General features: G+C 71.4%; 97 protein-coding genes and 1 pseudogene (2 of these 98 cut by a window edge). 57 read left to right on the top strand and 41 right to left on the bottom strand.

The annotated features are described in order from the left end of the window. The 4 genes from ACFYW9_RS17325 to coxB form a co-directional block, all read right to left on the bottom strand. Positions 1-147, bottom strand: the 5' end (the start) of a protein-coding gene (locus ACFYW9_RS17325; RefSeq protein ID WP_389150557.1) for an Ig-like domain-containing protein. It extends 1,125 nt beyond the left edge of the window; only the first 147 of its 1,272 coding nucleotides appear in the window; its start codon is at positions 145-147; its stop codon lies beyond the left edge, outside the window. A gap of 130 nt (positions 148-277) precedes the next feature. Continuing rightward, positions 278-676, bottom strand: a complete 399-nt coding sequence (locus ACFYW9_RS17320) for a cytochrome c oxidase subunit 4 (RefSeq protein ID WP_389150554.1) — start codon at positions 674-676, stop codon at positions 278-280. After that, on the bottom strand, positions 673-2,403 hold the full coding sequence (ctaD, locus tag ACFYW9_RS17315) for a cytochrome c oxidase subunit I (RefSeq protein WP_389150551.1): 1,731 nt from the start codon (positions 2,401-2,403) through the stop codon (positions 673-675). The genes ACFYW9_RS17320 and ctaD overlap by 4 nt, the downstream gene beginning before the upstream one ends. Further along, the gene (gene coxB / locus ACFYW9_RS17310) at positions 2,400-3,365 is read right to left on the bottom strand and encodes a cytochrome c oxidase subunit II (RefSeq protein ID WP_351867629.1); all 966 of its coding nucleotides are present in this window, start codon (positions 3,363-3,365) and stop codon (positions 2,400-2,402) included. Before coxB ends, ctaD begins: the two co-directional genes overlap by 4 nt. 298 nt (positions 3,366-3,663) lie before the next feature. Here coxB and ACFYW9_RS17305 point away from each other — a divergent pair, with 298 nt between their 5' ends. Then, positions 3,664-5,046 (top strand): cysteine desulfurase/sulfurtransferase TusA family protein, encoded by a 1,383-nt coding sequence (locus ACFYW9_RS17305; RefSeq protein ID WP_389150547.1) that lies wholly within the window; start codon positions 3,664-3,666, stop codon positions 5,044-5,046. A 92-nt stretch (positions 5,047-5,138) separates the two neighbouring features. On the opposite strand, the gene ACFYW9_RS17300 is transcribed toward ACFYW9_RS17305, so the two are convergent. Next, a complete protein-coding gene (locus tag ACFYW9_RS17300; protein ID WP_351867637.1) occupies positions 5,139-6,113 on the bottom strand; it encodes a carbohydrate kinase family protein in 975 nt (324 codons plus the stop codon). Positions 6,114-6,246: 133 nt separating this feature from the next. Between ACFYW9_RS17300 and ACFYW9_RS17295 the strand changes: the two genes are divergently transcribed. Both ACFYW9_RS17295 and ACFYW9_RS17290 read left to right on the top strand, forming a co-directional pair. Next, positions 6,247-6,468, top strand: a complete 222-nt coding sequence (locus ACFYW9_RS17295; RefSeq protein WP_351867639.1) for a hypothetical protein — start codon at positions 6,247-6,249, stop codon at positions 6,466-6,468. A gap of 209 nt (positions 6,469-6,677) precedes the next feature. Further along, positions 6,678-8,864: a hypothetical protein gene (locus tag ACFYW9_RS17290; protein WP_389150543.1), complete on the top strand. Its 2,187-nt coding sequence runs from the start codon at positions 6,678-6,680 to the stop codon at positions 8,862-8,864. A gap of 124 nt (positions 8,865-8,988) precedes the next feature. On the opposite strand, the gene ACFYW9_RS17285 is transcribed toward ACFYW9_RS17290, so the two are convergent. Continuing rightward, positions 8,989-9,345: an iron-sulfur cluster assembly accessory protein gene (locus ACFYW9_RS17285; protein WP_010987443.1), complete on the bottom strand. Its 357-nt coding sequence runs from the start codon at positions 9,343-9,345 to the stop codon at positions 8,989-8,991. Between the two features lie 336 nt (positions 9,346-9,681). On the opposite strand from ACFYW9_RS17285, the gene nadA reads away from it, so the two are divergent. Then, positions 9,682-10,866 carry a quinolinate synthase NadA gene (nadA, locus tag ACFYW9_RS17280; RefSeq protein ID WP_389150538.1) on the top strand — a complete coding sequence of 395 codons (1,185 nt, stop codon included), beginning with the start codon at positions 9,682-9,684 and terminating at the stop codon, positions 10,864-10,866. A 208-nt stretch (positions 10,867-11,074) separates the two neighbouring features. Here nadA and ACFYW9_RS17275 read toward each other — a convergent pair whose 3' ends face one another. From ACFYW9_RS17275 to ACFYW9_RS17255, 5 genes are all read right to left on the bottom strand, one after another. After that, positions 11,075-14,224, bottom strand: a complete 3,150-nt coding sequence (locus ACFYW9_RS17275; protein ID WP_389150535.1) for an efflux RND transporter permease subunit — start codon at positions 14,222-14,224, stop codon at positions 11,075-11,077. A gap of 156 nt (positions 14,225-14,380) precedes the next feature. Continuing rightward, positions 14,381-15,058, bottom strand: coding sequence for a response regulator transcription factor (locus ACFYW9_RS17270; RefSeq protein ID WP_351867647.1), 678 nt, complete (start codon positions 15,056-15,058; stop codon positions 14,381-14,383). Then, positions 15,055-16,347 (bottom strand): sensor histidine kinase, encoded by a 1,293-nt coding sequence (locus ACFYW9_RS17265; RefSeq protein ID WP_389150530.1) that lies wholly within the window; start codon positions 16,345-16,347, stop codon positions 15,055-15,057. The genes ACFYW9_RS17270 and ACFYW9_RS17265 overlap by 4 nt, the downstream gene beginning before the upstream one ends. 287 nt (positions 16,348-16,634) lie before the next feature. Further along, complete coding sequence (locus ACFYW9_RS17260) at positions 16,635-16,913, bottom strand: hypothetical protein (RefSeq protein WP_351867653.1); 279 nt, start codon at positions 16,911-16,913, stop codon at positions 16,635-16,637. Between the two features lie 29 nt (positions 16,914-16,942). Beyond that, positions 16,943-17,740, bottom strand: coding sequence for a PspA/IM30 family protein (locus ACFYW9_RS17255; protein ID WP_351867690.1), 798 nt, complete (start codon positions 17,738-17,740; stop codon positions 16,943-16,945). Between the two features lie 246 nt (positions 17,741-17,986). Here ACFYW9_RS17255 and ACFYW9_RS17250 point away from each other — a divergent pair, with 246 nt between their 5' ends. Together ACFYW9_RS17250 and ACFYW9_RS17245 are read left to right on the top strand one after the other, a co-directional pair. Beyond that, the gene (locus ACFYW9_RS17250; protein WP_351867655.1) at positions 17,987-18,613 is read left to right on the top strand and encodes a DUF3043 domain-containing protein; all 627 of its coding nucleotides are present in this window, start codon (positions 17,987-17,989) and stop codon (positions 18,611-18,613) included. An 83-nt stretch (positions 18,614-18,696) separates the two neighbouring features. Then, the gene (locus tag ACFYW9_RS17245) at positions 18,697-19,398 is read left to right on the top strand and encodes a methyltransferase domain-containing protein (protein ID WP_351867658.1); all 702 of its coding nucleotides are present in this window, start codon (positions 18,697-18,699) and stop codon (positions 19,396-19,398) included. A gap of 102 nt (positions 19,399-19,500) precedes the next feature. On the opposite strand, the gene ACFYW9_RS17240 is transcribed toward ACFYW9_RS17245, so the two are convergent. Continuing rightward, the gene (locus ACFYW9_RS17240; protein WP_326788229.1) at positions 19,501-19,713 is read right to left on the bottom strand and encodes a hypothetical protein; all 213 of its coding nucleotides are present in this window, start codon (positions 19,711-19,713) and stop codon (positions 19,501-19,503) included. 113 nt (positions 19,714-19,826) lie between these two features. On the opposite strand from ACFYW9_RS17240, the gene ACFYW9_RS17235 reads away from it, so the two are divergent. Then, positions 19,827-21,026 carry a bifunctional adenosylcobinamide kinase/adenosylcobinamide-phosphate guanylyltransferase gene (locus ACFYW9_RS17235; protein WP_351867661.1) on the top strand — a complete coding sequence of 400 codons (1,200 nt, stop codon included), beginning with the start codon at positions 19,827-19,829 and terminating at the stop codon, positions 21,024-21,026. Between the two features lie 17 nt (positions 21,027-21,043). Here ACFYW9_RS17235 and ACFYW9_RS17230 read toward each other — a convergent pair whose 3' ends face one another. Then, positions 21,044-22,111, bottom strand: a complete 1,068-nt coding sequence (locus ACFYW9_RS17230; RefSeq protein WP_351867664.1) for a class I SAM-dependent methyltransferase — start codon at positions 22,109-22,111, stop codon at positions 21,044-21,046. A 122-nt stretch (positions 22,112-22,233) separates the two neighbouring features. Here ACFYW9_RS17230 and cobT point away from each other — a divergent pair, with 122 nt between their 5' ends. The 3 genes from cobT to ACFYW9_RS17215 all read left to right on the top strand — a co-directional run bounded on the left by cobT (position 22,234) and on the right by ACFYW9_RS17215 (position 26,460). Then, positions 22,234-23,412 (top strand): nicotinate-nucleotide--dimethylbenzimidazole phosphoribosyltransferase, encoded by a 1,179-nt coding sequence (cobT, locus tag ACFYW9_RS17225; protein WP_389150523.1) that lies wholly within the window; start codon positions 22,234-22,236, stop codon positions 23,410-23,412. A 494-nt stretch (positions 23,413-23,906) separates the two neighbouring features. After that, a complete protein-coding gene (locus ACFYW9_RS17220) occupies positions 23,907-25,715 on the top strand; it encodes a phosphatidylglycerol lysyltransferase domain-containing protein (RefSeq protein ID WP_389150520.1) in 1,809 nt (602 codons plus the stop codon). Positions 25,716-25,758: 43 nt separating this feature from the next. Further along, positions 25,759-26,460 (top strand): hypothetical protein, encoded by a 702-nt coding sequence (locus ACFYW9_RS17215; protein ID WP_328668664.1) that lies wholly within the window; start codon positions 25,759-25,761, stop codon positions 26,458-26,460. On the opposite strand, the gene ACFYW9_RS17210 is transcribed toward ACFYW9_RS17215, so the two are convergent. Then, positions 26,397-27,164: a hypothetical protein gene (locus ACFYW9_RS17210; RefSeq protein ID WP_351865167.1), complete on the bottom strand. Its 768-nt coding sequence runs from the start codon at positions 27,162-27,164 to the stop codon at positions 26,397-26,399. The genes ACFYW9_RS17215 and ACFYW9_RS17210 overlap by 64 nt on opposite strands. Positions 27,165-27,224: 60 nt before the next feature. Between ACFYW9_RS17210 and ACFYW9_RS17205 the strand changes: the two genes are divergently transcribed. Further along, a complete protein-coding gene (locus ACFYW9_RS17205) occupies positions 27,225-28,019 on the top strand; it encodes an adenosylcobinamide-GDP ribazoletransferase (protein WP_389150516.1) in 795 nt (264 codons plus the stop codon). Between the two features lie 9 nt (positions 28,020-28,028). Here ACFYW9_RS17205 and ACFYW9_RS17200 read toward each other — a convergent pair whose 3' ends face one another. From ACFYW9_RS17200 to ACFYW9_RS17185, 4 genes are all read right to left on the bottom strand, one after another. After that, positions 28,029-28,676 (bottom strand): spherulation-specific family 4 protein, encoded by a 648-nt coding sequence (locus ACFYW9_RS17200; RefSeq protein WP_389150513.1) that lies wholly within the window; start codon positions 28,674-28,676, stop codon positions 28,029-28,031. Continuing rightward, entirely contained in the window at positions 28,673-30,301 is a 1,629-nt protein-coding gene (locus ACFYW9_RS17195) for a hypothetical protein (protein WP_389150510.1), read from the bottom strand. Before ACFYW9_RS17195 ends, ACFYW9_RS17200 begins: the two co-directional genes overlap by 4 nt. After that, entirely contained in the window at positions 30,298-31,821 is a 1,524-nt protein-coding gene (pelF, locus tag ACFYW9_RS17190) for a GT4 family glycosyltransferase PelF (RefSeq protein WP_389150507.1), read from the bottom strand. The genes ACFYW9_RS17195 and pelF overlap by 4 nt, the downstream gene beginning before the upstream one ends. A 121-nt stretch (positions 31,822-31,942) precedes the next feature. Beyond that, a complete protein-coding gene (locus tag ACFYW9_RS17185; RefSeq protein WP_389150504.1) occupies positions 31,943-33,973 on the bottom strand; it encodes a hypothetical protein in 2,031 nt (676 codons plus the stop codon). Positions 33,974-34,320: 347 nt separating this feature from the next. Here ACFYW9_RS17185 and ACFYW9_RS17180 point away from each other — a divergent pair, with 347 nt between their 5' ends. The 7 genes from ACFYW9_RS17180 (at position 34,321) to ACFYW9_RS17150 (ending at position 45,342) form a co-directional block, all read left to right on the top strand. Further along, a complete protein-coding gene (locus ACFYW9_RS17180; RefSeq protein WP_389150501.1) occupies positions 34,321-35,847 on the top strand; it encodes a leucyl aminopeptidase in 1,527 nt (508 codons plus the stop codon). A gap of 320 nt (positions 35,848-36,167) precedes the next feature. After that, on the top strand, positions 36,168-37,556 hold the full coding sequence (lpdA, locus tag ACFYW9_RS17175; protein WP_351865149.1) for a dihydrolipoyl dehydrogenase: 1,389 nt from the start codon (positions 36,168-36,170) through the stop codon (positions 37,554-37,556). 147 nt (positions 37,557-37,703) lie between these two features. Further along, the gene (sucB, locus tag ACFYW9_RS17170; protein ID WP_389150496.1) at positions 37,704-39,476 is read left to right on the top strand and encodes a 2-oxoglutarate dehydrogenase, E2 component, dihydrolipoamide succinyltransferase; all 1,773 of its coding nucleotides are present in this window, start codon (positions 37,704-37,706) and stop codon (positions 39,474-39,476) included. 431 nt (positions 39,477-39,907) lie between these two features. After that, positions 39,908-40,531 (top strand): GntR family transcriptional regulator, encoded by a 624-nt coding sequence (locus tag ACFYW9_RS17165; protein ID WP_328453254.1) that lies wholly within the window; start codon positions 39,908-39,910, stop codon positions 40,529-40,531. Between the two features lie 296 nt (positions 40,532-40,827). After that, a complete protein-coding gene (aceE, locus tag ACFYW9_RS17160; protein ID WP_389150491.1) occupies positions 40,828-43,533 on the top strand; it encodes a pyruvate dehydrogenase (acetyl-transferring), homodimeric type in 2,706 nt (901 codons plus the stop codon). A 132-nt stretch (positions 43,534-43,665) separates the two neighbouring features. Continuing rightward, positions 43,666-44,637 carry a helix-turn-helix transcriptional regulator gene (locus ACFYW9_RS17155; RefSeq protein ID WP_389150488.1) on the top strand — a complete coding sequence of 324 codons (972 nt, stop codon included), beginning with the start codon at positions 43,666-43,668 and terminating at the stop codon, positions 44,635-44,637. 183 nt (positions 44,638-44,820) lie between these two features. Further along, a complete protein-coding gene (locus tag ACFYW9_RS17150; protein WP_351865206.1) occupies positions 44,821-45,342 on the top strand; it encodes a DUF4240 domain-containing protein in 522 nt (173 codons plus the stop codon). Positions 45,343-45,366: 24 nt separating this feature from the next. On the opposite strand, the gene ACFYW9_RS17145 is transcribed toward ACFYW9_RS17150, so the two are convergent. Together ACFYW9_RS17145 and ACFYW9_RS17140 are read right to left on the bottom strand one after the other, a co-directional pair. Then, a complete protein-coding gene (locus ACFYW9_RS17145) occupies positions 45,367-45,663 on the bottom strand; it encodes a hypothetical protein (protein WP_389150485.1) in 297 nt (98 codons plus the stop codon). A gap of 122 nt (positions 45,664-45,785) precedes the next feature. Beyond that, positions 45,786-46,550, bottom strand: a complete 765-nt coding sequence (locus tag ACFYW9_RS17140; RefSeq protein WP_389150482.1) for a peptidoglycan recognition protein — start codon at positions 46,548-46,550, stop codon at positions 45,786-45,788. A 357-nt stretch (positions 46,551-46,907) separates the two neighbouring features. On the opposite strand from ACFYW9_RS17140, the gene ACFYW9_RS17135 reads away from it, so the two are divergent. Continuing rightward, positions 46,908-48,092, top strand: a complete 1,185-nt coding sequence (locus ACFYW9_RS17135) for a MarP family serine protease (protein WP_389150478.1) — start codon at positions 46,908-46,910, stop codon at positions 48,090-48,092. Positions 48,093-48,133: 41 nt separating this feature from the next. Here the strand turns inward: ACFYW9_RS17135 and ACFYW9_RS17130 are convergent, their stop codons facing one another. Then, a complete protein-coding gene (locus ACFYW9_RS17130) occupies positions 48,134-48,625 on the bottom strand; it encodes a GNAT family N-acetyltransferase (protein ID WP_389150474.1) in 492 nt (163 codons plus the stop codon). A 70-nt stretch (positions 48,626-48,695) separates the two neighbouring features. Between ACFYW9_RS17130 and ACFYW9_RS17125 the strand changes: the two genes are divergently transcribed. Continuing rightward, the gene (locus ACFYW9_RS17125) at positions 48,696-49,613 is read left to right on the top strand and encodes a TIGR01777 family oxidoreductase (RefSeq protein WP_389150471.1); all 918 of its coding nucleotides are present in this window, start codon (positions 48,696-48,698) and stop codon (positions 49,611-49,613) included. Positions 49,614-49,978: 365 nt separating this feature from the next. After that, complete coding sequence (locus ACFYW9_RS17120; RefSeq protein WP_389150468.1) at positions 49,979-51,370, top strand: NAD(P)/FAD-dependent oxidoreductase; 1,392 nt, start codon at positions 49,979-49,981, stop codon at positions 51,368-51,370. 259 nt (positions 51,371-51,629) lie between these two features. On the opposite strand, the gene ACFYW9_RS17115 is transcribed toward ACFYW9_RS17120, so the two are convergent. Beyond that, positions 51,630-53,102 (bottom strand): regulator, encoded by a 1,473-nt coding sequence (locus ACFYW9_RS17115; RefSeq protein ID WP_351865127.1) that lies wholly within the window; start codon positions 53,100-53,102, stop codon positions 51,630-51,632. A 332-nt stretch (positions 53,103-53,434) separates the two neighbouring features. Here ACFYW9_RS17115 and lipB point away from each other — a divergent pair, with 332 nt between their 5' ends. The 4 genes from lipB (at position 53,435) to ACFYW9_RS17095 (ending at position 56,659) form a co-directional block, all read left to right on the top strand. Next, on the top strand, positions 53,435-54,241 hold the full coding sequence (gene lipB, locus ACFYW9_RS17110) for a lipoyl(octanoyl) transferase LipB (RefSeq protein ID WP_389150464.1): 807 nt from the start codon (positions 53,435-53,437) through the stop codon (positions 54,239-54,241). Positions 54,242-54,405: 164 nt separating this feature from the next. After that, a complete protein-coding gene (gene lipA / locus ACFYW9_RS17105; protein WP_328453235.1) occupies positions 54,406-55,371 on the top strand; it encodes a lipoyl synthase in 966 nt (321 codons plus the stop codon). A gap of 292 nt (positions 55,372-55,663) precedes the next feature. Continuing rightward, a complete protein-coding gene (locus tag ACFYW9_RS17100; RefSeq protein WP_326788203.1) occupies positions 55,664-55,858 on the top strand; it encodes a hypothetical protein in 195 nt (64 codons plus the stop codon). 102 nt (positions 55,859-55,960) lie between these two features. Then, a complete protein-coding gene (locus ACFYW9_RS17095) occupies positions 55,961-56,659 on the top strand; it encodes a DUF4191 domain-containing protein (protein WP_328453233.1) in 699 nt (232 codons plus the stop codon). Positions 56,660-57,287: 628 nt separating this feature from the next. On the opposite strand, the gene ACFYW9_RS17090 is transcribed toward ACFYW9_RS17095, so the two are convergent. Then, positions 57,288-57,755 (bottom strand): RDD family protein, encoded by a 468-nt coding sequence (locus ACFYW9_RS17090; RefSeq protein WP_389150459.1) that lies wholly within the window; start codon positions 57,753-57,755, stop codon positions 57,288-57,290. Between the two features lie 199 nt (positions 57,756-57,954). On the opposite strand from ACFYW9_RS17090, the gene glnA (ACFYW9_RS17085) reads away from it, so the two are divergent. The 5 genes from glnA (ACFYW9_RS17085) (at position 57,955) to ACFYW9_RS17065 (ending at position 62,744) form a co-directional block, all read left to right on the top strand. Then, positions 57,955-59,364, top strand: coding sequence for a type I glutamate--ammonia ligase (gene glnA, locus ACFYW9_RS17085; RefSeq protein WP_328453229.1), 1,410 nt, complete (start codon positions 57,955-57,957; stop codon positions 59,362-59,364). Between the two features lie 210 nt (positions 59,365-59,574). Further along, on the top strand, positions 59,575-60,519 hold the full coding sequence (gene htpX, locus ACFYW9_RS17080; protein WP_389150455.1) for a zinc metalloprotease HtpX: 945 nt from the start codon (positions 59,575-59,577) through the stop codon (positions 60,517-60,519). 4 nt (positions 60,520-60,523) lie between these two features. Continuing rightward, positions 60,524-61,108: a hypothetical protein gene (locus ACFYW9_RS17075; RefSeq protein ID WP_389150452.1), complete on the top strand. Its 585-nt coding sequence runs from the start codon at positions 60,524-60,526 to the stop codon at positions 61,106-61,108. A gap of 122 nt (positions 61,109-61,230) precedes the next feature. Next, complete coding sequence (locus ACFYW9_RS17070) at positions 61,231-61,872, top strand: DUF1269 domain-containing protein (RefSeq protein ID WP_389150449.1); 642 nt, start codon at positions 61,231-61,233, stop codon at positions 61,870-61,872. Positions 61,873-61,970: 98 nt separating this feature from the next. Continuing rightward, entirely contained in the window at positions 61,971-62,744 is a 774-nt protein-coding gene (locus ACFYW9_RS17065) for an alpha/beta hydrolase (protein WP_389150446.1), read from the top strand. Between the two features lie 13 nt (positions 62,745-62,757). Here the strand turns inward: ACFYW9_RS17065 and ACFYW9_RS17060 are convergent, their stop codons facing one another. Then, positions 62,758-64,116, bottom strand: coding sequence for a DUF2252 domain-containing protein (locus ACFYW9_RS17060; RefSeq protein ID WP_351865107.1), 1,359 nt, complete (start codon positions 64,114-64,116; stop codon positions 62,758-62,760). A gap of 5 nt (positions 64,117-64,121) precedes the next feature. Next, entirely contained in the window at positions 64,122-64,649 is a 528-nt protein-coding gene (locus ACFYW9_RS17055; protein ID WP_389150442.1) for a hypothetical protein, read from the bottom strand. 192 nt (positions 64,650-64,841) lie between these two features. On the opposite strand from ACFYW9_RS17055, the gene ACFYW9_RS17050 reads away from it, so the two are divergent. After that, on the top strand, positions 64,842-66,038 hold the full coding sequence (locus ACFYW9_RS17050; protein WP_389150439.1) for a winged helix DNA-binding domain-containing protein: 1,197 nt from the start codon (positions 64,842-64,844) through the stop codon (positions 66,036-66,038). Between the two features lie 153 nt (positions 66,039-66,191). Here ACFYW9_RS17050 and ACFYW9_RS17045 read toward each other — a convergent pair whose 3' ends face one another. Further along, positions 66,192-66,500 carry a hypothetical protein gene (locus tag ACFYW9_RS17045; RefSeq protein ID WP_351865098.1) on the bottom strand — a complete coding sequence of 103 codons (309 nt, stop codon included), beginning with the start codon at positions 66,498-66,500 and terminating at the stop codon, positions 66,192-66,194. A 164-nt stretch (positions 66,501-66,664) separates the two neighbouring features. Here ACFYW9_RS17045 and ACFYW9_RS17040 point away from each other — a divergent pair, with 164 nt between their 5' ends. The 7 genes from ACFYW9_RS17040 (at position 66,665) to ACFYW9_RS17010 (ending at position 73,473) form a co-directional block, all read left to right on the top strand. After that, positions 66,665-67,024 carry an arsenate reductase family protein gene (locus tag ACFYW9_RS17040; RefSeq protein WP_351865095.1) on the top strand — a complete coding sequence of 120 codons (360 nt, stop codon included), beginning with the start codon at positions 66,665-66,667 and terminating at the stop codon, positions 67,022-67,024. Positions 67,025-67,162: 138 nt separating this feature from the next. Then, positions 67,163-67,849 (top strand): hypothetical protein, encoded by a 687-nt coding sequence (locus tag ACFYW9_RS17035; protein WP_351865092.1) that lies wholly within the window; start codon positions 67,163-67,165, stop codon positions 67,847-67,849. A 437-nt stretch (positions 67,850-68,286) separates the two neighbouring features. Then, entirely contained in the window at positions 68,287-69,315 is a 1,029-nt protein-coding gene (gene glnII, locus ACFYW9_RS17030) for a glutamine synthetase (protein WP_389150434.1), read from the top strand. 173 nt (positions 69,316-69,488) lie between these two features. After that, on the top strand, positions 69,489-69,611 hold the full coding sequence (locus ACFYW9_RS17025; protein WP_351865087.1) for a hypothetical protein: 123 nt from the start codon (positions 69,489-69,491) through the stop codon (positions 69,609-69,611). A 118-nt stretch (positions 69,612-69,729) separates the two neighbouring features. Next, positions 69,730-70,335, top strand: coding sequence for a winged helix-turn-helix domain-containing protein (locus tag ACFYW9_RS17020; RefSeq protein WP_351865085.1), 606 nt, complete (start codon positions 69,730-69,732; stop codon positions 70,333-70,335). 130 nt (positions 70,336-70,465) lie between these two features. After that, entirely contained in the window at positions 70,466-71,452 is a 987-nt protein-coding gene (locus ACFYW9_RS17015; RefSeq protein ID WP_389150635.1) for an NAD-dependent epimerase/dehydratase family protein, read from the top strand. Positions 71,453-71,928: 476 nt separating this feature from the next. Continuing rightward, positions 71,929-73,473: a DUF1996 domain-containing protein gene (locus ACFYW9_RS17010; RefSeq protein ID WP_389150430.1), complete on the top strand. Its 1,545-nt coding sequence runs from the start codon at positions 71,929-71,931 to the stop codon at positions 73,471-73,473. Between the two features lie 70 nt (positions 73,474-73,543). Here the strand turns inward: ACFYW9_RS17010 and ACFYW9_RS17005 are convergent, their stop codons facing one another. Further along, entirely contained in the window at positions 73,544-74,008 is a 465-nt protein-coding gene (locus tag ACFYW9_RS17005; protein ID WP_389150428.1) for a hypothetical protein, read from the bottom strand. 156 nt (positions 74,009-74,164) lie between these two features. Here ACFYW9_RS17005 and ACFYW9_RS17000 point away from each other — a divergent pair, with 156 nt between their 5' ends. The 5 genes from ACFYW9_RS17000 (at position 74,165) to ACFYW9_RS16980 (ending at position 79,484) form a co-directional block, all read left to right on the top strand. Next, positions 74,165-74,674: a tetratricopeptide repeat protein gene (locus ACFYW9_RS17000; RefSeq protein ID WP_351865078.1), complete on the top strand. Its 510-nt coding sequence runs from the start codon at positions 74,165-74,167 to the stop codon at positions 74,672-74,674. Positions 74,675-74,724: 50 nt separating this feature from the next. After that, a complete protein-coding gene (locus ACFYW9_RS16995; RefSeq protein WP_389150424.1) occupies positions 74,725-76,653 on the top strand; it encodes a hypothetical protein in 1,929 nt (642 codons plus the stop codon). 111 nt (positions 76,654-76,764) lie between these two features. Continuing rightward, on the top strand, positions 76,765-77,676 hold the full coding sequence (locus ACFYW9_RS16990) for a metal-dependent hydrolase (protein WP_351865073.1): 912 nt from the start codon (positions 76,765-76,767) through the stop codon (positions 77,674-77,676). Next, positions 77,676-78,725 (top strand): PDR/VanB family oxidoreductase, encoded by a 1,050-nt coding sequence (locus tag ACFYW9_RS16985; protein ID WP_389150420.1) that lies wholly within the window; start codon positions 77,676-77,678, stop codon positions 78,723-78,725. Before ACFYW9_RS16990 ends, ACFYW9_RS16985 begins: the two co-directional genes overlap by 1 nt. Positions 78,726-78,782: 57 nt before the next feature. After that, positions 78,783-79,484 carry a TetR/AcrR family transcriptional regulator gene (locus ACFYW9_RS16980; protein ID WP_351865070.1) on the top strand — a complete coding sequence of 234 codons (702 nt, stop codon included), beginning with the start codon at positions 78,783-78,785 and terminating at the stop codon, positions 79,482-79,484. Positions 79,485-79,494: 10 nt separating this feature from the next. On the opposite strand, the gene ACFYW9_RS16975 is transcribed toward ACFYW9_RS16980, so the two are convergent. From ACFYW9_RS16975 to ACFYW9_RS16965, 3 genes are all read right to left on the bottom strand, one after another. Then, complete coding sequence (locus ACFYW9_RS16975; protein ID WP_351865067.1) at positions 79,495-79,851, bottom strand: 5-carboxymethyl-2-hydroxymuconate Delta-isomerase; 357 nt, start codon at positions 79,849-79,851, stop codon at positions 79,495-79,497. A 157-nt stretch (positions 79,852-80,008) separates the two neighbouring features. After that, positions 80,009-85,408 (bottom strand): pullulanase-type alpha-1,6-glucosidase, encoded by a 5,400-nt coding sequence (pulA, locus tag ACFYW9_RS16970; RefSeq protein ID WP_389150632.1) that lies wholly within the window; start codon positions 85,406-85,408, stop codon positions 80,009-80,011. Positions 85,409-85,552: 144 nt separating this feature from the next. Beyond that, positions 85,553-86,935 carry an alpha-amylase family protein gene (locus ACFYW9_RS16965; protein WP_389150415.1) on the bottom strand — a complete coding sequence of 461 codons (1,383 nt, stop codon included), beginning with the start codon at positions 86,933-86,935 and terminating at the stop codon, positions 85,553-85,555. Positions 86,936-87,130: 195 nt separating this feature from the next. On the opposite strand from ACFYW9_RS16965, the gene ACFYW9_RS16960 reads away from it, so the two are divergent. Further along, the gene (locus ACFYW9_RS16960; protein WP_389150644.1) at positions 87,131-87,274 is read left to right on the top strand and encodes a hypothetical protein; all 144 of its coding nucleotides are present in this window, start codon (positions 87,131-87,133) and stop codon (positions 87,272-87,274) included. Positions 87,275-87,453: 179 nt separating this feature from the next. Here ACFYW9_RS16960 and ACFYW9_RS16955 read toward each other — a convergent pair. The 7 genes and pseudogenes from ACFYW9_RS16955 to ACFYW9_RS16925 all read right to left on the bottom strand — a co-directional run. Beyond that, positions 87,454-87,525 (bottom strand): annotated as a pseudogene (locus ACFYW9_RS16955) (hypothetical protein); the annotation flags it as partial. Continuing rightward, on the bottom strand, positions 87,522-88,322 hold the full coding sequence (locus ACFYW9_RS16950; protein ID WP_389150412.1) for an RNA-guided endonuclease InsQ/TnpB family protein: 801 nt from the start codon (positions 88,320-88,322) through the stop codon (positions 87,522-87,524). The gene ACFYW9_RS16950 and the pseudogene ACFYW9_RS16955, both read right to left, overlap by 4 nt. Next, positions 88,274-88,624, bottom strand: coding sequence for a helix-turn-helix domain-containing protein (locus ACFYW9_RS16945; RefSeq protein ID WP_389150408.1), 351 nt, complete (start codon positions 88,622-88,624; stop codon positions 88,274-88,276). Before ACFYW9_RS16945 ends, ACFYW9_RS16950 begins: the two co-directional genes overlap by 49 nt. A 407-nt stretch (positions 88,625-89,031) precedes the next feature. Next, on the bottom strand, positions 89,032-90,711 hold the full coding sequence (locus tag ACFYW9_RS16940) for a glycoside hydrolase family 13 protein (protein ID WP_389150405.1): 1,680 nt from the start codon (positions 90,709-90,711) through the stop codon (positions 89,032-89,034). Between the two features lie 236 nt (positions 90,712-90,947). Then, complete coding sequence (locus ACFYW9_RS16935) at positions 90,948-91,856, bottom strand: sugar ABC transporter permease (RefSeq protein WP_389150401.1); 909 nt, start codon at positions 91,854-91,856, stop codon at positions 90,948-90,950. A 13-nt stretch (positions 91,857-91,869) separates the two neighbouring features. Beyond that, positions 91,870-92,874 (bottom strand): sugar ABC transporter permease, encoded by a 1,005-nt coding sequence (locus tag ACFYW9_RS16930; protein ID WP_351865050.1) that lies wholly within the window; start codon positions 92,872-92,874, stop codon positions 91,870-91,872. A gap of 134 nt (positions 92,875-93,008) precedes the next feature. Beyond that, positions 93,009-94,286, bottom strand: coding sequence for an extracellular solute-binding protein (locus ACFYW9_RS16925; protein WP_389150396.1), 1,278 nt, complete (start codon positions 94,284-94,286; stop codon positions 93,009-93,011). A gap of 468 nt (positions 94,287-94,754) precedes the next feature. Between ACFYW9_RS16925 and ACFYW9_RS16920 the strand changes: the two genes are divergently transcribed. Next, positions 94,755-95,789, top strand: coding sequence for a LacI family DNA-binding transcriptional regulator (locus ACFYW9_RS16920; protein ID WP_326788172.1), 1,035 nt, complete (start codon positions 94,755-94,757; stop codon positions 95,787-95,789). A 108-nt stretch (positions 95,790-95,897) separates the two neighbouring features. Next, on the top strand, positions 95,898-96,785 hold the full coding sequence (locus ACFYW9_RS16915; protein ID WP_389150393.1) for a phosphatase PAP2 family protein: 888 nt from the start codon (positions 95,898-95,900) through the stop codon (positions 96,783-96,785). A 55-nt stretch (positions 96,786-96,840) separates the two neighbouring features. Here ACFYW9_RS16915 and ACFYW9_RS16910 read toward each other — a convergent pair whose 3' ends face one another. After that, entirely contained in the window at positions 96,841-99,849 is a 3,009-nt protein-coding gene (locus ACFYW9_RS16910) for a bifunctional [glutamine synthetase] adenylyltransferase/[glutamine synthetase]-adenylyl-L-tyrosine phosphorylase (protein WP_389150390.1), read from the bottom strand. Positions 99,850-99,995: 146 nt separating this feature from the next. Between ACFYW9_RS16910 and ACFYW9_RS16905 the strand changes: the two genes are divergently transcribed. The 4 genes from ACFYW9_RS16905 to ACFYW9_RS16890 all read left to right on the top strand — a co-directional run bounded on the left by ACFYW9_RS16905 (position 99,996) and on the right by ACFYW9_RS16890 (position 103,859). Beyond that, a complete protein-coding gene (locus ACFYW9_RS16905; protein ID WP_389150386.1) occupies positions 99,996-100,436 on the top strand; it encodes a VOC family protein in 441 nt (146 codons plus the stop codon). 111 nt (positions 100,437-100,547) lie between these two features. Beyond that, positions 100,548-101,435, top strand: coding sequence for an alkaline phosphatase family protein (locus tag ACFYW9_RS16900; protein WP_389150383.1), 888 nt, complete (start codon positions 100,548-100,550; stop codon positions 101,433-101,435). A 1-nt stretch (position 101,436) separates the two neighbouring features. Beyond that, positions 101,437-102,843 carry an MFS transporter gene (locus ACFYW9_RS16895; RefSeq protein WP_389150380.1) on the top strand — a complete coding sequence of 469 codons (1,407 nt, stop codon included), beginning with the start codon at positions 101,437-101,439 and terminating at the stop codon, positions 102,841-102,843. Then, entirely contained in the window at positions 102,840-103,859 is a 1,020-nt protein-coding gene (locus ACFYW9_RS16890; RefSeq protein WP_389150377.1) for a TolB family protein, read from the top strand. The genes ACFYW9_RS16895 and ACFYW9_RS16890 overlap by 4 nt, the downstream gene beginning before the upstream one ends. 57 nt (positions 103,860-103,916) lie before the next feature. On the opposite strand, the gene ACFYW9_RS16885 is transcribed toward ACFYW9_RS16890, so the two are convergent. Next, complete coding sequence (locus ACFYW9_RS16885) at positions 103,917-105,134, bottom strand: LPXTG cell wall anchor domain-containing protein (protein WP_389150374.1); 1,218 nt, start codon at positions 105,132-105,134, stop codon at positions 103,917-103,919. A 416-nt stretch (positions 105,135-105,550) separates the two neighbouring features. Here ACFYW9_RS16885 and ACFYW9_RS16880 point away from each other — a divergent pair, with 416 nt between their 5' ends. Both ACFYW9_RS16880 and ACFYW9_RS16875 read left to right on the top strand, forming a co-directional pair. Then, the gene (locus tag ACFYW9_RS16880; RefSeq protein WP_389150371.1) at positions 105,551-105,823 is read left to right on the top strand and encodes a hypothetical protein; all 273 of its coding nucleotides are present in this window, start codon (positions 105,551-105,553) and stop codon (positions 105,821-105,823) included. A gap of 223 nt (positions 105,824-106,046) precedes the next feature. Beyond that, positions 106,047-106,796, top strand: coding sequence for a maleylpyruvate isomerase family mycothiol-dependent enzyme (locus ACFYW9_RS16875; protein WP_389150368.1), 750 nt, complete (start codon positions 106,047-106,049; stop codon positions 106,794-106,796). A gap of 189 nt (positions 106,797-106,985) precedes the next feature. Here ACFYW9_RS16875 and glnA (ACFYW9_RS16870) read toward each other — a convergent pair whose 3' ends face one another. Beyond that, positions 106,986-108,347: a type I glutamate--ammonia ligase gene (gene glnA / locus ACFYW9_RS16870; RefSeq protein ID WP_389150365.1), complete on the bottom strand. Its 1,362-nt coding sequence runs from the start codon at positions 108,345-108,347 to the stop codon at positions 106,986-106,988. Between the two features lie 327 nt (positions 108,348-108,674). On the opposite strand from glnA (ACFYW9_RS16870), the gene ACFYW9_RS16865 reads away from it, so the two are divergent. Then, a complete protein-coding gene (locus ACFYW9_RS16865) occupies positions 108,675-109,880 on the top strand; it encodes a globin domain-containing protein (protein ID WP_389150362.1) in 1,206 nt (401 codons plus the stop codon). A 100-nt stretch (positions 109,881-109,980) separates the two neighbouring features. Here the strand turns inward: ACFYW9_RS16865 and ACFYW9_RS16860 are convergent, their stop codons facing one another. After that, the gene (locus ACFYW9_RS16860) at positions 109,981-110,415 is read right to left on the bottom strand and encodes an RrF2 family transcriptional regulator (protein ID WP_389150359.1); all 435 of its coding nucleotides are present in this window, start codon (positions 110,413-110,415) and stop codon (positions 109,981-109,983) included. A 308-nt stretch (positions 110,416-110,723) separates the two neighbouring features. On the opposite strand from ACFYW9_RS16860, the gene ACFYW9_RS16855 reads away from it, so the two are divergent. From ACFYW9_RS16855 to ACFYW9_RS16840, 4 genes are all read left to right on the top strand, one after another. Continuing rightward, positions 110,724-111,395 (top strand): DUF3105 domain-containing protein, encoded by a 672-nt coding sequence (locus tag ACFYW9_RS16855; RefSeq protein ID WP_389150356.1) that lies wholly within the window; start codon positions 110,724-110,726, stop codon positions 111,393-111,395. Continuing rightward, entirely contained in the window at positions 111,392-112,015 is a 624-nt protein-coding gene (locus ACFYW9_RS16850; RefSeq protein WP_389150353.1) for a DUF305 domain-containing protein, read from the top strand. The genes ACFYW9_RS16855 and ACFYW9_RS16850 overlap by 4 nt, the downstream gene beginning before the upstream one ends. A 429-nt stretch (positions 112,016-112,444) precedes the next feature. Further along, entirely contained in the window at positions 112,445-114,397 is a 1,953-nt protein-coding gene (locus tag ACFYW9_RS16845; RefSeq protein ID WP_389150350.1) for a protease pro-enzyme activation domain-containing protein, read from the top strand. A 169-nt stretch (positions 114,398-114,566) separates the two neighbouring features. After that, a protein-coding gene (locus ACFYW9_RS16840) for an NAD(+) synthase (protein WP_389150347.1) crosses the window boundary here: on the top strand, positions 114,567-114,623 show its 5' end (the start). Its footprint extends 2,070 nt past the window's final position; 57 of the gene's 2,127 nt are visible here — the first part of the coding sequence; the start codon lies at positions 114,567-114,569; its stop codon lies off the right edge, out of view.

Raw genomic sequence — 114,623 nt, 5'->3', positions numbered from 1 at the left:
GCCCTTGAACGAGATCTGTCCCGCCGCGTCGTACGGCTTCGCCGAGAGCGGGTGGTCGTCGGAGCCGCAGGCGGCGGCGCCGGCGCCGAGGGCGACCACCAGCGCGGTGCAGCTGACGACCGTGCGGATTCGCGGTGAGTGCTTCATGAGTCCACGCTATGAACGTCCGTCAAGCACGGCGCGCGGGGTGAGCCGAGCGAGGGACGGAAGTCACGGCAAACGAGGGAGCCCGGACACTCCTGACGGAGTGTCCGGGCTCCCGTGCGTATCGCGGGTGCTACTGGGTGCGGTTCTCACCGTGGTAGTACTCGAAGACCCAGCCCCACAGGCCGAGCATGATCAGCGGCGCCGAGAAGTACAGCAGCCACCAGCCGAAGACGACGCCCATGAAGGCGAGCGCGCCACCGACGCCGAGCGAGAGCGGCTGCCAGCTGTGCGGGCTGAAGAAGCCCACTTCGCCGGCCTCGTCCGCGACGTCGGCCTCCTTGTCGTCCTGGGCCATCGCGTCGACACGCCGGGCCGTGAAGGCCAGGTAGTAGCCGATCATGATGCTCAGGCCGAAGCCCATGAAGAGGGCCGTGGTGCCGGCCGGCTCCTTGGACCAGACGCCGTAGACGACACCCATGATGAGGATGAACAGCGCCAGCCAGATGAACATCTTGCCTTGGACCTTCACTTGCCGGCCTCCTTTCCGCCAGGAAGGGCCGACGAACCGTGACCGGCGTTCTCGAGCTGGTCGAGAGCGGCGATCTCCGGGTGGTGCAGGTCGAAGGCCGGGGATTCACTGCGGATCCGCGGCAGGGTGAGGAAGTTGTGCCGCGGCGGCGGGCAGGAGGTCGCCCACTCGAGCGAACGGCCGTAGCCCCACGGGTCGTCGACCTCGACCTTCTTGCCGTACTTGGCCGTCTTCCACACGTTGTAGAGGAAGGGCAGGATCGACAGGCCGAGCAGGAACGAGCTGATCGTCGAGACCGTGTTCAGCGCGGTGAAGCCGTCCTGCGCGAGGTAGTCCGCGTAACGACGCGGCATGCCCTCGGCACCCAGCCAGTGCTGCACCAGGAACGTGCCGTGGAAGCCCACGAACAGCGTCCAGAAGGTGATCTTGCCGAGACGCTCGTCGAGCAGCTTGCCCGTGAACTTCGGCCACCAGAAGTGGAAGCCGGAGAACATCGCGAACACCACGGTGCCGAACACCACGTAGTGGAAGTGCGCCACCACGAAGTAGGAGTCGGACACGTGGAAGTCCATCGGCGGCGAGGCCAGGATGACGCCGGTCAGACCACCGAAGGTGAAGGTGATGAGGAAGCCGACGGCCCAGAGCATCGGTGTCTCGAAGGACAGCGAGCCCTTCCACATCGTTCCGATCCAGTTGAAGAACTTCACGCCGGTCGGTACGGCGATGAGGAACGTCATGAAGGAGAAGAACGGGAGCAGAACGCCACCGGTGACGTACATGTGGTGCGCCCACACGGTCACGGAGAGACCGGCGATCGCGATGGTCGCGCCGATCAGGCCCATGTAACCGAACATCGGCTTGCGCGAGAACACCGGGATGACTTCGGAGATGATGCCGAAGAACGGCAGGGCGATGATGTACACCTCTGGATGGCCGAAGAACCAGAAGAGGTGTTGCCAGAGCAGGGCTCCGCCGTTTGCCGCGTCGAAGATGTGCGCCCCGAATTTCCGGTCCGCCTCCAGGGCGAACAGCGCCGCCGCGAGGACGGGGAAGGCCAGCAGCACCAGAACCGCGGTGAGCAGCACGTTCCACACGAAGATCGGCATACGGAACATCGTCATGCCCGGAGCGCGCATGCAGATGATCGTGGTGATGAAGTTGACCGCGCCGAGGATGGTGCCGAAGCCGGAGAAGGCCAGACCCATGATCCACATGTCGGCGCCGATGCCCGGCGAGCGGACCGCGTCCGACAGCGGGCTGTAGGCGAACCAGCCGAAGTCGGCCGCGCCCTGCGGGGTGAGGAAGCCGCCGACCGCGATCGTCGAGCCGAAGAGGTACAGCCAGTAGGCGAACATGTTCAGCCGCGGGAACGCCACGTCGGGCGCGCCGATCTGCAGCGGCATGATCCAGTTCGTGAAACCGGCGAACAGCGGCGTCGCGAACATCAGCAGCATGATCGTGCCGTGCATCGTGAACGCCTGGTTGAACTGCTCGTTCGACATGATCTGCAGTCCGGGACGCGCCAGCTCGGCGCGCATCAGCAGCGCCATGACGCCGCCGATCAGGAAGAACGCGAACGACGTGACCAGATAGAGCGTGCCGATCGTCTTGTGGTCAGTGGTGGTGAGCCACTTGATCACAACACTGCCGGGCTGCTTGCGCCGCACCGGCAGCTCGTTCTCGTACGAGTCTTCGGCGGCACCCTGGGGTTCGTTGAGGATGCTCACAGGTTGTTCGTCTCCCGGTTCTTCTCGTGGCCCGTCTGCTCAATGCCGGCCGGGACGTAACCGGTCTGTCCCTTGGTCACGAGCTCCTTGAGGTGGGCCTCGTAGCGCTCGGGGGAGACGACCTTCACGTTGAAGAGCATCCGGGAGTGGTCGACGCCGCACAGCTCGGCGCACTTGCCCAGGAAGGTGCCCTCACGGTTGGGGGTCACCTGGAAGGCGTTGGTGTGCCCCGGGATGACGTCCTGCTTCATGAGGAACGGCACCACCCAGAAGGAGTGGATGACGTCGCGCGAAGTGAGGACGAAACGGACCGTCTTGCCCTTGGGGAGCCAGAGGGTCGGACCGGGGTTGCCCGTCTGCGGGTTCCGCGTGGCGGGGGTGCCGACGTCGTACACACCACCGGCGTTCGCCGGGAAGTCGTCCTTGAACCGGTCCGGAATGGCGGCCAGGTTCGGGTCGGTCTTGGCGTTCCCGGAGGAACCGGGGACGTCCTCGATGTAGTTGAAGCCCCAGCTCCACTGGAAGCCGACCACGTTGACCGTGACGTCGGGCTTCGGCTTGAGGCTGAGGAGCTTCGTCTCGTCGCGTGCCGTGAAGTAGAACAGCACGGAGACGATGATGAGCGGGACCACCGTGTACAGCGCCTCGATGGGCATGTTGTACCGGGTCTGCGGAGGAACTTCGACCTTGGTCCGGCTGCGCCGGTGGAAGATGACGCTCCACAGGATCAGGCCCCAGACCAGCACGCCCGTGGCGAGCGCGGCCGCCCACGAGCCCTGCCAGAGGGAGAGGATCCGCGGAGCCTCCTCCGTGACCGGGGTGGGCATACCAAGGCGGGGGAAGTCTTCCCAGTTGTACGAGCAACCAGTGGCTGTCGCCAGGACCAGGCCCGCAGTCATTGCCTGCAGCAGCTTCCGCCGCATCGGGCGCCGCGGCGAGCGGTCGGAGCCGTTGGGACTCACGTAGCGCCTTCCCGAGAGTCTCGCCCGCGCTGTTGGCTGCGGCCTTCTCGCTGGTCGGTCGCCGCCCTGCGTCGGGCAGGGGTTTGGATGTTTATGCGGACCAAACCCTACTGGACGCTATTTGGGGTCGCGCGGGGAGGGTGCCCAACGCGCCGCCCTACTCCCCGAAGGAGTGCTGTTTCGCCTGCAAGGCCACGTCAGGACACCTGGAATGCCCCGGTCCGGATGACTTCTGACGCCCCCTTGGGAGGGCCGGCGGCGGGTGGGCGCAGTCCCTCGCGGAGCTAGCGTGGGGGGCGTGTCCTACTTCGACGCCGCGTCCGCGGCCCCGCTGCATCCCGTCGCCCGGCAGGCCCTTCAAGCCTCGTTCGACGAGGGGTGGGCCGATCCCGCCCGCCTCTACCGTGAGGGCAGGAGGGCCCGGATGCTCCTCGACGCGGCGCGCGAGGCGACGGCCGAGGCGGTGGGCTGCCGTCCCGACGAACTGGCCTTCACCACCTCCGGCACCCGGGCGGTGCACTCGGGGATCGAGGGCGCCCTGGCGGGCCGGCGACGCGTCGGAGACCACCTGATCGTGTCAGCCGTCGAACACTCGTCGGTCCTCCATTCGGCGGACGCCCACGAGGCGTCGGGCGGCGCGGTGACCCGCGTTCAGGTCGAGCGCACCGGAAGGGTGTCCCCTTCCTCCTATGCCGAGGCCCTGGTTCCGGGCACCGCGCTGGCCTGTCTCCAGTCCGCCAACCACGAGGTGGGCACGGAGCAGCCGGTGGCGGAGGTGGCACAGATGTGCCGGGAGGCGGGGGTGCCCCTGCTGGTGGACGCGGCACAGTCGCTGGGCTGGGGGCGGGTGGAGGGCGACTGGTCCCTGTTGGCCGCAAGTGCCCATAAATGGGGCGGTCCCTCGGGTGTCGGACTCCTCGTCGTACGCAAGGGCGCCCGGTTCGCGCCCCAAGGGCCCGCGGACGAGCGGGAGTCGGGGCGGGCGGCCGGCTTCGAGAACATCCCGGCGATCGTCGCCGCGGCGGCCTCGCTGCGTGCCGTCCACGCGGAGGCGGCGGCGGAGGCGGTACGGCTGCGGGAACTGACGGAGCGGATCCGGACGCGCGTGCCCGCGCTGGTGCCGGACGTCGAGGTGGTCGGCGACCCGGTCCGCCGGCTCCCGGGGACCGTCACCTTCTCCTGTCTCTATGTCGACGGAGAGACCCTGCTGCACGAACTGGACCGCGCGGGTTTCTCGGTCTCCTCGGGCTCCTCCTGCACCAGCAGCACCCTGACCCCCAGCCATGTCCTGAAGGCCATGGGTGTCCTGAGCGAGGGCAATGTGCGGGTGTCGCTGCCGCCCGGCACCGGCGAGGAGGACGTCGACCGCTTCCTGTCGGTGCTCCCGGGCGTGGTCTCGGGGGTCCGCGAGAAGCTGGGGGCGCCGGCCGCGGTGTCGAAGGTCCCCGCGTCCGTCGACGCGCTGGTGGTCGACGCGCTGGGCAGGCGCTGCCCGATCCCCGTCATCGAGCTGGCCAAGGTCATCGGGGACGTGCCGGTCGGCGGCACGGTCCGGGTCCTGTCCGACGACGAGGCGGCCCGCCTCGATATCCCCGCGTGGTGCGAGATGCGGGGGCAGGAGTACGTGGGGGAGGAGCCGGCGGATCACGGCTCGGCCTACGTCGTCCGCCGGCTCTCGTAGAACCGGCCCGCGCCCCGGCCCGCGCCGGAACGCGGGCCGGGCCCGCCTCCGTCCGGCGGAGGCGGGCCCGGCTCTCGGCACGGTCCGCGGGTCTAGGACAGGTGCGCCTGGACCTCGGTGGCGGCGTCGTCGCCGTACGCCTTGGTGAAGCGGTCCATGAAGTGGGCGCGGCTCAGCTGGTACTCCTGGGTGCCGACCGTCTCGATGACCAGGGTGGCGAGCATGCAGCCGACCTGGGCGGCGCGCTCCAGGCCGACTCCCCAGGCGAGACCGGAGAGGAAGCCGGCGCGGAACGCGTCGCCGACGCCCGTCGGGTCCGCCTTGAGCTCCTCCTCGGGGCAGCCGACCTCGATCGGGTCGTGGCCGACGCGCTCGATGCGGACACCGCGCGAGCCGAGGGTGGTCACCCGGTGGCCGACCTTGGAGAGGATCTCCGCGTCGCTCCAACCCGTCTTGGACTCGATGAGCCCCTTCTCGTACTCGTTCGAGAAGAGGAACGTCGCCCCGTCCAGCAGGACCCGGATCTCGTCGCCGTTCATGCGCGCGATCTGCTGCGAGAAGTCGGCGGCGAACGGGATCGCGCGCGAGCGGCACTCCTCGGTGTGGCGGAGCATCCCCTCGGGGTCGTCCGCTCCGATCAGGACGAGGTCGAGACCGCCGACGCGGTCCGCGACGGCCTTGAGCTCGATGAGGCGGGCCTCGCTCATCGCGCCTGTGTAGAAGGAGCCGATCTGGTTGTGGTCGGCGTCCGTGGTGCACACGAAGCGCGCGGTGTGCAGCACCTCGGAGATGCGCACGGAGGCGGTGTCGACACCGTGCCGGTCCAGCCAGGCGCGGTACTCGTCGAAGTCCGAGCCGGCCGCTCCGACCAGGATCGGACGGGTACCGAGCTGGCCCATGCCGAACGCGATGTTCGCGCCGACGCCGCCGCGGCGGACATCGAGGTTGTCGACCAGGAAGGAGAGGGAGACCGTGTGCAGCTGGTCGGCGACCAGCTGGTCGGCGAAACGGCCGGGAAAGGTCATGAGGTGGTCGGTGGCGATGGAGCCGGTGACTGCGATACGCACGGCTAGGACACGCTCCTGCGAGGGGAGGGGATTGACACTTAACGCTACCGGGTCCGCACTCGGCCCCTGAAGGGCCAAAACTACCCGATAGTAGATCTTTCTTCGTGACGGCAACGGTGCATACGGTTCCGGTATGACGAACCTCAAGGTCCACGGCACCGCTCCGCTCGGCCCGGTCGGCGATCTGGAAGGCGATCTGGCCTCGCTGCGTGGCGACTGCGCCCGGATGGCCGGTCACTGGGCGGCCCCCGCGCCCGTCCCTCCGCTCCGTGTCTCCCTCTCCCTCATCCACGGGGTGACCGTTCCGCCCGCCTCGGCGCGGCTGCTGGACGCGATGTCCGACTACGGCGACTGACCGGCGGCGTCCGGGCGGCGCCGCCGTACGGGTGAGAGCTCCGGCGGCGCCGAACGGGTGAAGACGGGGTGCGCCCGCAGGGAACCGTGCGCTCCCCCGCTGCGTCCCATCGCCGTCCCCCGTAAAAGGGATGCGCCGTACGACCCTGGAGTGCCCGTCATCGACAGGGCCGGGTCGTGGGACAGCAGTGGAGCCGAAGGAGCGATGCGGTGAGCACCGAGCGACCCGACAACGACGCGACCGACCCCGTCGGGGGTCACGCCGAGGGTCCCGTCGAGAGCGCGGCCGAGGACGCCGTCGCGGGTCCTCCGGAGGGCGCCGTCACGGATGCCGCCGAGGACGCCGCGGCGGATCCCGCCGAGCGGCGGGCCGAGGACGCCGCCGAGCGGCACACCGGGGACCGGGCCGAGGGTTCCGCCGAAGACCGGGCCGAGGGCTCCGCCGAGAGCCAGGCCGAAGGTTCCGCCGACGACCGGGCCGAGGACGGGGCCGAAGGTTCCGCCGAGAGCCAGGACGAGGATTCCGTCGAGGGTGTGGTCGAAGGTTCCGCCGAAGACCAGGCCGAGAGTCAAGCCGAAGGTTCCGTCGAGGACCAGGCCGAGGACCGGGCCGAGGGCTCCGCCGAGGACGCGGCCGACGGGACGGTGGAAGGCGCCGTCGGCGCGACCGCCCCCGGCATGCCCGGCACCGTCGCGGGTTCCGGCGAGGAGACCGGCGAAAGTTCCGGCGAGGGTTCCGCCGAACCTCCCGCGGGCGCCGTTGCGGGCGCCGACACGGGTACCGACGTGGGCGCCTCGCAAAGCGACGCCGTCGGTGACGGCGGTGACGGCGGTGACGGCGGTGACGGCGAGGATGGCGAGGACTCCCGCGTCGAGCACCCCGACGCGTCCGTCGCGGATCCCTTCGCGCACGACGGGGTCGGCAGGGTTCGCCGGCGGCGCACCCCGATGGCCGTCGCCTCGGTCGTCGCCGCCGTGCTGCTCGTCGGGGGCGGCGGCGCGTACGTCGCGGCGACGGCGTCGGGCGGTGGCCGTTCCGGTAGTACCCCCGCGGCCGACGGCACTCCCCCGCCCCTGGCCATCGACGGCTACGCCGCGGCGACCACCGGCGACGGGTCCACGGGCGGCACCTCCGGCATCGCGCCCGGCGAGCCCAACCCCTACGGCACGACCTACCGCGCGAGCGGCACGCTCCCCTCGGGACCCGGCTCCGCGCACGTGCGGTGGGCCGAGGGCACGGTGACCCGGGCCGAGGTGGCCCGGCTCGCGAAGGCCCTGGGCCTGGCGGGCACGCCCCGGCTCGCCGGGGACGCCTGGACGGTCGGCACGGCCGCGGACGGCACCGAGCCCAATCTGCGGGTGACCGCGGACGCACCGGGGACCTGGACCTTCAGCTCCTCCCTGCCGGGAGGCGACAACTGCACCAAGGTCACGGTCTGCGAGTCCGTGGGCTCCGAGTCCGATTCCGCGCCCGGTCCGGTGAGCGAGGCGGCGGCGAAGAGGGCTGCCGCGCCCGTGCTGAAGGCGGTGGGCCAGGACGACGCGAAACTCGACGCGAGCCAGCTCATGAACCGGGTGCGGGTCGTGAACGCCGACCCGGTCGTGGGCGGACTGCCCACGTACGGGTGGACGACCGGCCTGCGGATCGGCCCGGACGGTCATGTCGTCGGCGGCAGCGGCCAGTTGAAGACACCGGTGGAGGGAGACGCCTACCCGGTCATCGGCGCGAAGAAGACGCTGGACCTGATGAACGGGTCGGCGTCGGCGACGAGTGACCGGCGCATGGGCATCGGCGGCTGCGCCAGCCCCGTACCGCTGAAGGACCGGGACGAGACGCCGTGCGAGCACCCCTCCCCCGCGCAGAAGGCGGGGGCGGTGACCGTCGAGAAGGCCACCTTCGGACTGGCGGCGCAGCGCGCGAACGGGCGGCAGGCACTGGTGCCGTCCTGGCTGTTCGAGGTGCGGCCGCCGGGCGCGCAGGACACGTACACCGTGACGCATCCGGCGGTCGAGCCGGCGTTCCTGGCCTCACCGGAGTCGCCGGCGCCGCCGAGCGCGGATCCGACGCAGCCGTCCTCACCGGCGGCCACACGTGACGTCGGCGTCCAGGGCTACACCGCCGACGGCAGGGACCTGACGGTCAGCTTCACCGGCGGGGTGTGCGCCGACTACTCGGTGTCGGCGAGCGAGAGTCCCGGCAAGGTCACCGTCACCGTGACGGAGAGGCCCTGGAAGAACAAGGTCTGCATCATGATCGCCAAGATCTACGAGAAGACGGTGCGCCTGGACGAGCCGCTCGGCGGCCGGGAGGTCGTGGGCAGCGACGGCAAGGCGGTCCACCACGGGCGCTTCGGCATCCCCGAGCCCTCCGCGGCGACGTCGGCCGGGCCCCGGTAGCGGCCGAACCGGTCCCGGACACGCGCGAAGGCGGCGTCCCCGTCACAGGGGGACGCCGCCTTCGTCCGTACTCCGCGCGTACGCGCCTTCTCCACGAGCCGTGGAACCGGCTCGTGGGGGCGGACTAGCTGAAGGAGTCGCCGCAGGCGCAGGAGCCCGTCGCGTTCGGGTTGTCGATCGTGAAGCCCTGCTTCTCGATGGTGTCGACGAAGTCGATCGAGGCGCCGCCCAGGTAAGGGGCGCTCATGCGGTCGGTGACGACCTTCACACCGTCGAAGTCCTTGACCACGTCGCCGTCGAGCGAGCGCTCGTCGAAGAAGAGCTGGTACCGCAGGCCGGAGCAGCCGCCGGGCTGAACGGCGACGCGCAGCGCCAGGTCCTCGCGGCCTTCCTGGTCGAGCAGGGCCTTGACCTTGGCAGCGGCGGCGTCGGACAGGATGATGCCGTCGCTCACGGTGGTGGTCTCGTCCGATACGGACATCTGCTTCTCTCCCGGGTTGTACGGAGACTGCTTGCCGACGGTTGCAACCGGCGGGGCCGCGGATTCATTCCGGGCCGAGCTCGTGTCTTCTGCCTTCTCTCTTCATGCTCGCACATGCTCCCGCGCACGAACACCGGCCTGTGGAGAACCCCACGGACACCCGGGTGTCACCCGCCGGAGAGGCGACCGGGATTCACGTCACATGGACGCTATGGCCATCGTCAACGTGACGTGAAGCGGTTATGATAGATAGCGTCAAGTAGACGAAAAGGCATCGTACCGCCGGACCGCTCCCCTTCGAGCCCGGCGACCCGCAGAACAGAAAGGGTGCGTGTCGTGACCACCGCCCAGACCCAGGAGCTCGACGTCCAGCCGACGCCCCTCGCCCTGCTGCTGCTCGGCCGCCAGGCCGACCCGAAGAGCGAGCGGGGCGTGGAGTGCCCCGGCGACCTGCCCTCGCCGTCCGACCCGGACCTGGTCGAGCGGGCGCGGGCGGCCAAGGAGAAGCTCGGCGACAAGGTCTTCGTGCTCGGCCACCACTACCAGCGCGACGAGGTCATCCAGTTCGCCGACGTCACGGGCGACTCCTTCAAGCTGGCCCGCGACGCGGCGGCCCGCCCGGAGGCCGAGTACATCGTCTTCTGCGGTGTGCACTTCATGGCGGAGTCCGCCGACATCCTGACGGGCGACGCCCAGAAGGTCGTCCTGCCGGACCTCGCCGCGGGCTGCTCGATGGCCGACATGGCCACCGCCGAGCAGGTCGCCGAGTGCTGGGACGTGCTGACCGAGGCCGGCATAGCCGAGCAGGTCGTGCCCGTCTCGTACATGAACTCGTCCGCGGACATCAAGGCGTTCACCGGCAAGCACGGCGGCACGATCTGCACGTCGTCGAACGCCCAGCGCGCCCTGGAGTGGGCCTTCGAGCAGGGGTCGCAGGTGCTGTTCCTGCCCGACCAGCACCTCGGCCGCAACACCGCCGTCCGCGACATGGGCATGTCGCTGGACGACTGCGTGCTCTACAACCCGCACAAGCCGAACGGCGGGCTGACCGCGGAGGAGCTGCGCGGCGCGAAGATGATCCTGTGGCGCGGCCACTGCTCGGTGCACGGCCGCTTCAGCGTGGACTCGGTGAACGACGTGCGCGAACGCATCCCGGGCGTCAACGTCCTCGTGCACCCCGAGTGCAAGAACGAGGTCGTCGCGGCGGCGGACTACGTGGGCTCCACCGAGTACATCATCAAGGCCCTGGAGGCCGCCCCGGCCGGCTCCAAGTGGGCGATCGGCACGGAGCTGAACCTCGTACGGCGTCTCGCGAACCGGTTCGCGCCCGAGGGCAAGGAGATCGTCTTCCTCGACAAGACGGTCTGCTTCTGCTCGACGATGAACCGCATCGACCTGCCCCACCTGGTGTGGACCCTGGAGTCCCTCGCCGAGGGCAACCTCGTCAACCGCATCGAGGTCGACAAGGAGACCGAGACGTTCGCGAAGCTGGCGCTGGAGCGGATGCTGGCGCTGCCGTAGCCGCCGCTGCCCCGCCGTGCGCGACACCGAAGAGGCGCCCCCCGTGACCGGGGGGCGCCTCTTCGCCGTACGTCACCCCGCCCGGCCGGAAAGCGCAGGGCCCCGACGTGAACGCACAGGGCCCGGGCACGGAACCCCCTGCCGGAAAGCGCACGGCCCCCGCCCCGGCGCGTGAACGCCGGGGCGGGGGCCGCTTCCTGGAACCGGATCAGACTCCGGCCGGCTCCGGGGACTTGTCCTCGTCGCCCACGGAGCTCTCCCCGGACGCGGCCGGCTCGGACTCCTTCTTCGGCGACTCCCGCTTCGCCGCCTTCTTCTTCGCCCGGCGCTCCTTGCGCAGTTCGATCATCGCGTAGAGCGTCGGGACGAGCAGCAGCGTCAGCAGCGTCGAGCTGATGAGTCCGCCGATCACGACCACCGCGAGCGGCTGCGCGATGAAGCCGCCCTCACCGGTCACGCCCAGCGCCATCGGCAGCAGCGCGAAGATCGTCGCCAGCGCCGTCATCAGGATCGGGCGGAGCCGGTGCCGGCCGCCCTCGATCACGGCCTCGACCACGCCGTAGCCCTGCGCCCGGTACTGGTTGACGAGGTCGATCAGCACGATCGCGTTCGTCACCACGATGCCGATGAGCATCAGCATGCCGATCATCGCGGGGACACCCATCGGGGTGCCCGTGACGACGAGCAGGCCGATCGCGCCGGTCGCCGCGAACGGGATCGACACGAGCAGGATCAGCGGCTGGACCAGCGAGCGGAACGTCGCCACCAGCAGCATGAAGACGATCGCGATCGCCGCGAGCATCGCCAGGCCGAGGTTCTTGAACGCGTCGCTCTGGTCCGAGGAGACACCGCCGATCGACGCCGTGGCGCCGGAGGGCAGCTTCAGCTTCGCGAGCTTCGCCGTGAGGTCGTTGCTGACCGCGCCGGTGTTGTCGCCGGTCGGCCTGGCGGTGATCGTGGCGGCCCGCTGGCCGTCGATCCGGGTCATCGCGACCGGCCCGTCGACCAGCTTCACGTCCGCGATGTCACCGAGCTTCACCGCGCCGAGCCGCAGCCCGCGCAGCTCCTGGATCGTGGTGACCGGCTCGGCGGACCTGATGACGACGTCCCGCTCGGTGTCGTCCAGGGTCGCCTTGCCGCTGGTGGTTCCGCGTACCGCCTGGCCGACCGCCGCGCCGAGCGTGGCGTCGTCGAAACCGGCCGCCGCCGCCTTGGAGTTGGCCTTGACCGAGATCCGCGGCACGCTCTGGGACAGGTCGCTCGTGACGTCGGTGACGTCGTCGAGCTTCGCGACCTCGTCGCGGACCTGGCCGGCCGCCTTGCGCAGCACGTCCCCGTCCGCGGCCTTCACGACGACCTTGAGGTCCTGGCTGCCGAATCCGTCGCCGGCCGCGACCGTGATGGTGCCGGCGCCGGAGAGCTTGCCGAGCTCCTTCTCCACGCGGTCCTGGACGTCCTTCGAGGACGCGGAGTCCTCCAGCATGACCTGGTACGACGCCTGGTTGGTGTCCGTACCGCCGCCGAAGGCCGCCATGAAGCCGGAGGAGCCGATGGTGACCTGGTAGTCCTTGACGCCCTTGATGCCGTCGAGGAGCTTCTCGACCTTCTTCGCCTGCGCGTCGGTCGTGGCCAGGCTGGTGCCCGGCTTCAACTGCTGCTTGACGCTGAGGACTTCCTGCTCGCCCTGGTCGAAGAAGTTCGTCTTCAGCAGGGGTGCCATACCGAAGGTGCCGACGAGGATCGCGGCCGCGATCAGCACGCTGGTCAGCCTGCGGCGGGTGGCGAAGCGCAGGACCGGGACGTAGAAGCGCTGGAGACGGCTGCGCTCCTCCTTCTCCTCGGCCTGGCGGCGGGCCTCCTCGGCGTCCGCCGGGGTGCCCTTGGGCGCGCGCAGGAACCAGTACGAGAGCACGGGGACGACCGTCAGCGAGACGAGCAGGGACGCGAGGAGCGCCGCCGTGACCGTGAGGCTGAAGGAGCCGAACAGTTCGCCGACCATGCCGCCGGTCAGCCCGATCGGCAGGAAGACGGCGACCGTGGTGAGCGTCGAGGAGGTGACCGCTCCAGCCACCTCGCGGACGGCGGTGAGGATCGCCTCCTGGCGCTCCTCGCCGTACCCGAGGTGCCGCTTGATGTTCTCCAGGACGACGATCGAGTCGTCGACGACCCGGCCGATCGCGATGGTGAGCGCGCCGAGCGTCAGCATGTTGAGCGACAGGTCACGCGTCCACAGCACGACCAGGGCCAGCACCACGGACAGCGGGATGGACACCGCGGTGACCAGCGTCGAGCGGACCGACGCCAGGAAGAGCAGGATGACCAGGACCGCGAACAGCAGGCCGAGGGCGCCCTCGGTGGTCAGCCCGTGGATGGACTTGGAGACCGCCGGGCCCTGGTCGCTGACGACGGTGATCGCCGATCCGGCGCCCAGGTCGGCGCGCAGGCCGGGGAGCTTGTCCTTGACCGCGTCGGAGATGGCGACGGCGCTGCCGTCGTGGTCCATGGTGACCATCACGGCGAGGCTCGGGCTGCCGTCGGTGCGCGTGATGGAGTCGGCCCTGGCCGGCTCCTGCTTCACGGTGGCGACGCTGCCGAGGCGCACCGGCTTCTTGCCGGGCTGACCCGCGACCATCAGGTCCTGGATCTGCCCCAGCGAGGTGAAGCCGCCGCCGACCCGCACGGTGTGGTTGCTGCCGTCCTCGTCGAAGGAGCCCGCCGGGACGGTCGCTCCGCCGGCCTGGAGGGCCTGGCCGAGGGCGGCCGTGGTGAGGCCGGCCTTCGCCAGCTTCTTGTCGTCGGGCGTGACGGTGACCTGGAGGTCACGCACACCGGTGACCGCGACCCGGCCGACGCCGTCGATGCCGTCGAGGGCGGGGACGACCGTGCGGTCGAGCCGGTCGGCCAGGGCCTGCTGGTCCTTGCCGGAGGTGACGGCGAGGACGACGGTCGGCATGTCGTCCGTCGAACCGGCGATGACCTGCGGGTCGACGTCGTCCGGGAGCTGGGCGCGAGCCCGGTTGACGGCCTGCTGGACGTCGGCGACGAGCTGCTTGGTGTCGTTGCCGTAGTCGAAGGACGCCATGATCAAGGCGTTGCCCTCGCTGGCGGTGGAGGTGACACCGGTGATGCCGTCGACGGCTTCGAGGTTGTCCTCGATGGGCTCGACGACCTGCTTCTCGACCACATCCGGAGACGCACCCTGGTACGGCGCGAGCACGGACACCATGGGCAGTTCGATGGTGGGCAGCAACTGCTGCTTGAGCTGGGGGATCGCTATCGCCCCGAAAGCGAGCGCGATGATCGACATCAGCCCGATGAGGGCCCGCTGCGCGAGGCTGAATCTGGACAGCCAGGACATGGGTGGTGGGTCTCTCTTCTGTGGTTCGAGCGGAAGGCGGGGGACGGGGGAACGCCCCACGTCACACCCTGGGCCATGAACGGGCGGTGATCCGTAGCCCCTGGGTCCATTTCCTTACCCGGAACCTACTCCAGGCGCAGTACGCGCGGGTAACGCTCAGTCCACCCTCGGGCGTACCAGCCCCGACTCGTACGCGATGACCACCAGCTGGGCCCGGTCGCGGGCGCCGAGTTTGGCCATGGCCCGGTTGACGTGGGTCTTCACCGTGAGCGGACTCACTTCGAGGCGCTCGGCGATCTCGTCGTTGGAGTGGCCCGCGGCGACCTGGACGAGCACCTCGCGCTCGCGCCCGGTGAGCGCGCCGAGCCGCTCGGAGCGGGCGGTCCCCGGCCCCTCGTCGTCGCCCCGCGCGAGGAACCGGGCGATGAGGCCCTTGGTGGCCGCCGGGGACAGCAGTGCCTCCCCGCCCGCGGCGATCCGGATGGCGTTGAGGAGTTCCTCCGGCTCGGCGCCCTTGCCGAGGAACCCCGAGGCTCCGGCGCGCAGCGACTGCACCACGTACTCGTCGACCTCGAACGTCGTCAGCATCACGACCCGTACGTGCGCGAGGCCCGGGTCCGCGGTGATCATCCGGGTGGCGGCGAGTCCGTCGGTGCCCGGCATCCTGATGTCCATCAGCACCACGTCGGCCCGCTCGTCCCGGGTCACCGCCACGGCCTCGGCGCCGTCGGACGCCTCCCCCACGACCTCCATGTCGGGTTCCGAGTCGACCAGCACGCGAAAGGCGCTGCGCAGCAGTGCCTGGTCGTCGGCGAGCACGACACGGATCGTCATACGGGGTCCCCCAGGGCAGACGCGTGGTTCTTGACCGGAAGGATCGCATGGACGCGGAAACCGCCTCCGTAGCGGGGACCGGCCGTGCAGCTCCCGCCGATCGCGGTGACGCGTTCGCGCATGCCGAGCAGCCCGTGGCCGCCGCCCTCCTGCGGTCCGGTGTCCGGTCCGGAGCCGTTCTCGTGTCCCCGGCCGTACTCCTGTTCCGGGCCGGTGCCCTGTCCGGGGACCGTGTCCCGGCCCGGCCCGTTGTCGAGGACGGTCACCTCCACCACCGGCCCGACGCGGACCACGCTGACCTCGGCTTTCGCTCCCGGGCCCGCGTGCTTGCGCACATTGGTCAGGGCCTCCTGGATCACCCGGTACGCGGCGAGGTCGGCGGCCGCGGGCAGCACCGTGCCGGGGTCGGAACGGGCCACCTCGACGGGGAGCCCCGCGTTGCGGAAGGTGTCCGCGAGTTCGTCGAGCCGGGCCAGGCCGGGGGCGGGCTCGGTCGGGGCCTCGGGGTCGCCGGACTGGCGCAGCAGGCCCACGGTGGCGCGCAGTTCGTTCAGCGCGGACCGGCTGGCCTCCCGTACGTGGGCGAGGGCCTCCTTGGCCTGGTCGGGGCGCTTGTCCATGACGTGGGCGGCGACTCCGGCCTGCACGTTGACGAGGGCGATGTGGTGGGCGACGACGTCGTGCAGATCGCGGGCGATCCGCAGCCGCTCCTCGGCGACACGGCGGCGCGCCTCCTCCTCCCGGGTGCGCTCGGCCCGCAGCGCGCGTTCCTTGATCGCGTGCACGAAGGCGCGCCGGCTGCGCACGGCGTCACCGGCCGCCGCGGCCATACCGGTCCACGCGAAGACGCCGAGGTTGTCCTGGGCGTACCAGGGCAGCGGCCCGGCGAGCATGGCGACCGCCGTCAGGATCGTCATGGTGACCAGGCCCACGCGCCAGGTGGTGGGGCGGTCGGTGGACGAGGCCACGGTGTAGAGGGCGACGACGGCGGACATGGCCACCGGGGCGCGGGGGTCGGCGGTCACGAGCTCCACCAGGGAGATGCCGACGGTCGCCGCGAGGACCTTCATCGGGTCGCGGCGGCGGAAGACCAGGGCCGCGGCCGCGAGGACCATCAGGGCGAGGCTGAGGGCGTCCGGGGTGCGGGCGCTCCACGTCGTACCGTCGGAGCCGTGCGGGTCGACGAAGGACCCGGCCACCATGGCGACGAGGACGCCGGCCGCGACGGCGGCGTCCAGGGCGAGGCGGTGGTCCCGCAGCCAGTCCCTCATACGCTCCAGGGTGCTCATCCGGTCCACGGTACGGGGCCCTGCCGGGCTGGGGACCTGCCGGTACGGCACCACTCCGCGCCCGGTCCGTCTCCCGGCCGGGGTGCGGGGCGGCGCGTGCGTCCCGGCAACGCGCTCGGGTGCCGTGACGGGGGCCGGGGCCGGGTGATTCCGGCATCCCGGTGCCGCGTACGGGAACGTGACGCGGTCCGTGCCGTGTGCTCCCCCGTGCCTGTGCGCCCCCGTGTCACCGGACCGCCGTGTCACCGGGCCGTGCTCCCGGGCCCGGAAGCCGGAGCGGGGAGCGGTCAGCCGGGGATCAGGCCGTCGTCGCTCAGCATCTCGCGGACCTCTTCGAGCGTGGCGTCCGGAGACGGGAGGATGAGCTCCGACGGCTCCAGCGAGTCGTCGGGGAGCGGGGTCCCCGCACCGCGCACCGCGTCCAGGAGGGCCGCCAGAGTGCGGCGGAAGCCGGACTCGTCACCCCTCTCCATCTCGGTGAGCAGTTCGTCGTCCAGCTTGTTCAGGGCGGTGAGCCGGCCGTCGTCCAGCCTCACCTGCCCCTCCCCCATGATCCGTACGATCATGTCGCCTCCTCAGGCATGGGCCCGCCAGGTCACTGCTTGTCGAAGCGCGGAGTGTCCTGCGGCTGCGACGACGGCCGGTCCTGGCCCGTGCCGCCCTCGATCGCCTGCTTCTGCGACGAGGAACCGCCGGCCAGCTCGGCCTTCATGCGCTGGAGCTCCAGTTCCACGTCCGAACCGCCCGAGATCCGGTCCAGCTCGCTCTGGATGTCGTCCTTCGCCAGCCCGGACTGGTCGTCGAGGGCGCCGGAGGCGAGCAGTTCGTCGATCGCGCCGGCCCGCGCCTGGAGCTGCGCGGTCTTGTCCTCGGCACGCTGGATGGCGAGCCCCACATCGCCCATCTCCTCGGAGATGCCGGAGAAGGCCTCACCGATCCGGGTCTGTGCCTGGGCCGCCGTGTACGTCGCCTTGATCGTCTCCTTCTTCGTACGGAAGGCGTCGACCTTGGCCTGCAGGCGCTGCGCGGCGAGGGTGAGCTTCTCCTCCTCGCCCTGGAGGGTCTGGTGCTGCGTCTCCAGGTCGGTGACCTGCTGCTGGAGCGCCGAGCGGCGCGACAGCGCCTCACGGGCGAGGTCCTCGCGGCCGAGCGCGAGGGCCTTGCGGCCCTGGTCCTCCAGCTTGGAGGACTGGTTCTGGAGCTGGTTCAGCTGCAGTTCGAGACGCTTGCGGCTGGTCGCCACGTCGGCGACACCGCGCCGGACCTTCTGGAGCAGCTCCAGCTGCTTCTGATAGGAGTAATCGAGGGTCTCGCGCGGGTCCTCGGCCCGGTCAAGGGCCTTGTTCGCCTTCGCGCGGAAGATCATCCCCATACGCTTCATGACACCGCTCATGGGCTTCGCGCGCCCCCTTCTGACGGACTCCAGCTCCAGGTACTGCAACAGGACCCACAGTACGGGCCCTGCATCCATTACCGCACTGTTCGGGGACGGATGCGCTCATCCCCAAGGACGACTGCGCCCGCCACCGCTCCGGCGTAAGGAGTAGGTGACACCCGGGGGTGCACCCCGGAGCGACGTCCCCTCTGTCCACCACAGACGCACGGTGTTGCCGGATCGTTCCCCACTCGATCGACGTCCATGCTCGCGGACCCCGTACCCTTGGGTTTTGTGTTCCGAAGCCGTGCGAAGGAAGAGAAGGCCCCCGCCGACAAGGCGCCGGTGACCCTCTCCAAAGAGACCCGTGATCCGCAGGCCCCCAAGGGCCGCCCCACGCCCAAGCGCAGTGAGGCCCAGACCCAGCGCCGCAGCGTCGCCCAGACGCCGACGACGCGCAAGGAGGCGGCCAAGCGCCAGCGTGACGACCGGCGTGCGGCGATGGAGCGGCAGCGCCAGGCCCTGGCCAGTGGCGACGAGCGCTACCTGCCCGTGCGCGACAAGGGCAAGGTGCGCCGGTTCGCGCGCGACTACGTGGACTCGCGGCTCTGCATCGCCGAGCTCTTCCTGCCGCTGGCCGTGATCATCCTCATGCTGAGCGTGGTGCCGGTCGCCGTGCTCAAGAACGTGGCGCTGCTGCTCTGGCTGGTCGTCATCGTGATGATCGTGGTCGACTCGTTCGTCATCGCGATCCGCCTGAGGAAGCAGCTCAACGCGCGCTTCCCGGAGGAGAACACCAAGGGCGCCGTCCGCTACGCGCTGATGCGCACCCTCCAGATGCGTCGACTCCGGCTGCCGAAGCCGCAGGTCAAGCGCGGAGAGCGGCCCTGAGCACTACGTCGTTCTCCGGGGGCGCGGCGGATGCCTGGCTGAGCAGGCTGGGCGGGCTGCGGGATGTCGTACGGCAGGAACTGGTGGCCCGGCAGCTCGATGAGCAGATAACCGGGCGTTATCCGGTGGGGCAGCGCCTGCGGGTGCTCGACGTCGGGGCGGGCCAGGGCACACAGGCCCTGCGGCTCGCGCGGGCCGGCCACCAGGTGACCGGGCTCGAACGGGACGCCACGATGATGTCGGTGGCCCGTGAGGCGCTGGCCGCCGAGCCCGAGGGCATCCGGAGCCGGGTGCGCCTCATCGAGGGCGACGGGCACGAGACGGGTGTGCACTTCCTGCCGGGCAGCTTCGACGTGGTGCTGTGTCACGGCGTCCTGATGTACGCCGAGGAGCCGGACGCCCTGCTGGCCGGGCTGGCGAGGATGCTGGCCCCGGGCGGGCTGCTCTCGCTGCTGGTGCGCAACGCGGACGCGCTGGCCATGCGGCCCGGGATCGGCGGGGACTGGGCGACGGCGCTGGCCTCGTTCGACACGACCGCGTACACGAACCGGCTCGGTCTCGACGTCCGCGCCGACCGGCTCGCCACCCTGACCGGCACGCTCGCCGGGATCGGGGCCCCGCTGCACGCCTGGTACGGGGTGCGCGTCTTCACGGACACGGCGGCCGACGGCGCGCCGATGCCTCCGGACGCGGAGACGCTGCTGGCCGCCGAGGAGCGGGCCGGCCGGACGGACCCCTACCGCCAGGTGGCGGCCCTTCTTCATCTGTGCGGCGTGCGGGGCTGACCGGCCCCGGCCGCTGACCGGCCCCGGGCCACTGCTGTCGCTCGCACGGGTGCCGTGGCGGGAGGCGGGTTGCCGGGGTGTGTCCCGGCAACCCCTACCGGCCTACTCCGTTTCGGCGTGCAGGCTCATCGGGCCGTAGATCTGCGTGCTGTCCTCGAAGAGGAACACCTGGTCCGCGCCGCCCGCCACAAGGTCCTTCCACACCTCACCGATCCAGGACTCGGCGTCGCCCTGGGTGGTGAACTCCTCGGGCTGCACCGCGGGTTGGACCTCTGTCCCGTCGGACTTCTCGAACCGCCACGTCCATGCCGCCATGTACGCCTCCAAGATGTGAGCACACTGCACAGCGGAAGCCGGACAAGATCCGTCTTCCGTCCGAAGCCTAGCCGGACGCGCAAGACGTGCGGGGACACGGAAAGATCGGCGGCGTGGAACTGACTCTGCTCGGCACCGGTGCCCCCGCGGGCCTGCCCCGCCCCGACTGTCCCTGCGCCGCCTGCGCGAGCGCGCTCGGCGACGAGGCGCGGGCGGCCACCGCGCTGCTCGTGGACGGCACGCTGCTGCTCGACCTCACCCCCGGCGCCGCGTTCGCGGCGGCCCGCGCCGGACACTCGCTGGGCGGCGTACGGCAGGTACTGCTCTCCCACCCGCACGACGGGCCCGCGATGGAGGTGCCGGCCGGGCTGCCGCAGCCCGGCCGGGTGCCCGACGGACGGGAGTTGGCGCTGATGACGGGACACCGGGTGCGGGCGGTGCCGATGGACGCGCCCGGCACGGGATACGCGGTGACCGGCCCGGCCGGACAACGGCTGCTGTACCTGCCGCCGGGGGCGGCACCGGCCGGCCTGGACGAGAACGGCGAGGCGTATCACATGGTGCTCCTGGACGTGGTGGGACGTCCTGACGCCCTGGCGAGGCTGCGCGCGGCCGGCGCGGTCGACCCGACGACGGACGTGATCGCGGTGCACCTCGGCCACGACGTGCCCCCGGGGGCGGAGCTGCGCAGGAGACTCGCCGCGGCGGGCGCGCGGGCCGTGCCCGACGGGACCACGCTCGACGTGGGTGTGTACGAGGACGTGCCCGACGTGCCGCGCAGGACGCTGGTGCTCGGCGGGGCGCGTTCGGGCAAGTCGGTGGAGGCGGAACGTCGGATGGAGACCTTCGCCGACGTCCTGTACGTCGCCACGGGCGGCACGCGCGGCGGGGACTCCGAGTGGGCGCAGCGGGTCGGCGCCCACCGTGAGCGGCGGCCCGGCTCCTGGGGGACCGTCGAGACGTGCGACCTGGTCCCCCTCCTCGACGAGGACGGCCCGCCGCTGCTCGTCGACTGTCTCTCGCTGTGGCTGACCGACGCGATGGACTCGGTCGACGCGTGGGACGACGCCGAGTGGTCCGGGGGCGGTGAACGCGCCCTGCGCGCCCGCGTGGAGGAACTCGTCGCCGCGGTCCGCCGCACCCGCCGCACGCTCGTGGCCGTCTCGAACGAGGTCGGCTCGGGCATCGTGCCGGCCACGGCCTCCGGTCGCCGCTACCGCGACGAACTCGGGCGGCTGAACGCGGCCTTCGCCGGGGAGTGCGAGCACGTGCTGCTGGTGGTGGCGGGGCAGGCCCTGACGCTGCGGGGCTGACCGCGGGCGGCGGTGGTTCAGGCCTCCTTGCGGGCGACGACGCGGTACGCGTTCGAGAAACGGGTGCGGCGCAGCAGGGGGGCCGACAGCCGGTCCAGCGCGGCGGCGGAGGCGAGGAGCGGGAGCGACGCCCGGCTCAGGGCCCGGTGCGCGGTGCGCTGGAAGGGGGTCGGCGGGGCCGGGCGCCAGGGGGCGTCGGGGCCGGGGAGAACACGCCCGAGCGCCAGGACGAGAGCCGCCGAGAGGTCGTGGGGGAGGTGCGGTTCGCGCCGGTCCGTGGCGACGACGACGCAGCCCAGGGACTCGAGTTCGCCGAGCAGGTTGGGCAGCGGCACGAGGTGCAGATGGCGCGGCTGGCCGTACGCCACCCACCACTTGCCGAGCAGCGCGCCGAACGCGCAGTCGGGGTCGGGCACTTCGACCAGGAGGTGTCCGCCGGGTCTCAACACCGCGAGCGCGGCGCGCAGTTCCTGGCGCGGTTCGGGCGTGTGCTCCAGGTGGTGGAACATGCTCACGACGTCGTAGCGGGCGCGCAGCCGCTCCGCGATCCGCGGGTCGGTGAGCCGTCCGACGTGCGCCTCCTCCACCCGCCCCGCGGCCCGCGCCTTCTCGACGCGCCGCGTCGGGTCGAGGCCGTCGAAGGACGTGTACGGGTGGACCTCCTTGGCCGCCGCCGGGAAGTGTCCGTGCCCGGTGCCGATGTCGAGCCAGCTCTCCGGTTCCGCGAAGGGCAGCAGGGCGCGGGCTGCCGCGAGGTGGTGTCCGGTGCCGCCGCGGGCACGGAGCAGCCGTTCGGCGAGGCCGTCGTGGGTGTCCTCGCGGGGGTCCCGCCGGTAGAAGGCCAGCCCCTCGGGGGTGAGCCGGGGGTTCTGGAAGGCGTGGGCGCAGTCCTCGCACACGTCGACGGCGAACGTTCCCGGCTTGCGCTGCCGCAGATCCGGTGTGCGCAGCCGGGTGCGCAGGCGCTTCGAACCGCACCACGGGCAGTCGGCGCGGCGCGGTTCGTGGAACCGGGCGGTGCCCCGGGCGAGTTCGGCCGCGTAGGCGGCACGGCGTTCGGCGATCGGCTGGGGGGTGGGGGGCATGGACGCTCCTGTCGGGGACGAGCCGTACGACAATCCGATACAAAAGGTACGTACGCGATGGGGATCCGGGGCGCAACGACGTGGCGCGGACGCGTTCGATCGGTGCCGGTACTGTTCGGCGAATGAGCTCGCTTAATCTCGACGACTTCACCGATCTGATCGAGCGTCCCGACGGAGGCGTCCGCCGGGACGCCGAGGCGCACCGGGAGCGCCGGAACGTGCCGCCCGGGGCGCTGGGCCGCCTCGACGAGCTGGGTGAATGGCTGGCGGCGGCGCAGTCCGCGGTGCCGGTGCGGCCGATCGAGCACCCGCGCGCCCTGCTGTTCGCGGGCGACCACGGGATCGCGGCCCTCGGCGTGTCGGCGCGCCCCGCGGGCGGCGCGGGCCGGCTGGTGCGGGCGGTCCTGGAGGGCGCGAGCCCCGCGTCGGTGCTGGCCCGCAGGCTCGGCGTGCCGGTGCGCGTGATCGACATGTCGCTGGAGGCCGATCCCGAGGGTCTGCCCGACGAGGTCGTACGGCACCGGGTCCGGCGCGGTTCGGGACGGATCGACGTCGAGGACGCGATGACCCTGGAGGAGGCGGAGGCCGCGTTCCTGGCCGGGGTCGCCATCGCGGACGAGGAGGCCGACTCCGGTACGGATCTGGTGGTGCTCGGCGACATCAGCGTGGGCGGCACCACGGCTGCGGCCGTCCTGATCGCCGCGCTGTGCGGGACCGACGCGTCCGTCGTGACCGGGCGGGGCGGACAGGTCATCGACGACCTCGCGTGGATGCGCAAGTGCGCCGCGGTGCGCGACGCGCTGCGGCGGGCGCGGCCCGTGCTCGGGGACCAGCTCCAGCTCCTGGCGACGGTGGGCGGGCCCGACCTGGCGGCGATGACCGGTTTCCTGCTCCAGAGCGCGGCGCGGAAGATGCCGGTGATCCTCGACGGTGTGGTGTCGGCCGCGTGCGCGCTGGTCGGCCAGCGGGTCGCCTTCCGTGCGCCGGACTGGTGGCTCGCCGGGCAGCGCAGCGGGGAGCCGGCCCAGGCGAAGGCACTGGACCGGATGGCTCTCGAGCCGCTGCTCGACCACGGGGTGACGGTGGGCGAGGGGGCGGGCGCGCTGCTCGCCCTGCCGCTGGTCCAGGCTGCGGCGAGCCTTGCGGCGGAGCTTCCGGAGGCATCTGTTCCGGCGACGGAGGAAACCCTGGAGGAACCCTCTGAGTCCGAGTCCGAGTCCGCGTCCGACTCCGGCCTCGCGTCCGACTCCGGCCCCGCGTCCGGCTCCGAGCCCGACTCGAGCTCCGGCTCCGGCGCGTAGCACCGGCCCAGGTCCCGAGCCCGGAGTCCGGGCCCGACTTCGACGTGTAGCCCTGGCCAGGTCCCGGCCGGAGTCCGGGCTCGGGCCGGGTTCCTGGTCCGGTCGGGCGGCGTCACCACAACCTTCTTTCGCCCCCTCCGCCCCTGCCCGTCCCGCACCTGGGGCTCCGCCCCAGACCCCGCTCCTCAAACGCCGGAGGGGCTGAACCTTGCCCCGCACCCGAAGGACCGGCCGGAGGGGCTGATTCTTGCCCCGCACCCGAAAGGTGGCTTGCGCCGGAGGGGCTGAACCTTGCCCCGCGCCCGAGAACCGGGGCGGAGGGGCTGGGCTTTCCCCGCGCCCGAAAGGCTGGTCGGAGGGGCCGAGTCTTGACCCGCGCCCGAGAAGCGGGGCGGAGGGGCTGGGGGTTCTCCGGACGGGGCTGGGTTTCGTGTACCCGTGGTCGGACCGGGCCTCCCTCGCGGTGACCGTTGCGCCCCATATCATCCCGCTCTATGGGAGATGCCCGGATTGCCGTTGCCGTCGCCGTCGAGCAGGAGCGGGCTTCGGGCCGCCGGAGTGACGGGGACCGGCGGTCCACGGCGGCCTCCCGGCGGGCCGCCGCGTTCGCCGTGTGGTACCTGCGCGCGGTCACGTTCATCAACTTTCTGAGCGCCGCCTGGGTGTCGCTCGGACAGGACGTCCGACGGCACAACACCGAGAACTACTTCACGCCGTATCTGCTGACCGCGGGCTTCGCCTCCGGTGTGTTCACGATGTTCCTGGCCATCACGATGCGGCGGCGCAAGCGGGCCGCGTGGATCCTCAACTCGGTGCTCGGCGGGCTGTTCCTGCTGCTGTTCGGCATCGCGATGGCGTTCCCGGAGATCCGCCAGTACGCGCAGAACTGGGTCTCGCTCGCGCTGACCGCGGCCTTCGTGGGCTGCCTGGCCACCGGCCGCCGGGAGTTCTACGCCAAGGGCGACCGGTCGAACCCGAAGCTGGCCGCGGCCGTCGCGCTCGGGGGGCTCCTGGTCACCTCGCTGCTCGCCGCGTTGCTGGTCACCGTCACCAACGACGCGCACGACGCGCACCGTTCGACCTTCCTGGACCGCTGGCGCTACGGCACCCTGCGGCTCGTCTCGGTCGCCGCCGACGACTCCCACTACCCGGGGATCTCGACACCGAACTGGGCCGACGTCACCGTCAACGTGCTCAGCACCCTGCTGGTGCTCGCCGTGCTCTACGCGGCCTTCCGCTCCCGGCGCGCCGTCGACCCGCTCACCGAGGACGACGAGAAACGGCTGCGGGAACTGCTGGAGCGCAACGGGGACCGGGACTCGCTGGGCTACTTCGCGCTGCGCCGGGAGAAGAGCGTGGTCTGGTCGCCCACCGGCAAGGCGGCGGTGGCGTACCGGGTGGTGGGCGGGGTCTCCCTGGCGAGCGGCGACCCCATCGGCGACCCGGAGGCATGGCCCGGAGCCATCGAGCCCTGGCTCGCCGAGGCCCGGGAGCACGGCTGGATCCCGGCGGTGATGGGCGCGGGCGAGGAGGCCGGCACCGTCTACTCCCGGCACGGCCTCGACGCTCTGGAGCTGGGCGACGAAGCTCTCGTCGAGACGGCCGAGTTCACCCTCGAAGGACGGGCCATGCGGACCGTCCGGCAGGCTTACAACCGGGTCGGGCGGGCCGGGTACCGGGTGCGCATCCGGCGGCACGAGGACATCCCGGCCGCCGAGATGGCGTATCTGCTCCAGCGCGCGGACGACTGGCGCGACGGCGCGACCGAGCGCGGTTTCAGCATGGCGCTGGGCCGGCTCGGCGACCCCGAGGACGGGCGCTGCGTGATGCTCGAATGCACGGACGCCGAGGGCGACCTGCGGGCGGTGCTGTCCTTCGTCCCCTGGGGGCCCGGCGGGCTCTCCCTCGATCTGATGCGGCGCGACCGCGACGCGGAGAACGGGCTGATGGAGTTCATGGTGATCGAACTCCTGCGGCGCGCCCGGGAGATCGGGATCACCCAGGTCTCGCTCAACTTCGCCATGTTCCGTTCGGTCTTCGAGCGGGGGGCGCGTCTCGGCGCGGGCCCCGTGCTGCGGCTGTGGCGCTCGCTGCTCAGCTTCTTCTCCCGCTGGTGGCAGATCGAGTCGCTGTACCGGGCCAACGCCAAGTACCGGCCGATCTGGGAGCCGCGGTTCCTGCTCTTCGAGAAGAGCGCGGACCTGCTGCGCATCGGGGTCGCGTCCGCGCGCGCCGAGGGGTTCCTGGAGGCACCGGGCCTGCCGAAATGGCTGCACCGCAAGCACCTGGAGTCGCACAGATGAGACCGGCGAGGACCCGCGGGGGGAGAGCCGTGGGGACGACCGGATGAGCGCACCCGCCCACTGGGCCCGCGCCGAGTGGGGGCTGCTGTACGCGACCGTGCGCCGGGCCCTGCGGGCGAGGGGGTGGCGGGCGGCCCCGATGACCCTCGGCGCGGTGTGCCTGACGGCCGTCCTCCAGGTCGTCCAGAACCAGTCCTGGGGCTACCGGCTGGTGCAGAACACGGGTGCCGTCCGGGCCGGGGACCCGCTGTGGCTCGCCCTGGTCCGCACCCCGCTCTCCCTGTTCGTACCGGCGCTGGATCTGCCCGTGTGGGGCGCGCTCGCACAGATCCTGGTCGTCTTCGGGATCGCCGAGATCTGTCTGGGCTGGTGGCGCACCCTTGTCGTCGCGTACGTCGCCACGCTGGCCGGGACGCTGTACGCCCGTGCCGGCATCGCGCTCGGCCCGCACCGTCCGCCGGGGCTGCCCGGGGCGGACGCGCTGGTCGTCGACACCGGCCCGTCGGCGGCCGTGGTGGGCCTCGCCGTGTTCCTGTGCTGGCGCTACCGGGCGTACGCGACGGCGGGGATCGTGATCGGGGCCATGGCGGCCGAGGTGATCGTCAAGGACAACCTGGCGGGCAAGGAACACCTGGCGGCGATCGCCGCGGTGCTGGTGGTGTGCTGCCTCTCCGCCGCGCGTCACCGCTGTTCGGGCAGGGAGCGGGCGGCGGCCGGGTCGGGTTTGCCGCCGATCCACTCCTGAACCCTGCGGGCGGGACCCGCCCAGCGGCGGTCGTGCCGGTAGGCGCGCAGCCGTGCCCGGGCCCGGGTGCGCGGCCGGTTCCGGTAGAAGCGCCTGGCCCACGGCGACGCGGGCTTGGCCAGCCTGATGGCGCCGACGAGGGCGACGAACGGAACGATCACCCCGAAGATCGCCGTGCGGGCCTTGCCCTTGCTCAGGGTGAGCAGCGCGAAGAAGAAGTTCAGGACGATGGTCACGATCGCACTGGCGCGGTTCTGCGCCTCCTGGTCGCTGAGGTCGTTGACGCCGAGCGGCGAGAAGCCGCTGAGCATCAGGCCGACGAGGGCGGCCGTGAGCACCACGACCTCGACGCTCTTGCGCCCGTCCTCGGTCCAGTAGACGTCGTCGAGGTGCAGGATCAGCGCGAACTCGTCGAGCACGAGGCCCGTTCCGACGCCGAACACCACGGCGCTCACGCAGGGCCAGAATCCGTACCGGCTGCCGGCGACGGCGCCGAAGCCGCCGATCACCGTGAGCACGACACCGGGAACCACGTGGTGGATGTGCAGATCACCGGCCTTGACGTTGCCGAAGGGGCCCTTGCCGGCCCGGATCATCCGCACGATGACGCGGGTGACCGCGAAGGTCACGACGAACGAGGCCAGCGCCAGGAACAGGGGGAGCTTCCCGGGCTCGACGATGTTCTGATGCCACCAATGACCCATATGCGAACTTTATCCACAGCCGCTGTATCCGCCCTCCGGACGCCCGGGTAGCCTGCGCCGATGTCCAAGACCGCCTCCGGCGCCTCGCTGCCCGACAGCCTCCGCTTCGCCTTCGGCACCCTCACCGTGCTCCCGGTGAAGGTGACCCGCTGGGACCGTGACGCGGCGCGCGGCGGCATGCTGTGCGCTCCCCTGGCCGGCCTGGTGGTCGGGGCGGGCGCGGCACTGTCCGGCGTGGCGCTGCTGGCCATGGGATCGGGCGCGCTGCTCGCGGCCGTGGCCACCGCCGCCGTACCGGCCGCGCTGACGCGGGGCCTGCACCTCGACGGTCTCGCCGACACCGCCGACGGCCTGGGCAGCGCGAAGCCCGCCGAGGACGCGCTGCGGATCATGAAGCGGTCGGACATCGGGCCGTTCGGCGTGATCACCCTCCTGTTCGTCCTGCTCGCCCAGGTGGCCGCACTCGCCCAGGCGTACGAGGTCTCGTGGGGCCGGGGTGTCCTCGCGGCCGTCGTCTCGGCGGCCGCGGCCCGCCTCGCCCTCACGCTCGCCGCCCGCACCGGGGTGCCCGCGGCCCGCCCCGGGGGTCTGGGCGCGGCGGTCGCCGGCACCGTGCCGGTGCGCGGCGCGCTGCTGGTGGCGGCGGCCGTGACCGGCGTGGCGGCGGGCGCCGGCGCGCTCGTGGGGACGTACGACCTCGTGCGCGCCGCGGTGGCGGTGGGCCTGTCGTGTCTGGCCGCCGAAGTGCTGCTGCGGCACTGCACCCGGCGCTTCGGCGGTGTCACCGGCGATGTGTTCGGCGGCCTGGCGGAGACGGCGGCGACGACCGCGCTCGTGGTGCTCTCGCTGGGCTGATCACCGCGGTCACGAGGCGGGGGCCAGGCCGTGGGGCAGGGTGCCCCAGGGATGGTCCCCCGTGCCGGGGACCGCGCAGTACAGCCCGGCCCCCCGTTCCCCGGCCCGCGCCGCCGTGTCGGCGTCGGCCGGTGCTCCGTGGACGAGATGGCACAGGCGCACGCCGGTGCCCGTCCACGGTGGCGGGGGCTTCCTGCGGTAGGTGGCCCAGGTGCCCTCGAAGGTGACGAGGACGTCGGCGATACGGGCGTAGGAGGGGTGCGGTGCCGTGCCGTGGTTGAGGACGAGGGTTCCGCCGCCCGGCCCCCGCACCGCCGTCGCCAGCCGCCGGTAGTAGCCGAACTCGGCCTCCGTGGCGGCCACCTGGTCGAGGAACACACCGTCGGTGCCGAACCAGTCGCGGTGCCGGGCCAGTTCGCGCCGGACGTCCCCGGGCGGCCTGCGCCCGTACGCCGTGTCGACGTACCCGAGGACCCGGACGTCCGCGGCGCGCAGCCGTCCGGCGACCGCCGCGAACTCCGGGTCCGGGCGGTCGCCGGGGCCGCTGGCGGGGTTGAGCACCACGCCGTAGAGCCGGGGCGCGGCGGCGACGAGTGTGTCCCACTCGGCCGGGCGGACGGCGGGGTGCTCGTAGTACGGGACGAGGAGGGTCTTCACCGGTGGGCCGTCACCTTTCCCAGCCGGGCGCAGACGAGCAGGGTCTGGGCGCCCGCCGCCGCGCCGTACACGATCAGGCCCACCCAGTGCGCGTCGCCCGTGTGCGTGACCAGTGCCGCGGTCTGGGCGAGCGCGGCGGCGCAGACGACGGCGGCGGTGCCGGTGACGGCGCCGAAGGACTGGAGCAGCAGCCCGGTCCACATGACCACCCCCAGCAGGAGCAGTCCGCCGAGCCTGACCCCGTCCGCGGCCGCGGGCGCGTGCGGCCACAGCGCGGAGACACCGAGGCCGAGCACGAGCAGGGAGGCCAGGTAGCCGGTCAGGCATCTCAGGAGCGTGCCGGCGGAGGCCCGCCGGAAGCTCCTCGCCGAGGTGCTGGAGCGCAGTCCGGCGAGGCTCCCGCTGCGGAACCGGAACAGCAGCCACTCGGCGGGGCCCATGCTGAGGGTCAGCGCGACCGCGGCCGGTGCGGCGACCGCCGTACGGGCTCCCGTCAGGACGTCTCCGAGCGCCGCGTACAGCACGAGGACACCGCTGCCGAGCCCGAAGAGGGCGTACGCGACGGTTCCGGCGTTCCGGCGCGCGGCGGACCGGCGGGCGCGCAGCCGCGCGGTGACCCTGCCGAGGCGGCCCGGAGCGGTTCCCGGCTTCCCCGCGGCCGGCCGGCCCGCGGAGGCCGCGCGCGGCTCACCGGCCCGCCCGGACGGCTCGGTGCCGCCCCGCAGACGGCCGTACGGCAGCAGCGCGATCAGTCCCGCGCCCCAGCTCCCCCCGCCCAGCTCGCGTACCGCGGGGGCCACTTCGAGGAGTCCGAGCAGGGCGACCGCCGCCAGGGAGCCCAGCAGCAGGGCCATGCGCGCCAGGTCGGGGACCGGGTGGAACACGGTGACGGCGGCGCCCGCCGTCATGGGGGCCAGGGCGGCGAGCAGCACGCGTTCCCTGCCCATGACCAGCAGAACGGTGGCCGCGCCCAGGTAGCCGGACTGCCCGGCGGCGAAGGCGACGGCGCCCCGGCCGGCCGATCCCGCCGCCGCGAAGGCCACCAGGGAGCCGAGCAGGACACCGGCCGGGGTGCCGACGAGCAGCGCGCGGCGGGCGGCCGAGCGGTCGCCGAGCCCCATCCAGGTGTACGCGCGGTGGGCGAGCCCCTGGTTCCAGGTCCAGCCGCACAGCGCCCCGGCGAGCATCGGAACGGTGCCGGCCGGGAGTCCGAACGCGCCCTTCGGTCCCGCGAGGAGGGGTCCGGCGAGGACGTAGCCGAGGCCGGGGAGGGCGAAGACGATGCCGCGCAGGAGGCAGCCGATCAGACCGGTCCGCCAGGGGTCGGGGGCCGGCTCCCCGGGCTCGGGATAACCGCGCTCGACCCGCTCGAACAACTCCTCGGCGAGGGCGAAGGAGTTGGTGACGCCGTACCGTTCGCGGATCTGGTCGTCCGAGAGGCCGTCGGATTCGAGGAGCGCGGCCACCTCGTCGGGATGGACGGCGGCGGTCACGAACTCCGCCAGTTCCGCGGCGAGTTCGTCGATCGGGTCGGGCTTCCCCCAGCTCGTCGAGCGGCGCTGGCTCGGCACCAGGGGACGGGTGGCCTCGTGCGCCCCGGGCTGGGTGCGCAGGGAGCCGCTCACCAGCCGGTCCCGTCCGTGGCGACGGCCTGGTACCAGGGGTCGCGCAGTTCGAGGGTCCAGTCGTCGACGGTCTCCACGGCGGGCTCGTACACCGCGGGCCGGCCCGCCAGTTCCTGGTAGACCGTCCTGAACGCGTCGACGGAACGGCGCAGCGTGAACCGGTCGATGACTCGCTGGCGGGACAACTCGCCGAGTTCCAGGCGCCGTTCCTCGTCCCGCAGCAGGGTGAGGGCGGCGGCGGCCATCTTCTCCGGTTCGCGGGGCGGGACGACGATCCCGGTGTCGCCGACCGCCTCCCGGACCCCGCCCACGTCCGTGGAGACCGTCGTACGGCCGCAGGACATGGCTTCGATGATCGAGAACGGGAAGCCCTCCGAGATGGAGGACAGCATGACGACGTGGCCGGCCGCGTAGGCGCGCCACACCTCGGTGATGCGCCCCTCGAAGGTCAGCCCGTCGGTGACGCCCAGTTCGGCGGCGAGCTTCTCCAGGCGGGTGCGGTACGCCTCCCCGCCGGGCGGCACGGGACCGAAGAGCCGCAGCCGGGTCTCGGGCAGTTCGGCGCGCACCATGGCGTACGCGCGAAGGAGGGTCTCCAGGTCCTTGATGGGGTCGACCCGGCCGCACCAGGTGAGGGTGGGCACGGCGGGTTCGGGTCCCGCGTGCGGGAAGGCGTGCGGGTCGACGCCGTTGTAGACCGTGCGGATCCGGTCCCCGTCGGCGCCGCCGCGCTCCTCCCAGCGGCGGTTGTACTGGTTGCAGGGGGTGATGAGGTCGGCGGCGCGGTAGCCGAGGGAGTTCAGCTCGCGGTAGAAGCCGAGCATGAACGCCTTGACGGGCCAGCGCTGTCCGGCGCCGCGGTAGCCGAGGTAGCGCTCGCGCAGATAGATGCCGTGCTCGGTGAGCAGGAACGGGACCCCGTCCAGGTGGTGCGCGACCAGGGCGGGCAGCGTGGCGAGGCCGCTGCTGACCGCGTGGGCGACGGAGTCCTCGGGGATCCGGACGCCGAGCGGGCGCAGCGCGTGTTCCAGCAGGTCCGTCGCGGTGAGCGCGTCGTGCACGGTGGGCCGGGCGGCGGCCGTCGGCAGATGCGGCATGGTCCAGATCCACATCAGCGAGCGCAGCGCCGCTTCGCCGCGCAGGGCGGCCGAGAGGCGTCCGTCGCGGGCGAGCGCGGCCAGTTCGTACAGGGCGTCGCCGAAGTCCTCGGGCGAGTCGGGGTCGAGGAAGGAGAGCAGGAAGCGTTCGTAGATCTCGGCGAAGCGGCGCTGGGCGCGGCCCAGTGGCGGGCGGGCGCGGCCGGGGCGCGGTCCCCAGGTCGGTACGCGGGTGTGCCGGTAGACGTTGGGCGGCAGTTCCCAGGTCACGGGTTCGCGGCCGCTGCCGGTGAGCGAGACGATGTGGAAGTCGACCTCCGGCATGCCCTTGACCAACTGGTCGCACCAGGTGCTGACCCCGCCGTGGACATGTGGGTAGGTGCCTTCGGTGAGCATGGTGACATGACGGCCTGTGCGCATCATGTGTGGTTCCCCCCTGGGACTGTTTCTTCGGAGAGCCCCCCGGCTCCCCGTCGCACGGCTCACGAGCGCACCCCGGCCGGTCGGGCCGGGGTGCGCGTCGCGAGCCGCGATGCCGCCGCGCTTACGCGGGCAGGTTCAGCTTGACCGCGGACTGAAGGAGCTCCGGCTTGGTCCAGTCGTTGCGCGCTCCCGCGTACGCCGTCCCGAACGGGGTGGTACCGACCAGGAGTTGCTTGGTCGTCCCCTCGGGCGCGGTCACCGGGATCTGCGTCCCGGACGGGGCCGTGACGGTGACCTGGTTGCCGATGCGGTAGGCCGTGACCCTGCCGCTCGCCAGGGCGGTCTGCCAGTCGGTGCGGCGCTGGAGTTCCGTGCCGATCGCGCTCTGGCGGGGGTTCTGCAGCGGGGTGTTGTCCGCGTAGATCGCCTTGTAGTCGGCGAGCACCTTGTCCAGGACCGGGTAGAGGATGCGCCCCTCGGCCAGGTTGGACTGGTGGACGTAGTGCGGACGCGGGTCGTTGCCGATGGCGTGCCCGAGCGCGGTGCGCGCCTCGGCCGGGACGATGTAGTCGGCGTAGCCGGTGGCCGTGTTCAGCGGGGCCGGCAGGCAGGTGGACGTCGCGTTGTTCTCGCACACCCCGCTGCCGCCGGCGGCCTTCGAGGTGTAGATGTAGTTGTACTCGTCGGCCATCTCCTCGGGCGTGCCGGTGTTGTAGTAGATGTTCATCGGGTAGCGGGGGACGGTCAGCACGCCGTTGCCGACCGAACGCTGCTCGGGCTCACGGGAGTTGTCGGACCCGGTCCACTTGACGCCGTTGTCGGACATGGCGCGCGCGAGGTTCGGGTTGTCGACGGGCTGCTGGGGCAGCGTCTTGAGGCCCGAGTGCTCGCCGGTCACCAGTTCGGTGCGGTCGATGGAGAGGCCGTGGGAGGACGCCCAGTTGTTGTTCTGCGAGATCTGCGCGGAGATCTCGGCCCGGCTCATGTACTTCGTCGATCCGTCGGCGTTCTTCGAGCAGGTCCAGGGCACGGTCGTGGTGTCCTGGACGCAGCCGAGGAACGGGTGCGTGTAGGTGTGGTTCATCCAGCGGAACTTGGCCTTGTCGGCGAGCAGCCGCGTGGTGAGGGCGTCGGTGCCGCCGTTCTCGGCCTTCCACTCCTCGCCCGCGCCCGCGTTGAAGACCATGTCGAGCGTGAACCCGTGGTCGGCCTCCCACTGGGCGGCGTAGGCGGCGTCGGCCGCGGTCATCCGGATCGGCGTCGTGGTGTCCTCGCCGTTGCCGCCCGCGCAGTCGATGTCGCCCGGGGTGCAGTTGCGCTGGGAGTCCCAGCGGGCGTCGGGCGCGAAGACGTCGTCGACGTGGACGGCGAAGTAGTTCCTGGCCTGTCCGAGGTGCACTCCCTGGGTGAGCCATTCGACGATTCCGCGCGCCAGGACCTTGAACTGCTTCTGGTACTGGTTGTACGCGAAGGTCACCACGAGCTCGCGGCGCCCGTCGTGCTCGTACTGCCCGAGCAGCGAACCGCCGCTGGGCGCGTTCAGGTAGCTGGTGAACCCCTCCCTCGGGTGGGCCGCGTAGCCGTAGGTCTCCTGCACGGCCGGGTCGTTGTCCTCGAAGGTCAGCGGTCCGTCGAGGTAGCGGAACGGGCCGGCCGTACCGGCCGTGGTGATCTGGGTGGTCCGGCCGTCCAGCACGCCGGACCAGCCGCCGTTCTGGTCGGTGTAGTCGAGACCGACCTCGGGGTGGGCCCAGGTGTAGGCGTCGACCTGCGGGATGCCGAACGTCTTCTCGTACGACTCCAGTGCGGTCTGTTCGGCCGAACCCGCGCCGAACGGAGCCTCGTTCGGCAGGACGACGCCCTGGTACTTGGCGCGCGGGACGCCGTTCACGGTGTCGCTCAGGAACGTCGCGTTGATGGTCGGGCGGTTCGTGTCGCCCAGGTTGACCGTGGTGTACGGGACACCGGAGTTCTTGAGCTCCGCGGTGATGGCTCCGACCTGGCCCGCGCCGTTGTCCACGACCAGGACCTTGAGGTCGATCCGCGGCGTGACCGCCGCGGACGCGCCGGGCGCCCCCATGCCCAGCGCGAGGAGTCCGGCGGTCCCCAGGACGGCAGCCGTCCCTCTCCACCGTTGCAGACTCTGTGCCATATGTAGCTTTCTCCCCCTCGAGCATCCCCCACGGGTGGAAACCATGGGGAATCTGTGGAAATCGTGCAAAGCAGTGGGCGGCGTGCCCACTGAACACGATGAGTGTGTCTCAGCTCACCTGGAGTGAGGGGCGGGAATACGACACGGCGCCACCTGTGGGTGAACGTCCGCAGGAATGAGCGAAACCCGACCCCGAGCGTAGGCTCGTCCCGGGTACTCGCCCGCCCCGCCAGGGGCCCCGGCAAGGACCGCCCCCGAGGACGGATCTAGGGTCAGCCGTCGGGCCCGGTCGACCCACCCCTTCTCGGCCACACAGAACTTTCAATGGAAGCGGAGATCTCACCACCGTGACTGCTCTCACTCTCAGCACCGCCGCAGCGTCCGGTCTGCGGGCCGACGCGATCGTCGTCGGTGTCGCGAAGGGCCCCAAGGGCCCGGTCGTCGCACCGGGCGCCGAGGCCGTGGACAACGCCTACGACGGCGGGCTCGCCGGGATCCTCGAGACCCTCGGGGCCTCGGGATCCGAGGGCGAGGTGACCAAGCTGCCCGCGCCGTCCGGCTTCAAGGCCCCCGTCGTGGTGGCCGTCGGCCTGGGAGCCGTCCCCGAGGACGAGGCCGGCTACGACGCCGAGGCGCTGCGCCGCGCGGCCGGTGTCGCCGCCCGCGCGCTCGCCGGCGCCAAGAAGGCCGTGTTCGCGCTGCCGGTCTCGGACGCCGCCGACGCCGGTGCCGTCGCCGAGGGCGCCCGCCTGGGCGCGTACGGCTTCGACGCCTACAAGGAGACGGGCCGCAACGAGGCCGCCAAGGGCCGCAAGGGTCCGCTCGGCGAGGTGACCGTCCTCGGCGGCAAGCCCCGCGACGCCGCGTTCAAGGCCGCCCTCGCGCGCGCCACCGCCGTGACCGAGGAGCTCAACCGCGCCCGCGACCTCGTCAACACCCCGCCGAACGACCTCAACCCGGAGTCCTTCGCCGCCGTCGCCACCGCGGCCGGCAAGGAGCACGGCATCAAGGTGCAGGTGTTCGACGAGAAGGCCCTGGCCAAGGGCGGCTTCGGCGGCATCCTCGGCGTCGGCGCCGGAGCGGTCGCCGGTCCCCGCCTGGTGAAGCTGTCGTACACCTCCTCGAAGGCCGAGAAGCACCTCGCCTTCGTCGGCAAGGGCATCACCTACGACTCGGGCGGCATCTCGCTCAAGCCCGCCGGGCACAACGAGACGATGAAGTGCGACATGGCCGGCGCCGCCGCGGTCTTCGCCGCCGTGGTCACCGCCGCGCGCCTCGGCCTGGAGGTCAACGTCACCGGCTGGCTCGCGCTCGCCGAGAACATGCCGTCCGGCTCCGCCACCCGTCCGGGTGACGTGCTGCGCATGTACAGCGGCAAGACCGTCGAGGTCCTGAACACCGACGCCGAGGGCCGGCTGGTCCTGGCGGACGCGCTGTGGAAGGCGTCCGAGGAGAAGCCGGACGCGATCGTCGACGTGGCGACGCTGACCGGCGCGATGGTGCTGGCGCTCGGCAACCGCACCTTCGGCGTGATGGCCAACAACGACGCGTTCCGTGCCGCGATCGTCGAGGCCGCCGACGAGGTCGGCGAGGAGTCCTGGCCGATGCCGCTGCCCGAGCACCTGCGCAAGGGCATGGACTCCCCCACCGCCGACATCGCCAACATGGGCGAGCGCATGGGCGGCGGCCTGGTCGCCGGCCTGTTCCTGCAGGAGTTCGTCGGCGAGGGCATCACCTGGGCGCACCTGGACATCGCGGGCCCCGCGTTCAACGAGGCCGGTCCCTTCGGCTACACCCCCAAGGGCGGCACCGGTTCCGCGGTCCGCACCCTGGTCCGTCTCGCCGAGCTCACCGCGGCCGGCGACCTGGGCTGAGCCCTCGTACGACACGGCACACGGCCCCGGGCGTCCGCGCGCCCGGGGCCGCTCGTGTGGCCGAACGAAGGTTTCGCCCACGACGAAATCCGCGGGTTCACCCTGCTCCGCACCCCGTCGACGTGATGGATCAGACGCCGCACACACCGGCCCGGCGTCTCGCTCGCCCTCGACAAGTGCAAAGATGGGTTCTCGGCAGGACAGGGCCCCCACCACAGGGCCGTGGAAAGAGCGGCCGGACACCAGCCGACCGACCGGTCAACCACCCGTAAGGGACAAAGGTGCCCGGCGTAACGGCGCACATGCATGGAGGACGTGACGTGGCGAACGACGCCAGCACCGTTTTCGACCTAGTGATCCTCGGCGGCGGTAGCGGCGGTTACGCCGCGGCGCTGCGCGGAGCGCAGCTGGGCCTGGACGTCGCCCTGATCGAGAAGGACAAGGTCGGCGGTACCTGCCTGCACCGGGGGTGCATCCCCACCAAGGCCCTGCTCCACGCGGGCGAGATCGCCGACCAGGCCCGCGAGAGCGCGCAGTTCGGCGTCAAGGCCACCTTCGAGGGCATCGACGTACCCGCCGTCCACAAGTACAAGGACGGCGTCATCTCCGGCCTGTACAAGGGTCTCCAGGGTCTCATCGCGTCCCGCAAGGTGACGTACATCGAGGGTGAGGGCCGTCTGTCCTCCCCGACCTCCGTCGACGTGAACGGGCAGCGCGTCCAGGGCCGCCACGTGCTCCTCGCGACCGGCTCCGTGCCGAAGTCGCTGCCGGGCCTGGAGATCGACGGCAACCGCATCATCTCCTCGGACCACGCGCTCGTCCTGGACCGCGTGCCGCAGTCCGCGATCATCCTGGGCGGCGGCGTCATCGGCGTCGAGTTCGCCTCGGCGTGGAAGTCCTTCGGTGCCGAGGTGACCGTCATCGAGGGCCTCAAGCACCTCGTCCCGGTCGAGGACGAGAACTCCTCCAAGCTCCTCGAGCGCGCGTTCCGCAAGCGGGGCATCAAGTTCAACCTGGGCACCTTCTTCTCGAAGGCCGAGTACACCGAGAGCGGTGTCAAGGTCACCCTCGCCGACGGCAAGGAGTTCGAGGCCGAGGTCCTGCTCGTCGCCGTCGGCCGCGGCCCGGTCTCGGCCGGTCTCGGCTACGAGGAGCAGGGCGTCGCGATGGACCGCGGCTACGTCCTGGTCGACGAGTACATGCGGACGAACGTCCCCACCATCTCCGCCGTCGGCGACCTCGTCCCGACGCTCCAGCTCGCCCACGTCGGCTTCGCCGAGGGCATGCTGGTCGCGGAGCGGCTGGCCGGTCTGAAGACCGTCCCGATCGACTACGACGGCGTGCCGCGCGTGACGTACTGCCACCCCGAGGTCGCCTCCGTCGGCATCACCGAGGCCAAGGCCAAGGAGATCTACGGCGCGGACAAGGTCGTCGCCCTGAAGTACAGCCTCGCGGGCAACGGCAAGAGCAAGATCCTCAACACCTCGGGCGAGATCAAGCTCGTCCAGGTGAAGGACGGTGCCGTGGTCGGCGTCCACATGGTCGGCGACCGTATGGGCGAGCAGGTCGGCGAGGCCCAGCTGATCTACAACTGGGAAGCGCTGCCCGCCGAGGTCGCCCAGCTCATCCACGCCCACCCGACGCAGAACGAGGCGCTCGGCGAGGCCCACCTCGCGCTCGCGGGCAAGCCGCTGCACGCGCACGACTGACCGGCCCGGCCGGGGGGATCCCCCGGCCACCGGCCGTCCCAGTCACCGCGTCGAGCAGGGCTCGACGACGACCACAGACTTCCGCACTTCCCCGAGCTCTCGATCCCGGTCGGGCAGGGGAGACCCCAATAAGGAGCAACAGAAACCATGCCGGTTTCCGTAACCCTTCCGGCACTCGGTGAGAGCGTCACCGAGGGCACTGTCACCCGCTGGCTGAAGGCCGAGGGCGAGCGCGTCGAGGCCGACGAGCCGCTGCTGGAGGTGTCGACGGACAAGGTCGACACCGAGATCCCCTCCCCCGCCGCCGGCATCCTGGCGTCCATCAAGGTCGCCGAGGACGAGACCGTCGAGGTCGGCGCCGAGCTGGCCGTCATCGACGACGGCACGGGCGCGCCCGCCGCCGCCCCGGCTCCCGCCGCCGAGGCTCCGGCCCCGGCCGCCCCCGCCCCGGTCGCCGAGGCCCCCGCGGCCCCGGCCGCCGCCGCTCCCGCCGCTCCGGCCGGTGGCGCCTCCGGTACCGACGTCGTGCTGCCCGCGCTGGGCGAGTCGGTCACCGAGGGCACCGTCACCCGCTGGCTGAAGCAGGTCGGCGAGGAGGTCGCGGAGGACGAGCCCCTGCTCGAGGTCTCCACGGACAAGGTCGACACCGAGATCCCCGCGCCGGTCGCCGGCGTACTGCTGGAGATCGTCGTCGGCGAGGACGAGACCGCGGAGGTCGGCGCGAAGCTGGCCGTCATCGGCGCTCCGGGCGCGGCTCCGGCCGCTGCCGCGCCGGCCGCCCCCGCTGCCCCCGCCGCTGCTCCGGCCGCCCCCGTCGCCCCGGCTCCGGCCCCGGCCGCCCCGGCTCCGGCCGCCCCGGCTCCGGCCGCCGCCGCCCCGGCTCCGGTCCAGCCGGCCGCGCCCGCCGCCCCTGCCCCGGCCCCCGCGCCGGTGGCCGCGCCCGCCCCCGTCACCCCTGCTCCGGCGCCCGCCGCGACCACCGGTGACGACGGCGCGTACGTGACCCCGCTGGTGCGCAAGCTCGCCGCCGAGAACGGCGTCGACCTGGCCGCCGTCAAGGGCACCGGCGTCGGCGGCCGCATCCGCAAGCAGGACGTCGTCGCCGCCGCCGAGGCCGCGAAGGCCGCCGCCAAGGCTCAGGCTCCGGCCGCCGCCCCGGCCGCCGCCGCCAAGAAGGCCCCGGTCCTGGAGGTCTCCCCGCTGCGCGGCCAGACCGTCAAGATGACCCGCATCCGCAAGGTCATCGGCGACAACATGGTGAAGGCCCTGCACGAGCAGGCGCAGCTGTCCTCGGTCGTCGAGGTCGACATCACCAAGCTGATGAGGCTCCGCGCGCAGGCGAAGGACTCCTTCGCGGCCCGCGAGGGCGTCAAGCTCTCCCCGATGCCGTTCTTCGTGAAGGCGGCGGCCCAGGCGCTGAAGGCCCACCCGGTCATCAACGCCCGGATCAACGAGGCCGAGGGCACGATCACCTACTTCGACGCCGAGAACATCGGTATCGCGGTGGACTCGGAGAAGGGCCTGATGACCCCGGTCATCAAGGGCGCGGGCGACCTCAACATCGCCGGCATCTCGAAGGCCACCGCCGACCTGGCGGGCAAGGTCCGCGCGAACAAGATCACCCCGGACGAGCTGTCCGGCGCGACCTTCACCATCTCCAACACCGGCTCGCGCGGCGCGCTCTTCGACACGATCATCGTGCCGCCGAACCAGGTCGCGATCCTGGGCATCGGCGCCACGGTCAAGCGTCCGGCCGTCATCGAGACGGAAGAGGGCACCGTCATCGGTGTCCGCGACATGACCTACCTGACGCTCTCCTACGACCACCGTCTGGTGGACGGCGCCGACGCCGCCCGCTACCTGACCGCGGTCAAGGCGATCCTGGAAGCGGGCGAGTTCGAGGTCGAGCTCGGCCTGTAACCCGTACCGCTCGCACGCGGCACACCGACGCGGCACCCCCGTCCGGACTTCCGGGCGGGGGTGCCGTGTTTCCGGCGGGGACTTCCGGGGCGGCGGTGCCGTGTTCCCCCGCCCTCCGCCCCCTGTCTGCGGGCGGAGGTGCGGGTTCCCCCGCCCCGGATCTCCGGACGGAGGTGCAGTGTTTCCCCGGGGCCGGGTTCCCGCGGCCGCCGTTCTTCCGCCGGGGCCCGCGTCCGGCGATCACATCGACGGTACGAATCCGGACTTCACCCGGTACGAGCCCCTACGGACGGGAACACTCCGACAGCGTGTAAGCCTCGTCTCACCTGCGGGAAAGCGCCGCCATGCGCCCCTCACCGATCGAGCCACGGCCTTATTGTCTAAAGGTCAAACGCCCTCGGGGTCCCGCCACCCCTGTCAAAGGAGCCTTCATGACCGCGCCCGTCGTCCACTCGCTGCGCGAACAGATCCGCGAGCACATCGTGGAGGGGATCGTCAGCGGGCGCTGGAAGCCGGGCGAGCGGATCGTGGAGCGGCGGATCGCCACCGAGCTGGAGGTCAGCCAGACCCCGGTGCGCGAGGCGCTGCGCGAGCTGGAGTCACTGCGGCTGATCGAGTCGGCGCCGAACAAGGGCGTGCGGGTACGGAACCTGACGGCCGCCGACCTGGAGGAGAGCTACCCCGTACGAGCCGGCCTGGAGGCCATCGCGGCGGAGCTGGCGGCCGGAAGGCTGGCGGAGGACTGCTCGGCCCTCGAACCCCACGTGACGGCGCTGTACGAGGCCGACCGGCTGGCCGACGGGACCGGCCAGGTGCGGCACACCGTGGGGTTCCACCGCGAGCTGGTCCGGGCGGCCGGGAACTCCGTGCTCCTGCACACCTGGGAGGGCCTGGGCATCGAGGTCTTCACGGCCCTGTCCATCCGCTGGCTCGGGACCGTGCAGCAGTCGTACGCGGAGGAGCACGAGGCTCTCGTGGACGCCTTCCGGCGGCGCGATCCGCTGATCGCCGAGCTCGTGAAGGCCCACGTCCTCGGCTGCGCCCCGCGCCCCTGAGGGACGCGCCGACGGCATCGGCGCAGGGGAGCACACCCGCGCTCAACCGTGCTCCCACCTGCGAGAACCGTCGATTTTCAAGGCACCCCGTGCCTGCCTCCAAGGCACCCCGTGCCGACTTTCCGATCTGAAGAGGATTTCCCCCGGAATCCTTTGATCGATCATCGATCAGGGGGTTACAGTCCTCGACGGGCTCCCACAAGAGCCCGTCGCCCTGTCCTGCCACAGACCAAGGGCACCCCCCGAAAACCCCTTGCCGATGAGGGAACCCCCCTCCGCATCCGGAAGGCGGCGCAATGACCGACCCCACCGCAATCCAGCCGAGCGAGCTCGACCAGCTCCCGGACCGCGACCCCGAGGAGACCGCCGAATGGCGGGCCTCCCTGGACGCCGTCACCCAGGCGGCCGGGCCGCACCGTGCCGCGTACCTGATGCGCCGCACGCTGGAGCGCGCCGAGGGCAACGGTCTCGCGCTGCCCAAGCTGCTCGAGACCGACTACGTCAACACCATCCCCACCGCCGCCGAGCCCGTCGTGGACGGCGACGAGGCGATGGAAGCCAGGATCACCGCGTGGAACCGCTGGAACGCGGCCGCGATGGTGACCCGGGGCGCGAAGCACGGCGTCGGCGGCCACATCGCCACCTTCGCCTCCGCGGCCTGGCTCTACGAGACCGGCTTCAACCACTTCTTCAAGGGCAAGGAGGGTGACGGGTCCGGCGACCAGCTCTACATCCAGGGCCACGCCTCGCCCGGCATCTACGCCCGCGCCTTCCTCGACGGACGCCTGAACGAGCACCACCTGGACAACTTCCGCCAGGAGGCGGGCGGCAACGGTCTCCCGTCGTACCCGCACCCGCGCCGGCTGCCCTGGCTGTGGGAGTTCCCGACCGTCTCCATGGGCCTCGGCCCGCTGTCGGCGATCTACCAGGCCCGCTTCAACCGCTACCTCACCAACCGCGCCATCAAGGACGTCTCCGCGTCCCACGTGTGGGCCTTCCTCGGTGACGGCGAGATGGACGAGCCGGAGTCGACGGCGGCACTCGCGCTCGCCGCCCGCGAGGGTCTGGACAACCTGACCTTCGTCATCAACTGCAACCTGCAGCGCCTCGACGGCCCGGTCCGCGCGAACTTCAAGATCGTGCAGGAGCTGGAGGCGCAGTTCCGCGGCGCCGGCTGGAACGTCGTGAAGTCGCTGTGGGGCTCGGCCTGGGACGAGCTGTTCCAGCTCGACACCACGGGCGCGCTCGTCCGCCGTCTGCGCCAGGTGCCCGACGCCCAGGTGCAGACGTACCAGACCCGCGACGCCGCCTACATCCGCCAGGACTTCTTCGGCGCCGACCCGGCGCTCGCCGAGATGGCGAGGCTGCTGAGCGACGACAAGATCCTCGAGTGCTTCCACCTCTCCCGCGGTGGCCACGAGTCGCGCAAGGTGTACGCGGCCTACCGCGCCGCCCTCGCCCACAAGGGCGCGCCGACGGTGATCCTGGCCCAGACCGTCAAGGGCCACACCCTCGGTCCGGGCTTCGCGTCGAAGAACGCCAACCACCAGATGAAGAAGCTGTCCACGGACGAGTTCAAGCAGATGCGTGATCTGCTCGAACTGCCCATCTCCGACAGCCAGTTCGTCGACGGCGTGGTGCCCTACGGCCACCCGGGCGCCGACTCCCCCGAGGTCCGTTACCTCCAGGAGCGCCGCGCGGCCCTCGGCGGCCCGGCCCCGGCCCGCCGTACGCACGCGCTGGCCCCGCTGCCGGCCCCCGCCGACAAGACGTTCGCGTCCTTCGACAAGGGCTCCGGCACGCAGAACCTGGCGACGACGATGGCGTTCGTCCGCCTCGTCAAGGACCTGGTCCGCGACAAGGAGACCGGCAGGCGCTGGGTGCCGATCGTCCCGGACGAGGCCCGCACCTTCGGTATGGAGTCGCTCTTCCCGTCGCTGGGCATCTACTCGCCCAAGGGCCAGACGTACGAGCCGGTCGACCGCGACCAGCTGATGTACTACAAGGAGGCCAAGGACGGCCAGATCCTCAACGAGGGGATCACCGAGGCCGGCTCCATGGCGGACTTCATCGCCGCGTCCACCGCGTACTCCACGCACGGCGAGGCGATGATCCCCTTCTACATCTTCTACTCGATGTTCGGCTGGCAGCGCACCGCCGACCAGATGTGGCAGCTCGGCGACCAGCTCGGCCGCGGCTTCCTGGTCGGCGCCACCGCCGGTCGTACGACCCTGACGGGCGAGGGCCTGCAGCACGCCGACGGCCACTCCCCCGTCATCGCGGCGACCAACCCGGCCGCGCTGTCCTACGACCCGGCGTTCGCGTACGAGATCGCGGCGATCGTCAAGGACGGTCTGCGCCGGATGTACGGCGAGGCCGCCCCGGGCGAGGACCCGGACGTCTTCTACTACCTGACCGTCTACAACGAGCCGATGCCGCAGCCCGCCAAGCCGGCCGGCCTCGGTGTCGACGAGGGCATCCTCAAGGGCCTGTACCGCTTCAACACGGCGGAGTCGGCGGGCCTGAACGTGGCCGCGGCGAACGCCCCGCGCATCCAGCTCCTGGGTTCCGGCACGGCGATCCACTGGACCCTGGAGGCCCAGAAGCTGCTCGCCGAGGAGTGGGGCGTGGCCGCCGACGTGTGGTCCGCGACCTCCTGGACCGAGCTGCGCCGTGACGCGCTGGAGGCCGACGCGGCCCTGCTGCGCGGTGAGGAGCGGGTGCCGTTCGTCCGCCAGGCGCTCCAGGGCGCCGAGGGCCCGGTGCTCGCGGTCTCCGACTACATGCGCCAGGTCCCGGACCAGATCGCGCAGTGGGTCGAGCAGGACTGGTCCTCGCTCGGTGCCGACGGGTTCGGTCTCTCGGACACGCGTGCGGCGGCCCGCCGTCACTTCGGCGTGGACGCCCAGTCGATCGTCGTCGCCGCCCTGGCGCAGCTCGCCCGCCGCGGCGAGGTCAAGGCATCGGCGGTGAAGGAGGCCCGGGAGCGCTACGGCCTGTAGTCCCCGGGGGCCGGACACGGAGAAGGGTACGGCGGTCGCCGTACCCTTCCCGCTTTCCCGGTTCCCTCCGGCGGGCCCCGCGGGGCGGGCGCCCGTCCTGTCGTTGTCGGTGGTGCCCGGCATCATGAGGACATGCGTGCCGCTCGTCTGATCAAGATGGTGCTGCTGCTCCAGACCCGCGCGTCGATGACCGCCGCCGAGCTGGCGCGGGAGCTGGAGGTGTCCGAGCGCACGGTCGCCCGGGACGCGCAGGCACTGTCCGAGGCGGGGATCCCGGTCTACGCGGACCGGGGCCGGGCCGGCGGCTACCGCCTGGTCGGCGGGTACCGCACGCGGCTGACGGGACTCGCGCGGAGCGAGGCGGAGGCGCTGTTCCTGAGCGGGGTGCCGGGGGCGCTGCGCGACATGGGCCTTCAGGACACGGCGTCGGCGGCCCGGCTGAAGGTGTCGGCGGCACTGACGCCCTCCGCGCAAGGCGCCTCGCGATCGGCGGCGCAGCGCTTCCACCTGGACGCGCCCGCCTGGTTCAGCGAGCCGCGGACGCCCGGGCTGCTGCCCGCGCTCGCGGACGCGGTGTGGGACGACCGCCCGGTCCTCGCGCGCTACCGGCGCCGCGGGTCGGAGGCGGAGCGGACCCTCGAACCGTACGGGCTCGTCCTGAAGGCGGGGCTCTGGTACCTGTGCGCGCGGGTGCCGGACGCGGAGGCCTTCCGGGTGTACAGGATCGACCGGTTCACCGCCGTCGCCCCCGGCGCGGAGCGGTTCCGGCGGGACGAGGGCTTCGATCTGCCGGCGTTCTGGGAGGAGCGGGCCGAGGAGTTCGCCCGGTCCGTCCTGCGGTCCGAGGCCGTCGTACGGCTGTCCCCGGAGGGCGTACGACTGCTCCCGTACGCCCTCGATCCCACGTCGGCGAAGGAGGGACTCGCCGTCTCCGGCGCCCCGGACGGGCGGGGCTGGGTGACCCTCACCCTGCCGGTCGAGTCCGAGGAGGTCGCCCGTGTACAACTGCGGGGCCTCGGGCCCGAGGTGGAGGTGCTCGCTCCGGAGTCCCTGCGGAAGCGCTGCGCCGAGGACGCGGCCGCGGCTGCGGCGCTCTACCGGTGACGCGGGCCGATCGGCGGTGCCGCGCCGGTGGCCGCGGGCCCGGGGGGCGGCCTGGGGAACGTTTGTCTCCGACCGCTTGAAATCCGTATGAACCCGGTGGTTTTACCTTCGGCATGTGCATGCATAACAATCTGCGCCGCTCCACGTGCGTCCCTCCCGCCCAGGCCCGATGCTGGACCCGTGATGGACGAGACGGAGTTCTGGCAGCTGGTGGACACGACCCGCGAGACTGCCGAGGGAGATCCCGAGGAACAGGCGGATCTGCTCGTCGAGCGGCTCGTCCAGCTGGACCCGGACTCCGTCCTGGACTTCTCCCGGCACTTCGAGTCCCGCTACAACCGCGCGTACCGCTGGGATCTGTGGGGCGCGGCCTGGGTGCTGCTCGACGGGGCCAGCGACGACGCCTTCGACTTCTTCCGGTGCTGGCTGATCGGCCAGGGCCGGGAGGTCTTCGAGGGGGCGATGCACGACCCCGACACGCTCGCCGAGCTCCTGGACGACTTCGACGAGGAGATCGACGGCGACGGCGAGGAGCTGGGGTACGCGGCCGACGAGGCCTACGAGCAGCTGACCGGTGCCGTCGCCCCCTCCCTCGGCATCCCGGCCGCCCCCGCCGAGCCCGAGGGCACCCCGCTCGAGTTCGAGAACGAGTCCGTCATCGCGGGGCGCTACCCCAAGCTGTGGGAGCGTTTCAGGGAGGACTGACGGGCACACCGGCCAGCCGGGGTGTCAGGGCGTGCCCGTGCGGCTCCGGGGTACGGCCGACAGGCGCGTCCGGTCCGCGGGGATGTACGCCGGCGGACCGTCGGCTCGCGCCGTGTGGTGCCGCGGGGCCGCGTTGGCCCGGTCCAGCGCGGACGCCGTCACCGCGGCCGGGCCCAGGACGACCGTGGCCACGGCGCACACCACCGCCCACGGCCCCCAGGCCGCCGCCGTCCGGGCACCGGACGGCTCCACGGCCCGTACGTCCTGTCCGCCCCCGGTGCGCCCCGCGTGCGCCCCGCTCCCCGTCCGACTGATCCTCATGATCCCCGCCTCCGGTCAGCGCGTACGACGCCGTGCGGCGCCGTACGTGGACGGTAGGGCGCCCGGCTCCGGGGACTCTGTGAGCCGCCGGGGGTGTTCCTGTGACCGGTGGCGCCGGGCGCTCAGCGGCCCTGGACGCGGGCCGCCAGGTCACGGATCTCGGGGAGGCGGGCGCTGAGGGCGGCGCCCGGGCAGCTCGTCATGAAGGCCGCGTCGTGCCCGGAGACGGTGGCGAGCACGGCGGCGGTGCCCGCGGCGTAACGGCTGAGGCTGTTGCTGGAGACGAGGCGGACCGTGCCCCGGGGGTCCACGCCACTGAGTCCGAGCTTCCAGGCCACGAGACGGGCGATCGCGTCGGTCATCGCCTTCGGCACCGGTGATCCCGCCGTGAAGGTGCCGATCGCGGCGATCCCGGCGGAGCGGTGGTTGAAGCCCTGGGTGTGCGCTCCGGTGACGGGCCGGTCGACCCCGCCCGCGCGGCCCTCGTAGATCGTGCCGCAGCGGTCGACGAGGAAGTTGTAGCCGATGTCGTCCCAGTCCTTGGCGCCCGTCTGGCCCGCGTACACGTCACGGATGATGCGGGGCACGTCGGCGCAGTCGTAGTCGCTCGGCGAGTCGGTGTGGTGGATGAAGACCGCCACGACGCGGTCGTCGTAGCGGGGCGGCGGCTGCTCGCGGGTGCTCACGGCGTCCAGCCACGCCGTCCGCGGCACGACGGGCGGCCTGGCGACAGGGCGGGGAACGGTGATCCGGGCCGCGACCGGGGGCGGGGCGGTGCCGCGGGCCGCCGAGCGGTCCACCCCGGCCGCGCACATCACCAGCGCCAGGACGGCGAGCAGGCCCGGCACGCACCCGAGGGCGACGAGGACCGGTTTCGGCAGCCCCACCGGCGCACGCCGGCGCACACCGGGTGGCACAGGCGCCCGGGGGGCTCGGTCCGCTCCGCGGGTGAGCCTCTCGGACGTCCGGGGCCACGGACGTCCGTGGCGCCCGTGCCGGGACGCTCGCTGCCCGCTCCGTATTCGAGGTCCCCGCGGCTTCCGGAAGACACGCATGGAGCCACCCTGACCCGGATCCTCACGGGCCGCGATGTGTGGTGTGCCACCTGGTGGAACCATCGAGCGTGTCCGGGACGTTTCTACGGGTCCACGGGTGTGTGGCCGTTTCCGCGGGCACCGAACGCGCGTGGCTGATCACTGGGCCCGCCCGACGCGTACTAAGGGGCCCTAGAGAAAGGCGGCTCCGTGGACGTTCTCGACCTCCTGCTGATGCTGGTCATCCTGCTCTACGCGGCGTCCGGATACCGGCGCGGCCTGGTGGCCGGCTGTGTCTCCCTGGCCGGCTTCGTGGGCGGCGCCGTCATCGGCGTATGGGTGCTGCCGTGGATGATGGAGCTGGTCACGGCGGGGACACCGGAGGCGACGGTCACGGCGGTCCTCACGGTGCTGGTGCCCGCCGTGGTGGGCCACGAGCTGGCCGGGCGGCTGGCGCTGAAGCTGCGCCGCGAGCTGGACCAGGGGCCGCTGCGGGTGGCCGACGGGATCGGCGGGGCCGCGGCGAACACCCTGGCCGTGCTGCTGGTGGCCTGGGTGGCGGCGAGCGTCCTGGGCGCGTCCTCCTCGACGGTGGTGACGCAGTCGATCCGCAACTCGGCGCTGCTGGGCGCCGTGCAGAACACGATGCCGGAGACCACGCCGACCTGGTTCTCGCGCGCGACCTCGGCACTCACGGAGGCGGGCTTCCCGCAGGTCTTCAACCCGTTCGAGAACGAACCGGCGGCCGGTGTCGCCAAGCCCTCCGGGGACAGCGTCACGCCGTCCGCGACGAACGCCGCCAAGCGGAGCACCGTGAAGGTCGAGGGCGTCTCGGGCAACCAGGGCCGGGAGGGCAGCGGCTTCGTCTACGCCCCGCACCGTGTGATGACCAACGCGCACGTGGTGGCGGGCATCGACCGGCCGACCGTGCGGGTGGGCGGGGTCGGCCGCTCGTACCAGGCGCGGGTGGTGCTCTTCGATCCGCAGAAGGACGTCGCCGTCCTGTACGTGCCGGCCCTCCGGGCCCCGGTCCTCCACTTCGACGGGGTCGCCTCGCGCGGGGACTCCGCCGTGGTGGCGGGCTACCCGCAGGACGGCGGCCTCGACCTCCAGGCGGCCACCGTCGCGGGCCGCATCAACGCGACGGGCCAGAACATCTACAACTCGGGCACGGTCACCCGCGAGATCTACTCGATCCGCTCGACCGTCCGGCCCGGCAACTCCGGCGGTCCGCTCCTGACCACCGACGGCGAGGTGTACGGCGTGGTCTTCGCCCGTTCGACCTCGGACGACGAGACCGGCTACGTCCTGACGGCGCACGAGGTCGCGAGCGACGCCAGGAAGGCCGCACACGCCACCGCGCGGGTGGACACGGGCGACCTCGTCAGCTCCTGAGCGAGCGCCTCACGGAGCACGGTCCCGACGGGGAGAGCCGGTCAGAGCGGGCGTCCCATCAGGACGTCGTCCACATAGGCGCCGTCCAGCAGGAACTCCCCGGGCAGGATCCCCTCGACGACGAACCCCTCGGACTCGTAGAGAGCGCGCGCCGGGGTGTTGTGGCCGAGCACGCGCAGGGTGATGCGCCGGGCGCCCTGGCGGCGGGCCTCGTCGCGCGCCGCCCGCAGCAGCGCCCGGCCCACCCCGGCGCCGCGGGCCTCGTCGGCGACGGCCAGTCCGAGGATCTGCCGGACGTGCGCGTTGCAGGCCAGCGGGGTCGGGAAGCCCAGCCGGATGTACCCCACGAGACGGCCGTCGAGCTCGGCGACGACATGGTCCCGGGGACCGAACCGCTCGCTGTAGAAGGGCTCGTACGGCGGCCGCGGGCGCGGCATGACCGCGTGCAGCGTGGACCAGGTGTCGCGGTCGATCCGGCCGAGCGCGTCCTCGTCGTCCAGGGTGGCGTGGCGTATCCGCGGAGCAGCTGACATACCGTCACTGTACGGCCGCCGCGCTGCGGTCCTTCCGTGAAGTCCCGGGCCGCGCGGGCAGGATGGACCCATGAACGACTCACCGCTGTCCCCGGGTTCCCGCATCGTGATCGCCGGCGCGTCCGGCCTGATCGGCTCCGCGCTGGCACGCTCCCTGAGCGCCGAGGGGTACGAGGTGCTCCGGCTCGTACGTCGTGAGCCGCGTTCGCCGAACGAGATCCGGTGGGATCCGCAGCGGCAGCGGATCGACGCGGTGGGGCTCATCGGCTGTGCCGCCGTGGTCAATCTGGCGGGGGCGCCGGTGGCGGGGCGGCCCTGGACGCGTGCGTACAAGCGGATGATCCGGGACAGCCGGGTGCTCGGGACGGCGACGCTCGCGGAGGCGGTGGCCTCGCTCGACGAACCGCCGCGGGTCTTCGTCAACGGGAGCGCGATCGGGTTCTACGGCGACACGGACGGCCGCGCGGTGGACGAGTCCGCGCCGCCCGGGGACGGGTTCCTGCCGTCCGTCTGCGTGGAGTGGGAGGAGGCGACCGCCCCCGCGCAGGAGGCGGGGGTGCGCACGGTGCTTCCCCGGACCGGGCTCGTGGTGGCCCGCGAGGGCGGGGCCTGGGCGCGGCTGATTCCGCTGTTCAAGGCGGGTGCCGGGGGGCGGATGGGGAACGGGCGCCAGTACTGGAGCTATATCGCGCTGCACGACGAGGTGGCCGCGATCCGGCATCTCATCGACACGGAGTCGCTGTCCGGGCCGGTGAACCTGACCGCCCCCGACCCGCTCACCAACGGCGAGATCACCGAGGCCATGGGCCGGGTCCTGCACCGCCCGACCCTGCTGACCGCGCCCGCCCCGCTGCTGCGCCTCGCCCTCGGCGACATGGCCGAGGACGTCCTGGGCAGCCAGCGCGTCCTGCCCGCCCGCCTCCTGGAATCGGGCTTCACCTTCGCGTTCCCCTCGATCGACGGAGCCCTGCGGGCGGCACTCGGCTGAGGAACGGTCCCCGGGGAGGCGAGGACTCCGGGCGTCCTCCGGAGCGCCCGGCCGTCCTCCGGCGGGAGGCGGACACCTCCGGGCACCCCCGGCGGGAAACGGAGGGTCCGCGCCGCCTCCCGGCCGAAGACGAAGACCTCCGGCGCCCGGACGGGTGGGCGGGCCCGAGGCCCGTGGGCCCGGCCCGGGCGGGTTCGAGCACCCCCGCCGGGCGGGTACATGCACCCCCCATGCTCCCGTGCCCGGCCGCCGCGCGGCTTCCGCCGCGCGGCCGAACCTCGCACCCTCGATCCGAACTGGGGCATTCCAGAAGCGTGTTGGGGGCATGACGTCCCCACCGGCCGCGCAACCTCGAGGAGGGGCACGTGCTAGAGCCCGCACGCCACGCCGCGCACACGGCACAGATCACCAAAGACGTCGACGTCGTCGTCGTGGGAGCCGGTGTCGCCGGCCTCGCGGCCGCACGGCATCTGACCGGGGCGGGGCTGAGGACCGCCGTCCTCGAGGCCGCCCCCCATGTCGGCGGCCGCATGTCCACGGAGAAGGTCGACGGCTTCCGGCTGGACCGGATCGGCCGGCTCCTGTCCACCTCGTACCCGGAACTGCGCCACACCCCGGGCCTGGACGGCCTCGTCCTGTGCCCGTTCTCGCCGGGCGTGCTGCTGCACAGCGACGGCCGGCACCACCCCACGGGCACGCCCGGCACATCCCGGAGCGCGAGGGGCGCACTCACCACCGCGCGCGCCCTCGCGAGCGCCCCCCGGCTTCCGCTGCCCCGCCCCGCGCGCGGAACCACCCGCCCCGGCCCGCTCGGCAGCCCCCTCGACCAGTCCCGTCTCGGCGCCACCTTCGCGCGCCTCGCCGCCACTCCGCCGGAGCGCCTGCTCGCCCGCCCCGACCTCACCGCGGCGAACGCGCTGACCGCCCGGGGGCTCCCGGCCCGTACGGTCGAGGCCTTTCTGCGCCCCCTTCTCGCGGCCCTGCTGTGCGACCCGGAGCTACGGACGTCGAGCCGTCTCGCCGACCTCGCGCTGCACTCCTTCGCGACGGGGAGGCTGTGTCTGCCCGAAGGCGGCGCGGACGCGCTCCCCGAGCTGCTCGCGGCCGCCCTTCCGCCCGGCACCGTGCACACCGGCGTCGAGGTCACCGCCGTCTCCACGACCCGCGTCACGACGAAGGACCACGGTGAACTCCGGTGCCGGGCCATCCTGCTGGCGACCGGGGCGCGGGCCGCCGCCCGGTTCCTGCCCGGGCTGCACGTCCCCGCCTTCCATCCGGTGACCGTCCTGCACCACACCACGGACGAACCGCCGCTCACCGAGCCGGCGCTGCTCCTGGACGCCGACCGCGGCGGCCCGGTGGCGCACACGGCGGTCGTCAGCCAGGTCGACCCGACCCGGGCACCCGCGGGCCGCGCCCTGATCTCCTCCACCGTGCTCGGCACACCGCCCGCCGCGCCCCACCTGGACGCGACGGTCCGCGCCCAGCTCGCCCGCGTCTACGGCACGTCGACGACCCGCTGGGAACTGCTGGCGGTCCATCACGAGCCGGAAGCGGTCCCGGCGATGCCGCCGCCGCACGATCCGCGCCGCCCCGTACGGCTGCTCGCGGGCCTGTACGTGTGCGGTGACCACCGGGACACCGGCACGGTGCAGGGCGCGCTGCACTCGGCCCGGCGGGCCGCCCACGCCCTCCTGACGGACCTGGACGTCCGCGCGGCCGCCCCGTCGGCCGAGCCGCTGGAGTCCGCCGCCTGACCCCGGGATCCGGAACTCCGGCACGGGGCTCCGGAGTTCCGGGTCCCCGGCACGCGGACCCCGCGGCCTCCGGGCGCTCCCGGAGGCCGGACCCGCCTCCCGGCGGACCCTCCGCGTGCGGGCGGGCGCCCCCGCCCGCACCGGGGCGGGCGAACCCCCGCCCCGGTGCGCGCATCGAGCTTCCCGGTCTCCGGTACCCCAGGCCGGAGACCGGGGACGCCCCGGCCCGGGGCCTGTCCGGCCGTTCCCGCCCGCGCGCTCAGCTCAGCGCGGCCACCTTGTCGCGGTAGCCGCGGACGGGTGCGGCGTCCTTGTACGGTTCGAGCCGTTTCTCGAAGTCCCGTACGTACTCGACGGCCCGCGCCGACCGCATCTCCGCCGCCTGCCCCGCGGCCTCCGCGCCGAGCAGACAGGCCTGGTCGAGTTCTCCGAGCCCGAGCCGCGCCGAGGCGAGCACCACCCGGCAGAACAGCCGGCTGCGCGCGTAGCCGGGCGCCCGGAGCTGGAGCGAGCGCTCGGCGTGCTGCGCCGCCGCCCGGAACTGCTGAAGGTCCCGGTGGCAGTGCCCGAACTCGTCGGCGAGCTGTGCCTCGTCGAAGTACCGGGCCCAGTGCGGGACCTCGTCGCCGGTCCGGGACGCCTCCAGCGCGCGTTCGGCCCGGACCAGCGAGGCCGTGCAGGCCCGCACCTCGCCGAGCACCCCGTGGCCGCGCGCCTCGACGGCGTGCAGCAGCGCCTGCACGACGTGCGGCCCCCCGGAGCCGAGGCCCTGCTGCGCGACCCGCGCGAGCTGCACGGCCTCGCGCCCGTGCCCGAGGTAGACGGCCTGCCGGCTCATGGTGATGAGCACGTAGGAGCCGTACACCCGGTCGCCCGCGGCCTGCGCCAGGCGCAACGCCTGGACGAAGTACCGCTGCGCGAGTCCGTGCGCGCCGATGTCGTACGACGTCCAGCCGGCGAGCCGGGTGAGGTCGGCGGCGGCGGCGAACAGGTGGCGGCCGGTCTGCTCGCCGTACGCGCCGCGCAGCATGGGTTCGGCCTCGTGCTCCAGGTAGCGGACCAGTGCCTGGCGGGCGTGGCCGCCGCCGTAGGCGTTGTCGAGGGCCCGGAAGAGTTCGCCGACCGAGCGGAGCGCGGCGATGTCCCCGCCGCTGACCCGCTGGCCGGGGCCCCGCTCGGTCCGGCCGCGCCGGAAGCCGGATCCCCCCGGCTCGGGCGGCGCCGTGACCTTGGGCGAGGCCGGACGGCCCTGGGCGGGGATGCGGGAGGGCTGCTCGCCGCGGGCGACCCGGTCGTCGGCCCGGCCGATCAGCCAGTCCCGGCTGGGCACGACGAGCCCGGCCGGGGTGAAGGCGATCTTGCGGAGCTCGGCGTGGCTCCCGGAGTCCTTGCGCCACAGGCCGCTGACGATGTCCACGGCCTCCTCGGGGGTCGCGGCGAACTCCAGCCCCGCGTACACGGGCGCGCAGGCGTCGAGCCCGAGGTCCTGCGCGCTCAGGCGCCGGCCGAGGCGGCGGGTGAACACCTCGGCGATGAGCGCGGGGGTGGTCCCGCGGGGCTGCTGGCCCCGCAGCCACCGGGTCACCGATGTCTTGTCGTATCTCAGGTCCAGTCCGTGTTCGAGTCCGAGCTGGTCCACGCGACGGGCGAGACCTGCGTTGGAGAACCCCGCTTCTGCGATGAGCGCGGCGAGCTGTCGATTGGGCGTGCGCTGCGCGGGTCGTTCCGTCATCTGCGGTGCGGTCTCCTGCCTTCGGGTCTCCAGGGGTGTCTCGGGGCGGCGTGAAAGCGTGCTTGCGCCTCCCCGAGGCCCCCCTGTGCCCGGATTGCCTGTGAGCAGCCCTTATGGCCTCGTGAACGGCGCGAATGTAGCGGAGCGTGAGCACGTCATCGCACACATCGACATTCATTCATCCGATCGTGTGAGGATTGACTGTCGGGCTGACGCGGATCCGACGGACGTACAGTGGCGTGGGCGCGCGACGGACCTGACGAAAGGTTCCTCCGCGTCCCCCGCACGGGGACCACCACGTGTCCGAGGAAGCTTCTAGGGAGGCGCTTACCGTGAGTGAGTTGCGGTTCGTCCGCATGGGATTCGGTGCCGAGGCCGTCGAGTACCAGGAGGCGTGGGACGAGCAGCGCCGCGTGCACGCGGCCCGGTTCCTGGACGAGATTCCCGACACCTGCCTGCTCCTGGAGCACCCCCCGGTGTACACCGCGGGCCGGCGCACGGCGGACAACGAGCGGCCCCTGGACGGCACACCCGTCATCGACGTGGACCGCGGCGGCAAGATCACCTGGCACGGTCCGGGCCAGCTGGTCGGCTACCCCATCCAGAAGCTCCCGCGTCCCGTGGACGTCGTAGCCCACGTACGCCGTCTGGAAGAGGCGCTCATCCGCACCTGCGCGGAGTTCGGCCTGGAGACGAGCCGGGTCGAGGGCCGCAGCGGCGTCTGGGTCCTCGGCGACGCCAAGGACCCCGCCCAGCGGTCCTCCGCGCTCGGAGGCCTCTCCCTCGACTTCGACCCCCGGCTCCAGGACGAGGAGTTCGATCCGCGGCTCAACGGCCCGGAGTACGCCCCGTCCAACGCGGGCCAGCGCCGCGAGGACCGCAAGATCGCCGCGATCGGCATCCGCGTCGCCAAGGGCGTCACCATGCACGGCTTCGCGCTGAACGTGAACCCGGACAACGCCTGGTTCGACCGGATCATCCCGTGCGGCATCCGCGACGCGGGCGTCGCCTCGCTCGCGGGCGAGCTGGGCCGCGACGTGACCATCGACGAGGTCCTGCCGGTGGCCGAGAGGCACCTCGGGGACATCCTGGCGAACGCGGACCTGAAGCCGCGCGTCGTGGAACGCACCCCGGCCTAGGGCCGAAGCCGCGCGTAAGGCACACCGGCCCGGAGCCCGTGCCTCCACGGCGGAGACCCCTCGGGAATGCACCCCCGCTCCCGAAGGTTGCCCACCTCGGGGGCCGAGCACCGCACGGGCGTACCCTGGTGTACGCCGAAGAATCGAAGTTACAGGGAGCCGATGTGTCCGCAGTCGCACCCGACGGACGCAAGATGCTGCGCCTGGAGGTCCGGAACAGCCAGACCCCCATCGAGCGCAAGCCCGAGTGGATCAAGACCCGGGCGAAGATGGGCCCCGAGTACACGAAGATGCAGGCACTCGTGAAGAGCGAGGGTCTGCACACGGTCTGCCAGGAGGCGGGCTGCCCCAACATCTACGAATGCTGGGAAGACCGCGAGGCCACCTTCCTCATCGGCGGTGACCAGTGCACGCGGCGCTGCGACTTCTGCCAGATCGACACCGGCAAGCCGGAGGCCCTGGACCGGGACGAGCCGCGCCGTGTCGGTGAGTCCGTCGTCACGATGGACCTGAACTACGCCACCATCACCGGCGTGGCCCGCGACGACCTGGAGGACGGCGGCGCCTGGCTGTACGCCGAGACGGTCCGCCAGATCCACGCGCAGACGGCCGGACGCGAGGCCGGACGCACCAAGGTCGAACTGCTCGCCCCGGACTTCAACGCCGAGCCCGAGCAGCTCGCCGAGGTCTTCTCCTCGCGCCCCGAGGTCTTCGCGCACAACGTCGAGACGGTCCCGCGGATCTTCAAGCGGATCCGTCCGGGCTTCCGCTACGAGCGCTCGCTCAAGGTCATCACCGAGGCCCGTGACTACGGTCTGGTCACGAAATCGAACCTGATCCTCGGCATGGGCGAGACCCGCGAAGAGGTCAGCGAGGCGCTCCGGCAGCTGCACGAGGCGGGCTGCGAGCTCATCACGATCACGCAGTACCTGCGCCCCTCCGTGCGCCACCACCCCGTGGAGCGCTGGGTCAAGCCGCAGGAGTTCGTGGAGCTCAAGGAGGAGGCCGAGGAGATCGGCTTCTCCGGCGTCATGTCGGGCCCGCTGGTCCGCTCCTCGTACCGGGCCGGGCGCCTGTACCAGATGGCCATCGAGAAGCGCGGCGCGTACGTCGCCTCCCAGGCGGTCTGATCCCCCGAACGGCACACGTTGCGAAAGGAAAGCGGTGGCACCGAGTGCCACCGCTTTCGTGTGAATCCGCGCACAAGCAACTCGCCCTTCACAACGGCCCGTTCACACCCCCTCACGGCGTCCCCGCAGCTGAACGCGACGTCAGGAAGGGGGCAGGAAAGCGACCCGCGGTATCAAGGTTTCATTGGTGTTTGACCGCTCGGTCACGTACTGGTAACACCAGTCAGTGACTCTGGTTCCACGTCACACACGTCCCCGTCCGAGCCGTCGATCCCGAGGGGGGATCTGCATCATGCAGGCCGCGCCCGTACGCGCCACCGCGATTCCGTCGTTCACCGATGCACTGCGTGCCGTCGAATCGCTGCTCATGAGCAGCGGGCAGCGCACCGCCCGCCGCAACGCCTGGACCTCCGTCCTGGAGGACCGCCGCCGCGCCAAGGACCGGGTCGAGGCGCAGCGCGTGCTGGAATCCGTCACCCGTTCCTGATCGGCGCCGGTCAACGCCGATCGATCCGGTCACGGCAGCCGCGGCCCCGCTCGCCCGGTACTGCCGTCGTCGGCACTTCGCGGGCCACGTAGACTCGTGGACATGGCGAGGAAGGAAACCGCAGCGGACGCTGCGAACCCCGGGCGACTCAAGCAGATCGCTCTGACGTACAAAATGACCCGCAAGGCCGATTCCAAGATCGGTCTTGTACTCGCGGCTGTCGGAATTCTCACCCTCGGTGTCTTCCTCGCGATCGGCTTCTTGATCGGCCACCCGGTCTATCTCGGCATTCTCGGGCTTCTGCTCGCCCTCCTCGCGACGGCGATCGTCTTCGGACGCAGGGCCGAGCGGGCCGCCTTCGGGCAGATGGAGGGCCAGCCGGGCGCGGCCGCGGCCGTGCTCGACAACGTCGGCCGGGGCTGGACCACGACCCCGGCGGTCGCGATGAACCGCAGCCAGGACGTGGTGCACCGCGCGGTCGGCAAGGCCGGCATCGTGCTGGTCGCCGAGGGCAACCCGAACCGGGTCAAGACCCTGCTGGCCGCCGAGAAGAAGAAGATGGCGCGGATCGTCTCGGACGTCCCGGTGCACGACATCCTCGTGGGTACCGGTGAGGGTCAGGTCGAGCTGAAGAAGCTCCGCACGACGATGCTGAAGCTGCCGCGTGTGCTCGCCGGCCCCCAGGTCACCGCGACCAACGACCGGCTGCGCGCGATGGGCGACCTGATGAGCAACATGCCGCTGCCGAAGGGCCCGATGCCCAAGGGCATGCGGATGCCGCGGGGCGGTCCCAAGCGGTGACGCTCGCGCTGGCTTGACCAGTCCTACGACGATGGGGCGCCCGGATTTCTCCGGGCGCCCCATCGTCGTTGCGGGCGTCCCCTCCACGGGCGGGGTTCCCCTCCGCCGGGCAGGTCGGCCTTCGCCGGGGCGGTCGTTCCCTCACCGGAGCGGGTGCCCCGTCGCGGCAGGTGTCCCTTCGCCGGGGCAGGTCCCTTGCCGGGACGGGCAGCCTTCGCCGTGGCAGGTGCCCCATCGCGGGGCCGGACGTTCCCTTGCCGGGGTGGGTGGCCTTCGCCGGGGCGGTCGTCCGCTCACCGGGGCGGGGCGGTCTTCGTCAGGGCCGGTGCCCCGTCGTGGCAGGTGGCCTTCGCCGGGGTGCTTGCCCGTCGCCGGGCTGGTCGTTCCCTCACCGGAGCGGGTGCCCCGTCGTGGCAGGTGCCCATCCGCCGGGGCGATCGTCCGCTCACCAGGGCGGTGTCCCGTGTCTCATCGCCGGGGCCGGTCGATCCCTACCGGGGCGGGCCCCCGCCGCGGCAGGTGCCCCCCATCGCCGGGCCGGACGTTTCCTTGCCGGAGGGGCCCCTCGCCGGGACGGGTGGCCTTCGGCGGTGTCGGTTGTCGGGTCAGCGGGGGGTGGGGTCGGGGTTCAGGTGCGGACCTCGATCGTGCGGGCCAGGCGGTCGTGGAGGCCTCGGCCGTCGCGGTCCCAGATCAGGGCCGGGACGGCCACGCACAGGAGCGCGGTGCGCAGCAGGACGCGCAGCGGGTTCGGCCGCCCGCCGCCCTCGGCCACGACACGCAGACCCAGCAGACGCTTGCCCGGAGTAAAGCCGACGGAACCGACCGTGAGGACACCGACGACGAAGAAGACGAGCAGGGCCCAGTTGCCCGTAGCCTGGTCATAGCCGTCGGTGAGCAGCCCGTATGCGATCAGGAGGCACAGGCCCCAGTCGACGGCGAGGGCGCCCATACGGCGGCCGGGACGGGCGATCGAGCCCGGTCCGTGCTCCGGGAGACCGAGCTGTTCGCCCCGGTATCCGAAGTCGACACCGGCTTCCTCCGCGGCCGCGCGGGGGCCGGAGAGCCACGATCCGATTGCTTGCCTGTTGTCCACCCGTCCAAGGTACTGTGCCCGTTTTGCCATACGGACAGGAGGGGCCCGGAGGGCCGCGGTCGGTTAACTTGGGCGAAACAAATGGGTCACGCTGGAGAAATCCCCCGTCCCTATGGTCGGCCCCAGCGTGTGCCACCGCACTGGCCGCACGAACGAACTACCACCCCGGTCCACAGTGGGCGGGAGTAGGAGGAGCTGGATGTTCCAGAACGCCGACGAGGCCAAGAAGTTCATCGCGGACGAGGACGTCAAGTTCGTCGATGTCCGCTTCTGCGACCTGCCGGGTGTGATGCAGCACTTCACGATCCCGGCCGAGGCCTTCGACCCGGCCGAGGAGCTCGCCTTCGACGGCTCCTCCATCCGCGGCTTCCAGGCCATCCACGAGTCCGACATGGCGCTCCGCGCCGACCTGTCCACCGCGCGCGTCGACCCCTTCCGCCGCGACAAGACGGTCAACATCAACTTCTTCATCCACGACCCGATCACGGGCGAGCAGTACTCCCGTGACCCGCGCAACGTGGCCAAGAAGGCCGAGGCCTACCTCGCGTCCACCGGCATCGCCGACACCGCGTACTTCGGCCCCGAGGCCGAGTTCTACGTCTTCGACAGCGTGCGCTTCAAGACCGCCGAGAACGAGTCCTTCTACCACATCGACTCCGAGGCCGGCGCCTGGAACACCGGCGCGCTCGAGGACAACCGCGGCTACAAGGTCCGCTACAAGGGCGGCTACTTCCCGACCCCGCCGGTCGACCACTTCGCCGACCTCCGTGCCGAGATCTCCCTGGAGCTGGCCGCGTCCGGCCTCCAGGTCGAGCGCCAGCACCACGAGGTGGGCACCGCCGGCCAGGCCGAGATCAACTACAAGTTCAACACGCTGCTCGCCGCGGCCGACGACCTCCAGCTCTTCAAGTACATCGTGAAGAACGTCGCCTGGCGCAACGGCAAGACCGCGACCTTCATGCCGAAGCCGATCTTCGGTGACAACGGCTCGGGCATGCACGTCCACCAGTCCCTGTGGAGCGGCGGCTCCCCGCTGTTCTACGACGAGGCCGGCTACGCGGGCCTGTCGGACATGGCGCGCTACTACATCGGCGGCATCCTCAAGCACGCCCCGTCGCTGCTCGCCTTCACCAACCCGACGGTGAACTCGTACCACCGCCTGGTCCCCGGCTTCGAGGCCCCGGTCAACCTGGTGTACTCGCAGCGCAACCGCTCCGCGGCCATGCGTATCCCGATCACCGGCTCGAACCCGAAGGCCAAGCGCGTCGAGTTCCGCGCGCCCGACTCCTCCGGCAACCCGTACCTGGCGTTCGCGGCCCTGCTGATGGCCGGTCTGGACGGCGTCAAGAACAAGATCGAGCCGGCCGAGCCGATCGACAAGGACCTCTACGAGCTGGCTCCCGAGGAGCACGCGAACGTCGCCCAGGTCCCGACCTCGCTCCCGGCCGTCCTCGACTCGCTGGAGCGCGACCACGAGTTCCTGCTCGCGGGCGACGTCTTCACGTCCGACCTGATCGAGACGTGGATCGACTACAAGCGCACGAACGAGATCGCGCCGCTCCAGCTGCGTCCGCACCCGCACGAGTTCGAGCTGTACTTCGACGTGTAGACCCGTCGCTCCAGCCGCACACGTCGTCGGCCGCGTCCTTCCTCCGGGAAGGGCGCGGCCGACGCGTTTCCCTCCCCCGGCAGCGGAGTCGGGGGCGCGCGCCACGGGGAATTCCTTTGCCCGCCGCGGGGCCTATCGGCACCTGTTCATGGGGAACCGCGGGCGCACAATGGAGAGCGGGACGAGTGCCCGACTGCGGGGTGGTGCGAGATGCGGAGCCGATTCCGGAACGATCGGCAGCTGACCGTGCGGATGACGGTCACGCTGTTCCTGCTCGGATTGCTGTACGTGGCCTTCGTCGCCGCGCTGATCGTGTTGCTGAAGTCGTGGGTGCTGGTCGTCGTGATCGCGGCCGGGCTCCTCGTCGCGCAGTACTGGTTCTCGGACCGGATCGCGCTGTACGCCATGCACGGACGGATCGTGGAGCGGGACGAGTATCCCCGGCTCCACGGCGTCGTCGACCGGCTGTGCGCCGTGGCCGACATGCCCAAGCCGCTCGTCGCCGTGTCGGACCTCGACATGCCGAACGCGTTCGCCACGGGACGCAACGCCGATCACGCCGTGCTCTGCGTGACCACGGGGCTGCTGCGCCGCCTGGAGCCCGACGAGCTCGAAGGCGTCCTCGCGCACGAGCTGTCGCACGTGGCGCACAAGGACGTCGCCGTGATCACCGTGGCGTCGTTCCTCGGGGTCCTCGCCGGGCTGATCGTACGGTTCGCGTTCTACTCGCAGCTCTTCGGCGGCCGGGGCCAGAAGGACCAGAACACCGTGGCCGTCCTCGCCGTGGTGATGGCGGTGTCCGCGGCCGTGTACGCCATCAGCTTCATGCTGATCAGGGCGCTCTCCCGGTACCGCGAACTGGCCGCCGACCGTTCCGCGGCCCTGCTCACCGGCCGCCCCTCGGCGCTGGCGTCCGCGCTGACCAAGGTGACCGGTGACATCGGGCGGATCCCGACGAAGGACCTGCGCACCGCGCAGGCCTTCAACGCCTTCTACTTCACCCCCGCGCTCGGCGCCCAGCCGGGCATCGCCAACCTGTTCTCGACCCACCCGGGCCTGGAGCAGCGGCTCGGACAACTGGCCCGCATCTCCGCCGAGCTGGGCGAGCCCGCGGTGCCGGACACGGGCGCCCCGGCTCCCGGAGAGGTTCTCTGACCGCATGGGGTTCCTGGACATCCTGCTCGGCCGCAGCAAGCCCGCCGCTCCCGATCTCGACCAGCTCTTCGGACTGCCGTCGGCGGCCGTGACCCTCCAGGCCGCGGCCGGGTTCACCCCGACCGGCACGGGAGCGGTGTGCTTCGCCTCCGTCGAGGGCGGGGCCTTCACCCAGGCCCGTCAGGAGGCACAGGACCTGCTGGACGCGGACACCGGGCGGACGGGCCCGAGGGTGGAACCGGTCCGGGACGAGTACGGCTACTCGTGGCTGGTCTCCCGCCGCGCGCCCGACGACCTGCCGGCGCTGGTGAGCGATCTGCACGCGGTCAACAGCTCCCTGGAGGGCACCGGCTTCGGTCCCCAGCTCCTCTGCTCCGTGGTGGGTTTCGAGGACACCGGACAGCGGCGGCTCGGTCTGGTCTACCTGTACAAGCGCGGGACCTTCTTCCCCTTCGCGCCGCTCGCCGGCGGGGGCGAGCGGCGCGACAACGCGCTCGAACTCCAGATCAAGGCGGCCCTGGCCGACGACCTGCGCATCGAGCAGGACCTCGCCCGCTGGTTCCCGATCTGGGGCGCCCCGGGACTGTGACCGCGCCGGGGCCGTCATCACTTCCGGCGTTCCCGGCGGCGTGAAGGACGTACTTTTCTCCCGACTGCACCCCATCTCATATCGCTATAAAGTCGTACGAAATCGACACAAGGGGTGCCCTCATGAGCAATCTGTTCGTCGTCGCCTACAACGACGTCGCCACCGCCGGCCGGGTGCGCGACAAGCTGTTCGAGCTGTCGAAGCAGCATCTCGTCGAGCTGGAGGACGCGGTCGTCGTCGAGCGGAGCGAGGACGGCAGGATCAAGCTGCATCAGGCGGTCAGTCACACGGCCGTCGGAGCGGCCGGCGGCGCGCTGTGGGGCGGGGTCATCGGGCTGCTCTTCCTGGCGCCGCTGCTCGGTGCGGCGGTGGGCGCGGCGGCCGGTGCCGCCGGAGGCGCGGTCACGGACACCGGCATCGACGACAAGTTCATGAAGGATCTCAGCCAGAATCTGCGGCCGGGCGCGGCCGCGCTGTTCGTCCTGGTCAAGCAGGCGGCCGGGGACAAGGTGATCCCGCAGATCGCCGAGTTCGGCGGCCAGTTGGTGCAGACCTCGCTGAGCCAGGACCAGGAGGACCACCTGCGCGAGGCGGTCGCCGCGGCCCAGGCGAAGGCCGCCGCCACCGCGCCGCCGGAAGCGGGCGGTACGGCCGCACCCGCGAAGGGCACGCCGGCGGCCGCCTCCGGAACGGGTGCCGCGGGCACGCCCGGACCGGCCGGCACCCCCGGACCGGACGCGGACGGCGCTCCCGCCTCTTCCTGAGCCGAACGGGCGCCGCCGCCGGACCGCCCCTCCCCGAAAGGGAGTTTCCGGCCACGGCCGCCTCGGGAGCGGTTCCGTCCGTGTGCGTGAATGGGGAGATGCTCTCTTCCTTCACGCACGACCACGACGGTGAACGACTGAGCTGCGTCAACGGCGGTGGTGGCGACGGCGCGGCGACCGCCGTCCTGCTGCACGGCGCGGGCAACGGCAGCAAGGAGCGGCTGCTCCCCCTGCTCGGCGAGTTCGCCGCCCGCGGGTGCGCGGGGCTCGCGTTCGACTTCTCCGGACACGGCGAAAGCACCGGCGCACTGGGCGAATTGAGCCTTCGGCTGCGTTTCGACCAGGCCGTGTCCGTGATCGACGCGACGGTTCCGGCGGGCGCCCCGCTGATCCTCGTCGGGTTCAGCATGAGCGGCCAGACGGTGGCCGATCTCGCACGGCACTACGGGCGACGCGCGGTGGCGCTCGTGCTGTGCGCGCCCGCGGTGTACGCCGCCGAGGCCTGGCCCCTTCCCTTCGAGGACCCCGAGAGCCCCTCGCGGCAGGACGGCCCGGAGGCGGAGAGCCGCTTCAGCCGGATCATCCGCAGCCCGGACAGCTGGCGGCGGGCTCCCGCGTTCGACGTGCTGCGGGCGTACGAGGGCCGCGCGGTGCTCGCCGTACCCGCCGAGGACACGATCGTCCCGCCCGCCGTGACGGAGGCCGTCGCGGACGCCCTCACCGCTCGCTCCGACTTCACCCGCTTCGAACTGCCCGACGCCGACCACCTGCTGGGCCTCTGGTTCCGCGACCACGCCGAGGACCGGCGCCGGCTCGTGGACCTCGCCCTCTCCGGCCTCGGCGTCCCGGTGCGCCCGGCCGCCGGCGCCTGACCGGCCGGCTGCCTCACACCCCCGGAGCCGCCGGGACCACGCCCGCGATGACCGCCGCGCCCAGGGCCGCGTGGTCGGTGGCGTTGCGGTCGGTGTAGCGCAGCGCGAAGTTCGCGACGGCCCGCTCGAAGGTGTCGGCGCCGCCGAGATAGGCGGCGATCGCCACACGGTCGCCGGAGCGGGCGTGCGCGCGGGCCAGGGCGGTGCCGCACAGCCGGGCGTAGGCGCGCAGTTCACCCGGACTCATGCCGCCGACATCCGCGCCGGCCTTCATGTCGTGGAGCTGGCGCCAGTAGAACGAGCGGCCCTCGGGGCCGGTCGTCCAGCCGAGGAAGACGTCGCCCGCGGCCTGCATCAGCCGCTGGCCCGCGACGACCCGGCGCCCGGGATGGACGTACGGGCCGCTCGGCAGATGCTCTTCGAGCACGGACCGTCCCGCCTGCTTGATCTGGAGGAACAGCGGGTCGTCGGCGTCCCGCCCGGCGAGCAGCACGATGAAGCAGCGGGTGCCGACACTGCCCACGCCGACGGTCTTGCGGGCCGCGTCGACGAACCGGTAGCGGTCCAGGAGCAGACGGCGTTCCTCGGGGAGTGTGGAGCGGTAGTCGCTGAAGATCTTGCGGAGCGAGGCCATGTCCATGGCTCCGGCCGGTTCCAGCAGGGGCGGGTCGTGGACGATACGGCAGCGTCCGTCGACGGTCTCGGTGAGTTTGCCGAGGGCCTGGAGGCTGGTGCGGCGGCGGGCCCGGGTGAGGGTGGCCTCCGCGCGCCGGCGCCGGCGTCCCGAGCGGACCAGCGGCAGCAGCAGGTCGGCGTCGATGTGCTGGTACCAGACGGTCAGTTCACCCTGCCGGGCCAGCCGTCGCACGGCCTCGCGGTACTGCCCGGCGGCGGCTCGTGCCGCGCCGAAGACGTGCTCCTCCTTGTGCCCGTTCTCCCGGGCCGCGACCGCGACGCTGGCCGCGAGCCGTTTGACGTCCCACTCGAAGGGGCCGGGGAAGGTCTCGTCGAAGTCGTTGAGGTCGAAGAGCAGGGAGCCTTCCGGGGCGGCGTACAGGCCGAAGTTCAGCAGGTGGGCGTCGCCGCACAGCTGGACGGTGAGCCCGGTGTGGGGCTGGGCGGCCAGGTCGGCCGCCATGACGGCGGCGCCCCCGCGCAGGAACGCGAGCGGTGAGGCCGCCATCCGGGCGTAGCGGATCGGCAGCAGTTCCGGAAGCCGGTCCCTGCCCTGCGCCTGGAGGAGGCCGACGGGGTCGGGGCGGTCGGCGGCGGGGATCCAGACGCCGTGCGCGGAACGGGGCACCTGTTTGCGGGCGGCCCGGCCCCGGGCCGCCCGGTCCGCCGTGGTGGCCGTGACGCTGTTGCGGCGCACGGCCGTCAGTGCCTCACGGCGCGGGCGACGTCGGTCTTGACGTCACCGGTGAGGGAGCGGTTGCTGCGGGCGGTGCCGTTCTCGGAGGCGCCTCCCGCGACGTCGTTCACCGTCACGACGGTCGTGTCGAGGAGGTTGCCGCTGGTGTCGGTGAAGTCGACCTGGACGACGTAGGACTTCGCCGAGGAGGTGGGATTGGTGACGGTGACCTCGACCGTGGCGCGCCCGTCGGAGTCGGGGCTCGCGGCGCCGAGCTTCACCTCGCCCTTGGCGTCCACGCCGCCCTTGAACTCGTCGAACTTCCGGCCGGCCTCGGCGGTCGCGGAGGCGAGGGCGTCACCGGCCTCGGTGGCGGCGGACGCGGCCTCCGAGACGGCGGACGCGGCCTTGGAAGCGGCGGACGCGGCCTTGGAGACGGTGTCGGAGGGGCTGCTGTCGTCGGAACAGGCGGTCAGTTGCGCGGCCAGGGCCGCCACCACGGACACGGCCAGGATGAGCCGGACCGGTCCTCGTATGCCGTCCCTCTGCTGCATCGTCTCTCCCCACGTGGTCCTGGTGCGCCTCCGGATCCCGCTTCCTCGCGGTGGCCCCAGTCAAGGCCGCGGGCGGGGCCGCCGCATGCCCGGCTGCGCCCAACGGGTGAACACCGTCCCGTGACGGGCGGACGTCCGAGAGGATGAGGAACGCGGAGCAGGAAGCACGGAGCGAGAGGGGACGGGGACGACGTGACGGGGAAGCCGCGGCATATCGGGGTGGCGGAGCGACGGGCACGGCTCGGGCTGCGGCAGCGGCTCGTGGGCACCGCGCGGGCGAAGACCCCCGAGGAGGTGGCGGACTCCCTGGTCGCGCTGCACGGCACCGATCCGGCGACGGTGTACCTGGCGGTGGGCGCGCGGCTCGGGGACGCCCGGACGACGGTGGAGCGGGTGGAGCGGGCCCTGTACGAGGACCGTTCACTCGTGCGGATGCACGGCATGCGCAACACCGTGTTCGTGTTCCCCACCGGCCTGGCGGCCGTCGTGCACGCCTCGACGGCGCTGGACATCGCCGCGAAGACCCGTGCCGGACTGCTCAAGGACTTGGCCTCCGGAAGCGACGGGCGGCTGACCGGGCCGTGGCTCGACGAGGTCGAGGCGTCCGCGCTCGCCGCGCTGGCCCGGCGCGGACAGGCCACGGTGAACGAACTCACCGGGGACGAGCCGCGGTTGAAGGAGCAGTTCGTCTACGCGGCGGGGAAGAGCTACGAGAGCGTGCAGACCGTGTCGTCCCGCCTGATGCGCCTGCTGGGGGTCGAGGGCCGGGTGGTGCGGGGGCGTCCGCTCGGGTCCTGGACGTCGAGCCAGTTCCGCTGGGCGGTCGCGCCGCCGCATCCCCCGCTCCCGCCCGCCGAGGCCCGCTCCGCGCTGCTGAACCGCTGGCTCACGGCCTGCGGGCCCGCCACCGAGGCGGACCTGAAGTGGTGGACGGGCTGGAAGGTCACCGACGTACGGCGGGCACTGGCCGGGTGCGGGGCGGTGACCGTCTCGCTCGACGACGGGGTCACGGCGTACGTGGCGGCGGGCGACGAGGGCCCGGTCGAGGGACCGGGTGCGCCCTGGGCCGCCCTGCTGCCCGCCCTCGATCCGGCGCCCATGAGCCGGCCGGACCGGGACTGGTTCCTCGAGCCGTCCCTGCGACCCGCCCTCTTCGACCGCAGCGGCAACGTGGGGCCGACGGTGTGGTGGGACGGACGCGTGGTCGGGGGGTGGGCGCAGCGGCCCGACGGCGACATCGTCTGGCGGCTCCTGGACACCGGGGGCGTCGGCCGCGAGGCCCTGGACGCGATCTCGGCGGAGGCCGAGCGCCTCGGCGCCTGGGTGGGCGACACCCGGATCACCCCACGCTTCCGGACACCTCTGGAGCGGGAGCTGTCGGCGCGGTGAGGCGGCCCGGCCCGGACGGCGTGCCGGCATCGGGGCACGGGACGGCGCCGGCACCTCGGTCGGTGCCGGCGCCGGGACCGGTCCGGGCCGGTGCCGGGTGGCCCCGCTACGGGGCGGGGACACCCGGCGCCGGTGAACGGCGCGCTCGGACTGTCAGCGCGCGTACCTCATCAGGGCACGCACCATGTGGCACGTGGTGTCCGACGGCGGGTGCACGCCGATGAGCTGTGCCGTGGTGCGGATCTTCTCGTCACGGGCCTGGTTCGGCACGTACACACCGGAGTCGAGCAGGGCTATGGCGAGTCGCATCGCCTTGAGCCGGCGGTTGTGCGTGATGTACCAGTCGCGGGGGCGCCCCGGCGGCAGCGGACGCTTCTCCACGGGCTTGTACGGCAGATCCAGCAGGACCGGCGTCTTCGATGTGGACTGGGTGGGCAACGGCTTCAGTGCGGCAGCGGGCACGGGCATCCTCCTGTCGCGGTCAGGGCACCGTCCGGACCCCCCGGCGACACCCTCGAACACTGCTTCTATTCTACCGCCGGGCACTGACAAAAGCCGCTGGCCACGGGGGCTCCGGGGGTGCCGTGACAGCCGTGTCCGAAGGCGCCTGCCGTAACGTGTGGGGCATGGAGATCTGGATCAATCCGGCCTGTTCGAAGTGCCGCAGCGCGATCAGCCTGCTCGACGCCGAGGGCGCCGAGTACACCGTCCGCCGCTATCTGGAGGACGTGCCCGGCGAGGACGAGATCCGCGACGTCCTCGACCGTCTCGGCCTCGAACCGTGGGACATCACGCGGACCGGGGAGGCCGACGCGAAGGAACTGGGGCTCGAGGAGTGGGCGCGGGACGCCGGTTCACGGGACCGGTGGATCAAGGCGCTGTCCGAGCACCCGAAGCTCATCCAGCGGCCGATCATCACGGCGGACGACGGGACCGCGCTGGTGGGCCGCACGGAGGAGGCGGTACGGGAGGCCATGTCCCGGTAGCCGGCCGGGTCCTCGCCCCGGGCCTCCTCAACTGCCTTGTGATCCAGGTTACTTAAGTGAATGCCGTAACCGTTGAGTAACTACGTTCGGCATCTCGTACATAGCGGCGTAACGCTCCCCCACTCTCTGGAGGCGCGCATGTCGCGTAGGAGAACTCTCAGCACCAAGAAGAAGATCGCTCTGCTGGTCAGCGCAGCGACCGTGGCCGGCGGTGGGGCCTTCGCCCTGGCCGCCACCTCGAACGCGGCGTCCGTGCAGACCGCTCAGACCTCGGTGGCGTGTCAGGGCCTGGCCACCGCGCTGGGCAACAACCAGAGCTTCATCGCGGACCAGAAGGCCCACCCCGACTCCCAGTCGGCGGCCAGAATCGCGAACCGCGAAGCGGTCATCGCGCAGATCAAGGTTCAGCAGCAGGCGTCGGGCTGCGCTGTCGGGGAATCGGCTCAGGGCTCCCAGACCGGCCAGCAGAACGCCCAGCAGCCCGCGCAGCCCGCGCAGTCCGCACCGGCCCAGGCCGCCACCAAGGCCCCGGCGCCGAGCGCCCCCGCGAACAACGCGGGTGGCGGCGCCGCCACCGGTCAGCAGGTCTGCAACGGTTCGACCGTCACGCTCTCCGGCGAGGGCGGCGCGCCGGCCGCGTCCAGCAACCAGTTCCCGGCCGGAACGAAGCTGAAGGTCACCAACCTGGACAACAACAAGTCCACGACCGTCGAGGTCACCTCGGTGTCCGGCAGTTGCGCCCTGCTGAACAACGCGGCCTTCGAGCAGGTCCGCGAGCCGGGCAAGTTCCTGATCCGCCGAGCCCTCATCGAGAAGGTGGGCTGACGGGCGGAACGGATCAAAAGCCCTGCCGTCACCGACCTGTCACGGGTCGGAGGCGGCAGGGCTTCCGCATGAGCGGGGCGGCTTCCCGCAAGGACGGGCGGCTCGCGCCCGGGTGCCCGAACCGGCCGGCAAGGGGGCACACCGCCCATGCCGTCCTCACCCGGATCGCATACGAGCAGCCCCCGGCGGACCACCGGGTCCGGGGCGGGCGGCGGGCCGGACGATCGCGGCCGCGAACGATCGCACGCGGGCGGCCGCGCCGGAACGGGCCGTGTGAGACCGGGCACATACGGCCCAGGTAACACGGGGTTCACATTCGGGCAATGATCGGGAAACCGCTGGTTGACAGGCTTCCGGACATCCCCGGCGGCGCCCCAGTGCCGCAGCGCCGCAGCACCCGCAAGTGCGATCAAGACCCACCCCGAAGGATGTGGCCCGTGAGCTTCAAGGCTGAGTACATCTGGATCGACGGCACCGAGCCGACGGCCAAGCTCCGTTCCAAGACGAAGATCCTGGCCGACGACGCCAAGGGTGCGGAGCTGCCGATCTGGGGCTTCGACGGCTCCTCGACGAACCAGGCCGAGGGTCACGCCTCGGACCGCGTACTCAAGCCCGTGGCCAGCTTCCCGGACCCGATCCGCGGCGGCGACGACATCCTCGTCATGTGCGAGGTGCTGAACATCGACATGACGCCGCACGAGTCCAACACCCGTGCCTCGCTGGCCGAGGTCGCGGAGAAGTTCGCCGCGCAGGAGTCGATCTTCGGCATCGAGCAGGAGTACACCTTCTTCAAGGGCGCGCGCCCGCTCGGCTTCCCCGAGGGCGGCTTCCCGGCCGCGCAGGGCGGCTACTACTGCGGTGTCGGCGCCGACGAGATCTTCGGCCGTGACGTCGTCGAGGCGCACCTGGACAACTGCCTCAAGGCGGGCCTCGGCATCTCCGGCATCAACGCCGAGGTCATGCCCGGTCAGTGGGAGTTCCAGGTCGGCCCGCTCGCGCCGCTGGAGGTCTCGGACCAGCTGTGGGTCGCCCGCTGGCTGCTCTACCGCACCGCCGAGGACTTCGGTGTCTCCGCGACGCTGGACCCGAAGCCGGTGAAGGGCGACTGGAACGGCGCGGGCGCGCACACCAACTTCTCCACCAAGGCCATGCGCGAGGGCTACGACGCGATCATCACCGCGTGCGAGTCGCTCGGCGAGGGCTCCAAGCCGATGGACCACGTCAAGAACTACGGCGCCGGCATCGACGACCGTCTGACGGGCCTGCACGAGACCGCCCCGTGGAACGAGTACAGCTACGGCGTCTCCGACCGCGGCGCCTCGGTCCGCATCCCGTGGCAGGTCGAGAAGGACGGCAAGGGCTACATCGAGGACCGCCGTCCGAACGCGAACGTCGACCCGTACGTCGTGACGCGTCTCATCGTCGACACCTGCTGCACCGCCCTGGAGAAGGCCGGCCAGGTCTGATCCCGCCCAGTTGTCCCGAAGGGGCGCCCACCGTCACGGTGGGCGCCCCTTCGCGTTGCCGTCGGGCCCCCGCCCGACGGGCTGATCGGCGCGGTGTCCGGTTCGCGCCAAGTAGGCGTCCGAGCAGTGAGAGGAGGGTCCTGTTACGGGGCTGTGTCTGCTTCAATGGAGTCATGTCCATCTTCCAGAAGCGCATCGCGACGGGTCGCCATGACCTCGAGCCCTTCTGGCCCTCCCGTCAGCACCACGACTTCGACCGGGTGTGTTGTCGCGCGACGAACGCGCCGGCCCTCTAAAGCCGTACACCCCGGCCTTCGGCCCGCGCGCACGACGTACGTCCTCGACGGCTCCGACCACGAACTCGCGGTCGTCGAACCTCCCGACGAACTTCTCGCGCGAAAGAGCTGACCTCTCATGGCGACCACTCGATCCTTCTCCTCCGTCGCGACGTCCCCCGTTCCCTCGACCGCCCCGGGACGGCACCGCCTGCGTGCCGTCGACCGGGACGAGGTCCCGGACGTGGCCACCTTCCTTCCGCCGGGCACCACCTGGCTGCCCGCCCCCCAGAACGCGCTGCCCGTCCTGCCGGGACAGCCGCCGATGATCGGCTACCTGGTCCTCGTACCGGCCGACCAGCAGCCCCTGTTGCCGGTCGCCGTGACCGGCCCGGCCGAGCTCCCGGCCGCCACCGGTGACCTCACCGAGGCCACCGGCGACGGCTCCGCCGACCCGCTGGTGCGCGTCGACGCCGTGCAGCGCACCGCCGAGGTCGACGGGCGGGCGCTGGACCTCACGTACCTGGAGTTCGAGCTGCTCGCGCATCTCGTCCGCCATCCGCACCGGGTGCACACCCGCGACCAGTTGGTCTCCACGGTGTGGGGCTACGGACACGTCGGCGACGGACGGACCGTCGACGTCCATGTCGCGCGGCTGCGCCGCAAGCTCGGCACCCAGCACCGGCAGGCGATCCAGACGGTGCGCCGGGTGGGGTACAAGTACACGCCGCCGATGGGCCGTTGACCCGTCCGGCCGGTGAACGGCCCGGTTCCGGCCGGGTACCGGGCCGTTCCGCGAATCTTCTGTCGGCAGATTCGCGTGCCTCCGGGCGGGCCGTGCGGGCAGAGTCGTCCGTATGACACGGAGACTTCTGATGCTGGGCGGTACGGAGTTCGTGGGGCGCGCGGTCGTGGAGGCCGCGCTCGACCGGGGGTGGGACGTCACCGTCTTCCACCGCGGCCGCCACGCACCGCCGGCCGGGGCGCGGTCGCTGCTGGGCGACCGCACCTCGCCGGACGGGCTCGCGGCGCTCGCCGGCACCACGGACACCTGGGACGCCGTCGTCGACACCTGGTCGGCGGCGCCGCGGATCGTCCGGGACGCGGCCCGCCTGCTGGCGGGACGGGTGTCCCGCCATGTGTACGTGTCGAGCTGCTCGGTGTACGCCTGGCCCCGTGCCGTCGGGTACACCGAGGACGCGCCGCTCGTGGAGGGCGCGTCGGCCGGCGCGGACGCGAGCGACTACGCCCGGGACAAGCGGGGCGGGGAACTGGCCGCCGTCGAGGCCTTCGGCGGCGAACGTTCGCTGCTCGTGCGGTGCGGGCTGATCCTCGGGCCCTACGAGAACATCGGGCGGCTGCCGTGGTGGCTGAACCGGATCGCGGCGGGGGGTCCGGTGCTCGCTCCGGGGCCACGGGACCTGCCCCTCCAGTACATCGACGTCCGGGACCTGGCGGAGTGGACGCTCGGTGCGGTGGAGGCGGAACTCGGCGGGGCGTACAACCTGGTCGGCCCCACGGGGCACGCCACGATGGGGGCGCTGCTCGACGCGTGTGTCCGGGCCACCGGGGCACGGGCCGAGCTCCGCTGGACGGACCCCGGGACCGTGCTCGCGGCCGGGATCGAGCCGTGGACGCAGCTGCCGGTGTGGGTGCCGCCCGGGAGCGAGCTGCACGCCTCGGTGTACTCGGGCGACGTCTCACGGGCGCTGCGGACGGGCCTGCGGTGCCGGCCCGTCGAGGAGACCGCCGAGGACACATGGAGCTGGCTCCGGTCACTCGGGGGCCCCGAACCCCGTCGCGCCGACCGGCCGGAGGTGGGACTGGATCCCGCGGTGGAGGCGAAGGTCCTCGGAATGTGAAACCCGGAAATACCCGGCCCGGACATTCTGGGCCCGTCGTGCGGACGGGCCCAAAATGTCCGGGCCGTCGTGCGGACGGGTCCGCCGTGTTCCCCGGAGGGATTCGGCACGGCGAACCGCTCCTGTCCGCCGGCAGGCGCCCTCGGATCGCCCGGCGGGCGGAGCCGGCCATGAACTCGGCCGTCCGGTGAGGCAGTTGAGGTCGTCGGCCGGAGTCCCCCGACGACCGGCGGGGTGCGCTCCTCGAACCCGACGGCTACTGAACACGAGTCAAGAAATCGCCCTCAAACCTGAATATCGAGATCAACTCTCGTGAATTCGCGGGCTTCTGGGACCATTGTGACCGAATTGACCTCACGACTTTCTAAGATTCTTTCGAGACCCCTGAACACCTCGCGCACCTCCCGCGTATGGAAAGGAGCCGCTTCACTCCTGTCGGGCGCCTCGCTGCCCCGCAAGGAAGTCAGAGGAGTTCCATGGGACGCAACATTCGAAAACGACGTTCGCCGCTGGCCGTTCGCGCCGTTGCCGCGTCGGCAGCGCTCGCGATCGGCGGGGGTGGGCTGGTCTGGGCGAATTTCTACGCCTCGGCACACGAGAGCAACGACTCGGCCCGAAACACCACCAAGGCCGCGGGCGCGCAGGTGGCCACCATCCAGTGTCCGGACGTCGGCCAGAAGCTGTCCAACGTCCCGAAGCAGGCGCGGGGCGAGGTCGACGGGGAACTGGCGACGCTCGACCAGCAGATCACCGCCGCCTACCAGCGGCTCGCGACCACGCGTGACGCGCAGACGAGAGACGCGAGCTTCGTCCAGAACTCCATCCTCACGCCGCTCAAGCAGAACCGGTCGGTGATCATCGACCGGATCAAGCTGGAGATCAACCGCGTCGGCGGCAAGGCTCCGGGCTGGCTCGACGGTCTCTCCACCTGCACGGGACAGCCCGCGAGCGGGCAGAACAACGGCGGGCAGAACAACGGCGGCGCCACGGCCGCTCCGTCCGCCGGCGCGAGTGCCGGTGCGGGTGCCGGTGCCGGTGCCTCCGCGAGCGCAAGCGCGAGCGCCCCTGCCGGTGGTGCGCAGGCGGGCAACGGCGGACAGGCCGGAAACGGTCCGGTCGCGGCCGACTTCGTCGACATCACGAAGGTCCAGCCGAACGTCGCCCGCAAGCCGCAGACCGGGGCGGCCGGTTCGTCCGGTGTGTTCAGCACGTCCTGCGGTGTCAACGCGAACAAGAAGTTCAACACGGACAACGTGATCGTGGCTCCCGGTGTCACCAACGGTGCGCACCACCTGCACGACTACGTCGGCAACCAGTCGAACGACGCCTTCGCCAACAACGACACCTTCGCGGCGGCCCAGACCTCCTGCGCCAACCAGGGCGACAAGTCGTCGTACTACTGGCCGGTCGTGCGTATCCAGAACGGTACGCAGGACTTCGACCAGAACAACGACGGCGGTGGCAAGGAACTCAACGTCGGCAAGATCCAGCAGGTGAGGCAGGCGCAGATCAAGTTCGTCGGCAGCCCGACCAGCAAGGTCGTCGCGATGCCGAAGTTCCTGCGCATCATCACCGGTGACGCGAAGACCACGACCAACGGTCTCGCGAACGCCAACGCCCACTGGAGCTGCACCGGCTTCGAGAACAAGGTGCAGCTCACGCAGCAGTACCCGATCTGCCCCCGCGGCAGCACCGTGGTCCGCACCTTCGCCTTCCAGAGCTGCTGGGACGGGGTGAACGCCGACAGCGCGAACCACCGTACGCACGTGGCCTTCGCCGACGCCCAGGGCAACTGCGCCAACGGCTTCAAGGCGATCCCGCAGCTCACGATGCGCCTGGTCTACGGCTTCCGGGCCCCGACCCTCACCAACGGGCAGATCAAGAACGCCTACGCGGTGGACGGTTTCCCGGAGCAGCTGCACAAGGCCAGCACCGACCACGACGACTTCATCAACGTCTTCGACGACGCGCTGATGAACAAGATGGTCACCTGCATCAACAACGGCCAGCGTTGTAAGTAACACCTGAGAGGAAGGCCGGTGGCGGGAGATCCCGCCACCGGCCTTCCTCTCGTTCCCGGGTCCCGCGCGGTCAGCCGCTGTGGTGACCGGAGTGCCCGGTCCCGGTTCCCCCGTCACCGCTGCCTCCCGCGTGGTGCGAGGTCCCCTGCTCCAGGTTCCCGCCGAGCCGGCCACGCAGCGTCGTGACCATCTTCTGGTCCCCGACGGCGATCCACTTGGCGCCCACGAGGTACGAACCGCCGTAGTCCTTGGCCCCGTCGAGCCACTCGCGCTGGCCGCGGTCGGTGGCGAAGGTCGCCAGGATGAACTTGCCGGTGCTGATCTTGCAGACAGCCTGGCGGATCTCGTCCGCGTCGGTCTGGATGCTCGGCTTGCACTTCACCTCGGCGGCCAGCTCCTCCAGACTGCCGGTCGCCGTGGGCGGGACGGTCTCCTTCGCCGCCGCGTCCTTGCCGTCCGATCCGCCGCAGCCCGTCAGTGCCAGCAGGGCGGCCACGGCGGCCCCGGCCAGAAGCTTCCCGCGTGTCAACCTCATACGTTCCTCCGGTACCTGTCGGCGTTCACGCCGAGAAGAGCCCCGGCAGGGGCTCTGCCTTCGATACGGCTCCGGGCCGCCCGGTGCTCAATCCGCCCCTTCGGCGGACGGGGAACCCGGTACCGCCCAGGACACGGCTGTGCGAGGGTGGCACCCGTGAACGAAGACTGGGAAGAGCGTACGACGGCGGCCTGGGCCGGCTTCGACGACTACGAGGAGGAGCGGGCGGCGGACTTCCGGGCCGTGATCGACGCGCTGGTCGCCGAACTGCCCGCCGACAGTCCCCTCGGCCCCTTCGAGCAGGCCTGCGCCTGGGACTCGACCGGCCACTCCGACAAGGCCGTCCCCCTGTACCGGGAGGCACTCGCCCGGGGCCTGAGCGGGTACAAGGGCCGCCGGGCGAAGATCCAGCTCGCCAGCTCGCTGCGGAACACCGGACAGGCGGACGAGGGTGTCAAGCTCCTCACCCCGGAACTGGTCGGGCCCTCTGACGAGTTGGACGACGCGGTGCGGGCCTGTCTGGCGCTCTGTCTCGCCGACCTCGGCCGCGAACGCGAGGGCCTGGCCCTGGTGATCGGCGCGCTGGCCCCCCATCTGCCGCGCTACCAGAGGTCGATGGCGAACTACGCGCGCCTCCTCGTGGAACCCGGGGAATCCGCGGACTGAGTCCCCGGCGGGTCCGGTGACCATCCACCGATTCGCTCGTTCTGCTGAACGTGCAGTCACAGGATGTAGCCCCGCGCCCCGCGCCCTCCTCCGGAGCCGTCGTCGACGTCGAGCAGGCCGAGGCCGCCCTCGTCGAGCACTACCCGCGGCTGGTCCGGCTCGCTTATCTGATGCTTCCGCCGGGCCTCGGCCGCAACCGGCGCGTGCTGACCGCGCACGCCCTCACCCAGCGCGCCCTGCCGCGGGGCCGGGCGGCGGGCGACGCGTCGGTGATCCCGGCCCAGCAGGGCGGCGGAGGCCGCGACGGTGACCCGGGCTACGCCTTCGTACGCCTCCAGGTGGTGCGTACGGCACTGGAGGCGGGACTGCCGCTCAGGCGGCGGGCGTGGCCCAAGCGGTCCCAGCTTCCGCCGTTCCTCCCCCTGGTGTGGGGCCTGCGGCTCTTCCCCCGTTCGGGTGGCGCCGACGAACTCGCCCTGGAACAAAGGCTGTCCGCACTCTCGGGGCCGGCTCGCGCCGCGTACGTGCTGCGCGGTCTGGAGAAGCTGGCCGACCCGCGGCTGCGCCAGGTGCTGGCGGCCGCGGGAGTCGAGGACCCGGCCGCGGCGCTGAGGGAGGCCTCGGGCGTCGAGGCACGGGACGCGCTGCTCGACTCCCCCGAGTTCGACCCCTCCTCCCTTCAGGCCCGGCCCACCGATCTGATGCGGCGCAGGCAGCGCATGAAGGCCACGCTCGCCGCCACCGCCGCCGTGGCCGTGTGCGGCGCGCTCCTCGCGCTGCCGGGCGACGGCTGGGGCCCGGACGGCGCCGCGGCCCCCTCCTACGCGCGAAACCCGGCCGCCGAGGCCGCGCTCGACCCGGCCCGGCTGGCGCGGGTGGCGCCCGCGGCCTGGGAGTCCTCCGCCCGCACCGACTTCTCCGTCTGGCCCGCGCGCGGCGGCCTCGTCGACGACAGCGCCCTGCTGCGCCGCGCGCTCGCCGTCTGGGCCCGGCCCGGCGGGTCCGTCCGGGTCTCGGCGGCGCCCGCCACCCCCTCCGGCCCGCCGCCCGGACCTCCCCAGCTGCTGTACGCGGGCGATGTCGACCAGGCCCGCGTGGTGCTCCTCTACGACGGTCTGCGCATCGCGCGCTACGCCGAGCCGAAGGACGGCACGGGCACCGCGGCCCTCGACTTCGCGCGGGCCGACGGCGCGAGCGGGGCGGAGGCGAGCGCGGTGGTACTGGGCCGGACCGACGGCAACGTCCGCTATCTGACCGCCCCCTGGGTGACCAGGGCCGCCGAGCGTGACCTGCTGAAGCCCTCCGCCGGGGCGATGGACCTCACCCTGTCCGCGGACGGCTCCACCTCTCCGCTGGCCGGAGCGCCGGAGACCGGCGGGTGCACGTCGTGGAACGTGCTCCAGGTCGAGGACGCCTCGGGCACCCGACTGCTCTCCGACCTCGGCGAGCTGATCCCGGCCCACCTCACCGCGGGCCGGCCGACCGCGCCCCGGGAGGCCGCGGGAGCCCAGAGCCTGCGGGAATGGGCGCCCTTCGCGTGCTCGCTGGCCTCCATGCGCTCGCAGGGCGTGCGGACCGTGAACGCCTGGCGGTACGCGAGCCAGCCGCTGCCCGACGGGAGCGGACCGGCCACCTGGCTGTGCACCCGCGCCGACACCTGGCGGGGCGGCGGCCCCCGGGTGCTGGCCCAGTTCCGCACCCCCGGCGGGACGTACGGGGCGGTCGTGGCGCAGGCCGAGAACTCCCCGGCCTGCGGCTCCCGCGATCCGCATGTGCTCGCCGGCGTGCTGTGGAAGTCCGGTGCGGGGACGTGGTACCTCCTCGCGGCCGGCGGCAAGGGGACGGCCTCGATCGCCGCGACGGGCGGGGTGCGCGGCTCCGCCACGGGGCCCCTGCTCACCGTTCGGGCGGCGCGAGGAGCGCGGGCCGAGCTGAAGGGAACCCTGACGGACGGCCGGGCCATCACCGGGCTGCGCTGAACGCCCGTACGCCACAATGGACCGGACACCCGGCGCGGATTGCTGACACGGACGTAAACAAGTGGGCGCACAGGGCTTCTCCGGGCGCCTACCCGTCAGTACATTGACGCCATGTCCAACACGCAGGCCCGGCAGCCCCGGCCGGTCGAGTCCGAGCGGACGGCTCTCAAGGCACGGAAGGTGTCGTTCTCCTGGGAGGACACACCGCTGCACTGGGTGCCGGACGAGCCGTTCGCCACGCACACCATGAACGTGCTGCACCTGCTGCTGCCGGCCGGCGAGCGGTGGTTCGTGCACGTGTACCGGCAGGTCCTGCCCCTCATCCGGGACGAGCGGCTGCGCCAGGACGTCATCGGGTTCATCGGGCAGGAGGCGACGCACTCGCAGGCGCACGACGAGGTGCTGCCCCACCTGGCGGAGCTGGGGCTCGACCCGACGCCGTACACCGCGCAGGTCGACTGGCTCTTCGAGAAACTGCTCGGCGACCGGACGCTGCCCCCGGGCAGGGCGCGCCGCTGGTGGCTGCTGGAACGCGTCGCCCTGATCGCCGCGATCGAGCACTACACCGCCTTCCTCGGCGACTGGATCCTGAACGCCGGGGAGCTGGACCGGCGCGGCGCCGATCCGGTCATGCTGGACCTGATGCGCTGGCACGGCGCGGAGGAGGTCGAGCACCGCTCGGTGGCGTTCGACCTGTTCCAGCACGTCGACGGCAGCTACCGCCGACGGGCGCGGACCTGGGCGACCGCGTTCACCGCCCTCGTCTTCCTGTGGCAGCGCGGCGCCCGGTTCTTCATGGAGAACGATCCGACGCTCGTGAACGGCAGGGCGAGCTTCAAGGACTTCTACACCAGCGGGAAACGGGGCGTGCTGCCGCCGACCGGGGACCTGCTGAGGTCCGTCCCCCGCTATCTCAGCCGCACCTACCACCCCTCGCAGGAGGGCTCCACCGAGCAGGCGATCGCCTATCTCGCCTCCTCCCCGGCCGCCACGGCCGCCGAGAAGAACACGGGTGCCGCGTGATGCCCAGGCTGGGGACCGTCGTCGCCGTCGCCGGCGCGGCCGTGCTCGCACGGCGTGCGCTGCGCCGCCGGATCGGGGCGTCGCCGCTGTGGCCGCTGCCCGCCCTGGAGGATCCCCGCTCCGGCCGGCCCCGCACCCGGGCCCTGCGACTGCTGGTCGCCCGGCACGAGCGCGTCGCCGACGGTGTCGTCCTGCTGCGCCTGGAGGGGACCGGGCTGCCGCCCTGGGAGCCGGGAGCCCATCTCGATCTGGTGCTGCCCTCGGGGCTCGTCCGGCAGTACTCCCTGTGCGGGGACCCGGAGGACCGCTCCTCCTACACCCTCGCGACCCGGCTCGTCGAGGACGGCCGGGGCGGATCGCGCGAGGTGCACGAACATCTCCGTCAGGGCACGCGGGTCGAGGTGCGCGGACCGCGCAACCGCTTCCCGCTCGTGGACGCGCCGGCGTACGTCTTCGTCGTGGGCGGGATCGGGATCACCCCGGTCCTGCCGATGCTGCGGGCCCTCCCGGAGGGCACCGACTGGCGGTTGCTGTACGGCGGCCGGACACGCGCCTCGATGCCGTTCCTGGAGGAGATCGGGAAGCTGGACCGCTCGAAGGTCACCGTCGCCGCACAGGACGAGGACGGACTGCCCGACCTGGACGCGCTGTTCGCGGATCTCGTCCCCGGCACGGCGGTCTACTGCTGCGGACCGGACGGGCTCACGGCGGCGGTCGAGGCACGGATCCCGGCGAACGCGGCACTGCACCTGGAACGGTTCACCGCCCGCGCGCCCACCGGGGGCGACACCGCCTTCGAGGTCGAGCTGCGGCGCAGCGGACGCACGGTGACCGTGCCCGCCGGCTCGACGGTCCTCGCCGCGGTCCGCACCGAGCTGCCCGGCACGCTCTACTCCTGCGAGCAGGGATTCTGCGGAACCTGCCGGCAGCGGGTCCTGGAGGGGGAGATCGAGCACCGGGACGAGCTGCTGACGGACGCGGAACGTGACGACTCGATGCTGATCTGCGTCTCGCGGACACGAGGTGAGCGAATCGTGCTGGACATGTGAACATCCGCCGCCCGTACCGGCCCGGTCCGGGCCGGATCCGGTCGGTAAAGTGTCCGCATGACAACCGGGGTACGCCGCAGGATGGGTGTCGAGGAGCGACGGCAGCAGCTCATCGGCGTCGCCCTCGACCTGTTCAGCCGACGCTCGCCCGACGAGGTCTCCATCGACGAGATAGCCTCGGCCGCGGGCATCTCCCGACCGCTGGTGTACCACTACTTCCCGGGCAAACTCAGCCTGTACGAAGCGGCGTTGCAGCGCGCGGCGGACGACCTCGCGGGCCGGTTCGTGGAGTCCCGCGAAGGCCCGCTGGGAACGCGGCTGCTGCGGGTGATGCGCCGCTTCTTCGACTTCGTGGACGACCACGGGCCCGGTTTCGCCGCGTTGATGCGGGGCGGCCCGGCCGTCGGCTCGTCGACCACCAACGCGCTCGTGGACGCCGTACGGCAGGCGGCCTATCTCCAGATCCTGTCGCATCTGGAGGTGGAGGACCCGCCCGCCCGGCTGGAGCTGGTGATCCGTTCCTGGATCTCGCTCGTCGAGTCGACCGCGCTGATCTGGCTGGACGGCCGGCGGATTCCGCGCGGCGAGCTGGAGGTGCAGCTCGTGCACGACTTCGCGGCCCTGGCGTCGGTGAGCGCCGCCTACGACCCGGAGGTCGCCGCGCTGCTGCGCAGGAGCCTCGGGAACGAACCGGGCGACGGGCCGTTCACCGACCTCGTCGTCCGGCTCCTCGCGCTCGCCGCGCCGCCACAGGCCTGAGGCGCGGGCGTCACGCCTCGAACTTGCGGTAGGACGGGTCGAGGTCGCGCACCTCGGCCGAGGCGTGCAGTTCCAGCCCCTCGGCGGGCTTCACATGGGTCTTCAGCAACTCCAGCACGGCCTCGGTCAGTTTCGCCTTGACCTCCTCGGTCCGCCCGGCGAGCAGACCGAGGGTGACATGGACGACGGCGTGTCCGCCGGTGTCCGCGCCGACGACGGTGTCCTCGGTCCGGCGGAACTGCGTCTTGCACGCGCCGATCTTCGCGGCGGCCGTCTCGACCACCTCCGCGTGCAGCGCCAGGGCGAACCCGCGCCGGTCGAAGGCGTCTTCGAGCGGTGCGGAGTAGTCGACGGTGATCTGCGGCATGAGCACTCCTGTTCAGGGACAGTCGTGGTCACCCTAGCCGCAGCACCGGCCGCGCGAACTGCTGAGGGCGGCCCCGGACACCCGTCGTGCTCAGGGTGTCCGGGGCCGCCCCCACCGGGTCAGGCCCCTGTCACGGGGTCGCTGTCACGGGCCGCCGTCACGGGGTCCGGGTGAACACCGCCACGGTGCGGGCCGGAACGGTGAAGGAGCCCGTGTCCTTCGCGTAGGACGAGGACCTGACGACCGCGTCCGCGCCCGACGCCTGCACCGGGTGCAGCGTGTACGCCGTCCCGGACAGCGAGCCGACGGTCTGCTTCTGCTTCTCCGGGGTCGCGTTGAAGACGATCACGAGGTCGCCGAGGCGAGCGGTGATCACTCCGGGGGTCTCGTCCTTGCCCGACAGCGGGAAGGAGAGCTGCGACTGCACCTGGGCGGCCGTGGAGAGCGAGAAGACCTTCTCGCCCGTACGGATGTGCTGCAGGTCCCGGAAGGCGGCCGAGGTGCCGTCGATCTGCTCGCAGCCCACCTTGACGGAGGTCAGGAGCGGCTTGGCGAACGGCCACTTCGAGGTGTTGTCCGCGGCCATCGGCAGCCCGCGCCCGAATCCGTTGCCGTCCTGGCAGTTCCAGTGGACGGCGTTGAACCAGTCGCCGCTGTCGAAGGAGTTGCGGTCCAGCGACTTGGAGCGCAGCAGGTCGGAGCCGGCCTGGGAGAGGGACGGACCCTGCGAGAGGGTGGCCGTCGCCATCGCCAGGACCTGCATCCGGGCCCGGTCGGCGGCGCTCGTCGTCGCGGGCAGCTTGTACGTCAGCGCGTCGTACAGCGACTCGTTGTCGTGCGCGTCGGCGTAGGCGAGCGCGTCGCCGGGCGCGGCCGCGTAGCCGGCGGGCTGGCCGTTGTAGTCGACCTCGGAGCCCTTGACCTCCTTGCCCGCGGTGTCGGTGAAGCGGTACGCCGCCAGGTTGCCGGCCAGGCCGACCTTGATGAGGTCCTGGTAGTGCAGCAGGCGGGCCTTCTGCTCGGCCGGGGTGCCGTTGGCGGTGGAGGAGTTGGGGTCGGTGTACAGGCCCGAGCCGAAGCCCTGGACCCCGGGGTCGGAGTCGAAGGGGCCGCCGCCGCGGACGGCGTCACGGGCACGGTCGGAGAAGGTCGCGATGCCCGTCCCCGCCATGTTCTTCTGGGTGGCCTGGACGAAACGGGCGTCGTCGGCGACCTCGCCGAAGTTCCAGCCCTCGCCGTACAGGATGATCTTCTTGCCGTCGACACCGTCCTTGGCGGGGGTCAGCCCGTCGAGGGCCTTCCTGACCGCGAGGATGTTGGCCTTGGGCTGGTGTCCCATGAGGTCGAAGCGGAAGCCGTCGACCTTGTACTCCTTGGCCCAGGTGACGATCGAGTCGACCACCAGCTTGCCCATCATGGCGTTCTCGGTCGCCGTGTTGGAGCAGCAGGTGGAGTTGGCGACGCCGCCGTCGGCGAGGAGCCGCTGGTAGTAGCCGGGGACGACCTTGTCGAGGACGCTGGTGTCGGCCTGGCCGCTGGCGGCGGTGTGGTTGTAGACCACGTCCATGACGACCCTGAGGCCGTCCTCGTTGAGCGACTTGACCATCGAGCGGAACTCGACCGTGCGCCGGGTGCCCTCGGGGTCGGTGGCGTAGGAGCCCTCGGGGACCGTGTAGTGGTACGGGTCGTAGCCCCAGTTGTAGGCGTCCTTGGCGGCGGTCTTCGCCACGCACTCCTGCTGCTTCTCGGAGTCGGCGGCGTAGGAGGCCAGGTCGCAGTCGGTGCTCTGCCGGTCCGCCTTCCTCTCGGGGATGGTGGCGATGTCGAACGCGGGCAGCAGGTGCACGTACGAGGTGCCGGACTTCGCCAGCGCCTTCAGGTGCTTGGAGCCGTCGCTGTTCTTGTCGGTGAAGGCGAGATAGGTGCCCTGGTCCTTCGCGGGGACGGTCTTGTCCGCCACCGAGAAGTCACGGATGTGCAGTTCCTGGATCTGCGCGTCCTTGAGCGGTACGGCCTTGGGCTTCTTGAGTGCCGACCAGCCGGACGGGGCGAGGGACTTGGCGCCGAGGTCGACGACCAGGCTGCGCTTCGAGTCGGTGGTCAGGGCCACCGAGTAGGGGTCGGTCACCTTGTTGGTGACGATCTTCCGGACGGTCGGCGCCCACACCTTCACGACGTAGCGGTAGGGCTTGTTCGTCCAGGACTTCTTGCCGGTGACGGACCAGACGCCGGTGGCGCCGTCGCGCTTCATGGCGACGGTGGAGCCGTCGAGGTCGAGGCTCACCGACTGCGCGGTCGGGGCCCACACCGAGAGGGTGGGGACACCGTCGTGGAAGACCGGCCCGAGGTGGGCCTTCGTCGCGGGGTACAGGTCGTCGAGAACTCCGGCGATCTGCACGCCGGTCGCCGCGAGCACGGCGCCGTTCGCGGCCCGCTGCGAGGCGACGAGCTGACCGCCGAGCGCGGAGCGCACCCGGTCGCGGTCGCGCGGGTCGACGGACCAGGCGGTGTACGCCTTCAGGTGCGGGAACTTCGCCTTCTGGGCGTCGGTGAGAGTGGTCTTCCCCAGCCGCAGCCAGCGCTCGTCGTCGCTGGTCAGCCCGCCGTCCTTGACGGCGATCGAACCGTCGCGGGAGGAGAGGAGCTGGGTGGAGACGGCGGCGTCGGAGCCGTTCCAGGCGACCGTGTAGCGGTCGATCCAGACCGCCTTGGAGGTGGTCAGGTCGAGCGCGGCCGCGCTGCCCGCGGGCTGCGGCAGCAGGTACTTCTCCTGGCCGCCGAGCAGCCACACCTCGTGGCCGTTCGCCGTGAGGTCCAGCGACTGGTCGGTGGGCAGGTCCTTGTCGTCGCCCTTGTGGAGGATGTAGCTGAGGCTGTCGGCGCCCTCGGCGAGCGGCACCTCGAAGACGGCGCCGTAGGCGTCGGTCCGCGCCGGCTCCAGGGGCTTCGTCCAGTCCGTGGGCGTCGCGGCGCCGGTCCAGGTGTGCAGACCCCAGCCGGCGTAGTCGCCGTCGGCGCGGTGGTAGTGGATGACCGCCTTGCCCTTGTCCTGGGCGGGCAGTTCGGGCCGCTCGGTGAGGACGGTGTCCTTGCCCTGCTCGACCCAGACCTCGCCGGTCTTGGTGACGTCGATCGTGCGGTCGCTCGCGACGTCCTTGTTGCCGTCCTTGTCGATGACCAGGAAGCCGACGCTGGAGGCGCCCGGCTTCAGCTTGACGTAGGCGAAGGCGCCGTAGGCGTCGCGGCCGACGAAGTCGTGTCCGGCGGGCCAGGTCGTGCCCTCGCCGTCGGCGATGTCGCCCCAGGCGTACAGGCGCCAGTCGGTGTAGTCGCCGTCGGCGCGCTTGTAGTGGACGACCGCGTAGTCGCGCGAGGAGGCCGTCGGGGTCTCCGGGGCGGGCGCGGTGCCGGTGGTGGACTCGGCGGTCGCGCTCGCCGTGCGTCCGGCCGCGTCGACGACGACGGCCTTGTAGCGCAGGGCGGTTCCGGCCGGTACGTCCTCGCCGATGACCTGGGTGACCTTGTACGGGGCGTGGTCGGCGGAGCCGAGGGTGTGCCACTTGCCGTTGCCGGTCTGGGCGGCGAAGACGACCCGGTCGAGCTGTCCGCCGGTGACGTCCGCCGAGAGTTCGACGGTGCCGGTGGCGCCCGCTGCGGGGGCCTTCAGGGTCAGCGTGGGCTTGGTCGCGGGGGCGGCGAGCTTGCCCGCGGCCTTGAGGACGATCGCCGAACCCGCCGGGACGGTGACGGTGACCTTCTTGTCGCCGTCGCTCTTCACCGAGGCCGAGGTTCCGTATACGGCGCGGAAGGTCATGTCCGCCGAACCGGTCGCGAAGGTGGCCGGCTTCGCCTCGTCCGCGTTGTTCACGGCGACGACGTACTCGGTGCCGGTCTTCGCGTCCGTACGGGAGAAGGCGTACACGCCGGCGCCGTCCGCGGCGTACCGCTCGGTCTGGACTCCGTCGGTGAGGGCGGGGTTGTCCTTGCGCAGCTTGGAGAGAGCACTGATCGTCTTGTAGAGCGGTGCGCTCGTGTCGTAGGCGTCGCTCGCGTGGGTGCGGGCGGTGCCGATCTCGTCGTCGTCGAGGTAGTCGCCGACCTTGGAGGCGAACATCGTCTGCCGGGCGTCCTTGTCGCCGCCGGAGCCGGTGAAGCCCTGCTCGTCGCCGTAGTAGACGACGGGGTTGCCGCGGCTGAGGAACATCAGCTCGTTGGCGAGCCTGTCCTTCTTCAGCAGTTCGGCGTCGGTCGCCTTCGGGTTGTCCTGGTCCAGGAAGTACCCGATGCGGCCCATGTCGTGGTTGCCGAGGAAGGTGACCTGCTCGTACGCGTTGGCCTTGTCGGTCGTGTACTTGTAGTCGTCGCCGAAGACGGACGCCAGCTTCTGGGCGTTGCCGCCCTGCGAGGCGTAGGAGCGGGCGGCGTCCTGGAACGGGAAGTCGAGGGTGGCGTCGAGGCGGCCCTGGGTCACGTACGGCGAGGTGATCGACGTGTCGGCGGAGTAGACCTCGCCGAACATGAAGAAGTTCTTGCGCCCGTGCCGGGCGGCGTACGCGTCGAGGGCGGTCGCCCACTGCGTCCAGAACTCCATGTTCACGTGCTTCACGGTGTCGATCCGGAAGCCGTCGATGCCGAAGTCCCCGACCCACTTCTCGTAGATCTTCTCCATGCCGCTGACGACCTCGGGACGCTCGGTCCACAGGTCGTCGAGGCCGGAGAAGTCGCCGTAGGTGGTGGACTCGCCGGCGTAGGTGGAGTCACCGCGGTTGGTGTACACGGCCGAGTCGTTGAGCCACGACGGGACCTTGGCGTTCTTCTTCGCGGCGGGAACCGTCGGCGTGCGGGGGAAGGAGTCGGCGTCCACCGACGGGAACCCCTTGGTGCCGTCCGCGTAGTCCGCGTCGTCGAACGGCTTGCCGTCCTTGGTCAGGTACGGGAAGGCGCCCTTGGAGAGGTAGTTGTAGGACTTCTCCTTGTAGTCGACGACATCGGCGGTGTGGTTGGTGATGACGTCGAAGAAGACCTTCATGCCCTTGGCGTGGGCCTTGGAGATCAGTGTCTCCAGGTCCTTGTTGGTGCCGAAGTGCGGGTCGACCTTGGTGAAGTCCGTGATCCAGTAACCGTGGTAGCCGGCCGAGGCGTCCTTGCCGGTGCCCTGGACGGGCTGGTTCTTGAAGATCGGCGCCATCCAGATGGCGGTGGTGCCGAGGCCCTTGATGTAGTCGAGCCGCTTCGTCAGGCCCTTGAGGTCGCCGCCCTGGTAGAAGCCCTTGTCGGTGGGGTCGTACCCGGTCGACAGCCTCGAACCGGTCAGTCCGCCCTTGTCGTTGGACGTGTCGCCGTTGGCGAAACGATCCGGCAGGACGAAGTAGAACTGGTCACGGGTGGAGTCGTGCCGTGACGGCTCGGCGGCGAGCTTCGCGTCCGACGGCGGTGCGGGCGGGGTCTGGGCCCGCGCCACAAGGGGTTGCGCAAGCGATACGGCCAGTGCGGCGGCGAGGACGGCTGCACGCAGCCTGGGACGGCTGGTGCGGCCCGCCGGCCCTCTCGGTATCAGGTCCACAGTCGTGAACTCCTAGCGATTACGGCGTACTCGGGTCCGACCCCGCGCAGCGTTTCGGCCACGATGCCGAACGCCCGCGTGACCGTATCGCTCACGCAAGGTTTACAGCAAGAGTCTTGCAACATGCGGAAAGGGTTTTCAGCAGCTGGACTTGCCCGCGTAGATCGCGAGGGCCGTGTTGGCGCCCAGCGTCGCCGTGAACTGGCCAGAACTGTTCACGGTGATGCTCGTGTTGTTCTGGACGTTGCAGTACGTTCCCGCGGCCAGGGAGGTGCTGTACGTCCGGCTCAGCGCGGAGGTCTCGTGGTTGATGGCCACGAAGCCCTTGCCGCCCCGGCCGAAGGCGATCGCGTCGTTACCGTTGTCCCACCAGTTGGAGAGCGCTTGCCCCCGCGTGGCGTTGCGGAAGGCGACCATCGACCTGATCTCCGGCCAGGCGTGCTGACACTTCCAGCCGTCCTGCCAACAGGCGTTGACGGTACCGCCGTTGGGCGGTCCGGCGTCGATGTTCGACCACTCGTAGGCGGAGTTGATGTCGGGGGCGCCGTAGGGGTAGGCGAGCATGAAGACGTTGGCGAGGGTGTAGTTCGCCCCGTCCTTGTAGTTGAGCGTCGAGCCGTTGCGCTCGGTGTCGTGGTTGTCGACGAAGACGGCCGAGACCGAGCTGCTCATGTAGCCCCAGCCCTCGCCGTAGTTCTTCAGGTAGGCGAGGTTCTCGTTGTTGAAGACCCGCTTGAGGTCGTAGGCGTAGCGGAACTCCTGGACGTCGCCGTTGCCGGTGTACTCGGTGGGCTGGACGGCCTCGCCCGCGCCGTAGATGGCCTCCTGCTTCCAGTAGACGGACGGGTTGCTCAGCCGGGACTTGATGTTGGCGAGGTCGGCGGCCGGCATGTGCTTGGCCGCGTCGACGCGGAAGCCGTCGACGCCGTAGCCGAGCAGGGTGTTCATGTAGCCGGCGATGGCCGACCGGACGTACTCCTCGCCGGTGTCCAGGTCGGCGAGACCGACGAGTTCGCAGTTCTGGACGTTGGCGCGGTTGGTGTAGTCGCTGATGGAGGAGGTGCAGTTGTCCATGTCGGCCGAGGAGTAGAGGCCCGGGTAGTTGTACTTCGTGTACGAGGAACCGCCCGTACCGGTGCCGGATCCGGCCGCCATGTGGTTGATGACGGTGTCCGCCACGACCTTCACACCGGCCGCGTGGCAGGTGGTGACCATGTTCTTGAAGGCGGTGGCGTCGCCGAGCCGGCCGGCGATCTTGTAGCTCACGGGCTGGTACGAGGTCCACCACTGCGAGCCCTGTATGTGCTCGGCGGGCGGGGACACCTGGACGTAGCCGTATCCGGCGGGGCCCAGCGTGTTGGTGCATTCCTTGGCGACCGAGTCGAATTTCCACTCGAACATGACGGCGGTGACGTCCTTGGTGCCGGGAGGCGAGGCCGCCGCCGTACCAGGGGGAACGGTCACGGTGACCGCCAGGCCCGCCACGAGGGCGAACGATGCCGCTAGCGATTTTCTTGCCATGTGGGGTACTCCTGCACTTCGTCGTGCGGGTGGGGGGATCGGAACGTACCGCTTGCAATCATGTTTCAGCAAGATGTCGAAAGAACTTCCAACTCCCTTATTGACGCGCCCCCTTGGGCGGTCCCACGCTCCACACGGGTCAGCTCCGCGTCCCCGCGGCCGCGCTGACCGATCCGGAGAGGAGCCGCATCCCCGATGGCTTTACGACGAAGAAGGGTCCCCCGGCTGCTGGCGACAGCCCTGCTGGCGCTCGGCGGGCCGGCGGCGCTACCCGCCCAGCCGGCAGCGGCGACGGCGGACACGGGTGTCCCCAACGGCGACGTGATCGCCAACCTTTGACATCCTCCCCCTGCTTGAAAGAGGGGGATTCCAACCTGGCCGGGTTGGGGTTCACGGACGCTCGACCGCTGTTCGGGCGGTGTCGTCCCTCCGGCACCGGCTGTTCGCCGGGGGCGGGGGATCCCGCCCTGTCCTGCCGCGACGTTGGCTGCTGCGTTGGTGTCCGCGTTGCAGGTGAAGCCGCAGGAGGAGCAGCGGAACTCGGCTTGGCTCTTGCGCGAGTTCTTGTCGATCCTCCCCCACTGCCTCAAGGGCGTGGGAGGTGCCCCCAGCAGGCGCTGCAGCGCAGACTGGTACAGGGGGCCGGCACGTCCTCGATGCGGCCCGGGGCCTTGTGCCCGGTGCGCCGGCGGAGCAGGCCCCAGCCCTGGGCCAGGATCGCCCGGTTCAGCCCGGCCTTCTGCCTGACCTGCTTGCCGGGCTGCTCGGTGGTTCCCCTGGCCGAGCGGGTCATGTTCTTGATGTTCAGCTTCTCGAACCGCACCAGGTCATAGCTGCGGGCGAGCATCGTGCTGGTCTTCTCGCACCAGTCCTTGCGCCGGTCTGCTTCACGCGCTTTGAGCCTGGCCGCCTTGGCGTACTCCGCGGCCTTCTGCTCGCTTGCCTTCGGGGCGCGTGCGGCACGGCGCTGGTGTTTACGGACCTGCGCGCGTTCCTTCACGGTGAGCTGCGGGCAGTTCACCTTCCGCCCGTCGGAGAGGGCGGCGGTGATCCTCACGCCCCGGTCGATACCGATGACCTCTCCGGTACCGGGCACCTCGATGGGGGCGGGGATGATCGCAAAGGCGATGTGCCACCGGCCGTTACGGTAGGTGACCCGGAACGTCTTCGCCTTCGGCAGTTCAGAGCCCTTGCCGTTGCGGCTGAGCCGGAAGCGGACCCAGCCACAGCCGGGCACCTTCACCCGAGCCCACCGGCGGTTGAGCCTGTGCACCACCACCGAGCGGCCCATGACCTGCCTGCCGGTCTTCGCGTTGAGCTTCGGCGAGCCGTCCTCGGTCAACTCCGGGACGCGGTCGGTGCCGATGACACGAAAGCCCTCATGCACGAACTTCTTGTGCGCCAGGTCGGCTCACCGAACCCGGACCTGAAGCGAGCGTTCTTAGCCGTGGCAAAGTCCTTCAGGGCCTGTTGCTGCACGTCCGCGTTCCCGGCGCCGAGCCACTCATTGTCGCGCCGGGCCTCGGTGAGCTGGCGACACTGCTCGGCGAAACCGGGCGCCGCCCCGCGGCCCCTGTACCAGTGCGCGTGCTGCTCGACCGCCGGATTCCACACGTACCGGGCATGCGCACAGTGGCCGAGCATGATGCCCGCCTGCGCGTTCGTCGGGTACAGCCGGAAACGTGACATGCCGCGAACCTAGCCACCCCTGTTCCCCTCCCGCACGCGCCTTCGGCCGGTCTCACCCGTGGGAGTGACCGACACGTCCCCTCTTCCAGGGCGGCTTTCGGACGCAGAGCCCCAAGCCCGCCGTCACCACCACCTGCCGCAGGCCAGCCCCGGCAGCACACCTTCCGCAACGCCGGATCGCCCTGCCTGCGATCCGGCTTTCCCTGTCCCGCTACGCGGGATCCGGCATTCACCCCAGCACTGAAGGACCGGGCACCCTGCGAGGAAACGAGGTGGAGGTAGGCGGACACACGGAAGCGGTGCTCCGGCCGTCAGGTTCCGGAGCACCGCTTTCCGTGCGTGTGTCGACCGCCCGTCGGACGAGCGGTACTCCGGTGGTCAGGACCGGAGCACCGCTCAGGCGTGTGTCAGACGGCCCACCACACGGTCGTGTCGGCGGGCAGCTTCGCCTCGCCGGCCTTGGACAGGGTCACCTCGCCGCTGGAGACGAGCACCCGGCCGTACGCGGGAACGGTCACGGCCTTGTTCCCCGTGTTCGCGGTGCAGACGAAGTCACCGCGACGGAAGGCGAGAACGCCCTCCGGTGCGGTCAGCCACGTGACGCCGTCGCCCGCGCCGAGGTCGGCACGCTCACGCCGGACGGCGAGCGCGTCGCGGTACAGCTCCAGGGTGGAACCGGCCACGCCGGTCTGCGCCTCGACGCTCAGCTCGGCCCACTCGGCGGGCTGCGGCAGCCAGCTTCCGCCGTCGCCGAAGCCGTACGAGGAGCCGGCGCGGGTCCACGGGATCGGCACCCGGCAGCCGTCGCGGAAGCCGTCCTGTCCGGCGCCCCGGAAGTAGGCCGGGTCCTGGCGCACCTCGTCCGGCAGGTCGACGACGTCCGGCAGGCCGAGCTCCTCGCCCTGGTACACGTAGGCGGAGCCGGGCAGCGCCAGCATCAGCAGGCTCGCCGCGCGGGCCCGGCGCAGCCCGAGCTCCCGGTCGCCCGCGGTGCGGATCTGGGTGCCGAGGCCGGCCTCGTTGGCGAACCGGGTGGCGTGCCGGGTCACGTCGTGGTTGGACAGCACCCAGGTGGAGGGGGCGCCGACCGGGCGCATCGCGTCGAGCGTGCGGTCGATCACCGCGCGCAGCTCGGCCGCGTCCCAGTGGGAGCCCAGGTACTGGAAGTTGAAGGCCTGGTGCAGCTCGTCGGGGCGCACGTAGTTCGCGGTGCGCTCGACGGTGGGCGTCCACGCCTCGGCGACGAAGATGCGCTCGCCCGAGTACTCGTCGAGGATCGTGCGCCACTGCCGGTAGATGTCGTGCACGCCGTCCTGGTCGAAGAACGGCATGACATCGTTGCCCAGCAGTTTCAGCTGTTCGCGGTCGCCGAGGTCCGGCAGGCCCTCCGCCTTGACCATGCCGTGCGCGACGTCGATACGGAAGCCGTCGACACCCATGTCCAGCCAGAACCGCAGGATCGAGCGGAACTCGTCGCCCACGGCCGGGTGTTCCCAGTTGAAGTCGGGCTGCTCGGGCGCGAAGAGGTGCAGGTACCACTCGCCGGCGGTGCCGTCGGGCTCGGTGACCCGGGTCCAGGCCGGGCCGCCGAAGATGGACTCCCAGTCGTTGGGGGGCAGCTCGCCGTTCTCGCCCTTGCCGGGACGGAAGTGGTAGCGGTCGCGCAGCGAGGAGCCGGGGCCCTCGCGCAGCGCGCGCTTGAACCACTCGTGCTGGTCCGAGGAGTGGTTGGGCACGAGGTCGACGATGATCCGCAGCCCCAGACCGTGGGCGTCGCGGATCAGGGCGTCGGCGTCCAGCAGGTTGCCGAACATGGGGTCGACGGCCCGGTAGTCCGCCACGTCGTAGCCGGCGTCGGCCTGCGGCGAGGCGTAGAAGGGGCTGAGCCACACGGCGTCCACGCCGAGGTCGCGCAGGTACGGGAGTCGGGAACGTACGCCCTCCAGGTCGCCCATGCCGTCGCCGTTGCTGTCGGCGAAGCTGCGCGGATAGACCTGGTAGATCACCGCGTCGCGCCACCAGTCGCGATGCGCGGCGACGGTGGCGAGAACGGAGTTCGGGGCCTGGTCGGCGGAGTGCTGGCTCATGGCGTCCTTGATGCGATGAGGGTCCCCGTGTCCGGGCGCTGCCGGGCTTGGGGAGGAAATCGGCTGTGGGGGCAGACCCCTGCTCGCGCGAGGCCGGGAGCACGGGGCGGAAGGCTTCGGGGCGGGGGGAGAGATGAGGCGGCCGCGGTACCGGCGGGGTCGGATGGGCACCGCGGCCGCCACCCGCGCGCGATGAGCGCGCGGGAGTCTGGGGCGTTGTGGGGCGTCCTGGCGGATCAGCCCTTCGTGCCGCCCGCGGTGAGTCCGGTCACCAGGTTCTTCTGCACGAGGTAGAAGAAGGCGGAGACGGGTATCGCGACCAGCACGGCGGTGGCCGCCATGAGGTTGCGCTGCGCGTCGTGCTCGCTGACGAAGCTCTGGAGTCCGACGGCGAAGGTGTACTTCGAGTCGTCCAGCATGAACGTCGAGGCGAAGGCGACCTCACCGAACGCGGTGATGAAGTTGTAGAAGGCCGCCACCGCGAGACCCGGCTTGGCGAGCGGCAGGATCAGCCGGAAGAAGGTGCCGAAGGGGCTCAGTCCGTCGACACGGCCGGCCTCGTCGATCTCGAACGGGATGGTGTCGAAGTAGCCCTTGAGCAGCCAGGCGCTGTAGGGCACCGCCGTCGAGCAGTAGACGAGGATCAGGCCGAAGTAGTTGTCGATGAGCTGCAGGTCCGAGAGGATCTGGTACATCGGCACGATCAGTACGGCGATCGGGAACATCTGGGTGACCAGCAGGACCCACATGAACTTCTTGTAGCCGGGGAAGCGCATGCGCGAGACCGCGTAGCCGGTGGTGGCCGCGACCATCACGCCGATGACCGTGGTGCCGAGCGACACGATGAGCGAGCTCTTCATCCACGCGAAGAAGTTCGTGTGCTGGAGCACGAAGGAGTAGTTGTCGAACGTCATCGTGTCCCAGATGCGTCCGGGGTGCAGGTAGTCGTCCTGGCCCGGACCGAGGGACAGGAAGACCAGCCAGGCGATCGGGAACAGCGCGACCAGGCTCGCGACGGTCAGGATGCCGTGGGAGACCAGCGAGCCGAGGAGGCTGCGCCGGCCGCGCTCGCGCGCCGGGCGGGGCGGCTCGGCGGACCTGGTGGTCTGGTCGGCCGGAGGCGTCTGCAGTGTGGTGGTACTCATGGAGACTCCTGCCTCAGATCGCGAGCTGCTGGTCATTGCGGTTCAGCCAGCGGCGGTAGAAGGAGGTGAAGACGATCAGGATGGCCAGCAGCAGCATGCCGTAGGCCGCCGACTGAGCGAAGTCACGCGGCTGCTGTCCGAAGCCGAGGTAGTAGGCCCAGGTGACGAGGATCTGCGCGTCCGGCGCGGTGCTGCCGAAGAGCAGGAAGATCACGGCGAACTGGTTGAAGGTCCAGATGATGCCGAGGAGCACGACGGTGGAGCTGACCGACCTGAGGCCCGGCAGGGTCACGAAGCGGAACTGCTGCCACTTGTTGGCGCCGTCCATCTCGGCGGCCTCGTACAGCGTCCCGTCGATGGACTGCAGTCCGCCGAGCAGCGAGACCATCATGAACGGCACACCGCACCAGGTGTTGACCATGATGGCGGCGAAGCGCTGCCAGAAGGTGTCCTCCAGCCACGCGGGCGCCGGCAGGTGCACCGCGTCGAGCATGGAGTTGATGATGCCGCCGTCGGCGAGCATGAAGCGCCAGCCGAAGACGGTGACGAAGGTCGGCACGGCCCAGGGCAGGACCAGGATCAGCCGGTAGACCGTACGGCCGCGCAGCTTCTGGTTGAGCAGCAGCGCGAGGCCCAGGCCGACGCAGTAGTGCAGGGCGACGCAGATGGCGGTCCAGGCGATGGTCCAGATGAAGTGCGACCAGAAGCGGTCGTACGACGTCGGACCCCACAGGATGTCCTTGTAGTTGTCCAGACCGATGAACTTGTAGGTGGCGTCGATGTGGTTGACGCCGATCGTGCGGGCCGAGTTGAGGCTGTTGGCGTCCGTCAGCGTCAGATAGAGGCCCCGTACCAGGGGATAGAGCACCAATCCGCCGAGTACGACGACGACCGGGGCGATCATCGCGTACGCGTACCAGTACTTCTGGTACGAGTGCTTGAGACGCTGCATCCGGCCGGGACGCGGTGCTCGGTCACCGCGGCGCTTGCCGGTCGCGCGGTCGATGGCGACTGTCATGGTTCGACACCTTCTGCAAGATCAGGAGTTGGGCGCACACAGCCGGTGGCCGCCGGTTCCGTTCCCCCGGTTCTCGGGGGTCCCCCCGGCCCGACCGAGGTCGGGCCGGGGAAGGATCCGGCGGCCACACGGGCTCACTTGCTGAAGTCGGGCACGAGCTTGGCGATGGCCAGCTCGACGTTGCTCAGGCCCTTGTCCAGGGACTCCTTGCCACCCGCGATCTTGGGCAGCTCGGTGTCGAGCGGGCCCCACAGGGAGCCGTACTCGGGCAGCGCCGGGCGCGGCTGGGCGGCGGGGAGGACGCCCTGGTAGCCGGCGATGCCCGGGTTGGCCTTGACCTCGGCGGTGTAGGCGTCGTCACGCGTCGGCAGCGTGGAGTTCTTCAGCGCGATGGTGGCCTGGGACTTCGCCGAGGTCATGAAGTTGACGAACTTCAGCGAGGCCTCCTGGTGGGCCTTGTCCGAACCCGCGTACACGGAGAGGTTGTGGCCGCCGGTCGGGGCGCCCGCCTTGCCGCTGGAGCCGGCCGGGACGGTGGCGATACCGAGGTTCGCCTTGTCCGCGAACGCCGAGCCCTTGTAGAAGTTGGTGATCTCCCACGGGCCCTGGATGATCGAGGCGACCTTGCCGTTGACGAAGGCGTCCTGGATGTGGGCGTACGCGTCGGCGGTGGTGTCCGCCTTGTGCAGGCCCTTGCCGGAGAACAGACCCTGCCAGGTGGTGAAGGCCTTCTTGGCCTCGGGCGAGTTCACCGTGATCTTCTTGGCGGTGGCGTCGACCGTGTTGGTGCCCTCGCCGTACAGGAAGGACTGCGCGTAGTAGGCCTGGGTCGAGCCCCAGTAGCCGTCGACGCCGGTCTTGGCCTTGATGGTGGCCGCGTTCTTCTTCAGGTCGGCCCAGGTCTTCGGGGCCTCGGTGATGCCGGCCTTCTTGTACAGCGCCTTGTTGTAGACGAGCGCGAGGGTGTCGGTGACGAACGGCACGCCGTACGTCTTGCCCTCGTACTTGGCCTGCTCGATCAGGCTGGGCTGGAACTTCGCCTGGTCCGCGAGGGCCGCCGTGCCGTCGAGCGGCAGGAGGTAGCTCTTCTTCGCGAAGGCCGGGGTCCAGCCGACCTCGGAGCGCAGGACGTCCGGGGCGCCGGAGGCACCGGCGGCCGTGTCGAACTTGTTCTGCGCCTGGTCGAAGGGCACGTTGACGTACTTGACCTTGATGTTCTTGTTGGCGGCCTCGAACTCCTTGGCCAGGGCCTTGTACGTCGGCGCCTCATTGGTGGCGTTGGACGTGTCCCACCACGTGATGGTGACCGGCCCGCTGGCCTTGTCGCTGCTGTCACTGCCGCTGCCGCCGCAGGCCGTCGCCGCGAGGGCGAAAGACGCCACCAGCGCGCTGGCCGCTATGCCACGCCGCATGAGTTCTCCTTGAGGGTGAAAGCCCGAGTAGGTGGGGAACCGGTCCCGCCCGGTCCCCTTGCCGACTTGCCGACTGCGCCGTTGCGTCCGCCGGGCGACTGGAACGTAACAGCGATGTAAGCGGCGCGAAAGGTCTTGCAGCAAAAAAGTGAAAGACCTAACGACAGTTATGCGGCCGTGACCTCGTGGCGGCCGTCCCGAAACCCCGCTACCAGGCCGCTCAGCAGACATACGGACGTCTGTGCAAGACTCTGCAAGCTCTTGCCACGGATGTCGCATACGGGGATCATCGGCCGTCAGTGTCTTGCAGGAGCCACCCCTTCCCGCGCGGCACACGCACGGGACACCGAGCCGACCAGAACACGAGGGAGCGCGATGACGCAGCAGCCCGGAGCGGGCCGATCAACCGCTCGCACACGGCGTCTGGTTGGTGGGCAGGGTGAGATGCGACCGGTACAGTCCAATCCTGTGACCACACGGCTTGCCGACATCGCAGCCCAGGCGGGGGTCAGTGAGGCGACCGTCAGTCGCGTCCTGAACGGGAAGCCGGGCGTCGCCGCGACCACGCGGCAGTCCGTCCTGGCCGCGCTCGACGTACTGGGCTACGAGCGCCCGGTGCGCCTGCGGCAGCGCAGCGAGGGCTTGGTGGGCCTCATAACCCCCGAGCTGGAGAACCCGATATTCCCTGCCCTCGCGCAGGTGATCGGGCAGGCCCTGACGCGCCAGGGCTACACCCCCGTGCTCGCGACCCAGACTCCGGGCGGTTCCACCGAGGACGAGCTGACCGAGATGCTGGTCGACCGCGGGGTCGCCGGCATCATCTTCGTCTCCGGGCTGCACGCCGACACCTCGGCCGACATGCAGCGCTACGAGCAACTTCGGGGCCGCGGTGTCCCCTTCGTCCTGGTCGACGGCTTCTCGCCGAAGGTGCAGGCGCCGTTCATCTCTCCGGACGACCGCGCGGCGATGGCTCTCGCGGTCACCCACCTCGCCTCCCTCGGGCACACCAGCATCGGACTGGCCCTCGGCCCCAAGCGGTTCGTGCCGGTGCAGCGCAAGATCGAGGGCTTCGTGCGCACGATGCAGGAGCAGCTGAACCTGAGCCCCGCGGACGTCGAGGAGCGGCTGGTCCAGCACTCTCTGTACACGCTGGAGGGCGGCCAGGCCGCCGCGAGCGCGCTCATGGACCGCGGCTGCACGGCGATCGTCTGCGCCAGCGACATGATGGCGCTCGGTGCGATACGGGCGGCACGTCAGCGCGGTCTGGAGGTCCCCACGGACATCTCGGTCGTGGGATTCGACGACTCGCCGCTGATCGCCTTCACCGACCCGCCGCTCACGACGGTCCGCAAGCCGGTGCCGGCGATGGGCCAGGCCGCGGTGCGCACGCTGCTGGAGGAGATCGGCGGGACGCCCGCGCCGCACAGCGAATTCGTGTTCATGCCGGAACTCGTGGTGCGCGGTTCGACCGCTTCTGCCCCTGGGGACCGGAATCGTCCCTGAGCAGGACGACAAAGGGGGCGAAGCACTCCCACAGGTGTAGAAAGTGCGGCCAGAACCCGACCGGAGCATCATCGGTGAGGGAAGGCTTTTCTGGCAGACTCTGTGCCTATGGGTGATTCGACCGTGACGACACTGGAAGGCCGGGATCAGGTCGCTCCACAACCCGTCGCGGAGGAGAAGGCGGGGAACGGACTCCTGCGTCGTATGCGGGCCCCGCGTCGCCCCCGCGTCTGGTTCGAAGTCCTGCTCATCGCCGTGAGTTACTGGACGTACTCGCTGATCCGCAACGCCGTGCCGGAGCAGCGGCACGAAGCGCTCCGCAACGCGGACTGGATCTGGCGGATGGAGCACCATCTCGGGGTCGCCGTCGAGGAATCGGTCAACCACGCGGTGAACTCGGTCGGGTGGCTGATCATCGGGATGAACTACTACTACGCGACCCTGCACTTCGTGGTGACGCTGAGTGTCCTGGTCTGGCTGTACCGCTGTCATCCCGGCCGCTACGCGGCGGCCCGTCTCGCACTTTTCGCCACCACGGTGGTGGCGCTCGTCGGCTACTACCTCTTCCCGCTGGCGCCACCCCGTCTGATGACCGGCAGCACCTTCGTCGACACGGTCATGGTCCACCAGACCTGGGGCTCGATGGCCTCCGGCGATCTGAAGCACATGTCCAACCAGTACGCGGCGATGCCGTCCATGCACATCGGCTGGTCCCTGTGGTGCGGGCTCAGCCTCTTCGCGCTGGCCAAGGCCCCCTGGGCGCGCATCCTCGGCGTCCTCTACCCGACGGCCACGCTCGTGGTCATCGTCGCCACCGCCAACCACTTCTGGCTGGACGCGGTGGGCGGCGCGCTCTGCCTCGCCTTCGGCTTCCTGGTGACACGCCTGTGGTACGGCGCGCTGCCGTACGCGCTGCCGCAGTGGGTGCCGGGGACGCGGCGGGTCACCGGCGGTCCCGCGGACGAAGGATTGAACGACGTGCGGACGAGAGCCTGAGCGACGGCGTACGGGACGACGCCCAAAGAGCCTGAACGACGTCGGGCCCTCACGTTCAGTGACCGCCGGGCGCGCCGTAGAACAGTTCGTCCACCACGGCCCGGGCCCGCCGGGTGGTACGCCGGTAGTCGTCGAGCATGTCGCCGACGTGCCCCGGGTCGTACCCGAGATAGCGGCCCACCGCGGCCAGCTCCCGCCCGTCCGAGGGGAAGGTGTCGCCGGCCCTGCCCCGCACGAGCATCACGGCGTTGCGTACCCGGGTGGCCAGCACCCAGGCCTCGTCCAGCGTCGCCGCGTCCTCCGTCGACAGCAGTTCCGCCGCTCGCGCCGCGGCCAGCGCCTGACGGGTCCGGGTCGTCCGCAGGCCCGGCTCGACCCAGCCGTGCCGGAGCTGGAGCAGCTGGACCGTCCACTCCACGTCGGACAGACCGCCGCGCCCCAGCTTGGTGTGCAGGGTGGGGTCGGCGCCGCGCGGCATCCGCTCCGACTCCATCCGGGCCTTCAGCCGCCGGATCTCCCGTACGGCCTCCTCGCCCAGCCCCTCCGCCGGATACCGGAGCGGGTCGATCAGCTCGATGAACCGGCTCCCCAGGTCCGTGTCCCCGGCCACGGTCTCCGCCCGCAGCAGCGCCTGCGACTCCCACACCAGCGACCAGCGCCGGTAGTACGCCTCGTAGGACTTCAGTGTCCGCACCGGCGGCCCGGACTTTCCCTCGGGCCGCAGATCCGCGTCGATCAGCAGCGGCGGATCCGCGCTGGGGAGCTGGAGCAGCCGCCGCATCTCGGACACCACGGCGTTCGCGGCCCGCGCCGCCTCCTGCTCGTCCACGCCCTCACGGGGCTCGTGCACGAAGAGCACGTCCGCGTCGGAGCCGTAGCCGAGCTCGTGACCGCCGAAGCGGCCCATCCCGATCACCGCGAACCGGGTGGGCAGGGTGTCGCCCCAGCCGTCGCGCACCACGGCCCGCAGGGTGCCCGCGAGCGTCGCCGCCGTCAGGTCCGAGACCGCCCCGCCGACGAGGTCGACCAGCGCCCCCTGATCGGCGACGGCCGGCGTCTCCTCGGTCCCGTACGAGGCGACGATGTCCGTCGCGGTGATACGGAACAGCTCCCGGCGCCGGACACCGCGGGCGACGGTCACGGCCTGCTCGCCGTCGTCGGCCCGCCGCACCGCGGCGAGGATCTCCTGCTCGAGCTGGGCACGGCCGCGCGGTTCGAGGCCGCCGCTCTCCCCGTCGCCCAGCAGGGCCACCGCCTCCGGCGCGCGCATCAGCAGGTCGGGGGCGAGCCGGCCCGCCGAGAGCACCCGCGCGAGGTTCTCGGCGGCGGCGCCCTCGTCCCTGAGCAGCCGCAGATACCAAGGGGTCTTGCCCAGCGCGTCCGACACCTTGCGGAAGTTGAGCAGACCGGCGTCGGGGTCGGCCGAGTCCGCGAACCAGCCCAGCAGCACGGGGAGCAGGGTCCGTTGGATGGCGGCCTTGCGGCTGACCCCGGAGGCCAGCGCCTCCAGGTGGCGCATGGCGGACGCCGGATCGGCGTACCCGAGTGCGACGAGCCGCTCCCTGGCCGCGTCCGGGCTCAACCTGCTCTCGCCCGGGGCCAGTTGAGCGACCGCGTCGAGCAGCGGCCGGTAGAACAGCTTCTCGTGCAGCCGCCGGACCACGGCCGCGTGCCGCTTCCACTCCCGGTTCAGTTCCTTGACCGGGTCGACGCGCAGCCCCAGCGACCGTCCGATCCGGCGCAGATCGGCCTCGTCCCGCGGCACCAGGTGCGTGCGCCGCAGCCGGAACAGCTGGATGCGGTGCTCCATCGACCGCAGGAAGCGGTAGGCCTCGTCGAGCTGTACGGCGTCGGCGCGGCCCACGTATCCGCCCGCGGCGAGTGCTTTCAGGGCGTCCAGGGTGGTCCCGCTGCGCACGGTCGTATCGGCCCGGCCGTGCACCAACTGGAGGAGCTGCACGGCGAATTCGACGTCCCGGAGTCCTCCGGGGCCGAGCTTCAGCTCGCGTTCGATCTCGGCGGCCGGGATGTTCTCCACCACCCGGCGCCGCATCTTCTGCACGTCGGCGACGAAGTTCTCCCGCTCGGCGGCGTGCCACACGAGCGGGGCCAGGGTGGCGACGTACTCCTCGCCCAGCTCCAGGTCCCCGGCCACCGGGCGGGCCTTGAGCAGCGCCTGGAACTCCCAGGTCTTGGCCCACCGCTGGTAGTAGGCGAGATGGCTGCTGAGCGTCCGCACCAGGGGGCCGTTGCGTCCCTCGGGGCGCAGGTTGGCGTCGACCGGCCAGATGCTGCCCTCGACGGTCGTCTCCGAGCAGATCCGCATCATGTGCGAGGCGAGCCGGGTGGCCGCCTGCACGGCCTTGGCCTCGTCGGCCCCTTCGACGCCCTCCCCGACGAAGATCACGTCGACGTCGGACACGTAGTTCAGCTCGTGTCCCCCGCACTTGCCCATCGCGACGACGGCGAGCCGGCACAGCGCGGCGTCGTCGGGCGCGGCGGCCCCGGCGATGGCGAGCGCCGCGCGCAGCGTCGCGGTGGCGAGGTCGGCGAGTTCGGCGGCGGTCTGGGCGAGGTCGATGGTGCCGCACACGTCGCGCGCGGCGATGGAGAGCAGGCAGCGGCGGTAGGCGACGCGCAGCGAGAGGGGGTCGGCGGCGTCCGCCAGTCCCCGCTCGAACTCCGGGACCCCGGGATGCAGGTCCCGCGCCTCGTAGGTGACGAGTGCCTGCCAGTCGTGCGGGTGCCGGGCGAGGTGGTCGCCGAGCGCGGCGGAGGCTCCGAGCACTCCGAGCAGCCGGTCCCGCAGCGGTTTGGACGCGATCAGCGTGTCGAGGAGCTCCCGCCGGGCGGCGTCGCCGTCCTGTGCCTCGACGAGCCGGACGAGTCCGAGCAGGGCGAGATCGGGGTCGGCGGTGGCGCCGAGCGCGTCCAGGAGGACCGGGTCGGACCGTACGGGTGCCAGTTCGGGACCTTCCAGGAGTCCCTCGGCCGCGGACGGATCGGTGAAGCCGTGCCGCAGCAGCCGCGTGAAGATACTGCCTCTGCGCCCCGGCGCCGTCATCCCGGCCTCCTGTCGGATCGGACTTCACGGATCATCGGATCAAGGTCGTGCGATGCGAGCCTAACCCCGGTCCCCAGGGTGGCGCCCCGCGCCGGTCTGGGCTTCTGTGGACAGAGCCATGAGCGGTTCGAGAAGGGAATCAAGCCATGGACATGACCCTCGAAGTGATCCTGTTGCCGGTCTCCGACCTGGACCGGGCCAAGGAGTTCTACCGGGACAAGGTCGGCTTCCATGTCGACCTGGACGGGGAGGTGATGGAGGGGGTGCGGATCGTGCAGCTGACGCCGCCCGGGTCCGGGTGTTCGATCGCGCTCGTCGACGGGCTCGAGGTCCCGACAGGGACGCCGCGGCCGGGGACGTACCACGGGATGCAGCTGTGCGTGACGGACGCCAAGGCGGCGTACGAGGAGCTCACGGCCCGGGGGCTCGACATCAGCGAGCCGGTGGAGTTCGCGCCGCGGGACGGTGCCACGTTCATGTACTTCAAGGACCCGGACGGGAACGGCTGGGCGGTCCAGGAGTACCGGCGGCGGGCGACGGAGCCGCTGCACCAGGTGCTGAGCGAGCTCGCCGCCCGGCGGCAGTAGTTCATCCGCTCTTCATCCCTCCGGTTGGGCGACGTGAGGAGAGGGAATTTTGGCGTGCGCATGCTCTGTCCGCACCGCCACCGTCGTCTCTCCCCCCACCGGAGGTCTGAAGTGTCCGGCAGAAACGTGTACACCCGCAGCCGTGCCGTCGTGGCATCCGCCCTCGCCTTCACCGCGGCCGCGGTCGGGCTGTGGACGGGCTTCGCCGGCTCGGCTCCCGCGCACGCCGCGGCCGCGGTCCCGACCCCGGACCACGTCGTCGTCGTGGTCTTCGAGAACCACGCGTACAGCCAGGTGATCGGCTCCTCCAGCGCCCCGTACATCAACTCGCTCAGGACCGGCGGGGCCAACCTCTCCCAGTCGTACGCCGAGACGCACCCGAGCCAGCCCAACTACTTCGCCCTGTTCTCCGGCTCCACCCAGGGCGTCACGGACGACAGCTGCTACACGCCCGGCTTCTCCTCCGCCCCCAACCTCGCCTCCGAGCTGATCGCCGCGGGCAAGACCTGGGGCAGCTACAACGAGACACTGCCCAGCCAGGGTTCGACCACGTGCAGCAGCGGCAAGTACGCGCGCAAGCACAACCCCTGGTTCGGGTTCAGCAACGTACCGACGTCCAGCGCGAAGACGTTCGCCCAGTTCCCGACGGACTACACGACGCTTCCGCAGGTCTCCTTCGTGGTCCCGAACCTGTGCAGCGACATGCACGACTGCTCGGTGTCCACCGGTGACACCTGGCTGAAGAACAACCTGGGCGCGTACGCCACCTGGGCCAAGACCCACAACAGCCTGCTCGTCGTCACCTTCGACGAGGACAACCGGCTCGCCGGCAACAGGATCCCCACCGTGCTGTACGGCCAGCAGGTGACCGCGGGTTCCTCCTCCACCACCACCTACAACCACTACGACCTGCTGCGCACGCTGGAGGACATGCACGGCCTCACGCACGCCGGCAACGCGGCCTCCGCCAAGGACATCACGGGCATCTGGACGTCCTGACATGTACCTTGCGGACAGCCGCGCCGGTACACCGGAGAGCACGGCCGCGTCCGCGGAGAGCGCCGCCCGGCCCCGAGCCGGGCGGCGCCTCACCGCGGTCGGGCCCACGGTGCTGGCACTCGGCACGGTCAGCCTGATCACCGACGTCTCCTCGGAGATGGTGACGGCGGTCCTGCCCCTGTACCTGGTGGCGGGACTCGGCCTGTCGCCCCTCGGCTTCGGGCTCCTCGACGGGATCTACAACGGCTTCTCGGCCCTGGTCCGCCTGGCCGGGGGACATCTCGCCGACCGGGGCGGCGGCCGCCACAAGTGGGTGGCGGGTGCCGGATACGCCCTCTCGGCCGTCTGCAAACCGCTGCTCCTGGTGGCACAGACCCTGACCCCCATCGGCCTGGTCCTCGCCGCCGACCGCACCGGCAAGGGCCTGCGCACCGCCCCGCGCGACGCCCTGATCTCCCTGTCGAGCAGTCCAAAGACGCGCGGCCGCGCCTTCGGCGTCCACCGCGCGATGGACACGGCGGGCGCCCTGCTGGGCCCGCTCGTCGCCTTCCTGATCCTCCGGGCGACCGTCGACGGCTACGACGCGGTCTTCATGGTGAGCTTCTGCGTGGCCGTCGTGGGCGTCCTGGTCCTGGTGCTGTTCGTGCCGGGGCGGCCGGCCGCGCGGTCCGCACGTACGACGCCGACGCCGACGCCGGCCGCCCGTCCGGGGTCCGGGGTCTTTCCCGCCCCGACCATGGACATCCGGGAACCGGGAACCCCGGGCAGCGCCACCCCGCGCCCGGCCCCCACCCCGCGCGCCGCCCCCACCCTGCGCCCCGCCCTCGCGCTGCTGCGCCGCCCGGAGCTGCGCGGCATCGCGCTGTGCGCGCTCCTGCTCGGGCTCGCCACGGTCAGCGACTCGTTCATGTTCCTGCTGCTCCAGCGCAGGCTCGGGGTGCCGGACCACTGGTTCGCGCTGCTGCCCGTCGGCACCGCCGCCGCGTTCCTGCTGCTGGCGGTACCGCTGGGCCGGCTGGCGGACCGGGCCGGCCGATGGCAGGTGTTCCTGGCCGGTCACGGAGCCCTGCTCCTCGCGTACGGCCTGCTGCTGACGTCCTGGCACGGTACGGCGCTGCCGTTCGCCGTCCTGTTCCTGCACGGCGGCTTCTACGCGGCGACGGACGGCGTACTCATGGCCGCGGCCTCGGACAGCGTGCCCGAGGAACTGCGGTCGTCCGGGCTCGCGCTGGTCCAGACGGGGCAGGCGCTGGCCCGTTTCGTCTGCTCGCTCGCCTTCGGCGCGGCCTGGACGGCGTGGGGCGACCGCACGGCGCTCACGGCGTCGGCCGTGGCACTCGCCCTGTGCGCCCTGTTCTCGACGGTCCTGCGCCCCGTCCGCCGCACCCCCTCAGAAGGCCTCGTATGACGCTGCGAACCCGCATCCTGGTCCTGGTCTCGGCCCTGGTCGTCCTGGCGGGCGTCGCGACGGCCTCCGTGCTGCACGCCTCGGCCCGCGCGGAACGCCGCGACCGGGCCCAGCCGGGCGGCCCGCGGATCACCGCGGGGCCGGTCTCCCTGACCGGCTCCCGGCGGCTGGTGTTCCGGAACATGGCGTGGGGCCCGCACCGCGACGAGCTGACGTCCGTCCCGGCGTCCGACCCGTCGGGTCCGCGCACCGCGTCCAAGGTCAAGTGCCTGCGCTTCTACGCCGCTTCGGGCACCGGGGTGTGCCTCCAGGCGGTGCGCGGCACGGTCCAGGACACCTACCGGGCGGTGATCCTCGACGCCGCTCTGCGCGTCAGGGCCCGCTACGACGTGCCCGGCATCCCGTCCCGCGCCCGCGTCTCGCCCAGCGGCCGGTACGCCGCCTGGACCGCGTTCGTGGGCGGCGACTCCTACGCGGGCACGAACTTCTCCACCCGGGCGGCGATCGTCGACACCCGCACGGGGAGGCTGACACCGTCCCTGGAGGCGTACCGGGTGGTGAAGGACGGCAGGACCTACCGGTCGGCCGACGTCAACTTCTGGGGTGTCACGTTCACGGACGACGACCGCGGGTTCTACGCCACCATGGCCACGCACGGCACGACCTACCTGGTCCGCGGCGACCTGGCCGCCCGCACCGTCACCACCCTGCGCACGAACGTGGAGTGCCCGTCCCTGTCCCCCGACGGGACCCGGGTCGCCTTCAAGAAGCGCGTCAAGGGCCTTCCCCAGGAAGCTCCTTGGCATCTGTACGTCCTGGATCTGCGCACCGGGCACGAAACGGCGCTCGCCGAGCCCCGCAGCGTCGACGACCAGGCGGTCTGGCGCGACGACCGCACCCTCCTCTACGCCCTCCCCGGCGACTACGGGGCCGACCTGTGGACACTCCCGTCCGACGGCACGGGAAAGCCGCGGCGCGTCAGCACCGCGGCCGTGTCACCCGCGTACGTGCGTTAGGGCCGGTCGTCCGTCATCCGTCATCCGTCGCCCGCCGCCCGCCGTCCGTCGTCCGGATCAGACGGAGCGGCGACGGCGGACGGCCAGGACCAGACCGCCTCCGAGGGCGGCCGTGGCGGCCGCGGCGCCGACGAGGAGCGGGGTGCCGTCGGAGCCGGTGTTCGCCAGGCTGCCGCCGGCCGAGCCGGTGGTGGAGCCGCCGGTCGTGGAGCCGGCCGACGTGGAACCGGTCGAGCCCGTGCTGCCGGAGCCGCCGGTGGACTGGCCCTCGGGGTCGTTGCCGCCGGAGGAGGTCCCCGGGGAGGTGGCGGACGGCGACGGGCTCGGGTCCTCCTCGTTGTCGGTGGGGATGGCGACGTGGATCTTGGCCGTGTCGTTGGCCGGGTTCTTGTCGAAGGCCGGGTGGATGTCGTAGACGGAGGTCGCCTTCACCGAGCCGTCGGTGGTCTTCGTGCCCTTCGCGACGTCCAGCATGAAGGTGTACGTGAGGGCCTGGCCGACCTCGATGACGTGGTCGTAGGGCATGCAGACGTACGTGGCCCTGCCCGGCGTCCCCCCGGGCGCGTTCGGGCCGTCGATCCCGAACGGCATGCAGTCCTGGGGAACCATGGAGGCGGTCGTTCCCTTGGGTATCCGCACCATGAGCGCCGGCTGGTCGTCGCTCGCCTGGTTCTTGATCCAGCCGGGGCCGTCGTTGCGGAGCTGCACGTTGATGGACTGCTGACCGCCCGCGAGGGCTTCGGTGTCCTCACCGACGGCGACCAGGTCGGCCGAGCTGTCGGCGGTCAGGGTCAGCCACCGGTAGCTCTCGGTGAATCCCTCGTCGCCCGGGGCCGCGCCCGTGGCCGAGGTGCCGTACTCGACCACCTCCATCAGCGCCTTGGGCAGCGCCTTGAACCGCACGGGCGTCTCGACCGAGGCACCGGGCTCGACGACCGTGTCGAGCTCGCAGAGGGCCTGCCTGACCTGGTCCGCGACGGTCGAGTAGGTGCAGCCCTTCACTTCCTCGGGGAAGTCGAGCCCGCGGGTCAGCCGTACCCGGAAGGTGAAACCGTCCGCGGCCGCGGTGCCCTTGTTGGTGATGACGACGTTCTTGTCGTACACGTCGCCGGGCTTGGGGGACGCGCTCGGCAGAGTCGACATCTCCAGGGAGGCCTCACCCGGATCGGCGTGCGCCGGGGCCGCGGCGAACGCGGGAACGGCCGCGGCGAACGCGGCGGCGGCCACGAATGCCGCCGGCTTGCGAAGGTGTGACGGGCGGATGCGCTGAGGCACGGTGGGGGGGTCTCCTCGTCGGAACCGGACGGACGACGACCGGAGGTCAACCGTCCGGTCACATACTGGACACCTGAGAGGCACCCAGGGTTGTGCGACCGTTCGAGAAAAGAGGCGGGAGAACACCGCCGACCGGCTCCAGGTCACGCTCATGACTCGCTCACGACTCAGGCATGACTCGGGCATATTCAAGATGACGATCAATGCCCTAAGCTGCGGCTTGCGCATTCGGGGGGCGGCCGGCCTGCTTGACGACCGGCACCGTGACACATGCGCATCACCCACGCCGTCTCAAGTCGGGCTTCAGCGTGCCCGGGCGTCCGCGCCCGTGCGCGGCTGCCGTCCAGGGCTGCCCGCAAGGGGCCGGACCGGCGCGCCTCCCCGGACCCCACGGTCATCGGAAGGCAGAGAGCGTCATGGCAGAACGGCAGTACCTCGGTCAGGGCTCCACCACCTCGGCGGAGAAGTTCTGGTACATCCTGGGTTGCATCTACTTCGGTGCCGCCTACTTCCAGAAGGTCCCGGTGAAGAAGGCGCTGAGCGAGTACGGGCTGGTCGAGATGACCGGTGCCGAGAAGTTCTGGTACGTCGTCGAGTGCATCTTCTTCGGTGCCGGCTACTTCGCGAAGGTCACCATCAAGAAGGCGCTGTCCGAGGTCCGGAACGCCGGCGGGATCCCCACCGCCTGACGGCACCACGGCAGCAGACGGACGACGGGCCCGAACCGCAAGAAGCGATCCGGGCCCGTCCCCCGTCGCACAGACCGACTCCGACCCGCACCTACAGCACCGGCAGATTCTTCCGCAGCTCGAAGGCCCTGACCTCGCTGCGGTACCCCTCGACGCGGCGTCTCGTGGGCTGTTGGTCGCACCCACGTCCTCCGGCTCGTCAGCCGACCGTAAGGTAACGGCCGTGCCCGGGACCACCGACATCGTTCTCGCAGACATCGATCTCCTCCTCGACGAGATCCGAGCCTCCGTCGCACGAGTCGGCACCGGCCTCGGCTCGCTGACCCGCCTCCAGGCCCGCGAGCCGTCAGCACTGCCCGGCTGGAGCCGCGGCCACGTCATCACCCACCTCGCCCGCAGCGCCGACGTCTACCGGTGGCTGCTGACACTGGCCCGCACCGGCACGGAGCCCGGCCCGCGGGCGAACGCCGCCGTCCTCGACCGTGCGCTGCGCGAGGGCGCCGAGCGCTCCGCCGGTGAGCTCGTCGCCGACCTGCGCGGCAGTCTTGACCGACTGCTCGACGAGGCCCGAGCCATGCCGGCCGAACGCTGGTTCGTCCTCGTCACCGCACTCGCAGGATGGCGGCACCCCGCCTGGTTCACTCTCCAACGCTGCCGGCGTGAACTCGAGACCCATCACGTCGACCTGAACCTGGGGTACACCACGGCCGACTGGCCTTCCGGCTACGTCACATGGGCGCTTGACGACACCGTCGCCACGCTCGCCGCACGCGGCTTCCCGGTGGCCCGCATCCGGGCCACCGACCTCGATCGCGCCTGGACCCTGGCCCCGGCCGGCCCCACCGTCACCGGCTCGGGTCGCTCCATCCTCGCCTGGCTCGCCGGGCGAGGCACGGACACGCCGCTCCGGTCGGACGTTCCGCTACCGACCCCGCCCGGATGGCCGCTCCCGCCGACGCCGGGCTGGGCCTGAACCCGATCCGCTGGAGCCGACCGCACCGTGGCACCTCCCCGTGCGCACTCGACAGCGTGCACGAAGGCGGCGTTTCCGGGGCGGACGGCCCACAGACGGCCCAGAGGTGGTGAGGACGGCAGCGGGGCCCACGGTCATCGACCGTGGGCCCCGCGTGCCGGACCACAAAGAAATGTGCCTGACCTGCGCCTACAGCACCGGCAGGTTCTTCCGCAGCTCGAACGCCGTGACCTCGCTGCGGTACTCCTCCCATTCCGCCTTCTTGTTGCGCAGGAAGAAGTCGAAGACGTGCTCGCCGAGGGTCTCGGCGACGAGTTCGCTGCGCTGCATGAGCGTCAGGGCCTCGCCGAGGTTCTGCGGGAGGGGCTCGATGCCCATGGCGCGACGCTCGGCGTCGGAGAGGGCCCAGACGTCGTCGTCGGCGCCCGGCGGGAGCTCGTACCCCTCCTCGATGCCCTTCAGGCCCGCGGCCAGGAGCAGCGCGTACGCGAGGTACGGGTTCGCGCCCGAGTCGATCGAGCGGACCTCGACCCGCGCGGAGCCGGTCTTGCCGGGCTTGTACATCGGCACGCGGACGAGGGCGGAGCGGTTGTTGTGGCCCCAGCAGATGTACGAGGGGGCCTCGCCACCGGCGCCCGCGGTGCGCTCCGAGCCGCCCCAGATGCGCTTGTAGGAGTTGACCCACTGGTTGGTGACGGCGGAGATCTCCGCGGCGTGCTTCAGGAGGCCGGCGATGAAGGAGCGTCCGACCTTGGAGAGCTGGTACTCCGAGCCGGACTCGTAGAACGCGTTGCGGTCGCCCTCGAAGAGGGAGAGGTGGGTGTGCATGCCGCTGCCCGGGTACTCCGAGAACGGCTTCGGCATGAAGGTGGCCTGCACGCCCTGCTCCAGCGCGACCTGCTTCATGATCAGCCGGAAGGTCATGATGTTGTCGGCCGTGGAGAGCGCGTCGGCGTAGCGCAGGTCGATCTCCTGCTGGCCGGGGGCGCCCTCGTGATGGCTGAACTCGACCGAGATGCCCATCGACTCCAGCATCGTGATGGCCTGGCGCCGGAAGTCCTGGCCGACGTTCTGCGGGGTGTGGTCGAAGTAGCCGGAGTTGTCGGCCGGGGTGGGCCGTGAGCCGTCCAGGGGGCGGTCCTTCAGCAGGAAGAACTCGATCTCGGGGTGGGTGTAGAAGGTGAAGCCCAGGTCCGAGGTCTTGGCGAGGGCGCGCTTGAGGACGTAGCGCGGGTCCGCGAAGGACGGGGAGCCGTCCGGCATGAGGATGTCGCAGAACATGCGGGCCGTGCCGGGGGCCTCGGCGCGCCAGGGCAGCACCTGGAAGGTGCCCGGGTCCGGCTTGGCGATCATGTCGGACTCGTATACACGGGCGAAGCCCTCGATGGCCGAGCCGTCGAAGCCGATGCCCTCGTCGAAGGCCTGTTCCAGCTCGGCCGGGGCCACGGCCACCGACTTGAGGAAGCCGAGTACGTCCGTGAACCACAGACGTACGAACCGGATGTCACGCTCCTCCAGTGTCCGGAGCACGAACTCCTGCTGCTTGTCCATCTTCCGCTTCCACCCATCCTTGCTGGTCAGGCCGCCTGCTCCCACGCCTCGAAGACGATCGGCGCACCTGAGCATCCCACCACAACACCATTTCGTGCGCGTTGCGGACCATGATCGGCCGGGCGACCTCGGCCTGAACGCCTCGCGTACGGAAGGTGTCCTGCTCTGCCGCACATACTGCCTGCTCACACGCGCACCCGTAAGGGCGGGCCGGTACTCGCCCGTCCCTCGTTTTTAAATTTGCATCTCAGATGCAAGTTTTATTAGTGTGCGATCCATGCGGAGAGGTGCAACCCCCCGCTCCGGCCCCGGCTTCGAGGAGTCCTGATGCTGTCCGAACAATCCGCTGCCACCGTGCGCGCGACTCTCCCCGTGGTCGGCGCCGCCATCGGCGAGATCACCGAGCGCTTCTACTCCCGGCTGTTCAGCGCCCACCCCGAGCTGCTCAGGGACCTGTTCAACCGCGGCAACCAGGCCGCGGGCACCCAGCGCCAGGCCCTCGCGGGATCCATCGCCGGCTTCGCGACCTACCTGGTCGGCCACCCCGACGAGCGGCCCGACGCGATGCTGAGCCGCATCGCCCACAAGCACGCCTCCCTGGGTGTCGCGCCCGAGCAGTACAAGGTCGTGCACGAGCACCTGTTCGCCGCCATCGTCGAGGTGCTCGGCGACGCGGTCACCGCGGAGGTCGCCGCCGCCTGGGACGAGGTGTACTGGCTCATGGCGAACGCCCTGATCGCCATCGAGAAGCGCCTGTACGACGAGAACGCGGACGACGGGTCCCTGCGCCCCTGGGTGGTCACCGAGCGCGTCGAGGAGACCGCCGACGTCGCCACCTTCCGGATCCGCCCGGCCGACGGCGGAGCCCTGCCGGACTTCCGCGCGGGCCAGTACGTCTCGGTCGGCGTGGAGCTCCCGGACGGCGCCCGCCAGATACGTCAGTACAGCCTCTCCAGCGCGCCCGGTTCGCCGGTACGCCGGATCAGCGTCAAGCGGGTGCGCGCCGACGAGAACGCCGGCGTGACGAGCCCCGAGGGCGAGGTCTCCAACCATCTGCACGCCCACGTCCGCGAGGGCAGCGTCCTGGAGGTCTCCGCGCCGTACGGCGACCTGGTCCTCGACGACACGGACGCCCCCCTCCTCCTCGCCTCGGCGGGCATCGGTGTCACCCCGATGATCGCCATGCTGGAGCAGCTCGCGATCTCCGGCCACAAGGCCCCGGTCACCGTGGTGCACGCCGACCGCTCCCCCGCCGAGCACGCGCTGCGCGCCGACCACGAGGCGTTCGCGGGCAAGCTCGCCGACGCGGAGACCCACTTCTGGTACGAGCGGCCCGAGCCCGGCCACCCCGCCGGACGGACCGGTCTGGTCGACCTCTCCGGAGTGACCGTGCGACCGGGCACGCACGCCTACCTGTGCGGCCCGCTGCCCTTCATGCGCGCGGTACGGACGCAGCTCCTCGACAAGGGCGTGCCCGCCTCCGACATCCACTACGAGGTGTTCGGACCGGACCTCTGGCTGGCCCAGGGCTGAGCCCGGGACCGTACCCCCGACCGGCCCGGGGCCGGGGCCCGCACCGGACCTCCGGCCGGCCGCGGGCCCGAGGGGTGCCGTTCGGACCGGTCCGGATCCGCTACGGCCTGCGGGTGATCCCCAGCAGCACGGGCCCGGTCGGCTCCGCGACGACGTCGGCGATGGTCAGCGGGTCCAGAGTGGCGTAGAAGGCCTCCTGGGCCCGCCGCAGGGCGCCCCGCAGCCGGCACGCAGAGACGAGCGGGCACGGCGTGTCGCCCTCGCACTCGACGACGTCGCCCTCTCCCTCGAAGACGCGCACGATCGCGCCGACGGACTCCACGCGCCCCTTCTCGGTGAGCGTGAGACCGCCTCCCCTGCCGCGCCGGGCGTCGAGCAGCCCGAGGTGCTGGAGTTCGGCGACGACCTTGGCGGTGTGCGTGTAGGGGACCCTCATGTCGTCCGCGACCTCGCGCGTGGTGGGCGTCGAGTCGCCGACGACGGCCAGTCGCATCAGGACGCGAAGAGCCAGGTCGGTGGAGCGCAGCAGCCGCATACCCGACAGGGTAGGTAATACGCATCTCCGGTTCAAATTTTCTTTCCGGCTCGGGTCCGGGGGCGATTCGAATCCGGGGGCGGTTCGGGTCCGGGGGCGGTTCGGGTCCGGAGGCGATGCGGGTCCGGAGGCGATGCGGGCGGGGCGGTTCGCATCCGTCCCACCCACATCGACCCGCTCCCGTCCACCCACTCCTTCGGCCAATCCCGTGCATTCCCCGGGCCAATCCCGCGCCCTCACTGCCGACGCGCCTCCCTGCCCGATTACGATCGGCGCACCCGCCCGTCCCATCCTCATAAGGACTCACCATGGGTTCCGCCAAGAACACCAGCACCGGATCGCGCAAGGACCGCATCGAGGAGCTGCGCCGTGCCGAGCGCGCCCGCGAACGGCGCAACCGGTTCCTCGTGATCGCGGCCAGCACGGTCGCCGTCGCCGGTCTTGTCGCCGGTGCCGTCGTGCTCGTCCAGTCGCAGTCGGACGACGGCAAGAAGGACACGGCGAGCGACACGAAGCAGCCGTCGGGGCACTTCGTCACGGGCGCGGACGGGGTGAACACCTGGAAGGGCACCCTGACGCGCAACCACGTCTCGAAGACCGTGGCGTACGCGATGGAGCCGCCGGTCGGCGGTGACCACAACCAGGTGTGGATGAACTGCAACGGCGACGTCTACGACAAGGCCGTCGACAACATGAACGCCGTGCACTCCCTGGAGCACGGCGCGGTGTGGGTGACGTACAACAGCAAGGCACCCGAGGCCGAGGTGAAGGCGCTCGCGGCGAAGGTCCGGAAGACCCCGTACACGCTGATGAGCCCGGTCGAGGACCAGAAGGACCCGATCATGCTGAGCGCCTGGGGCAAGCAGCGGTCGGTGACCGGCGCGAAGGACAAGAACGTCGACGCGTTCCTCTCGGAGTTCGTGCAGGGCAAGCAGACTCCCGAGCCGGGCGCGGCCTGCACCAACGGCCTGTCCCAGTGAGGCACGTCGGGTGGATCGCGGGTACCGCGGCGACCGTGCTCGCCGCGGCCGGGGCGATCACGTACGCGGTCGCCGACGGCGACGACTCCGGGACGCGGACGCCCGCCGCGGACTCCGCGGACGCGGGCTTCGCCCGGGACATGGCGGTCCACCATCAGCAGGCCGTCGAGATGTCCTACATCGTGCGGGACCGCACCAAGGACGTGGAGGTACGGCGCCTCGCGTACGACATCGCCCAGGCCCAGGCCAACCAGCGGGGGATGCTGCTCGGCTGGCTCGACCTGTGGGAGCTGCCGAAGGTGACCCCGGACCCGCCGATGACCTGGATGGGCATGGGTGACATGGCGTCCGGGAAGGACGGCTCGCTGATGCCGGGCATGGCCACCAACACCGAGATGAAGCGGCTCGGCACGCTCGACGGGAAACAGGCCGAGGTCTTCTACCTCCAGCTGATGACCGATCACCACAAGGGCGGTGTCCACATGGCCGAGGGCTGCGTCGCCAAGTGCGCGGTCGGCGTGGAGAAGCGGCTCGCGCAGGGCATGGTCGACGCCCAGCAGTCGGAGATCGCGTTGATGGCCGACATGCTGAAGGCCCGGGGCGCGAAGGCCCGCGACTAGGGCCTGCCGGGCAAGGGGACGGGACAGGACGGGACGCGAGTACGGAACGGGTCCGGGGCGGCGCCCCGGACCCGTTCCGCTTCTGTTCCCTGACCCGTTCCGCTCCTCTTCCCGGTTCCGTCACCGCCACCGCTCCCGTCGCGCGGGACTCGATCCGCTTACAGAACTCGGGCGCCTCTTTACAGAGTTCGGATCACGACAGAGGGAAAACCCTCGAATCTGGGCGAGGGTGTACATCAAACCACCCCAAATGACCGCCAATTGCCGCCACTTGGTCTTTCCTTGGCTTTTTCATTCCCCTGACATGAACGGTTCACCGTAAGAGTTGCCCCCATCTGTGATCCATTCCTCACGCTCCGGAAGGACGTGGGGCATTCGCATGGATCACCGCAACCACTACATGCGACGCATCGCATCGCAGGGGGTTCTATGAGATCCAACCGCGCCACCGCGCGCGCCGGAGTGAGCCTGGCGGCGACCCTGCCCCTGCTCGCCGGCGCGCTGGCGCTCGGCATACCCGCGGCACACGCCACGGACGGCCCGAGCCGGGACACGCTCGCGGGCACCAAACCCGCGTGGGCGACCGCCCACGCGGACAAGGGAGCGGCTTCCGACAGCTCCCAGGTCTCGGCCCGGGTGTACCTCGCCGGACGGGACGCCAAGGGCCTGGCGGCGTACGCCAGGGCCGTGTCCGACCCGCACTCGGCTTCGTACGGGAAGTACCTCAGCGCCAAGAAGGCGCAGGCGCGTTTCGGCGCCACCGAGGCCCAGGTCGCCGCGGTGACCACCTGGCTGAAGTCGGCGGGCCTGAAGGTCACCGGAACGACGCAGCACTACGTCTCCGTCACCGGTGACGTGGCCGCCGCCGAGAAGGCGTTCGGCACCCAGCTCCACAACTACACCAAGGGCAAGAAGGTCTACCGGGCGGCGTCGAAGACGGCTTCCGCGCCCGCCGCCCTGAACGGCGCCGTCCTGACCGTCACCGGCCTGGACAACGCGCCGCACAAGGCGACGCACGCCGATCAACTGCCGCCTCCGGACGCGGTGTTCAAGAACTCCGGGCCGTTCTCCTCGTACTACGGCTCGAAGACCGCGAGCACGCTGCCGGACGCGTACGGAACGAAGATCCCGTACGCCGTCCAGGGCTACACCGGCAAGCAGCTGCGCGCGGCGTACGGGGCGGGCAAGCGCACCGGCAAGAACGTGCGGGTCGCCATCACCGACGCGTACGCCTCGCCGACCATCGCGTTCGACGCCGCCACCTACGCCGGCAAGCACGGCGACGCCGCGTACTCCAGCGGTCAGCTCCGTCAGGTGCTGCCCAAGAAGTACACGAAGACCGAGGAGTGCGGGGCGGCCGGCTGGTACGGCGAGGAGACCCTCGACGTCGAGGCCGTGCACGCGGTCGCGCCGGGCGCGAGCATCACGTACGTGGGTGCCGCCTCCTGCTACGACGACGACCTGCTCGACTCGCTCAACAAGATCGTCGACGGGCACCTGGCCGACATCGTCTCCAACTCGTGGGGCGACATCGAGGCCAACCAGACCCCGGACCTGGCCGCGGCCTACGACCAGACGTTCCAGTTCGGCGCGGTCGAGGGCATCGGCTTCTACTTCTCCTCCGGCGACAACGGCGACGAGGTCGCCAACACCGGTACGAAGCAGGTCGACACCCCGGCCAACTCGGCGTGGGTGACGGCGGTCGGCGGTACCTCGCTGGCGGTCGGCAAGAACGACACGTACCTGTTCGAGACCGGCTGGGGCACCGAGAAGGCCACGCTGTCCGAGGACGGCAAGAGCTGGACCGGGTTCCCGGGCGCGTTCACCTCGGGTGCGGGCGGCGGCACCAGCAAGACCGTGGCGGCGCCCTACTACCAGAAGGGCGTCGTCCCGAGCGCGCTGGCCAAGGCCAACAACGCGGCGGGCAACCGGGTCGTCCCGGACATCGCGGCGATCGCCGACCCCAACACCGGTTTCAAGGTCGGCCAGACGCAGACCTTCCCGGACGGGACGGAGCAGTACAGCGAGTACCGGATCGGCGGCACCTCGCTGGCGGCTCCGGTGATCGCGGCCGTCCAGGCGCTCGCCCAGGAGGCGCGCGGCGGCAAGGCGATCGGTTTCGCCAACCCGTCGATCTACGCCAAGGCCGGCTCGAAGGCGTACCACGACGTCACCGACACGCCCGGCGGCAAGCAGTACGCCGTGGCCCGCGTCGACTTCGTCAACGGCTTCGACGCCGCCGACGGCCTGGCGACCTCGGTCCGCGGCCTCGGCAAGGACAGCTCGCTGAAGGCGGTCAAGGGCTACGACGACGTCACCGGCGTCGGCTCGCCCGCGAACGGCTACGTCGAGTCGTACGCCACCACCAGGAACCACCGCTGACGTCCGCTCCACGGCCGTCAGCCGGGCGCGCCCGCCTCCTCCGGGAGCGGGCGCGCCCGTGCGTGCGGGAGGGGTACGGGGGCCGGGACGCGTGTCGGACGTACCGCGGCCGGGGTGTCCGGCGGGATCCGGGACCCCATCGCGTCGGTCTGACGATTACACTGGGCGGGTGCCTCGACTTCACCCTTCTCCCCAGCAGCCGCCGGAGTTCCGGTCCCTCTACCAG

Origin of the sequence: Streptomyces sp. NPDC002698 (assembly GCF_042888945.1) — a bacterium.
In the GTDB taxonomy this organism is placed as follows: domain Bacteria; phylum Actinomycetota; class Actinomycetes; order Streptomycetales; family Streptomycetaceae; genus Streptomyces.
The sequence above is the reverse complement of the archived record's forward strand: the minus strand, read 5'-3'. Positions and strand labels throughout refer to the sequence as shown.

Excerpts from the sequence above, each read along its gene's own strand:
- ACFYW9_RS17265 (WP_389150530.1), bottom strand. The coding sequence starts at position 16,347 with ATGAGCACCCTGGAGCGTATGAGGGACTGGCTGCGGGACCACCGCCTC.
- ACFYW9_RS17005 (WP_389150428.1), bottom strand. The coding sequence starts at position 74,008 with ATGAGGTTGACACGCGGGAAGCTTCTGGCCGGGGCCGCCGTGGCCGCC.
- ACFYW9_RS16975 (WP_351865067.1), bottom strand. The coding sequence starts at position 79,851 with ATGCCGCAGATCACCGTCGACTACTCCGCACCGCTCGAAGACGCCTTC.
- ACFYW9_RS17230 (WP_351867664.1), bottom strand. The coding sequence starts at position 22,111 with ATGCCCCCCACCCCCCAGCCGATCGCCGAACGCCGTGCCGCCTACGCG.
- ACFYW9_RS17010 (WP_389150430.1), top strand. The coding sequence starts at position 71,929 with ATGGGACGCAACATTCGAAAACGACGTTCGCCGCTGGCCGTTCGCGCC.
- ACFYW9_RS17270 (WP_351867647.1), bottom strand. The coding sequence starts at position 15,058 with ATGACGATCCGTGTCGTGCTCGCCGACGACCAGGCACTGCTGCGCAGC.
- aceE (WP_389150491.1), top strand. The coding sequence starts at position 40,828 with ATGACCGACCCCACCGCAATCCAGCCGAGCGAGCTCGACCAGCTCCCG.
- ACFYW9_RS17165 (WP_328453254.1), top strand. The coding sequence starts at position 39,908 with ATGACCGCGCCCGTCGTCCACTCGCTGCGCGAACAGATCCGCGAGCAC.
- ACFYW9_RS17275 (WP_389150535.1), bottom strand. The coding sequence starts at position 14,224 with ATGTCCTGGCTGTCCAGATTCAGCCTCGCGCAGCGGGCCCTCATCGGG.
- ACFYW9_RS16935 (WP_389150401.1), bottom strand. The coding sequence starts at position 91,856 with ATGAGTACCACCACACTGCAGACGCCTCCGGCCGACCAGACCACCAGG.
- ACFYW9_RS17100 (WP_326788203.1), top strand. The coding sequence starts at position 55,664 with ATGCAGGCCGCGCCCGTACGCGCCACCGCGATTCCGTCGTTCACCGAT.
- ACFYW9_RS16845 (WP_389150350.1), top strand. The coding sequence starts at position 112,445 with ATGAGATCCAACCGCGCCACCGCGCGCGCCGGAGTGAGCCTGGCGGCG.
- pelF (WP_389150507.1), bottom strand. The coding sequence starts at position 31,821 with ATGATGCGCACAGGCCGTCATGTCACCATGCTCACCGAAGGCACCTAC.
- ACFYW9_RS17220 (WP_389150520.1), top strand. The coding sequence starts at position 23,907 with ATGGGAGATGCCCGGATTGCCGTTGCCGTCGCCGTCGAGCAGGAGCGG.
- ACFYW9_RS16960 (WP_389150644.1), top strand. The coding sequence starts at position 87,131 with ATGGCTTTACGACGAAGAAGGGTCCCCCGGCTGCTGGCGACAGCCCTG.
- ACFYW9_RS17025 (WP_351865087.1), top strand. The coding sequence starts at position 69,489 with ATGTCCATCTTCCAGAAGCGCATCGCGACGGGTCGCCATGACCTCGAG.
- ACFYW9_RS17255 (WP_351867690.1), bottom strand. The coding sequence starts at position 17,740 with ATGAGCGGTGTCATGAAGCGTATGGGGATGATCTTCCGCGCGAAGGCG.
- ACFYW9_RS16915 (WP_389150393.1), top strand. The coding sequence starts at position 95,898 with ATGGGTGATTCGACCGTGACGACACTGGAAGGCCGGGATCAGGTCGCT.
- ACFYW9_RS16855 (WP_389150356.1), top strand. The coding sequence starts at position 110,724 with ATGGGTTCCGCCAAGAACACCAGCACCGGATCGCGCAAGGACCGCATC.
- ACFYW9_RS17040 (WP_351865095.1), top strand. The coding sequence starts at position 66,665 with ATGGAGATCTGGATCAATCCGGCCTGTTCGAAGTGCCGCAGCGCGATC.
- ACFYW9_RS17155 (WP_389150488.1), top strand. The coding sequence starts at position 43,666 with ATGCGTGCCGCTCGTCTGATCAAGATGGTGCTGCTGCTCCAGACCCGC.
- ACFYW9_RS17070 (WP_389150449.1), top strand. The coding sequence starts at position 61,231 with ATGAGCAATCTGTTCGTCGTCGCCTACAACGACGTCGCCACCGCCGGC.
- ACFYW9_RS16980 (WP_351865070.1), top strand. The coding sequence starts at position 78,783 with ATGACAACCGGGGTACGCCGCAGGATGGGTGTCGAGGAGCGACGGCAG.
- glnA (WP_389150365.1), bottom strand. The coding sequence starts at position 108,347 with ATGGACAAGCAGCAGGAGTTCGTGCTCCGGACACTGGAGGAGCGTGAC.
- ACFYW9_RS17125 (WP_389150471.1), top strand. The coding sequence starts at position 48,696 with ATGAACGACTCACCGCTGTCCCCGGGTTCCCGCATCGTGATCGCCGGC.
- ACFYW9_RS16945 (WP_389150408.1), bottom strand. The coding sequence starts at position 88,624 with ATGTCACGTTTCCGGCTGTACCCGACGAACGCGCAGGCGGGCATCATG.
- ACFYW9_RS17260 (WP_351867653.1), bottom strand. The coding sequence starts at position 16,913 with ATGATCGTACGGATCATGGGGGAGGGGCAGGTGAGGCTGGACGACGGC.
- ACFYW9_RS17150 (WP_351865206.1), top strand. The coding sequence starts at position 44,821 with ATGGACGAGACGGAGTTCTGGCAGCTGGTGGACACGACCCGCGAGACT.
- ACFYW9_RS16930 (WP_351865050.1), bottom strand. The coding sequence starts at position 92,874 with ATGACAGTCGCCATCGACCGCGCGACCGGCAAGCGCCGCGGTGACCGA.
- htpX (WP_389150455.1), top strand. The coding sequence starts at position 59,575 with ATGCGGAGCCGATTCCGGAACGATCGGCAGCTGACCGTGCGGATGACG.
- ACFYW9_RS16890 (WP_389150377.1), top strand. The coding sequence starts at position 102,840 with ATGACGCTGCGAACCCGCATCCTGGTCCTGGTCTCGGCCCTGGTCGTC.
- ACFYW9_RS17185 (WP_389150504.1), bottom strand. The coding sequence starts at position 33,973 with ATGGCACAGAGTCTGCAACGGTGGAGAGGGACGGCTGCCGTCCTGGGG.
- ACFYW9_RS17240 (WP_326788229.1), bottom strand. The coding sequence starts at position 19,713 with ATGGCGGCATGGACGTGGCGGTTCGAGAAGTCCGACGGGACAGAGGTC.
- glnA (WP_328453229.1), top strand. The coding sequence starts at position 57,955 with ATGTTCCAGAACGCCGACGAGGCCAAGAAGTTCATCGCGGACGAGGAC.
- ACFYW9_RS16990 (WP_351865073.1), top strand. The coding sequence starts at position 76,765 with ATGTCCAACACGCAGGCCCGGCAGCCCCGGCCGGTCGAGTCCGAGCGG.
- ACFYW9_RS16985 (WP_389150420.1), top strand. The coding sequence starts at position 77,676 with ATGCCCAGGCTGGGGACCGTCGTCGCCGTCGCCGGCGCGGCCGTGCTC.
- ACFYW9_RS17215 (WP_328668664.1), top strand. The coding sequence starts at position 25,759 with ATGAGCGCACCCGCCCACTGGGCCCGCGCCGAGTGGGGGCTGCTGTAC.
- ACFYW9_RS17115 (WP_351865127.1), bottom strand. The coding sequence starts at position 53,102 with ATGACGGAACGACCCGCGCAGCGCACGCCCAATCGACAGCTCGCCGCG.
- ACFYW9_RS17130 (WP_389150474.1), bottom strand. The coding sequence starts at position 48,625 with ATGTCAGCTGCTCCGCGGATACGCCACGCCACCCTGGACGACGAGGAC.
- ACFYW9_RS16895 (WP_389150380.1), top strand. The coding sequence starts at position 101,437 with ATGTACCTTGCGGACAGCCGCGCCGGTACACCGGAGAGCACGGCCGCG.
- ACFYW9_RS16940 (WP_389150405.1), bottom strand. The coding sequence starts at position 90,711 with ATGAGCCAGCACTCCGCCGACCAGGCCCCGAACTCCGTTCTCGCCACC.
- ACFYW9_RS17205 (WP_389150516.1), top strand. The coding sequence starts at position 27,225 with ATGTCCAAGACCGCCTCCGGCGCCTCGCTGCCCGACAGCCTCCGCTTC.
- ACFYW9_RS17145 (WP_389150485.1), bottom strand. The coding sequence starts at position 45,663 with ATGAGGATCAGTCGGACGGGGAGCGGGGCGCACGCGGGGCGCACCGGG.
- ACFYW9_RS17250 (WP_351867655.1), top strand. The coding sequence starts at position 17,987 with ATGCTCGCGGACCCCGTACCCTTGGGTTTTGTGTTCCGAAGCCGTGCG.
- ACFYW9_RS17075 (WP_389150452.1), top strand. The coding sequence starts at position 60,524 with ATGGGGTTCCTGGACATCCTGCTCGGCCGCAGCAAGCCCGCCGCTCCC.
- ACFYW9_RS16880 (WP_389150371.1), top strand. The coding sequence starts at position 105,551 with ATGGCAGAACGGCAGTACCTCGGTCAGGGCTCCACCACCTCGGCGGAG.
- ACFYW9_RS17015 (WP_389150635.1), top strand. The coding sequence starts at position 70,466 with ATGCTGGGCGGTACGGAGTTCGTGGGGCGCGCGGTCGTGGAGGCCGCG.
- ACFYW9_RS16965 (WP_389150415.1), bottom strand. The coding sequence starts at position 86,935 with ATGGCAAGAAAATCGCTAGCGGCATCGTTCGCCCTCGTGGCGGGCCTG.
- ACFYW9_RS17035 (WP_351865092.1), top strand. The coding sequence starts at position 67,163 with ATGTCGCGTAGGAGAACTCTCAGCACCAAGAAGAAGATCGCTCTGCTG.
- ACFYW9_RS17285 (WP_010987443.1), bottom strand. The coding sequence starts at position 9,345 with ATGTCCGTATCGGACGAGACCACCACCGTGAGCGACGGCATCATCCTG.
- ACFYW9_RS16910 (WP_389150390.1), bottom strand. The coding sequence starts at position 99,849 with ATGACGGCGCCGGGGCGCAGAGGCAGTATCTTCACGCGGCTGCTGCGG.
- ACFYW9_RS17020 (WP_351865085.1), top strand. The coding sequence starts at position 69,730 with ATGGCGACCACTCGATCCTTCTCCTCCGTCGCGACGTCCCCCGTTCCC.
- ACFYW9_RS17210 (WP_351865167.1), bottom strand. The coding sequence starts at position 27,164 with ATGGGTCATTGGTGGCATCAGAACATCGTCGAGCCCGGGAAGCTCCCC.
- ACFYW9_RS17055 (WP_389150442.1), bottom strand. The coding sequence starts at position 64,649 with ATGCAGCAGAGGGACGGCATACGAGGACCGGTCCGGCTCATCCTGGCC.
- ACFYW9_RS16925 (WP_389150396.1), bottom strand. The coding sequence starts at position 94,286 with ATGCGGCGTGGCATAGCGGCCAGCGCGCTGGTGGCGTCTTTCGCCCTC.
- sucB (WP_389150496.1), top strand. The coding sequence starts at position 37,704 with ATGCCGGTTTCCGTAACCCTTCCGGCACTCGGTGAGAGCGTCACCGAG.
- ACFYW9_RS16865 (WP_389150362.1), top strand. The coding sequence starts at position 108,675 with ATGCTGTCCGAACAATCCGCTGCCACCGTGCGCGCGACTCTCCCCGTG.
- ACFYW9_RS17065 (WP_389150446.1), top strand. The coding sequence starts at position 61,971 with ATGCTCTCTTCCTTCACGCACGACCACGACGGTGAACGACTGAGCTGC.
- ACFYW9_RS17095 (WP_328453233.1), top strand. The coding sequence starts at position 55,961 with ATGGCGAGGAAGGAAACCGCAGCGGACGCTGCGAACCCCGGGCGACTC.
- ACFYW9_RS16905 (WP_389150386.1), top strand. The coding sequence starts at position 99,996 with ATGGACATGACCCTCGAAGTGATCCTGTTGCCGGTCTCCGACCTGGAC.
- ACFYW9_RS17295 (WP_351867639.1), top strand. The coding sequence starts at position 6,247 with ATGACGAACCTCAAGGTCCACGGCACCGCTCCGCTCGGCCCGGTCGGC.
- cobT (WP_389150523.1), top strand. The coding sequence starts at position 22,234 with ATGAGCTCGCTTAATCTCGACGACTTCACCGATCTGATCGAGCGTCCC.
- ACFYW9_RS16860 (WP_389150359.1), bottom strand. The coding sequence starts at position 110,415 with ATGCGGCTGCTGCGCTCCACCGACCTGGCTCTTCGCGTCCTGATGCGA.